Below are 113289 nucleotides of genomic sequence, written 5' to 3' on the forward strand. Positions count from 1 at the left end.
TTGATTTCGTTGAAGATCGGGCCGGAGAAGGATTTTTCCGCCACCGTGGTCAGGATGGTCGGCACCTTGAATTCCTTGGCTGCTTTCGACACCAGCGCCACGTTGTTGCGCAACTGGACCGGGTCGATCGACTTGGTGGCGAACGACATCTGCGATTGATGGTCGATCAGGATCAGCGTGTGGTTGGTCGGGTTCAGCAGGGTTTGACCTGGTTGGGCGATGGCGGTAGGCATGATGTATTCTCCGTAAATTCAAAAATTTCGATTGGTACTGCGCCTTGTTGGCGCTGCGTTGAAATGCATTATCCTTGAGCGCGCGGGCGACAAAAAGCGGAAAATTTCCTGGCTTATTGTCGAAATTTTCGAAAGTAAGCGGGCATGCCGCCCCGGACCGTAGCGCTATACTGGATTTCCCATGTCGCGGGAGTCACCATGCGGCCGCTCTCAGGCTTTTTCTACAGCTTCAAGTTCAAGATCAGCGCGCTGGTCATCGCGCTGCTGCTGTTTGCCGGCATCGGCGCTGGCGGCATTTCGCTGCTGATCGCCGAAGCCGAGTTGCGCGACGTGATCGCCCGCCAGGAACTGTCGCTGCTGACCGGCGCCGCCGCCTTCATCGACAACGACCTGCACAACAAGCGCCAGCTGCTGCGCGCGCTGGGCGAGGAAATCAACGACCGCGGCCTGCCGCTCAGCGGCATCCAGGACCTGCTGGAAGCGCACGAAACGCTGCGCGACAGCTTCTTCAACGTCAACGCCTTCGATTTGGCCGGCAACGCCGTGGCCAATCTGCGCGACCGCAACGGCCGCCGCGTCAACGTCGCCGAGCGCGAGTATTTCCGCGACACGCTGCGCCTGCAGGAAGGCGTGATCTCGGCGCCGTTCAAAAGCTCGCTGTCGGGCCGGCCGGTGGTGGTGATCACCCAGCCGCTGCGCGACGCCAACGGCAAGCTGACCGGCATCGTGCTGGGCGCCATCGACCTGCTGCGGCCGTCGTTCTCCGCCCAGCTGGACGCGCTGCGCGCCGGCGCCGACGGCTATCTGTTCATCGTCGCCGGCAACGGCGCCACCGTGCACCACCCGGACAAGGCACGCCTGCTGGACAAGGGCGACGACGCCCCCGGCACGCTGCTGGACGCCACGCTGCACACGCCGGAAGGCTGGCAGGACGGCCTGCTCGACGACGGCGTGCCGGTGCTGCTGGTGCACAAGCACCTGCGCGAGGTGGACTGGACCATCGCCCTGTCCTACCCGATGCGCAGCGCCTTCGCCTCGATGCAGCAGGTGCGGCTGCGCGCGCTGCTGGGCGCGGCCGTGCTGACCGCCTGCGCCGGCCTGTTCGGCTGGGCCATCACCAAGAAGCTGCTGCGCCCGCTGTCGCGGCTGCACCGGCATGTGGAGGACATCAGCGCCGGGCGCGCCGGCATCGCCGTGTTCGACGTCGACCGGCGCGATGAATTCGGCCACCTGAGCCGCGCCTTCTACGGCCTGTCGCAACGGCGCGCGCAGGCCGAGGATGAGCTGCACCGGCTGGCCACCACCGACGTGCTGACCGGCCTCAACAACCGCCGCATGTTCGACGCCTTCCTGCCGCAGGCGCTGGCGCGCGCGGCCCGCGCCGGCCAGCCGCTGGCGCTGGCCATCCTCGACATCGACCATTTCAAGGACATCAACGACACCCTCGGCCACGCCGCCGGCGACCAGGTGCTGAAGGAATTCGCGCGGCGGCTGACCACGGCCGTGCGCGCCGCCGACACCGTGGCGCGGCTGGCCGGCGACGAGTTCGTCATCGTGTTCGAGCAACTGTCGTGCGACACCGAGATGGACCAGCTGGGCAACCGCATCCTGGAGGTGATGCAGGCGCCGTTCGCGCTCGGCGCCGCGCAGCGCGTGGTGCGCACCAGCATCGGCATTGCCATCGCCAGCGACGGCGCCACGGCCGAGGACCTGATGCGCGCCGCCGACCAGGCGCTGTACGGTGTCAAGGCGGCCGGCCGCAACGGCTTCGCGATCCACAGCGCCGGCGCCGGCCTGGGCGCGCGGGCGCGCGAGCTCGGTTAATCGGCGCGGAATGCCTCCAGCGCCTTGGTCGGGCGGCCATCGGCGCCCCAGGCGCTGAGCTCGTAGTGGCTCCAGCTGCGCGCGCCCTGCGGCTCCCAGTAGATCACGCCCAGGCCCTTGTGGTCCGGCACCGCGCGCACCTTGCGCTGCACCGCCACCAGCATGTCGTAGGTGTTCTGCGGCCGGCTGTCCTCGCCGCCGACCTCCACCACCATCACCTCCTTGCCGTAGCGCGCCGCCATGTCGGCCAGGTTGGCGCCGAGGTCGTCGATCGAGGCGGTGTAGTCGGGCCGCCCGTCCAGCCAGTACGGGTAGTAGGACATGCCGATCACATCGTATTTGGCGCCGTGCGCGGTGGCCTGGTCGAACCAGTTGCGGAAGCGCTGGCGGTCGTTGCCGCGGTCCACATGCAGCACCACTTTGGAGGTCGGGCTGACCGCCTTGATGGCGGCGTAGCCCTGGTTGATCAGTTGCGCCAGTTGCGGCCAGTTGTCGGTGTGGCCTTCCGGATAAATCATGCCGGTCGGCGTCTCGTTGCCGACCTGGACCCATTCGGGCGTGACGCCGGCCTGCTTCAGCGCAAGCATCACGTCGTAGGTGTAGTCGTGGACGTCGCGCAGCAGTTGCGGGAAATCGTGGCCCGCCCAGGCGGCCGGCTTGCGCTGCTGCTGCGGATCGGCCCAGCTATCGCTGTAGTGGAAGTTGAGCATGATGCGCATGCCCATCTGCTGCGCGCGCACCGCCATGGCCACCGTCTCGTCCTTGCTGTTGTGACCGCTGGCGCGGTCGCTGGAGGGATCGACCCAGGTGCGCAGGCGGATGGTGTTGATGCCATAGTCCTTGAGGATGTGCAGGCAATCCTCTTCCCTGCCCTGACTGTTATAGAACTTGTAGCCGCTGGCCTCCATCTGCGCCAGCCAGCCGACGTCGGCGCCTTTGACGAAGGGCGCGCCATGGGCGCTGGCGGCGGCCAGCAGCAATGCGATCAGAATTTTTTTCATGCGCCTATGCTAGTGCAAAGCCGCCGCGCGCAGGCATGACGAAAATGCCGCCAGCCATGCCCTTTCGATATGGACCGGCGAAAAAAAAAGCCCCCGGGCATTGCTGCCGGGGGCTTTTGAACACAACGCTAGCTTAGAACTTGTAGCTGGCCGACACGTAGCCGGTGGCGCCGTGCGCGTCGTAGTAGGTTGGGTCGTAACCTGCCTGGAAGTATTTGCCCAGACCGATGGTTTCCGGCGGCGTGCGGTTGAACAGGTTCTTCACGCCAGCGCGCAGGGTCAGGTTCTTGATGCCGGTGTAGGCCACTTGCGTATCCCAGGTCGAGAAGGCGCCGATGTGCACAGCGTCGGTGCCGGTGGCCGAATCGGCGCGGGCGGCATCGTAGTAGCCCGACTGGTAGTTCTGGGTCAGGTTGACGCCCCAGTTCTGGTATTTCCAGTCCAGCGCCAGTTGATGCTTCCAGCGCAGGATGATGCCGCCTTGCGACACGGCGTTCAGCGGCAGGCCGTCGGCGCCGATGGTGCGCGCTACGCTCTGCTGCACGCTGCCGTCCGGCAGGGTCTCATCGTACTTGGTGGTGTAGGTACCGTTCAGACGGGTCGAGAAGGTGCCGTAGTTGGCGGTCTTGGCGATGGTCCAGCGCGCGTCCACGTCGATACCCGCAGTCTTCAGGCCGCCGGCGTTCAGGTTGGTGCTGGTGATCTGGGTAATGTTGCCGGCCGAATCACGTTGCACCATGGCGGCGTAGGCCGGGTTGGTCTGCGCCTGGTCGACGATGAACTCAGGGTCCAGCGAGGTGACCAGGTTGTTGACGTTAATCTTCCAGTAGTCGATGGCCACCGACACGCCAGGCACCGGATCGATCACGAAGCCGACCGAGCTCTGTTCCGATTTTTCCGGTTTCAGGTTGGCGTTGCCGCCGATCAGCTGGTTGAACTGGCCGTAGGTGCCGGTCTTCGGATCGGTGAAGCTGCCGGTGGTCGCCAGCGACACCGGGTTCAGCAGCTCAGGCAGGCTAGGTTCGCGGAAGCCGCGGCCATACGATGCGCGCACCAGCAGCTGTTGCAGCGGCTGATAGCGGAAGCTGACCTTAGGATTGGTCGAAGTGGCGTTCGGATAACGGTCGGTGCGGACCTGCAGGTCGGCTTCCAGGTCTTTCACGATCGGCGCCACCACTTCGGCGAATACGGCCGACGAGTTGCGCGAGGCCGACAGCGGCAGCGTCTGGCCGCCGTAGCCCGAAATGTCGCCCGACTGGAAGGCGGTGGACGGGTTCAGGTCCAGCTTTTCGTCGGTGAACGAAGCGCCCACGGCGAACTTGGCCATGCCGGCTGGCAGCTGGTACAGGTCGCCCGAGATGCGCGCGTTGATGGCGTCATTGCTCAGGGTCGAGTTAATCATGTTGCCAACGTAGTTGGTGGCGTAGATCTGCTGGGCCAGCGCCGGCGACTGCTGGGCAGCCCATGGGTTGAAGGCGTTGTTGTTGCTCAGCAGCTTGACCAGCGCCAGTTGCGACTGGTAGCCGGAGACGGTGTCTTCGCTGACGTTGCTGGAGTTGTGGGTGTAGGCCACATCGTAGTCGAAGCCCTTGACGGTGCCGCGGAAGCCCATCACCAGGTGGTTGGTCTTGGCGTTGTCGATGTGCGAGCGACCGCCGCCATCCACCGCGCGGTAGCTGACCGTGACCGGCTGGCCATTGACCGACGGGTAATTGGCGGCCAGGTAGGACGATGGGTAGTACGGGCTGCTCGGCGACAGGATGATGGCCGGGTACACATTGGCCGGGCCGAAGGCGTTGTCGGTCGACAGGAAGTTGGCGTTGTACGGGGAAGACTGCTCGTTGGTGGTGGTCTTCTGTTCCGAGTGGAAGCCTTCGACGAAGAATTCGTTCTGGTCATTCAGCTTGAAGCGGAAGTTGGCCGATACGTTGGCGCGCGTCACGTCCGGGAACAGCGGCACCAATGGCGCCGAGTCATAGCGGCAGGTGCCGTAGTTGGCGTCATAGGCGCTGCCATTGGCGGCGCAGTTGGCGCCGTTGTTGGCGTTCAGCGGGTTGCCCAGATTCTTGCCGATGGTGTTCAGCGCGTTCGGAATGACGCCATTGGCGTTCGGTGTGGTGACCGGATCGAAGCTGCTCAGGTTGCCGCTTGGCGTGGCCGACGCATCACGGAAACCGTTGTTGTTCCAGCCGGTTTTGGCGTAGCTGCGCTGGCTGCCGTAGATGGCCTGCTCTTTGGCCACATCGGCCGACACGGTGAAGTTGTAGCGGTCTTCGTCGAAGTCGCCGAAGCCGGCGATGATCGAGGCCTTGGTGGTGCGGCCGCCGCCGTCCTTGGTGCCGCTGCCGTAGCCGGTCACTTCGACGCCGTTGAAGTTGTTACGCAGGATGAAGTTAATCACGCCGCCGATGGCGTCGGAGCCGTACAGACCGGAGGCGCCGTCTTTCAGCACTTCCACGTGGTCCACTGCCGACAGTGGGATCGAGTTGATGTCGACCGTCGTGCCGTCGGTGGCGAAGTTGGCCAGGCGGCGGCCGTTGACCAGCACCAGCGTCTTGCTGGCGCCAATGCCGCGCAGCGAGGCCGAGGCCAGGCCGTAGGTCGACGAGCCCGCGCCCTGGGCGGTGTTGTTGCCGCCCACCGCGGTGTTGGCGGTGATGCTGTTCAGCAGTTCTTCCGTGTTGGTGGCGCCGGTTTTGGCGATGTCTTCACGGGTCACGGTCTGCACCGGCAGCGCGCCTTCGACCTGCGCGCGTTTGATGGACGAACCGGTGATTTCCACGCGGGCGATGGGTGCGTCTGGCGCGGTCTGCGCGTGCGCGCCGGCGATGGCGCCGAGCGCCACGGTGCCGGAGAACATCACGCGCAGCGAGCGCGAGATAATGGTTTCTTTGGTCATTTAAATTCCCGATTTGTTGTGTGAGTCATGCCGACTTCATGGGTGACCTTGAGCGGTATCAAGGTCGGGTCCTATGACAACATGCGGGAAAGATTTCACCAATGACAGCGTTGACAAAAAGCCGCACCGCCACCGCCGGAATGTAAAAAAACGGCAGCATTAAGCCAGCTTTAAGAATGCGCGGGAGGACAGGATTTTTTACGCAGATTTACCGGATTTTTCACCGGTAAATGCGTTGATCGCCAAATAAAGTGTGTTCATTTGGCCATGCGTTGAGGAGCGTGGCGGCATCAGCCGTTGTCAGTTCGCCAGTTTTCGGTACACGACGTTACACATGATACGAAACTCACTTGGAAAGTTAGCATACTTTTCCTGCAAGAGGTCGATAAACCTCTTACGAATGGCGGATAAACAACAGTCAGAGCTCAGGCCGGCAACAGCCAGTGGGCGACATTGACCACATAGCGCTGGAACTCCGCCAGCGCGGCCGGGTGGCGGCGCAGGGCATCGCCGGGCGCCTCGCTGACAAAGCCCGGGCAGCCGGCCTCCACGTCCCAGTTGTAGTCGGCGAAGTGATGGAAGGTGCTTTCGGCGATGGCGCGGCCGCGTCCGCCCTCGCGCTCGAAGGCCACGGCCAGGTTGAACATCTCGCCGCTGGCCAGGCTGCGGCCTTGGGCGATGACGCGCGCCGGCCGGCCGGGCGGCGCGCTGACCGCGCCCTCGTGCGGATGCGCCGGGAAAAAGCGCACCGCGCCGGTTGGCGACGACGGATCGGCCAGCACCGGGTGCAGCGGCGCGCAGACAGTCACCGGCTGGTAGTCGCCATTGCAGCCGGAATGGTAGTTCGGCCACTGGATCGCCGGGGTGCCGGTGTCGTCGTTGACGCGGCGGCGCGGATCGGTCTCGGGATTGCTGGTGTGGAAGTGGTTGGCCGCGCCGATGCCGTCCAGGCCGCCCACCGACGAGCCCAGATCCATGTGATCGCGCGCCACCAGCAGTCCGCCACCGCGCTGGCGGAAGCGCTCGATGGCCGCGCACTCGGCCGGGTCCAGGCCATCGCCGACATCGACCGCCATCAGCCACAGCTCGTCGACCTCGCTGTGGTCGAGGCTGGCCAAGACAGGATCGGGCCGGACGCCGGTGGTGCGGTCGCGCGCCACCACCTCGAACAGCGGCGCGCCGTCGGCATCGCGCTGCTCGCGCAGTAGCTGCGCCAGTTTGCTGAAGCGGTGGATGGCCCAGTCCTCGGTGGCGGGCTCAATGGTGGTCTGAATCAGGATCTTGCGCATGGGATGTCCGGCAAAATAGAAGTATCATGCGCCGGCATTCATCATTTTGCAACGCCACTTATAACAGAGTTTTGGGCCAGCACATCCTGCGCCACCAGCGCGAAACGCTCGACCAGAAAATCAAGCAAGGCCCGCACACGCGGCGCCAGATAGCGGCCGCCGTGGAGCACCGCGTGTACACCGGCCTCCTCCACGCGATATTCCGGCAGCAGCACCTTGAGCCGGCCGGCACGCACGTCCTCGACCGCGTCCCAGATGGTCTTGCGGGCAATGCCCTTGCCGTCCAGCGCCCACGCGCGCGACAAGGCGCCATCATTGGTTTCCCAGGCGCGCTCCGTGGGCACCATGTAGCGCTGGCGGCGGCCGCCTTTCTGGAAATGGAATTCGTTCAGGGGGCCATGGTCGGTGACCAGCAGGATAAAGTCATGCCGGGCCAGATCCGCCAGCGTGGACGGCTCGCCATGGCGCGCCAGATAGGCCGGCGCGGCGCACAGCACGCGCCAGTTGGGCGCCAGCCAGCGCGCCACCAGCCTGTCATCAGCCGGCGCGCCAAAACGCACGGCCAGGTCGATATCGTCACTCAACAGGTCAGCCAGCGAGTCGGACAAGGTCAGCGCAATTTTCACTTGCGGGTGGGCTGTGCAGAAATCATCGATCCACTGCTTGAGCAGATGACGGCCGAAATCAGCCGACGCCGAAATGCGGATCTTACCGCTGATGCTGGTCCGCCCCTCCTGCAGCACGGTCTCGGCGCGCGCCACCGCGTCCAGGGCCAATTGGCAATGGTGCAGATAAACCCGGCCCTCTTCGGTCAGTCTCAGTTGCCGCGTGGTGCGGTCGAACAGCCGGGTTTGCAGCGCCGCCTCCAGCTTGAACAGGCGCGCGCTGGCGGCCGCCGGCGACAACTGCAGTTTGCGGCCGGCGGCGGACAAGCTGCCCAAGGCGGCGGTTTCCACAAACAGACGCATGTCGCCCAAGCGGTCAGTCGCCATTCTTCATCCAGATTTGAAAATAATTCAAATTCTAGCCCAATTATCAATCCGCATTGTCACACCTACACTCGGTGCTCTCCCTGTATCGAGGACTACCATGACCACACTCCCCCGCCTGCCCGCCGGCGCCCTGCTGGCCCTGGCAATGACCAGCTTCATCGCCACCGCCAACGAAACCATGCCCGCCGGCCTGCTGCCGGACATCGCCCACGACTTCGGCGTCTCGCAAGGCAGCGCCGGTCAGCTGGTGACCTGTTGCGCGCTGGGCTGCGGTTTGGCCGCCATCCCGCTGACGGCGGCCGGCAGCCGCGTCCGACGACGCCCGCTGCTGCTGGCAACCCTGGTGACTTTTTTCATCGGCAATTGCATTACTGCGATTTCGGCCAGCTACGCGCTGACCCTGGCCGCGCGCTTCGCCATCGGCGTGGCCACCGGTGTCGCCTGGAGCCTGCTGGCCGGCTACGCGCGCCGCCTGGCGCCGCCGTCGCGCCAGGGCGAGGCGCTGGCCGTCGCCATGGCCGGCATTCCGCTGGCCCTGACGCTCGGCATGCCGCTGGGCAGCTGGTTCGGCGCGCTGGCCGGCTGGCGCTGCGTATTTGCGCTGTTGGCAGCGCTGTCGGCGGCGCTTGTGCTGTGGGTGCATCTGGCCGTGCCGGACTTTGCCGGCCACGCGGACGCCAGCCGCCCGCCGCTGCGCGACGTGCTGCGCTTGCCGGGCATCAAGCCGGTGCTCTGCATCATCATGCTGTGGATACTGGCGCACTACATGCTGTACACCTACATCGCCCCGTTTCTTGAACAGCTGCACCTGGCGCCACTGCTGGACCGGATGCTGCTGGCCTTCGGCATCGCCGCCATCGCCGGCGTCTGGATCACCGGCCTGCTGATCGATCGCCACCTGAGCGGCATGATGCTGCTGTACCTCGCGCTGTTCGCGGCGATGGCCTTGATGTTCGGCCTGGGCACGTCCAGCCCGATGCTGGTGTATGCCGGCGTCGCAGCATGGGGCGTGAGTTTCGGCGGTGCGCCGACGCTGCTGCAAACCGCACTGGCCAACGCCGCCGGCGCCCATGCCGACACGGCGCAATCGATGCTGGTGACCGTCTTCAACCTGGCATTCGCCGCCAGCGGCGCGCTGGGCGGCATCCTGCTGCAAAGCGCCGGCGCGCGGGCGATTCCCTGGGCCCTGGTGCCGCTGCTGGTGACGGCATGCGGCCTGGCGCTACGGATGATTTGGCGAGACCGTCACGCAACGCGTGTGATTTCACCAGTCAGACGGCCGAAAGCGGTAAAATGATGGGTTACGCGCGGGAGTGGTTTACGCTCCCGCAAAACCAGACTTATCGCACCGCCAGAAGAAACAATGACCACCGTCCCGAACGAAATCAACGCCGCCGCCGTCAAGAACAGTCCCGCTGAAAAACTCACGCCGATGATGCAGCAATACATGGCGATCAAGAACCAGCATCCGGACATGCTGGTGTTCTACCGCATGGGCGATTTCTACGAGCTGTTCTTCGATGACGCCGAGAAGGCTTCGCGCCTGCTGGGCATCACGCTGACCGCGCGCGGCTCGTCGGGCGGGCAGCCGATCAAGATGGCCGGCGTGCCGTTCCATTCGCTGGAGGGCTATCTGGCCAAGCTGGTCAAGATCGGCGAGTCGTGCGCCATCTGCGAACAGATCGGCGACCCGGCCACCAGCAAGGGCCCGGTCGAGCGCAAGGTGATGCGCGTGGTCACGCCGGGCACGCTGACCGACGCCGATCTGCTGCCGGAAAAATCCGAGCGCCCCTTGCTCGCGCTGTGCGTCATCAGCCAGCGCAAGGTGGCCACCGCCGGTCTGGCGTGGCTGTCGCTGGCCAGCGGCGCGCTGCGCCTGATGGAGTTCTCTGGCGACGCCCACACCGTCAACGCGCGCATCCAGCAGGAGCTGGAACGCATCGCCCCGGCCGAACTGCTGCGCGGCGATAACGGCGAGCTGTTTGAAGAGTACACCGCCTGCCACGTTAACCGCGTGCCGGAGTGGCACTTCGACGTGGTCAGCGGCCACAAGGCGCTGCTGGACCAGTTGGGGGTGGCCACGCTGACCGGCTTTGGCGCCGATGGCCTGGGCGCGGCCTTTGGCGCCGCCGGCGCACTGCTGCGTTACGCCCAGTCGACGCAGGGCCGCGGCCTGCAGCACGTGCGCACGCTGACCACCGAAACCGAGAATGAATTCATCGGCCTCGACGCCGCCACCCGCCGCAACCTGGAGCTGACCGAAACCATCCGCGGCCAGGAGTCGCCGACGCTGTTCTCGCTGCTGGACCACTGCCGTACCGCCATGGGCTCGCGCCTGCTGCGCCACTGGCTGCACCACGCGCGCCGCGACCAGAACGTGGCCCGTTCGCGCCACCAGGCCATCGCCGCGCTGGCGCAGGCTGATGCCACCGGTTCGCTGTCGCACACGCTGGCGCAGGTGCCGGACATCGAGCGCATCACCACCCGCATCGCCCTGCTGTCGGCGCGTCCGCGCGACCTGGCGGCGCTGCGCGACGGCCTGACGCAACTGCCGTCGCTGCGCCATGGCATGCAGCGCACGCTGACCGACGCGCAAGGCCTGCTGGCCGCCATCAACGCCGACCTGGCCACGCCGGCGGGCTGCCTCGATCTGCTGCAACGCGCGGTGATGCCGGAACCGGCGGTGATGGTGCGCGACGGCGGCGTCATCGCGCGCGGCTTCGACGCCGAGCTGGATGAGCTGCGCGGCCTGTCGGAAAACGCCGGCCAGTACCTGGTCGACCTGGAGACGCGCGAGCGCGCCCGCACCGGCATCGCCAACCTGCGGGTGGAGTACAACAAGGTGCACGGCTTCTACATCGAGGTCACCAACGGCCAGGCCGACAAGGTGCCGGACGATTACCGCCGCCGCCAGACGCTAAAGAACTGCGAGCGTTACATCACGCCGGAGCTGAAGGCGTTCGAGGACAAGGCGCTGTCGGCGCAGGACCGCGCGCTGGCGCGCGAGAAGATGCTGTACGACCAGCTGCTGGGCGACCTGGCGCCGTTCATCGGCACGCTGCAAACCATTGCCCGCGGGCTGGCGCAGCTGGACACGCTGACCGCCCTCACCGACCACGCGTTGCGCCACAACTGGTGCGCGCCGGAGCTGGTGGCCACGCCCTGCATCAACATCAAGGAAGGCCGCCACCCGGTGGTGGAGAACCAGATCGAGCGTTTCATCGCCAACGACTGCCGCTTCGTCGACGAGCGCCGCCTGCTGCTGATCACCGGTCCCAACATGGGCGGTAAATCGACCTTCATGCGCCAGGTGGCGCTGATTACGCTGCTGGCCTACATGGGCAGCTACGTGCCGGCACAAAGCGCGGTGATCGGCCCGATCGACCGCATCTTCACCCGCATCGGCGCCACCGACGATCTGGCCGGCGGCCGCTCGACCTTCATGGTGGAGATGACCGAGGCCGCCGCCATCCTGAACGGCGCCACCGAGCACTCGCTGGTGCTGATGGACGAAATCGGCCGTGGCACCTCGACCTTCGACGGCCTGGCGCTGGCCTGGGCCATCGCCCGCCACCTGATCGAAACCAGCCGCAGCTTCTCGCTGTTCGCCACCCACTACTTCGAACTGACGCAGCTGCCGGACAGCCATCCGACCGCCTCCAACGTCCACCTGTCGGCGGTGGAGCACAAGGACACCATCGTGTTCCTGCACGCGGTGCAGGAAGGCCCGGCCTCGCAGAGCTACGGCTTGCAAGTGGCGCAACTGGCCGGCGTGCCGCAGCCGGTGATCAAGGCCGCGCGCAAACATTTGGCGCGCCTCGAAGCGCAGGCGCTGGACGCCACGCCGCAGCTGGACCTGTTCGCCGCGCCGTCGATCGATGCCAATGACGAGGAAGTCGACGCGCCGGCCCCGGCCAGCGCCAGCGACTGCCCGGCCATGCGCGAGCTGCTGGCCGCGCTGGACGAACTGGACCCGGACGCGCTGACGCCGCGCGAGGCGCTGGACCGCCTGTACCAGCTGAAGCGCCTGACGGAGGCGGCGCAAGCATGACGCCGCGCGCGCGCCGCCACACGCTGACCGTCGCCGCGATGGCGCTGGCGGCGGCGTGCGTGGCGCAGGCCGCGCCAGCGTCCGGCGCGTCCAGCGCGTCCGCGGCGGCTTCGTCGGCGGCGGCCGCGCGCGGCTTCACGTTCGGCGTCATCGGCCACCCGTTGCAGCACGGGCGCGACGAGGCGGCGCTCAAGCGCGCCATCGCCGACGTCGCGCAAACCAGTCCGGCCTTCGTGGTCGCCACCGGCATCAAGGCCGTCACCGAGCCTTGCAGCGACAAGCTGTACGCCCAGCGCCGCGAGCTGCTCAACGAATCGGCGGCGCCGATGATCGTGTCGCTGGCCGGCAGCGACTGGAGCGCCTGCCTCAACTCGGCCGGCCGCTCCAACGCCATCGAGCGCCTGAACCGGCTGCGCGAAGTGTTCTACGTCGACAGCGAATCACTGGGCGGGCGTCATCTGCAGGTCACGCGCCTGTCGGCCAGCGCCAAGTTCCGCAGCTACGCCGAGAACGCGCACTGGGAATACGGCAAGGTGCTGTTCGCCACCATCAACCTGCCGGCCAATAACAACCACTACCGCCCGGAAGCGGGCCGCAACAGCGAGTTTGAAGACCGGCTGGTGGCCAACCGCGCCTGGCTGCACCGCCTGTTCACGCTGGCCGAGCGGCAGAAGATGCAGGGGCTGGTGCTGTTCGCCGACGGCGACGCCGGCGTGACGGCGGAAGAAGGCTTCTCGCTGCTGCCCAGTTTTCAAACCCGGCAGGATGGCTTTGCCGAAGTGCGCAAGCAGTTGCGCGGCATGGCGGAAAAATACAAGGGAACGGTGTTGCTGATCGACGCCCAGCCGCTGGCGCCGGCGTCGCCGGCGGCGCACGCCGAACCGGCCATCCAGTGGCGCGGCAATGTGGGACATGTGACCATGACCACGGACTGGGCCGAGGTGCATGTGGCGCCGGGCGCCGCCCCCCTGTTCTCGATCAAGGGCGGCAGCGCCGCGGCAAGCGAATAAAAACCGCTTAGTGAATCGGGTGGATGGCGACGTGATCGCCCTCTTCGCCCTCGTCGTCCTCGTCACCGTGGTGGTGGCCGTGGGCGCCGTGCACGTGGCCGTGGGCGATTTCCTCATCGGTGGCTTCGCGCACGTCCACCACGTTCAGCGAGAAACGCAGCGCCATGCCGGCCAGCGGGTGATTGCCGTCCAGGACCACCTTGTCGTCAGCGATGTCGGTCACGGTGAAGATCATGGCCTCTTCCGCGCCGCCCTCGCCGTCCGGCATGCCTTCGAACTGCATGCCCACTTCCAGCGGTTCCGGCAGGCGGTTGCGCTCTTCCACCTTGACCAGCGAGGCGTCGTAGTCGCCAAAGGCGTCTTCCGGCTCGATCTGGATGATCGACGCGTAGCCGACATCCTTGCCGTCCAGTTCTTCCTCGATCTTCGGCAGCGTGTTCTCGTAGCCGCCGTGCAGGTAAACCATGGGCTGACGGCCGTCTTCGATCAGATTGTCCTGGGCATCGGACAGTTTGTAATTCACAGTCACGACTGTATTCTTGGCAATCTTCATGTTGTACTTCCTTTCAGTAAATAGCCGTCGATTATACCTTGGATCAGCGCCACGCCGTTTTGCGCAGCGGACGCATAAGGATATGCCGAATCCGTGCTGGCCGCGGCACGCCACACGCTCTACAATCACAGCCATGCAAGCCGCCACCTCCGACAAACTCGCCCAATGGCTGCTGACCAGCATCGAGCTGGACGCCGCCGCCCTGCACGTCGGCCGCTATTGCGGGCCGTGGCGGGTGTCCACGGCCGGCCAGGCGCTGGCCAGCTTCCACCTGGTGCTGGAGGGCGACTGCTATCTGCACCTGGACGGCCAGGCGCCGCTGCGGCTGCACGCGCGGGACGGCGTCTTCCTGATGAGCGACGTGCCGCACTACCTGAGCTCGTCGCCCGATCCGGCCGCGCCGATCGCGCGCCAGGCCATGCGCCCGCTGGGCGGGCCGCCGGCGCCGGGCAGCGCCGGCCTGGCCTGCGGCTTCTTCCGCTTCAGCGGCGCGCTCAGTCCATTGGTGATCGCCTCCTTCCCCGAATACCTGGTGTGCCGCAGCGGCGATCCGGCGCTGGGCCACACCGCCGCGCTGTTCGACATGATCCTGGCCGAGACGGACAGCGATCCCCAGCGGCCGTCGCCGCTGATCGCGCGCTTGGTGGAACTGCTGTTCTTTTACCTGATCCGCCACGCCAGCCAGCGCGAGGCGCTGAGCGCGGGCCTGCTGGCGCTGGCGCAGCGCGGCGAGTTCATGGCGCTGCTGGACCAGATGCTGCGCAGCCCCGGCCAGGACTGGTCGATCGCGCGCATGGCGGCCGCCGCGCACATGTCGCGCGCGGCCTTCTGCAAGCACTTCACCGGCGCCGGCGGCGTCACGCCGGCGCAGTTCCTGCTGCACCTGCGCATGCGCCTGGCCACGCAGCGCCTCCACGCCGGCGATTCGGTCGAGCAAGCGGCCAGCCACGTGGGCTATCAATCGCATGCCGCGTTCACCCGCGCCTTCAAGCGCATCGTCGGCGAACAGCCCGGCGCCTACCGCCGCCAGTCGCGGGCCGCCGCATAAAAAGACGTTTGAACACAAAACCGCGACTTTTGGACATGGTGGCGAAAGCGCGTGGCGCTGATAATATGTCGTCACTGTTAAAGAAAGCACATCATGTCCCGCCTCACCCTGCACACCCTGGAAACCGCGCCTGAAGACAGCCGTCCCTTCGTCGAAAAAGCCATCGCCAACAACGGCTACCTGCCCAACCTGATCGGCGTGCTGGCCAATGCGCCGGCGGCGCTGGAGACCTATCTGACCGTTTCCGGCATCAACGCGCGCGCCAGCCTGTCGCTGGCCGAACGCGAAGTGGTGCAGCTCACCGCCGCGCGCATCCACGGCTGCGACTTCTGCGTGGCCGGCCACACCGCCATCTGGCTGAAGAAAGCCGGCCAGCCGGCGGAGGCGGTGCGCGCGCTGCACGCCGGCGCGCCGACCGGCGACGCCCGGCTGGACGCGGTGGCCGCCTTCACGGCGGCGGTCATCGCCGGCCGCGGCGCCGTCGACGACGCCGCGCTGCAAGCCTTCCTGGACGCCGGCTACCACCAGCAGCAGGCGCTGGAAGTGGTGCTGGGCGTCAGCCTGGCCACGCTGTGCAACTTCGCCAACAGCCTGGCCGGCACGCCGGTCAACCCGCAGTTGCAGCCCTACCTGCCGGGCGCGGTGTAAGCATGGCAGCCCTGCATGACTGGCTGGCGCGGCACGCCGACGCACTCGATCAATCGGAAGCGCTGAGCGACGAGGTGCTGCCGGCGCTGGCGGCACACGGCTGCTTCCGCGCCGGCGTTCCGGTGGCGCTGGGCGGAGAGCCCGGCGACTATGGCGACGCGCGCGACGCCATTCTCGGCATCGCCGCCATTGCGCGCCATTCGGTGACGGCGGCTTTTGTCTACTGGGGCCAGCGCAGCTTCATCGAGTACCTGCTGCAAAGCCCCAACACGGCGCTGCGCGACCGATTGCTGCCGTCGCTGCTGGACGGCTCGCTGGCCGGCGCCACCGGCCTGTCCAACGCGATGAAATTCTTGTCCGGCATGGAGCCGCTGTCGATCCAGGCCACCGCCGATGGCGACGGCTGGCGCCTGAACGGCAAGCTGGCATGGATCACCAATCTGCGGCCGCAACGCTTTGTTGCCGCCGCCGCGGTGGCGCCGGTTGACGGCGACACGCCGCTGGTGGCGATGTTCGCCAGCGAGGACGCGGGCGTGCGGCGCAGCGACAACCTGCCGCTGATCGCCCTGCGCGGCAGTCACACCGCCGCCATCAAACTGGAGGACGTGGCGGCGCCGGCCGATCACGTGATCGCGCCGCAAGCGCCGCAGTGGCTGGCGCGGGTGCGTCCCGCCTTCCTTGGCATGCAGTGCGGGATGTCGATCGGCCTGGCCGACGCCGCGCTGGAGAAGGCCGCGCAGGTCGCGGCCAAGGGACGCGGCCAGCTGAGCGACGACATCGCCGGCGCGCGCCAGGCGCTGGCCGACCTCACGCGGCAACTGCTGGACGGCGTGGCCGACGGCTGCTTCGTGGCCGCCGCGCCGCAGATGTTCAAGCTGCGCATCGCGCTGGCGGAACTGGTGCAGCGTGCGGTCACGCTGGAGCTGCAGGCCAAGGGCGGCCACGCCTATCTGATGCAGGAGGAGGACGGCTTCGCGCGGCGCTGGCGCGAGTCGGCCTTCATTCCGGTCATCACGCCCAGCATCACGCAACTGCAGGCGGCGCTGGCCAAGCACGCGGCGACGCAATGAGCGCCGGTACTATCGACGCCATCGGCAATACCGACGGCACCGGCGGTGACCGCGACCGCGGCAGCGGCGGCAGCGGCGCCACCGCGCCGGCGGAAGGCTGGGCGCTGCGCGCCGACGGTCTGGCGTTCGCCTACGCCGGCGGCACGCCCACCTTCACCGGCATCTCGCTCGGCGTGCGGCCGCGCGAGATTGTGGCGCTGCTGGGCGGCTCCGGCTGCGGCAAGTCGACGCTGCTGCGCGTGCTGGCCGGCCTGCAGCCGCCCAGCGCCGGCAGCGTGCAGTTCCTCGGCGCGCCGCTGACCGAGCCAAGTCCGCGCAGCGCGCTGGTGTTCCAGCAAGCCAGCCTGCTGCCCTGGCTGAACGTCGCGGCCAACGTCGGCTTTGGCCTCGACTTCGCGCGCCAGCCCAAGATCACGCGCCAGGAGCACGGGCGGCGCGTGCACGACGCCATCGCCGCCGTCGGCCTGGCCGGCAGCGAGAAGCGCTACCCGGCCGCCCTCTCCGGCGGCATGGCGCAGCGCGTGGCGCTGGCCCGCGCGCTGGCGCGCCAGCCGGCGCTGCTGTTCGCCGACGAGCCCTTCTCCGCGCTGGACGCCATCACCCGCGCCGAAATGCAAACGCTGCTGGTCGACGTGGTGCACCGCTGGCACACCGCCGCGCTGCTGGTCACGCACGACATCGACGAAGCGATCCTGGTGGCCGACCGCATCGTGCTGATGGGCGGCCGGCCCGGCGCCATCGTGCGCGAATGGCGGGTCGACCTGCCACGCCCGCGCCTGGCCGACGGCGCCGGCGTGGCCGCGCTGCGCCTCGACATCCTGGCCGCGCTGCAAGGCCTGCGCACCATTACCACTACCACAACAGAAAGCATCGCATGACCAAACCACCTCACATCTGCCTGTCCTCCGGCTGCGACTGCGGCATGACCCGGCGCGACTTCCTGCGCGTGTCCGCGCTCGGCACCGCCAGCGTGGCGGCGCCACTGCTGTTCGCCGGCGACGCCATGGCGCAGCAAGGCCCGAAAGGCGACGACCAGCCGGTCAAGATCGGCTACCTGCCGATCACCGACGCCACGCCATTGCTGGTGGCGCACGGCCGCAAGCTGTTCGAGGCAGAGGGTCTGCAAGCCGAGACACCACGGCTGTTCCGCAGCTGGGCGCAGATCATCGAGGCCTTCGTCTCCGGCCAGGTCAACGTGATCCACCTGCTGTCGCCGGCCACCATGTCGGTGCGCTACGGCGCCAAATTCCCGGCCAAGGTAGTGGCGTGGAACCACATCAACGGCTCGGCGCTGACCGTGGCCAAGGACATCAACAAAGTCACCGACCTGGGTGGCAAGACGGTGGCGATTCCCTTCTGGTACTCGATCCACAACGTGCTGCTGCAGGACATTCTGGCCAAGAACGGCCTGTCGGTGGTGAGCAAGGGCCGTGACGGCAGCATCGGGCCGAAGGAGGTCAACCTGGTGGTGCTGGCGCCGGCCGAGATGGTGTCGGCGCTGGCCAGCAAGTCGATCGCCGGCTTCATTGTGGCCGAGCCGTTCAACGCGCTGGCAGAAACCACCGGCGTCGGCAAGGTGCTGCGCTTCTCCGGCGACGTGTGGAAAAACCACGCCTGCTGCGTCACCTTCCTGTCGGAGCGCGACATCAGTACCCGTCCGGAGTGGGCGCAGCGCGTTACCAACGCCATCGTCAAGGCACAGCTGTGGACGCGCTCCAACCAGCTCGACACCGCGCGCCTGCTGTCCAATGGCGACAGCCACAAGTACACGCCGCACGCGCTGCAGGTGCTGTCCAAGGTGCTGACCGTGACCGATTACGCCGACTACGAAAAGAGCGGCATCATCGTGCACAAGGACTGGAACCAGCGCCGCATCGACTTCCAGCCCTACCCGTTTGCCTCGTACACCGAGCAGATGGTGCGTTCGCTGCAAAAAGTACGCCTGGAGGGCGACACCGGCTTCCTGCACAAACTCGATCCGGCCGTGGTGGCGAAGGACCTGGTGGACGACCGCTTCGTGCGCAAGGCGATTACCGCCGTCGGCGGTCCACAAGCCTTTGGCCTGCCGGCTAACCTGATGCGCACCGAAACGCTGGCGATCTGATGGTGCTGCGACGATTTGGCCTGCCGCTGCTGGGCTTTGCGGCGGCGCTGCTGTTGTGGCAAGCCGGCGTGACGGCGCTGGAGAAAGACACGCCGATCGCGGCGTCGTTCGCGCCGCTGGAAGCCGCGCGGGCGCTGGCGGCGATGCTGCAAGGGCCGGACATCTGGCGCGACATCGGCCTCAGTCTGCGGCGGGTGGGCTGCGGCCTGCTGGCGGCGGCGCTGATCGGCATTCCGCTGGGGGTGCTGGTGGGCAGCTCGCAGCGCTTCGCGGCGGCGGCCATGCCGTTGTTCCAGTTGCTGCGCATGGTGTCGCCGTTGTCGTGGATGCCGCTGGCGGTGATGACCCTGGGCGTGGGCGACGCGCCGGTGTACTTCCTGCTGGCGTTTGCGGCGGTGTGGCCGATTTTGCTGAACACCGCCACCGGCGTGGCGCGGCTGGACCCGAACTGGCTGCTGCTGGCGCGCAGCCTGTCCGCCACGCGCGGCGAGACGGTGCTGCGGGTGGTGCTGCCGGGGATCACGGCCGACATCCTGACCGGGGTGCGGCTGGCGATCGGCATCATCTGGATTGTGCTGGTGCCGGCGGAGATGCTGGGCGTATCGGCGGGCCTGGGCTACTTCATCCTGGACGCGCGCGACCGGCTGGCGTACAACGAGCTGATGGCGGCGATCGTGCTGATTGGTTTATTGGGGTACAGCCTCGACTTCCTGGCCCGCGCCGCGCATGCAAGGTGGCTGCACACGCGCTGATGAGTACCCCGCACGGCGGTCCGTCGCGGGGTCTGACCCCGTACGGGGTCAGACCCCTCTCACGTGGTGCGGGTTTATAATGCGGGTATGAAAAAACTCCCCCTCCTCGGCAACATCACGCCGGCGCAGTTCCTGCGCGAATACTGGCACAAAAAGCCACTCCTGATCCGCAACGCCATCCCCGGCTTCAAGCCGCTGCTGAGCATGGACGCGCTGACCAAACTGGCCTCCACCAACCACGCCGAATCGCGCCTGGTCACCGGCTTCGGTGGCGAATGGGCGATGCAGCACGGTCCCCTGGACTCCCTGCCGCCGCGCGACCAGCGCGAATGGACCATGCTGGTCCAGGGCGTCAACCTGTTCGACGCCAAGGCCGACGACTTGCTGCGCCAGTTCCGCTTCCTGCCGGACGCGCGCCTCGACGATTTGATGATCAGCTTCGCCACCGATGGCGGCGGCGTCGGTCCGCATTTCGATTCCTACGACGTGTTCCTGCTGCAGGCGCAGGGCCAGCGCCGCTGGCAGATCGGCCCGCAAAAAGACCTGACGCTGATCGACGGCCTGCCGCTGAAGATCCTCGCCAACTTCACGCCGGACGAGGAATTCGTGCTCAACCCCGGCGACATGCTGTACCTGCCGCCGCACTACGCGCATGACGGCATCGCCATCGGCGACTGCCAGACCTATTCGATCGGCTTCCGCTCGCCGTCCTACCAGGAGCTGGGCGAGAACTTCCTGCAGTTCATGGCCGACTCGATCGACCTGCCGGGACGCTACGCCGATCCGGAGCTGGAGCCGACCAGCAAGCCAGCCGAGATCCCGCGCCACATGCTGGCCGCGCTGACCGAGCAGCTGAACAAGGTGCGCTTCACCGAGGAGGACATCACCATCTTCTTCGGCGAGTACATGAGCGAGCCGAAACACAATGTGTTCTTCACCGGCCCGGCCAAGCCGCTCACCGTCGGCAAGTTCGGCGACGCCGTCATGAAGAAAGGCCTGGTGTTGTCGCGCAAGACGCAGATGCTGTATCGCGGCAAGCACGTGTTCATCAACGGCGAATCGTTCGGCGTGGGCAAGCAGGACAAGGCCACGCTGGAACTGCTGGCCAACAACCGCCGGCTGGAGGGCGCCGAGTTCGCCGCCGCCTCGGACGACGTGCTGGAAGCGCTGTACACCTGGTACCAGGACGGCTGGGTCGAGCTGGGCTAATCAAGGAGGCAGCATGGACAGACAGGCGATTCCCTTTTCCACGCGGGCCGAGTTCCAGCAGCACCTGGCCACCTGCCTGTCCCGCGCCCGGCAGACGCTGCAGATGTTCGATCCCGATTACGCCATCTGGCAACTGGGCAGCAGCGCCACCGAGGCCGAGCTGCGCCGCTTCCTGCGCGGCGGCGGCCGGCTGCAGCTGGTGGCGCACGATGGCCGCCAGCTCGAGCGCGAGGCGCCGCGCTTGCTGCGCCTGCTGAAGGACTACGGCCATCTGATCGAACTGCGCCGCACCAGTCCGGCGTTGCGCCAGCTGACCGACTCCTTTTGCATCGCCGACCAGCGCGACATCGTGCGCCGTTTTCACGCCGATCATTTCCGTGGGGAAGCCATTTTTAACGGACCGGAAGACCTGCGCACCAGCGCGGAACGTTTCCTTACAATTTGGATAGAATCCGCAACCGGTTTGATAGCAAACTCAACTGGATTATGAGCCAGTTCGGAGTAAAATGCTGCCAACACGGTAGTTAGCCGGACTAGACGACAACTGAGGTCCAAAACGAAATGTTGCGATATCGCAAAATAGTTATGTGTTAGGTCTATGGAACTATTGCGATGCACTAAAAATCGCTATAATATTCGGCTAGGAAGTTTCCGTTGTCTGGTAGGCACCTTTTAGGTACGAAAGCCTTCGAAGACGACCTAATGAGCGATAATTACCGGTAATTATTAATCGCAACACTGTGTTTAATTTTTGAATTAACTAAGGAAAATCCATGAAAAAATCCCTGCTGATCGCCTCCCTGCTGGCTGTTGCTCTGGCTGCTTGCTCGAAAAAAGAAGAAGCCGCTCCTGCACCAGCTCCAGTAGCTGCTCCAGAAGCTGCTCCAGCACCAGCTCCAGCTCCAGCACCAGCTGCTGACGCTGCTGCTGCCGCTTCGCAAGCTGCTTCGGCTGCTGCTGACGCCGCTGCTGCCGCTTCGCAAGCCGCTTCGGCTGCTGCCGCTGCTCCAGCTGCTTCGAAGTAATATCAGCTAGCGGAAAAAAACCGGCTTCGGCCGGTTTTTTTTCGTCCGCGAGTTTATCGATAAACTCCCGGGAATTAAAAAAGCCGGCTTGCGCCGGCTTTTTTAATTACTTCAACTGCTCGTGCAGCAGCGTGGCGATCTTCTCGCCGACCGGCGTGGTATCCGGCTGGCCCGAATTGTTCAGCACCTTGACGATACTGGTATTGCCCTCGCTGGCCTTGACCGAAATACGGTAGCGCTGCGCTTCCTTATCCGCCTCGTCCGACGAACCCCAGCTAAACAGCTTGCTGAAGAAGCCTTTGCTTTCAGCGCTATCGTTGATATAACGCACGAAGTAAATACCCTGGGTGCGGTCGCGGTCTTCCACGGTGAAGCCGGCGCGGTCCAGCGCCAGGCCGACGCGGCGCCAGGCGCGGTCGAAGCCCTCGTCCACCTGCACCGCGCGGTCGGCGCCGGTGCCCACCAGCGACGCGTGCTGCGGCTGCACGATGGCCGTCTCGACGGCGGTCTTGGCCGACGCCAGCTGCTCGCCGCCATTGCCCAGCTTGTTCATCAGGCGCGCCAGGAATTCCGCCTCCAGGCCCGGATCGTTCGGGCGCGGCATCCACTTGGTGGTTTCCTTCTCGGCGCCGGTGGCCACTTCCTGCACGCCGCGGTGGCTGATGTAGATCTCGCTGGAGCCGTCGGCGCGGCGCTCGATGCGGGTGCGGAACTTGTCGCGCTCGCCGCTCGAATACAGCGAGTCGAACACCTTGCCGACCGTGTTGCGGATCCAGTCCTGCGGGATCTTGGCGCGGTTTTCATTCCACTCGGTTTCCATGATGCCGGCGGCCGGCGCCTCTTCCGACAGCGTGAAGCCCGAGTCTTCCCAGAACTGCTTGAGTTGCGGCCACAGCTGTTCTGGCGTCTGCTTGACCACCAGCCAGCGCTGGTTGCCGTCGCGCTCGACCTTGATGTCGCTCAGGCTCATCTGCACCACGGTGCCGGCGGCCGGCTGGCCCGGCACCACCACGGTGCCCTGGTTCAGCGCGCCCGACTGGGCCGCCTTGGAGGCGTTGTAGCCGGACGCGGTGGCCACGCCGTTATTGGAATCCGGCAGCGAGTAGCGGTTATCTTTTTGCAGCTGGGTCAGGTCCGGCGGCACGTCCAGCGTGCTGGCCTTCTTGGCGGACTTGTAGTCCACCTTGTCGTTGCCGACCACCGAGCCGATCATGCCGCAGCCGCTCAGGCTGGTCACGGTGGCTACCACTGCGCCCACCACCAGCGCGCGCTGCGAGGAAATAAAAGCTGTCTTGCGAATAGTCATGTCGTTACTGTTTTAAGAAGCTGAAGTGCAGCAAAATATGGCCCGACCCAGGTCGGGGCTCGTTGTTCGTTGCGACGGGATTACAGCACGCCGGCTTCGCGCAGGGCCGAGCGGACTGCCTCATGATAACCGTCCGCCAGCGGCACCAGCGGCAGGCGGATGCCGGCCGGCATCTTGCCCATTTCCGCCAGCGCCCACTTGACCGGCACCGGATTGGGCTCGATGAACAGTTTCTGGTGCAGCGGGAACACTTTATTGTTCAGCTCGACGGCCTGGGCGATGTCGCCGGCGATGGCCGCGCGGCACATGTCGGCCATGGCGCGCGGCGCCACGTTGGCGGTGACCGAGATGTTGCCGGCGCCGCCAGCCAGCATCAGGGCCATGGCGGTCGGGTCGTCGCCCGAGTAGACCGCGAACGATTTCGGCGCCAGGCGCAGCAGGTCGTAGCCGCGGCCGATATTGCCGGTGGCGTCCTTGACGCCGACGATGTTGGGGATGGCGGCCAGGCGCAGGATGGTGTCATTGCTCATGTCGGCCACGGTGCGGCCCGGCACGTTGTACAGGATGACCGGCAGGTCCACCGCCTCGGCGATGGCCTTGAAGTGCTGGTACATGCCTTCCTGGGTGGGACGGTTGTAGTAGGGCACTACTTGCAGCGTGGCGTCGGCCCCGGCTTCCTTGGCGTAGCGGGTCAGCTTGATCGCCTCGGCGGTCGAGTTGGCGCCGGCGCCGGCGATGATTGGAATGCGGCCCTTGGCGTGGGCAACCGTCGCCTTGATCAGCGCGCAGTGCTCTTCCACACTCACGGTGGCCGACTCGCCGGTGGTGCCGGCGATGACGATGCTGTCCGTGCCCTCGGCGATGTGCCAGTCGATCAGCTTGTTCAAACCCTCAAAGTCCAGACTGCCGTCTGCGTGCATCGGGGTGACGATTGCTACGATGCTGCCCTTAATCATAGGAAACCACTGCTAAAAGTATTAAAACAACGATTGTAGTCGATCGCTTGCCGCCGTGGTGCATTCGGCGGGACAAATCGACGCTCAAAATGGCGGTAACAGCGCCGCTTCCCGGGGAAAATCCGCCTTCACCGCGCACAGACGTTGCACCATGGCAGCTTTTGGATGGTCGATGACGCCGTCCTCGAAGGCCACCACCCGCAGGCCGTGCTCGGCGGCCAGCGCCAGCAGCTCGCCCGGCTGCAGCAGGAAGGCCGGATTGGACGGCTTGCCGAACTGCTCGTTGCCGGCCGCGAAGGTCTCGTAAAGCAGCACGCCGTTCGGCGCCAGGCTGGCGATCATCGCGCCCATTAGCGGCCGATGCAGGTAGTTTGTGACCACGATGCCGGCAAATCGCTGCGGACCGAAGGGCCAGGCCGCGCCCTCCTCTTCCAGGTCGATGGCGCTGGTGGTGATGCCCGGACCGCAGGCGGCGGCCAGCGCCGTGGTGTCGCGGTCGACCGCCACCACCTCGTGGCCGAGCGCGGCCATGTGCCGCGAATGGCGGCCGCTGCCGCAGGCGAGGTCCAGCACGGCGCCGCCGGGGACCAGGGGCGCATAGCGCTGCACCCAGGGGGAAATGTGATCACTCATCGCTTTTTACCTGCTTTTACGTATAAGCCAGGCCCATGGCCTCGCGCACATCGCGCATGGTGTCCAGCGCCAGCTTGCGGGCCGCGTCGTTGCCGTCGGCAACCATGGCGCGCACCAGCGACGGATCGTCCAGATACGGCTGGGCGCGCTCGTGCATGGGCTCCTGTTCCTTGATGATGGCGTCGATGACCGGCTGCTTGCACTCGATGCAGCCGATGCCGGCCGAGGTGCAGCCCTTGACCACCCACGCCCTGGTCGGCGCGTCGGAATACACCTGGTGGAACTGCCACACCGGGCAGCGCTCGGGGTCGCCGGCGTCGCTGCGGCGCACGCGCGCCGGGTCGGTCGGCATGGTCTTGATCTTCTTGCTGACCGTGTCCTTGTCCTCGCGCAGGGCGATGGCGTTGCCGTAGCTCTTGGACATCTTGCGGCCGTCCAGCCCCGGCAGGCGGGCGGCCTCGGTCAGGCGCGCCTGCGGCTCGACCAGGATCAGCTTGCGGCTGCCTTCGAGGTAGCCGAACAGGCGCTCGCGGTCGCCCATCGACAGGCTCTGGGCGTCGTCCAGCATGGCCTTGGCCTGGGCCAGCGCCGCGTCCTTGCCGTGCTGCTGGTATTCGGTGCGCAGTTCGTTGTACAGCCTGGCGCGCTTGCTGCCCAGCTTTTTGACCGCGTCCTGCGCCTTCTCCTCGAAGCCCTTTTCCTTGCCGTATAGGTGATTGAACCGGCGCGCGATCTCGCGCATCATTTCAATGTGCGGCACCTGGTCCTCACCCACCGGCACCTGGCTGGCGCGGTAGATCAGCACGTCGGCCGCCTGCAGCAGCGGATAGCCGAGGAAGCCGTAAGTGGCCAGGTCCTTGTTGGCCAGATTCTCGATCTGGTCCTTGTAGGTCGGCACCCGCTCCAGCCAGCCCAGCGGCGTGGCCATCGACAGCAGCAGGTGCAGCTCGGCGTGCTCGGGCACGCGCGACTGGATGAACAGCGTGGACTGCGACGGGTCGATGCCGGCCGCCAGCCAGTCGATCAGCATGTCCCAGGTGCTGCGTTCGATGACGGCGGGGTCGTCGTAGTGCGTGGTCAACGCGTGCCAGTCGGCCACGAAGAACAAACACGGCAGCTCGGTCTGCATCTTGATCCAGTTTTTCAGCGCGCCATGGTAGTGGCCGAGGTGCATCGCGCCGGTGGGGCGCATGCCGGAGACGACACGGTCGGGATACATGGCAGGCCTCAGCTAAACAGCAGCTGCAAGGGGTAGATCAGCGCCTGCCACACCAGGTGCACCGCGTACATGCCGCGCAGCAGTAGGCCGTTCAGCAAGCCGAACTGCATCGCCAGCACCAGGCCGATGAACACGAACAGGCCGTAGCGCTCGATGCGCGCGTACGGCCGCGCCAGCGACATCGGCAGCAGGCCGGTGACGATGCGGCCGCCGTCCAGCGGCGGCAGCGGGATCAGGTTGAACACGCACATGGCGGCGTTCACCATCCAGCCGGCTTCGGCCATCTTGATGAAGAAGTTTTCCGGATCGGTGTGGAACACCTGGATCAGCACCACCCACAGCGCCATCCACGCCAGGCCCATGACAAAGTTGGCGCCGGGGCCGGCCGCGGCCACGAAAATCATCTGCTTTTTCGGATTGCGCAGGCGGCTGAAATCGACCGGCACCGGCTTGGCGAACCCGAGCGGCGGCAACGTCGCGATGGCCAGCAGCAGCGGCAGGATGACGGTGCCGAACAGGTCGATGTGCTTGAGCGGATTGGCGGTGAGCCGGCCTTCGTTGGCGGCGGTGGGGTCGCCGAAGTAGCGGGCGACGTAACCATGTGCGGCTTCATGCAGGGAAATTGCAAAAAGAACAGGGATGGCGTAGACCGTGGCGGTCCGAACAATGCTATCAATATCCATGGAGCGGGATTTTACCAGAGGCTGGTTTGCCTACTTGCGGCGCCGTCAAAGGCCGACGCCCTCGCCTAGTGTGTGGGGAATCAGAGTCCGACCGCGGCCGCGTCGCCGCGGCCCTGGCGCACCAGCACCGCCGCGTCGCCGGTCAGGTCGATCACGGTGGTCGGCTCCATGCTGCAGGCGCCGCCGTCGATGATCAGCTCCAGTTGCTTGCCGAGGCGTTCGCAGATGATGTCGGCGTCGTTGAGCGGCTCGGTTTCGCCCGGCATGATCAGCGTCGTGCCCAGCAGCGGCTGGTCCAGCTCGGCCAGCAGCGCGTTCATGATGTTATCTTCCGGCACCCGCAGGCCGATGGTCTTGCGCGATGGATGGCTGAGCCGGCGCGGCACGCACTTGGTCGCCTCCAGGATGAAGGTGAACGGCCCCGGCGTGGCCGCCTTGAGCAGGCGGAACTGGCGGTTGTCGACGCGGGCGTAGACGCCCAGCTCGCTCAGGTCGCGGCACAGCAGCGTCAGGTGATGCTTCTCGTCGATGCCGCGGATGCGGCGCAGGCGCTCGACCGCGCCCTTGTCGTCCAGGTGGCATACCAGCGCGTAGCAGGAGTCCGTCGGCACGGCGACGATGCCGCCGCCGTGAACGATCTGCGCCGCCTGCTTGATCAGGCGCGGCTGTGGATTGACGGGATGGACCTGGAAAAATTGGCTCATGCTCGGGATTGTACGCTACGCAGCGCGGCGATGCGCTGTTCAAACGGCGGGTGGGTCGAGAACAGCGCGCCCCAGCCGCCGCCGTTGGTGATGCCCGAGGCGGCAAACGACTGCGGCAGCGCGCCCGGCTCCATGCCGTTCAGGCGCGCCAGCGCGTGCTGCATCGGCACGGTGCTGCCCAGCAGCTTGGCCGACCCGGCGTCGGCGCGGAATTCGCGCTGGCGCGAGAACCAGGCGACGATCAGCGAGGCCACCAGGCCGAACACGATTTCGCAGACAAACACGGTGATCATGTAGCCGATGCCGGGGCCGCGGCGCTCCTCGTTCTTGTTGAGCATATTGTCGACGAAGAAACCGACGATGCGCGCCAGGAACACCACAAAGGTGTTGGTCACGCCCTGGATCAGCGTCATGGTGACCATGTCGCCGTTGGCGATGTGCGCCACCTCGTGGCCCAGCACGGCTTCGACCTCGTCGCGGTTCATGCTTTCCAGCAGGCCGGTCGAGACCGCGACCAGCGCCGAGTTCTTGAACGCGCCAGTGGCGAAGGCGTTCGCTTCGCCTTGGTACACGGCCACTTCCGGCATGCCGATGCCGGCGCGCTCGGACAGCGCCTTGACGGTGTTCACCAGCCACAGCTCGGTGGAGTTGGACGGGTTGTCGATCACGCGCGCGCCGGTCGACCACTTGGCCATCGGCTTGGAGATCAGCAGCGAGAAGATGGCGCCGGTAAATCCGACCACCAGCGAAAACGCCAGCAGGCTGCCCAGTTGCAGCGTGCTGCCCGAGCCCGGACGGCCTATGCCCAGCAGGGACAGGACGATGGACAGCACCAACATCACAGCCAGGTTGGTGGCGATAAACAGGATTATGCGTTTCATGATTCTCTCCGGTACGGGCAATTTGCCGAAATCATAAGGTAAGACCGGGCTAACGCAAAATCAAGATACTTGCCGACGGTAATCGGCAGCGGAAATTACCACCAGTCCTTCCAGACCGGCGTGACATTGGCGGGCAGCGGCGGCAAGGCCGCGAAATCGACGCGGGACTCGCCCGGCGCGTGGAAATCGGTGCCGCGCGAGGCCAGGAAGCCGTAGTAGTTTGCCAACTGCGCGTATTCCGGGTACTGGTCCGGCGTGTGGCTGCCGGTCACCACCTCGATGGCGGCGCCGCCCAGCTGCTTGAACTCGTCGAACAACTGGCCCTGCGCCAGCGGCGAGAAGCGGTAGCGGCCCGGATGGGCGATCACCGCCACGCCGCCGGCGTTGCGGATCCAGTGGACCGACTGCTCCAGCGAAGCCCAGCAATGCGGCACATACCCCGGTTTGCCTTCGGACAGGTATTTCTTGAACACCTCCGCCGTGCTGGCGCAGGCGCCGATCTCGACCAGGTAACGGGCGAAGTGCGTGCGCGACATCAGGTCCGGGTTGCCGACATACTTCAGCGCGCCCTCGTAGGCGCCGTCGATGCCGATGGCCTCCAGCTGTTTGGCGATCTCGCGGCCGCGATTGTCGCGGCCGGAGCGGGTGCAGGCCAGGCCTTCTACCAGCGCGCGGTTGTGCTCATCGATTTGCAGGCCGACGATGTGCACCGTCTCGTTGGCCCAGGTAATCGAGATTTCCACGCCGGGGACAAAGCGCATGCCCTGCGCCTCGGCCGCCGCGCGCGCGGCGGCAATGCCGCCGACCTCGTCGTGGTCGGTCAGCGCCCAGGCCTCGACGCCCGCCTTGCGCGCGTACTCCGCCACGGCGGCCGGCGCCAGGACGCCATCGGAAACGTTGGAATGACAATGCAGGTCGACTTTCATGGCTGTCATTGTACATCCAAGTCTGCGTTTGCTCCGTCAAAGTCAGCGTTTGCTCCGTCATTCCGGCGCAGGCCGGAATCCATACACAGCGGACAGCATGCCATGCTTGCGTTCCATGGGTTCCGGCCTGCGCCGGAACGACCCGGGGCTCAGGCGGCGAGGAATGCTTCGATCATCTGCGCCAGCGCCAGCGGCTGGTCGTGGTGCAGCATGTGGCCGGCGTCATGCACCATTTTTTTGGTGACGTCGCGCAGGTGGCCGAGGCGGCGCTCCAGCTCGACGCGGCCGGCCGGCCTGGCGCCCATCCAGTCCCACATATTGGTCTGGTCGGCCTCGACCCACAGCACCGGCGCGCTGATCGCCTGCCAGCAGGCCATGACGTCGTCCACATGGTAGGGCAGCGGCCCGGCCTGCTTGTGCACCGGGTCGCCGAGGATTTCCCATTCGCCGGCGTCGTTCTGCGCCGACCAGTGCTGCGCCAGGAAGGCGGCCTTGTCGTCGCTGAGGCGGGGATTGGTCTTTTGCAGGCGCGCGGCGACGGCGGCCTGGCTCGGGTAGCTGCGCATCTCCGGCTGTTCCAGCAGGCCGTCCAGCCACTTGGCGTAGCGGCCCGGCGCCTGCTCCGGCCTGGCGCCCTTGAGGCCGGCGCCTTCCAGGTTGATCAGCTTGCGGATGCGTTCCGGCCGCGCGCCGGCGTACAGGCCGACGATGTTGCCGCCCATGCTGTGCCCCAGCAGGTAGACCGCCTGGTCCGGCGAGTAGTGGCGCAGGATGGCGTCCAGGTCGGCCAGGTAGTCGGGGAACCAGTAGGTGTCCAGGCCGCTGCGCTGCGACAGGCCAAAGCCGCGCCAGTCCGGCGCGATCACGTGCCAGTCGCCCTGCAAGGCGTCCACCACGAACTGGAACGAGGCGCCCACGTCCATCCAGCCGTGCAGCATGAACAGCTTGGGCGCGCCTTCCCTGCCCCAGTGGCGCACGTGGCAGCGCAGGCCGCGGATGGTCAGGAACTCGGATCGGGACGGTTTGTGGAGGTTCATTCTCTCTGCCTTGAAAATACGGGGGCCAGCGCCATATCGGACACTTGCTAGCGTGAAGCAAAATAATAGCACGACCGTTCGCTAGGCGCGCAAGCGTAAAATAGCGTCATCCCACCGTACACAGCCAGGTTCCAATGTCAATATACCAACTGGGCGATCACACGCCCGAGATTGCCGCATCGTCATTTGTTGCCGATTCTGCCACTGTGATTGGCAAGGTGACCCTGCACGAACACAGCTCGGTGTGGTTCGGCGCCACGCTGCGCGGCGATAACGAGCGTATCACCATCGGCGACAACAGCAATGTCCAGGAAGGCACGGTGATGCACACCGACATCGGCTACCCGCTGACCGTGGGCCGCAACGTCACCATCGGCCACCAGGCCATGCTGCACGGCTGCACCATCGGCGACGGCTCGCTGGTCGGCATCCAGGCGGTGATCCTCAACGGCGCCACCATTGGCAACGGCTGCCTGGTCGGCGCCGGCGCACTGGTCACCGAAGGCAAGACCTTTCCCGACCACGCGCTGATCATCGGCGCGCCGGCCAAGGTGGCGCGCCAGCTGACGGCGGAGGAAGTGGCCGCCCTGCAAGGCAGCGCCGCCAGCTATGTCCAGCGCGCCCAACTGTTCAAGACGCAACTCAACAAGATCGGATAAATAATGAGCACCACCACCATCGGCCAGGACACCCTGCAGAAATTCATCTTCGACAACGCCGCCGTGCGCGGCGAATTGATCGACATCTCCGCCACCTGGCGCGAAGTGCAGTCGCGCCACCACTACCCGGTCGCGGTCAAGAAAGTGCTGGGCCAGATGACGGCCGCCGCCGCGCTGCTGTCGGCCAACCTGAAGTTCAACGGCTCGATCATCATGCAGATCCATGGCGACGGTCCGGTGCGCCTGCTGGTGGTCGAGTGCGACGCCGACCTGCGCCTGCGCGCCACCGCCAAGCTGAATCCGGACGCCGCGATTGCCGACGACGCCACGCTGACCGCGCTGCTGAACGAGCACGGCAAGGGCCGCTTCATCATCACCCTCGACCCGCTGGAAAAAGTGCCGGGCCAGCAGCCGTACCAGGGCATCGTGCCGCTGGACGGCGACGACGTCAGCACCGTCATCGAAAACTACATGCTGCGTTCGGAACAGCTGGACACCAAGCTGTGGCTGGCGGCCGACGACAACGTCTCGCGCGGCCTGCTGCTGCAAAAGCTGCCGCACCACGGCGGCAAGGCCGAGGCCACGCCGGTCAGCGAGGAAGAGGCGCTGGAAACCTGGAACCGCGCCGTGATGCTGGGTTCCACGCTGAAGGAGCAGGAGCTGCTGGACACCGGCATCGACGTGCTGATCCAGCGCTTGTTCTGGGAGGAGACCATCCGCGTGTTCGATCCGCTGCACCCGCAGTTCCACTGCAGCTGCACGCGCGAGAAGGTCGGCAATATGCTGAAGATGCTGGGCCGCGAGGAAATCGACAGCGTGCTCGCCGAGCAGGGCCACGTCGGCGTCAACTGCGACTTCTGCGGCAAGCACTACGAGTACGACCAGGTCGATTGCGCGCAGCTGTTCGCCAGCAACGCCCCGGTCGAGACCTTACTGCCGGCCGGCGAAGCCAAGCACTAATCCACCTCTTGGGCGTAGCGCTGTGCCAGCACGGCGCACACCATCAGCTGCAGCTGGTGGAACAGCATCAGCGGCAGCACCACGGCGCCCAGCGCGCCGCCGGCAAACAGCACCTTGGCCATCGGCACGCCGCTGGCCAGGCTCTTCTTGGAGCCGCAGAACACGATCGCAATCCGGTCCTCGCGGTTGAAGCCAAGCCGGCGCGCGGCCTGGGCGCTGATGAACATCACCAATCCCAGCAGCACCACATTGATCACCATTAGCCCGGCCAGCGTGCCCCACGACACCTCGTGCCACAAGCCCTGCCCGACCGCCTCGCTGAAGGCGGTGTACACCACCAGCAGGATCGAGCCCTGATCGACCAGCCGCGTCAGCGCCTTGTTGCGCTCGACCCAGCCGCCGATCCAGCGCCGCGCGATCTGGCCGGCGATGAACGGCAGCAGCAGCTGCAAGGCGATCTGCAAGGCCGACTCCAGCGGCGAACCGCCGGCCATCTGCGCCGAGGTCAGCAAGCCGACCAGCACCGGCGTGATGAAGATGCCGAACAGGTTGGACGCCGACGCGCTGCATATCGCCGCCGGCACGTTGCCGCGCGCCGCCGCCGTGAAGGCGATCGACGACTGCACGGTGGACGGCAGCATGCACAGGAACAGGATGCCGAGGTACAGGTCGGGCGTCACCAGCGGCGACAAGACCGGCTTCAACACCAGCCCCAGCAGCGGGAACAGCGCAAACGTGCACAGCATCACCAGCAGGTGCAGCCGCCAGTGCGTGATGCCGGCGATCACCGCCTCGCGCGACAGCTTGGCGCCGTGCAGGAAGAACAGCAGCGACACAGCCACGTGCGTGATGTTGTTGAAGATGATTTCACCCTGGCCGTGGCAAGGGAACACACTGGCGAGTAGCACGGTGACGATCATCGCCAGCGTAAAGTTATCCGGCAAAAAACGGGGACGCTTCATTATTTGGGGCACTTCACTTCCAGCACATCGATGGCGCCGACGGTTTTAGCGGACGTGGCGCTGCGCACGAGATCGACGCGCTCCACACAATTCTTTTGCAGCAGGCGCTCGTAGGTGCGGGTGCAACTGATCACCGCCTCGGCGCCGCTGCCGGCGTTGCAATAAAAGCCCTCGGCCTGCATGCGCACCAGCGCCTGCTCCATCGGCATGCCGGGCTGCACGGTCTGGGTGACAAAATGCCCCAGCCGGTTCTGGTCGATCGAGCAGGCCGCCAACACCAGGGGCAGCGCTGCCAACAAAATTCTGCGCATCGTCGCGTTCTCCTTATTTCCAGACAGAAGTGTAACGCAATGTAGGCGTCATGATCCGGTCACACTTGGTCCCTATGATGCGCAGCGTTATTTAACCTTCAATCTGGACACTTCATGAACAAGAAATTCTCCGTCGTCTGCTTCGCCGCGCTGAGCTTCCCGATGCTGGCCATGGCCGCCAACGTTGCCGCCGCAGTGGCCGATATGGCCGACACCCCAGCCGCCGTCGAAACTGCGTCGGAGGCCGAAGCGGCCGCCGCCGGCCCGATCGCCACCGTCGAAGTGGCCACCCGCAAGAGCCGCTCGTCGGTCGAACTGGGCAAGAACGACATGCAGAAGATCCTGCCCGGCATCAACCCGCTGAAGGCGCTGCAGACCCTGCCGGGCGTCAGCTTCCAGACCGCCGACCCGTGGGGCAACAACGAACAAAACCTGTCGCTGTTCATCCACGGCTTCAGCGGCCAGCAGCTGGGCTACACGCTGGATGGCGTGCCGCTCGGCGACCAGCAATACGGCAACTACAACGGCCTGTCGCCGCAGCGCGCCATCACCAGCGAAAACGTCGGCAGCGTGATCCTGTCGTCCGGCGCCGGCGACCTGTCGACCGCCTCGACCAGCAACCTGGGCGGCACCATCGAGACCTTCTCCAGCAACCCGCTGCCAAACCGCAACCTGTCGGCGCAGCAGACCGTCGGCAGCTACAGCACCTCGCGCACCTTCCTGCGCTACGACACCGGCAACTTCGGCGACGGCAACAGCGCCTACATCTCGGCCGTGCACCACGAGCAGAAAGCCTGGGACTTCCAGGGCCGCCAGGGCGGCGACCAGGTCAACGCCAAGTTCGTCAACAACGGCAACAACGGCAAGCTGACGCTGTACTTCGCCTACTCGGACAAGATCGAGCCGAACGAGGACAGCACCGTGCGCTCGGCCACCGAGAAGTACCAGCCGTACACCCGTCCGTTCCTGTACCCGAACTTCCAGCAGGCGTTGAACTACCTGTCGGCCACCGGCGCCACGCCGGCCGCGGACGGCAACAACTACCGCAACTACTACAGCGACGCCCAGCGCACCGACTACCTGACCTACGCCAAGTACGACTGGAACATCAACGACAGCACCACCTGGTCCAACCAGCTCTACTACCACAACGACGACGGCGTTGGCGTGGTGGCCGGCCCGATCGGCGTGGCCGGCCTGCCGGCGCTGTTCGCGGTCTACTTCCCGGGCCAGAATCTGAAGCAGGTGTTCGGCAATTCCGGCTACGCCACCCGCACCACCGAGTACGCGATCAACCGCAGCGGCTGGCTGTCGAACCTCAAGACCGAGTTCGGCAACCACACACTGCAAGCCGGCCTGTGGTTCGAGCACAACCGCTCGTCGGCCTACCGCCGCTGGTACGCGCTGGACGTCAACAACCCGAGCTCGCCGTACGACCGCCCCAGCAATCCGCTGATCACCCAGTACGGCAGCGAGATCGACAACAAGGTCGCGCAGCTGAGCCTGCAGGATGAATGGCGCGTGCGGCCGGACCTGGCGCTGCAAGCCGGCTTCAAGTCCAGCCTGCAGTTTGCCGATGGCCAGTTCCCGGTGCAGCCGAAGAACGGCGCCATCGCCAACTCGACCGCGCTGCCGGTCGGCACCATCGACACCAAGAAATGGTTCCTGCCGCAGATCGGCGGCCGCTGGGACATCACCGCGCAAGACCAGGCCTTCTTCAACGTGCAGAAGAACATGCGCCAGTTCGTCACCTACGGCGGCGGCGGCGCGTCGCCGTGGAGCTTGTCGAGCCAGGGCGCGTTCGACCTGTTCAAGCAGACCGGCAAGCCGGAAACCTCGGTCACCTACGAAGCAGGCCTGCGCAGCAGCCACCCGTTGAACTGGGGCGCGCTGAGCGCGATCGACGGCCAGATCAACGTCTACCACGTCGACTTCAAGGACCGCCTGCTGCAGATCAGCCCGACCTCGGTGATCTCGTCGATTATCGGCGGCAACCTGGCGGTGCTGACCAACGTCGGCAGCGTCAAGACCAACGGCGTCGACCTGTCGGCCACGGCCCACTTCGGCCGCGCCTTCTCGCTGTACAACGCGCTGTCGTACAACGATTCCAAGTACGACGACAACTACCTGAACGGCAACGCCGTGGTGCCGACCGCCGGCAAGAAAGTGCCGGGCAGCCCGGAGTGGATGAACAAGACCGTCGCCACGCTGAACGTGGCCGATACCGAGTTCCAGCTGATCGGCGACTACGTCGGCAAGCGCTACGCCACCTACACCAACGACCTGTGGGTCAAGAGCTACTTCCTGATGAGCCTGGGCGTCTCGGGCAAGCTGCCGTTCCTCAACGGCGGCTGGGTCAAGAATGCGCGCTACCGCCTGAACGTGACCAACCTGGCCAATCGCGAGGGTGACCTCAACGTGGTGGTCGGCGCGGCCAGCGGCACGTACAATACCTTCCCAATTGCACCTCGTCAGGGGTTCCTGACTTTGATGGCGGACTTCTGATGACCACACTGTATTTGCCCAAGCGGCTGTCGCGCCGCGGCTTCCTCCAGACGGCGGCGGCGCTGGCCGCCACCTCGGCCGGCGGCCTGCTGCTGCCGGGCCTGGCCCAGGCCGGCAGCATGCTGGCGCCCGGCGCGCCGGCCACGCCGGACCTGTCCGGCATGCCGGGCGTGGCGCCGGTTGGCACCGCCCAGCCCAAGCCGCTGATCTTCGGCCACCGCGGCGCCAGCGCGTTGCGTCCCGAGCATACGCTGGCGTCGTACGCCAAGGCGATCGCCGACGGCGCCGACTATGTCGAGCCGGACCTGGTCAGCACCAGGGACGGCGTGCTGGTGGCGCGCCACGAAGCGTTCCTGAGCGAGACCACCGACGTCGCCAGCCACCCGGAATTCGCCAGCCGCAAGACCCGCAAGACCATCGACGGCGAAACGCATGAAGGCTGGTTCGTCGACGACTTCACGCTGGCCGAACTGAAAACGCTGCGCGCGGTCGAGCGCATTCCGCAATACCGTCCGGGCAGCGCGCAGTACAACGGCATGTACCAGGTGGCGACGTTCGAGGAAATCATCGACTTCGTCGCGGCCGAGGCGGCGGCGCGCGGACGCATCGTCGGCATCGTGCCCGAGCTGAAGCACTCGACCTACTTCGCCAGCGTCGGCCTGCCGCTGGAAGACCGTTTCCTGGCCATCCTGGGCGCGCACGACTACACCCGCCGCAACCCGGTGGAAATCCAGTCGTTCGAAGTGGCCAACCTGAAATACCTGCGCGGCAAGCTGGGCCGCCGCGCCAACCTGCGCCTGATGCAGCTGGTGATCGGCGAGAACGTGCGGCCGATGGACGTGGCGGCCGCCGGCGGCACGCTGACGTTCGCGCAGATGTGCACGCCGGCCGGCCTGCGCGACATCGCCCAGTACGCCGACGTGGTGGCGCCGCCGACGCGCAGCATCATCCCGCTGAACAAGGACGGCACGCTGGCCGCGCCGTCGTCGCTGGTGGACGACGCGCACCAGGCCGGCCTGCGGGTGGAGCCCTGGACCTTCCGTCCGGAGAACCACTTCCTGGCCGCCGACTTCCGCAACAGCGCCGGCGACGCCGCCCGCAACGAGGCCGGCTCGATCGCCGAAATGAAACGCTACATCGCCACCGGCATCGACGGCTTCTTCACCGACGACCCCGCCCTCGGCCGCGCCGCCCTGGGTTGATGCCCGTCACGCCGGGGGACACTCCTCCGGCTGGCGTGCCACAACGCCAGGATGTGTGGGCAGGTCACTGAATACGTTCAGCCGACTTTGCACGCTTGAGCTATCCTTCCGTGATGCCCGTATTCAGACAGAGGTGAACGTGGTAGCTAGCAAAAAAGATCAAAATGCCATAGGTGAGCGTGGTGAATCAATATTTTTCACGCGCATTACTGCATTACATGGGCCCAGGCCACTGTTTAAGCCAGCCTTCCTTGGCGACAAGTGGGCGGTAGCTGATTATGCGATTGAGCTCGTAGGTCATCCAGGACGATATTTTCTTGTTCAAGTCAAGGCGACTACCAATGGCGTGAATGCTATGGGCAATCTGAAGGCACAGGTTGAACATTTTCGGTATCAAAAACTCGTGAATGCCTGGATACCAACCTATGTGGTGGGTGTTGACGACTCTACTGAAGAGGCTTACGTGTGTGCCACCCGACCACTTAAAGGCGGACTCAGCTCTATCAAGACCAGTTTTCCGCTGCGGGATCCGATCGTTCGTCAACAGCTTTATGATGAAGTCCTCGCATTCTGGAAAAAAGCTGCTGGCAAGGGCCGTCCCTGGACTTCCCGCCTTTATTAGGATTGATATATGAATTCCTCCGAAGCATGGTTTATTGGACAGCGCGCCGACAGTTTGGCGACTATGTATCTGACAAGAATACCTTCGTTACGTATCGAACGCCTTTCCTCCGACATGGGGATCGACTACTTGGTTCAAGTAGATAAACATCCCACGCAATTTTTTGGAATTATCATAAAAGCATCAAGAACGATGCGCGGACTTATTAAAGATTCATCTTTGAGCCAGAAAATGGTGGATGAACTTTTAAAACAAACGAAGAATGCCGTCTTTCCAGTCGCGTTACTTGCGGTCGATATTAAAACCGAAGAGATGAAATTCGGCTGGATCAATTTCAATTCACAAAGTAAATCCCTGAAGAGCCTATCGACCGTGGATATGCAGCCTGCCAGTAAAGAAACGCTGCAAAAAGCACTGCGGGATGTGAGGGATTGGTATGCAGAGCTGAGAAAGCAGGAGCTGTCAAATCTCTAGCCCAGGGGTAAGAGACTCATGAAAAGGGCCAGAATGTTCCTTTGGCCCTTCGCTTTGTTTAGCGGCTGGCCTGGCGAGTTGTTTCGGCCCTGGGCAGTGCGGCGGTAAGGTCGATCCAGGCTTGTGGGATCGGGCGTTCTTTGCTGCGCACGCCGAAGAAGCTGACGACTTCGTTGCCGTCCCTGTCGTAAAACTCGACGTTCACCACGCCGGCGCGCTTGACGACGTAGCCGCTGACGAAGGCGCTGTCGCGCAGGTGCAGGTTGAACTCCGGGTCCAGCACATTGAAGTAGCCGCCCGCTTCTTTCACCGTGGTGATCTGGCCGCTGTAGATCTGGATGGTCGCGCTATTGCCCAGGAAAGCCATGATCGGCACTTGCTGCCTGGCCGCCTGCTCCAGCAACTGGCGTACCGCTTTCGGGTCGATGCGTTGCACCTTGTCGACCGGTCCCAGACGCAGGCCCTGCTCGCGCGTGACGCCAAACTCCGCCAGCAGGCGGTTGAACTGGTGAACGTCGTTGATTTCGTTCCACGCCGCCTGAAATTCCTTGACGTCGATCGCGCTGTCCGGCTTGACGGCCGGCTTGAGCGGCGCCGGCGACACGTTCAGGTCGGCGCTTTGCAGCGGGTTGCGGAAGTCGGCGACGATCTTGTCGAACACGGCCACGCCGGCCTCGCTCTTGACGTACAGCTTGTGCGCGGCGTTGCCGTGCTGGTCGAAGAATTGCAGGCTGCGCATCGGCACGCCATCCTTGCCTGGCTGGACCACGGCAAACGCGTATTTCCAGTGCTTGAAGGTGAAGCGCAGGTCGATGTCGCCGCCCAGGTAGCCGCCGGCGATGTTGCGCAGGCGCGCTTCGCGTTCTTTCTCCTTGTCGGCGTCGAGGCCGGTCACTTCTTCCTGTTGCTTCAGGCGCGTGGCCACGCCGGTGCGTTCGATGACGCCGTTTTCGTTGCGCGTCAGCGCCATGACTTTGCCGAGGTCGAGCGCGCGGCGCATGATTTCGCGCGGCACGTTGTCGCCTTCGCGCAGGCGCGTGACGGTCTTGCCGAGACCGGTCGCGGCCAGCAGTTCGGCTTCCGACACATGCAGTCTGGCGGCGGCGTCGCGCAGCGCCAGCCTGGGCTCGGCGGCGCGCAGCGCGTCGTACTGTTCCTGCAGACTGGCGGCGCCGGCCGGTACGGACGAGATCAGCAAGGCGCCGGTCAGCGCCAGGGCAATGCGGTGATGAGGTTTCATGGCGAGCTCCTTAGTAGATCACTTTGAGGTTGACGGCATAGTTGCGGCCCGGACGGGCCTGGCGTTCGATGTCGGCCAGCGTGGCGACGCTGGTGCCGGCCGGCAGGCTACGCGACGAGGCATAGTCCCAGTACTTCTTGTCGCCGACGTTGTAGACGCCGCCGCTGAGCGTGACGTGCTGGCTGATCTTCCAGTAGGCCGTGAAGTCCAGCACGGTGTAGCCGGGCACGGCGAACAGGCCGGCGGTGCCGCCGGTCAGCACGTCGCCGGCGGCGCGCTTGCCGCGCGCGCTGCTGGCGGTCAGCGCCGCGCCGCCGCGCAGGCCCGGATCGTCATAGGCGAAGGTGGCGTTGGCCTTGTACGGCTGCACCGACGGCAGGTCGGCCTTCCTGCCGCTGCTGGTGTTTTCCGACGTGCCGCGCGAGGCGCCGGCCGCCAGGTTCACGCTGTAGCCTTGCACCGCCCGCAGCCACGGGCCCAGTTCCCAACGCGCGCTGAATTCCACGCCATAGATGTTGGCCTTGCCGATATTCTCCGGCCGGAACAGGCCGAAGGTGATGGTCGGGTAGTTGACCGGATCGGCCGGCTGCGTGGCGTACTCGATGAAGTTGCTGTAGCGGGTGTCGAACAGCGCGGCGCTGAATTCCACGCCCGCCGCCGGCGCGCCCTTCAGGCCGACTTCGAAGGCGTTGCTGGTTTCCTTGTGCAGATTGGGATTGCCCAGCACGGCGTAGCCATTGCCGCTGCCGGTGTAGCTGAACGAGTCGTAGGTACCGGTGCGCTCAGCCGCCGACGGTAAGCGCGTCCCCTTCGCGTACTGCGCGTAGGCGTTGAAGCTGGGCGCCAGTTCCACCGACAGGTTCAGCGACGGCGTGACGAAGGAATCGGTTTCGGCCTTGATTTCTTTGGCGGCGGCCGGCACGGCAACGATGTAGTTCTGCAGGTTTTTGGGCGTCAGCTTGCGCTGCTCGGCGCGCAGGCCCGGCGTCAGCGTGGCGGGCTTGCCGGCCAGCGTGAAGCCGATCTCGTCGCGCACGTAGGCGACGTATTTGTCGGTGTCCATGTCGGCCATGCGGTTCTTCAGCGTGGTCTGGTGGGCGCCGGTCCTGACCACCAGGCGGTCCTCGCGCCACGGCCGGCGCGTCTGCTGCTGCTCGTAGCTGAGACCGTAACTCAGCAGGTTGCCGCCCAGTTGCCTGGTGGCGTCCAGCGCCAGCCCCTTGCTGTCGTTGTAGTAGCCGGTGTGAATGTCGCGCACGTAGGGCTGGGCGCCGCTGATGTAGTCGGCGTGGGTCAGGTCGACCACCTCGGCTTTCTGCGTGTACAGCCGGGTGTCCAGCGTGTCGAACAGGGCGATGCCGGCCGGCGTCCACTGGTGCTCGACGCTGAAGCGGTTGCGTTTGGTATTGGAATCTTGCGTGGCGCCGTCCGGGTAGGAGGCGCCGGTCTTGTTGTCGAAGGCGCGCTGGTGCTCGTTCTTGTAGCTGTCGATCGTCAAGCCCAGCTTCTGGCCCCTGGCGATGGTCCAGTTCAGCTTGGCCAGGATGGCGCGCGAATCCCAGTCATCGGGATTCAGCGGCGCGCTGCCGGTGCTCAGCGCCTGTTCGCCGGTGCGGTGGGCGGCGACGATCAGCGCTTGCAGGCCCGGACCGATGTCGGCCGCGCCGGTGACCGCGTGCAGGCGCATGCGGTGGTCCGAGGTGTAGCCGAACTTGTATTCGCCGTACGCCTTGCGCTTGCCGTCCAGATAGTCCTCCGGCGCCTTGGTGATGAACGATACCGAACCGCCCAGGCCCGGCGTGCCGCCGCCGGCCGGACTGGCGCCGGAACCGATGCGCACTTCGCGGAAGGTCTCCGGGTCGAAGTAGTCGCGGCCGATGCCGAAGGCGTTGTTGGTGCTGCCGTCGGGCCGCGCGGCCGCGTCCGGCAACGAGATGCCGTCCACCTCCAGGCTGACGCGGTTGCCTTCGACGCCACGGATGTTGATGCCGGTATTGCCGGCGCCGTCCCAGATGTTGCCGCCGCCGCTGGCCGCCGCCGGCACCGCCACCAGCGGCGCATAACGGGCGATGTTGGCCATGTCGATGGCGTTGTTCTGTTCCAGCTGGCGCGCGCTCAGCACGGTGGTGCTGCCCTTGCTGGTGGCGTTGAGGTCGTCGCGCCTGGCCTGGACCAGGATTTCCGACAGTTGCGCATCCTGCGCCACCGCCGGCAGAACGGCGGCGCCCAGCGTGACCAGCAACGCCGAGCGTACGTGTAAAGACAAGGGCGCGGCCCGGTGCCGGGCGCCCATCAAGGTAGCAGCCATCATAATGATCCAAGTGTGAGAGAGTTGAACAGCTGGCTCTCGAACGCTGGACGATCGCTGGCAAGAAAGACATATTAACAATAATGATTCTCATTTACAAGAGGCAATGCGATCAACATTGATAATTCCGCTACAATCAGCACATGGAACGCCTTTCTTTGACCATGCCCCATACGGCCGCCGGCGGCACCCCGTCCTGGGCGCCGGCGGTCAGCGCGCTGTGCGCGGCCGGCGGCGCGGCGCTGGCGCTGTGGTGGAACGCCATGTGGCCGCTGGCCATCAGCCTGGGCGGGGCGCTGGCGTGCGGCTGGCTGATGCACACGCAGCCGCTGGAACGGGAAGTGGAATATTTTTCGGCCGATGAGGACGGCCTGCGCTATGTGCACGCGCCCGGCCGGGATGACCGGGTGTCGCGCTACCAGTGGTCGGAGATTCTGGCCGTCAGCGCCACCGGCGACGGCCTCACGGTGCAGACCGGCCGCGGTACGCTGAAGGGCGCGGCGGTGTTCCTGCCGATGGCCTGCGACGCCGACCGCCGCGCGGCGGTGGCGGCCGCCGAGCACTGGCTGGCGGCCTACCGGCTGTAGACGCCGGGATCAGCCGGCCAGGTAGTTGTTCTTGACCCGCACGTAATGCTCGGCCGAGTACTTCAGGTAGGCGATCTCCTCCGCCGTCAGCGCCCTCACCTTCACCGCCGGACGGCCGACGTACAGGTGGCCGCTTTCCAGCACCTTGCCTGGCGCCACCAGGCTGCCGGCGCCGACCATCACGCGGTCCTGCACCACCACGTCGTCCATGATGATGGCGGCCATGCCGATCAGGCATTCATTGCCGATGGTGCAGCCGTGCAGCATGGCCTGGTGGCCGATGGTGACATAGTCGCCGATGATCAGCGGCGAGCCTTGCGGCTTCTTGTCGTTCTTGTGCGAGACGTGGCCCATGGCGAAGTCCTGCACATTGGTGCAGTTGCCGATGACGATGCGGTTGACGTCGCCGCGCAGCACGGTGTTGCACCAGATCGAGCAATCCTTGCCGACGGTGACGTCGCCGATCACTTGCGCCGACGGATGCAGGTACAGGCCCTCGCCCAGTTGCGGCGAGGTGTTGAGGTAGGAGGTGACGGCCATGCGCTGAAGTCCTTATTTGCGGGTGTATTTCGCCATCATGGCGATCAGTTCGTTCTGGTGGGCCGCCATCCAGTTCCAGATGGCCTCGACCTGGTCGCGGTGGGCGGCGTAGTAGACCGGATTGGTGCCCAGCCAGATGTTGCTGCTGAACAGGGGCATGCGCAGGCGCACCACTTCACCGGCGTAGCGCTCGGCGATGGCCTGGTCCATGTCGTGGGGCATGCCCACCGTCAGCGCCACGCCATCGACGCGCTTGAGCTTGAGCTTGCCGACATTGCTGTCCAGGTCGCGGCCGCCGTCATCGACCTTGATGCCGGCCTCGCGCACGGTCTCGGTGTAAGGCGCGCCGAACGGCACGCCGATCACGCGGCCCTGGAAATAGCGCGGCGTGATGGTGTCGGCCGGCAGCTGGTCGGCGGCGCGCACCAGCACGATGATGCTGGTGTGGATGGCGCGGCCGCGGTCCGGCGCGCCGCCACGGTCGCGCGGCAGCACCACGTCCTGCGGCAGGTCGGCGCGTTCCTCGATCGGCAGATAATCCACCATGCCGGTTTGCAGCGCGATGCGCAGCCGGTGGGCCGGCAGGCGCACGAACTGCACCGGGCACGGAATGGTGGCGGCGGCGGCGGCGCGCAGGTAATCGACCGCCACGCCGGGCGGATCGGGCACCTCGCTGCCCTTGCCCAGCCAGTACGGCGGCCGGTCCTGGTCCATGTAGCCGATGCGCACCGGCGGGCAGGCGGCGGCGTGGACGCTGGCGGCGGCCAGCAGGGCGAGAAACATCAGGACGGGGCGCAGCATAAACTATTCAAAGATACGATGACGAAAACGCCATTATATCCGTGACAACTCAGCCTTGGTAAGTGCCGTCGCCATGCGGCGCGGCGCGGAACTCGGGCAGCGCCTCGGCCAGGCGCGAGTAGTCGGCCAGCGCCGGATAGTCGGCCGGCGCGATCACGTCCGGCAGCATCTGCTGGATGAAGTGCCAGGTGACGGCCTGCATCACGCCCGGCGGCGGCATGGCGGCGCTGGTGGCCGCCAGCGGCTGCCGGCCTTGCTCGGCCTCCAGCGCGTCCAGCGCGGCGCGCAGTTGCAGGATGACGCGGTCGGCCCACGGCTGGTGCAGTTTTTCCGCCGGCCGCAACTGGCGTTCATAGACCAGTTGCACCGCCTTGTCGCAGGCCGCCAGCGCCAGCCCCAGCAGGCGTTGCGAGCGCATCAGCTCGGTGGGCATGGTGGGCGTGCGGCGGGCCGATGGGCGGGCGATGGCTTCGGCGTATTGCAGGATCAGCGTGGAGTCCATCAGGGCGTTGCCTTCCTCGTCCAGCAGCGTCGGCGCCTTGACCACCGGGTTGATCTGGCGGAATTGCTCGAAGGTGCTGAAGACCGACAGCGACTGGTGCTCAAATTTCAGGCCCAGCAGTTGCAGGGAGACCGCCACGCGGCGGACGTAGGGGGAATCGAGCATGCCGATCAGTTTCATGTTTTTCCTCAATGCGGTGTGAGATGGCGGGGCGCGTGCTTTCACCGCCGGCCGCACCCCGCAGTGTAGCCGATGGCGCTTACGATTGCAGCAACACCGTCGCCCCCCGCCCCACCGCGCGCACCACCTGCATCACGTCCCAATTGGTCAGCCGCACGCAGCCGTGCGACTGCGTCTTGCCGATCTTGCCCGGCTCCGGCGTGCCATGGATGCCGTAATGTTCGATGCTGAGGTCGATCCACGCCAGCCCCACCGGGTTGTTCGGCCCGGCCGCGATGCGCGCCTTGGTGTCGCCCGCCTTGGCGTCCCAGAACAGCTTGGGGTTGTAGCGGTACTCCGGATTGGTGGCCACGCCGCGCACCTGCCAGCGCCCCTCCGGCAGCGGGTCGTGCTTGCTGCCGGTGCTGGCCGGGAACTGCGCGAACGGCATGCCGCCCGCGTCCAGCAAGGTCAGCGTGCCCTCCGTCGCGTCCACCAGCACCGAGGTCGCCTTCGGCAGCGGCTTGATGATGGCCACGTTCGGCACCAGCAACTGCTCGCCCGCCTTGTTCAGCTTCTTGCCCGGATTGAGCCGGCGCAGCAGCTCGGGGCTGCAATGAAACCGCTCTCCCAGCGCCTCGGCCAGGCTGGCATAGCCGAGCGCCGGCAGCCTGGCCTTGCCGGCCATGTCGGACGGCACCGGCGCGTACGGCCCGGCCACGTCCCTGGCGGTGACGGTGTAGACCGCCAGCACCGGCGCCTCGTCGCGCTCCAGTTCCTTCCAGGTGGCGGCGTCGATGGTGCCGCTGACGGTCAGCTGGCGCAGCTTCTGAAAGCCGCGAATCGCCTGGCGCATATTGCCGCCGTAGCTGCCGTCCATCTCGCCCGGCGAAAAATGCGCGCGGTCCAGCAGCACCTGCGCGCGCAGCACGTTCGGGCCGCCGCTGCGCGGCGTCACCGGCTGCGCGCGTTGTGTGGCATTCAGGGTATCGGCGGCGGACAGCGCCGGCTCGGCGGCGAAGGCGCTGGCGGCAGCCAGCATCGGGACCAAAAATAAAGCTTTCAAACCAGACTCGGGAGGCAAACGGGGAAGCGCATTCTAGCGTAGCGTTTCAATCCTTGCGGTACCTTTGCATCACGTAGCCGAGACGGTTGCGGTTGGTGTCCAGCCAGGTCCACAGCGCCTCGGCCTGCTGCGGATGGGCGTGGTAGAAGCTGTCGTTGAACGCCAGCCACAGGCGGATGTTGAGCAGCGGCTGCTGCAGTTGCATGATCTCGCCCTTGTACTTGTCCAGCGTCTGCTTGAGGTGGGACGGCATGACCGCCGCCACCACCACGCCGTCGACCCGGCCCAGCCGCAGCTTCTCGATGTTGCGGTCGAGGTCGCGGGCGCCGTCGTCCAGCGTCAGGCCGGCTTCGCGCAGGCGCGCGGTGTAGCTGTTGCCCATCGGGATGCCCAGCGTTTTGCCGCGAAAGTACTGCATCGGGTTGGTGTTGGGCGGCAGCTTGTCGCGCGTGCGCACCAGCACCAGCACCTGGTTGTGCATGGCGCGATTGAGGTCGATGTTGCCGGCCTTGTCGCGCGGGATGGCGATTTCGGCCGGATAGAACGGCATCTCGCCCAGCGGCGCCAGGTCGATGTCGCCGGCCGCCAGCGCGATCTTGATGCGCGCCGCCGGCAGCCGCACCCAGCTCGGCGTGCAGGGGCCGAAGCCCGACGCCTGCACGGCGTCGCGGATCAGATCGACGCCGGCGCCGGGCGGGTCGGGCACCTTGTCGCCGTCGCCCAGCCAGTAGGGCGGACGGTTCTGGTCGACATAGCCGACGCGGATCGGGATGCAGCTGGGCGCCGGCGCGGCAGAGGCGAGTGCCGAAGCGGCAAGCAACATCGATAGTATGCCAGCGCGCAGCGTCATGGGAAATCAGGGATGGGGAGGAGGATCCGCCGGCTTGGGCGCCAGCGGTGGCAAGGCGGCCGCCTGGCCCTTGCCGACGATCTGCACGAAGATCTCGTTCTGCTTGATCATGCTGAGTTCGTAGCGCGCGCGCTCCTCGACGGCGCCGGTGCCGTCCTTCAGGTCGCGCACCTCGGAATCGAGCTTGGCGTTGCGGGCCAGCAGTTCGGCGTTCTTCTGGTGCGCCGCCTCGACTTGCATTTCAACGTCTTTGACGCGCAGCCAGCCGCCCTTCCCCAGCCATAGCGGGTACTGGATCAGCAGCAGCAGGAAAGCCAGTCCGAGCGTAATCAGGCGCATGAAACCATCCAACAGCGGCCGGATTGCTCCGGCCGCGCTTGCTTAATTACTTCAGATTATAGAACGCGTCGCGGCCAGGGTAAGAAGCGATGTCGCCCAGGTCTTCCTCGATGCGCAGCAGCTGGTTGTACTTGGCCATGCGGTCCGAGCGCGACATCGAGCCGGTCTTGATCTGCAGCGCGTTCAGGCCGACAGCGATGTCGGCGATGGTGGCATCCTCGGTTTCGCCCGAACGGTGCGAGATCACGGCGGTGTAGCCGGCGCGCTTGGCCATTTCGATGGCGGCGAAGGTTTCGGTCAGCGTGCCGATCTGGTTGATCTTGATCAGGATCGAGTTGGCGATGCCTTTCTGGATGCCTTCCTTCAGGATCTTGGTGTTGGTGACGTACAGGTCGTCGCCCACCAGTTGCACCTTCTTGCCCAGCGCGGCGGTCAGGATGGCCCAGCCTTCCCAGTCGCCCTCGTGCATCGCGTCTTCGATCGAGATGATCGGGTACTTGTCGGCCCAGGTGGCCAGCAGGTTGGTGAACTCGGTGGCGGTCAGCGACAGGCCCTCGCCTTCCAGCTCGTACTTGCCGTCCTTGTAGAACTCGGAGGCGGCGCAGTCCAGGCCGATGGCGATCTGGGTGCCTGGCTCGTAGCCGGCTTCCTCGATCGCCTGGATGATCAGCTTGATCGCCTCTTCGTGGTTGGCCAGCGACGGCGCGAAGCCGCCCTCATCGCCAACGGCGGTGTTCAGACCCTTCTTGTGCAGGATCTTTTTCAGCGTGTGGAACACTTCCGCGCCGTAACGCACGGCTTCCTTGAACGAGGGCGCGCCGACCGGGATGATCATGAATTCCTGGATGTCCAGGTTGTTGTCGGCGTGGGCGCCGCCGTTGATCACGTTCATCATCGGCACCGGCAGCTGCATCGCGCCGGAACCGCCGAAGTAGCGGTACAGCGGCAGGCCGGCTTCCTCGGCGGCGGCCTTGGCCACGGCCATCGACACCGCCAGCATGGCGTTGGCGCCCAGGCGCGACTTGTTTTCGGTGCCGTCCAGGTCGATCAGAGTGCGGTCCAGGAAGGCTTGCTCATTGGCGTCCAGGCCCATGATGGCTTCCGAGATTTCGGTGTTGATGTTTTCGCAGGCCTTCAGCACGCCCTTGCCGAAGTAGCGCTTCGGATCGCCGTCGCGCAGCTCGATGGCTTCGCGCGAACCGGTCGACGCGCCCGACGGCACGGCGGCGCGGCCCATCACGCCCGACTCCAGCAGCACGTCGCATTCGACGGTGGGATTGCCGCGCGAATCGATTACTTCACGGCCGATAATATCAACAATAGCACTCATGTCATTCTCCAAAGTTAGGCGATACGAAGTCGCGCCGCGTCTTTACGCGCGTTGCGAACGATAACGGGAATTGTACCCGGTCAAGACAAGATTGCTAAATATTCCACACGCAACTGTGGCTTTAGCCCCCCGTCATTCCGGCGCAGGCCGGAATCCATAGAACCTCTGAGTAGCAAGCTCAGCATGGATTCCGGCGTGCGCCGGAATGACGGGCTGTTTTTCAGTTGAAGCTGTTCTCCAGGAAGCCAGCTTTTTTGGTGATGCGGTCCAGCTCGATCAGGGTGGACAGCAGGTCCTTCATGCGGCCCAGCGGCACGGCGTTGGGGCCGTCTGACAGCGCTTCCGCCGGATTCGGGTGGGTTTCCATGAACAGGCCGTCGACGCCGACCGCCACCGCCGCGCGCGACAGCACCGGCACCATCTCGCGCATGCCGCCCGACGAGGTGCCGTTGCCGCCCGGCAGTTGCACCGAGTGGGTGGCGTCAAACACCACCGGCGCGCCGGTTTCGCGCATGATGGCCAGCGAGCGCATGTCCGACACCAGGTTGTTGTAGCCGAACGAGGCGCCGCGTTCGCAGGCCATGAAGTTGTCTTCCGGCAGGCCGGCTTCCTTGGCGGCGGCGCGCGCCTTGTCGATGACGTTCTTCATGTCATGCGGCGCCAGGAACTGGCCCTTCTTGATGTTGACCGGCAGGCCGGACTGCGCGCAGGCGACGATGAAGTCGGTCTGGCGGCACAGGAAGGCCGGCGTCTGCAGCACGTCGACGACTTTCGACGCCACCGCGATGTCCTCGATGGTGTGGACGTCGGTCAGCACCGGCACCTGCAGCTCGCGCTTGACGTCGCCGAGGATTTCCAGGCCCTGCTCGCGGCCGGGGCCGCGGTAGGATTTGCCCGACGAGCGGTTGGCCTTGTCGAACGAGGCCTTGAAGATGAACGGGATGCCCAGCTCGGTGGTGATCTCCTTCAGCGTGCCGGCGGTGTCGAACGCCATCTGGCGCGACTCCACCACGCAGTTACCGGAAATCAGGAAGAACGGCTGGTCCAGGCCGACGTTGAATCCGCACAGTTTCATGCTGCCTCTCCTGCTGCCTTGTGGGCCAGCGCTGCCTTGATGTAAGACGTGAACAGCGGGTGGCCGTCACGCGGGGTGGATTTGAATTCCGGGTGGTACTGCACGCCCATATACCATGGGTGGGCGTTGTCGCCGCTGCGCGGCAGTTCCATGATTTCGCACAGGTCCTCGGTCGGCGTGCGCGCCGCCACCACCAGGCCGGCCGCTTCCACGCGCGGCAGGTAGTGGTTGTTGGCCTCGTAGCGGTGGCGGTGACGCTCGGTCACCACGGCACCATAGATTTCCGAGGCCAGCGTGCCCGGCTTGATGGCGCAGGTCTGCGCGCCCAGGCGCATGGTGCCGCCCAGGTCGGAGTTCTCGTCGCGCTTCTCGACCTTGCCGTCCTGGCCCTGCCATTCGTCGATCAGGGCCACCACCGGCTGCGCGGTGTCGAGGTCGAACTCGGTCGAGTTGGCCTCGGTCAGGCCGGCCTTGTGGCGCGCGTATTCGATCAGCGCCACCTGCATGCCGAGGCAGATGCCGAGGTAAGGAATCTTGTTTTCGCGGGCGAACTGGGCGGCCATGATCTTGCCTTCCACGCCGCGCTTGCCGAAGCCGCCCGGCACCAGGATGGCGTCGTACTTGGCCAGGTCGGCGCAGCCGGTGGTCTCGATCTCTTCCGAGTCGATGTACTCGATGTTGACCTTGCACTCGTTGTGGATGCCGGCGTGGCGCAGCGCCTCGGTCAGCGACTTGTACGACTCGGTCAGCTCGACATACTTGCCGACCATGCCGATCGACACCTCGGTCTTCGGATGCTCGAGCGTGTAGATCAGCTTGCTCCAGACCGACAGGTCGGCCGGCGCCGGGTTGATGTCCAGGGCGTCGCAGATGATGGCGTCCAGGCCCTGGTCGTGCAGCATCTGCGGCACCTTGTAGATGGTGTCGACGTCCCACACGGAGATCACGGCCTGCTCCTCGATGTTGGAGAACAGCGAGATCTTGGCGCGCTCGTCGTCCGGAATGCGGCGGTCGGCGCGGCACAGCAGCGCGTTCGGCGAGATGCCGATTTCGCGCAGCTTCTGTACCGAGTGCTGGGTCGGCTTGGTCTTCAGCTCGCCGGCGGAGGCGATGTACGGCACCAGCGTCAGGTGCACGAAGGCCGCGTTCTTGCGGCCGGCGCGCAGGCTCAGCTGACGGGCCGCCTCCAGGAACGGCAGCGACTCGATGTCGCCGACGGTGCCGCCGATTTCGCACAGGGCGATGTCATAGCCTTCCGCGCCGCGCCGGATGTAGTCCTGGATTTCGTTGGTGATGTGCGGGATCACCTGCACGGTCTTGCCCAGGTACTCGCCGCGGCGTTCCTTGCGGATCACCGATTCGTAGATCTGGCCGGTGGTGAAGTTGTTCACCTTTTTCATGCGGGTGCTGATGAAGCGCTCGTAGTGGCCGAGGTCGAGGTCGGTCTCGGCGCCGTCATCGGTGACGAACACTTCGCCGTGTTGCATTGGAGACATCGTGCCGGGGTCCACGTTGATGTACGGGTCCAGCTTGAGCATGGTGACTTTGAGGCCGCGCGATTCGAGGATCGCAGCGAGGGAGGCAGCGGCGATCCCTTTACCAAGGGAAGACACGACGCCGCCGGTGACGAAGACAAATTTGGTCATTGCGGAAGGTGCCGAACGGCACATGCGGGAAATTGAAATTATACCCTAAAACGGCCGATTCTTCATCTGCCATGTGCATCAGCGTACAGACTCGGCCCGCCCGAAAGAGCAAGATGACAACTCAATACTGAAAGGAGATTCATGATGAGCTACGAAGATCGTGATCAATATGGCATGTATGTCGACAGCGGCCACAAGGGCCCCGGCCCGGAGCTGATGGGCGCCGACACCCTGATCGGCGACCACGTCCACAACCTGCAAAATGAACACCTGGGCGAGATCAAGGAGATCATGCTCGACATGCGCACCGGCAAAATCGCCTACGCGGTGATGGCCTCGGGCGGCGTGCTGACCCTCGGCGAAAAACTGTTCGCCGTGCCGTGGGAAGCGCTGACGCTGGACACCGTCAACAAGCGCTTCACGCTCAACATCGACAAGGAACGCATTGAGGCGGCGCCTGGCTTCGACAAGGATGACTGGCCGGACATGGCCAACCAGACCTGGGCCAGCCAGGTGCACAACTACTACGGCATCGGCGGCGACACCCGTCCGGGAGCGCGATAATGTTCGCCGCCATCGTGGTGCTCATCGGCATCGCCGGTCTGGCGGGCCATTGGCTGTATCGCAACTACCTGCGCCGTCCGAGGCGGCTGCAGGATGGCATGCCCGTCATGCTCAGCAGTTGGGCCGACGGGCAAGAATCCATGGTGGCGGTACATTTGCGACGCCGCGGTCGCTAACAGAAATCACGGCTGGCGGTCGGCAGCCGGCCCAGCAGGTGCGACATGTCCACCAGCTGATGGGCCACCAGGTGGCGCACCATGCCCTCCTGCTGCCACACGCCATACACCCCCAGCAGCGGCGCGCTCAGCACTTCGCGCCGCTGCTTCTCCAGCAACGACGGCCAGATGATGACGTTGACGCTGCCGGTTTCATCCTCCAATGTCATGAAAATCACGCCCTTGGCGGTGCCGGGCCGCTGCCGCACCGTGACCAGGCCGCAGGCGCGCGCCACCATGTTGCTGGTGTAGGTGTTGAGCACCTCGGCCGGCATGAAGCGGTGCTTGCGCAGCGTTGCGCGCAGCAGCGCCAGCGGATGGCGGCGCAGCGTCAGGCCGTGCGAGCGGTAGTCGCCGAGGATGTCCTCGCCCTCGCTGGGGGCGTCCAGCGCCGGGGTTTCCTCGTCGGGCAGCGTGGGGCGCAGCAAATCCTTGTCCGGCACCGCGCCGACCGCCTGCCACAGCGCCTGGCGGCGGTGGCCGGACAGGCTGCGCAGGGCGTCGCCGCCGGCCAGCACGTGGAGCGCATGGCGGTCGAGATCGGCCCGCCGCGCCAGGTCGGCGACGCTGGCAAACGGCTGCTGCGCGCGCGCCTGTTCGATGCGCGCCGCCACCTCGGCGCCCATCCCCTTCAGCATGTTCAGCCCGAGCCGCACGGCCGGCTGCCCGCGCCGGCCGGCCGGCTCCTCCAGCGAGGTCTCCCAGCCGCTGACGGTGACATCGATCTCGCGCACCACCACCTCATGCCGCTTGGCATCCTGCACCAGTTGCGACGGGCTGTAGAAGCCCATCGGCTGGCTGTTCAGCAACGCGCACAAAAACGCCGCCGGCTGGTGGCGCTTGATCCATGAACTGGCGTAGCTGAGCAGCGCGAAACTGGCCGAGTGCGATTCCGGGAAGCCGTACTCGCCGAAGCCCTGGATCTGCTTGCAGATGGCCTCGGCAAAGTCGTCGTCATAGCCGCGCGCGCGCATGCCGTCCTTGATCTGCTGCTCGTATTTGTCAACGCCCCCCTTGCGCTTCCAGGCAGCCATGGCGCGGCGCAGATTATCGGCTTCGCCCTCGGTAAAGCCGGCCGCGATCTGGGCGATTTGCATCACCTGTTCCTGGAAGATGGGCACGCCCAGCGTTCTGCCAAGCGCCTCCTCCAGCCGCGGCGGATAGTTCACCAGCCGCTTGTCCATGCGCCGCTGCAGGTAGGGATGCACCATGCCGCCCTGTATCGGCCCTGGCCGCACAATCGCGACTTCGATGACCAGATCGTAATACGTCCTCGGCCGCAGGCGCGGGAGCATGCTCATCTGCGCGCGCGATTCGATCTGGAACACGCCGATGGTGTCGGCCTCGCAGATCATGTCGTAGGTGGCGCGATCCTCGGCGGGAATATCCTGCATGCGGAAGGGGGCGCCGCGCTGCGCACTCAGCAGCTTCAGCGACCGCTGCAGCGCGGACAACATGCCCAATGCCAGCACGTCCACCTTCATCAGGCCCAGCTCTTCCAGGTCATCCTTGTCCCACTGGATGACGTAGCGGTTTTCCATGGTGGCTTTTTCGATCGGCACCAGCCGCGTCAGCTTCTCGTGCGAGATGACAAAACCGCCCGGATGCTGCGACAGGTGGCGCGGGAAACTCAGCAGCGCAAACGCCAGCGCCGCCCACTGCAGCGCCAGTTGCGAGTCCGGCTCCAGTCCGCATTCGACCAGCCGCTGCATCAGTTCGTGGCGGCTGTCGAACCAGCGCTGCGACTTGCACACCTTGTCGATGATCGCCAGGTCCACGCCCAGCGCCTTGCCGCTGTCGCGCAACGCGCTCTTGGGGCGATAGCTGATCACCACGGCCGCCAGCGCCGCCCTGTCATGGCCGTATTTCTCGTAGATGTACTGAATGACCTCCTCGCGCCGCTGGTGCTCGAAGTCGACGTCGATGTCGGGTGGCTCGTTGCGCTCCTTGGAAATAAAGCGGCCCGTCAGCATCCTGCTGCGCTCGGGGTCCACCTCGGTCACGCCGAGGCAGTAGCACACCACTGAATTCGCGGCCGAGCCCCTCCCCTGGCACAAAATATCCTGCGACCGCGCGAAGCGCACGATGTCGTACACCGTCAGAAAATACGACTCGTACTTCAGCTCGGCGATCAGCACCAGCTCTTTTTCGATCTGGTCGCGCACCTTGGGCGAAGCCCCCCCCGCCCAGCGCCGCAGCGCGCCCTTTTCCACCTCCTGCCGCAGATAGCTGGCTGGCGTATGGCCGGCGGGAATCAGCTCGTGTGGATATTCGTATTTCAGCTCAGTCAGGCTGAAAGTGCATTGCTCGGCAATGCGCAGCGTCTCCGCCAGCGCCGCGTTGGGATACAGATTGGCCAGCTGCACGCGTGAACGCAGGTGCTGTTCGGCATTCTGCGCAAGTTCGTAACCGCACTCGCTGACTGGCTTGCCAACGCGCACCGCTGTCAGCGTATCCTGCATCGGCTTGCGCGACCGGACATGCATACAGACGTGGCCGACAGCCACCACCGGCATCCGGTGCTGCGACGCCACCTCATCGATGCTGACCTTGTGCGCCTCATCGAAGGCGCGCAGCAGCAGGTTCAAGCCCATCCAGGCGCGCCCTGGAAACGTCGCCTCCATCCACGCCGCCTGCGCATGCAGCCGGTCCACATCGTCAGGACGATGCGCAGGATAGTCCGGCAGCAGGATCAGCAGGCAATCCGGCAATCCCTTCAAATGCGCAAACGCCGGCGGCGGCGCCGCCAGATCGGCCGGCGTCAGCAGATAACTGCCCTTGGCCACGCGGTTGCGCCCGATCGTGATCAGTTCACAAAGATTGCCATAACCATCACGGTTCTTGGCCAGCGCGACGAACGACAGCGCCGGCGTGCCATCCGGATTGGTCAGCCGGAAATAGCTGCCAATAATCAGCGGAAAATCGGCCTCCTTGGCCTCGGCGTGAGCGCGCACTACGCCTGCCAGCGAGCATTCATCGGTAATCGCCAGCGCCGCATAGTCGAGCTGTACCGCGCGCGCCACCAGCTCCTGGGCATGCGAAGCGCCTTGCAGAAACGAAAAATTGGACAAGCAGAACAGCTCGGCATAGGCCGGCAGTCCATGGGCGGGCAGGTTCATAATGGATACTGTGTTTTTATACAGTATTTTACACTACCCGCCAGTCGACACCTGGTTACGCTGCGACGGACCGGCAAGCAGCGGTGGCCCGGCACAACGCGAAACGCTTTGTCATAATGCCCTTCCTCATCAACATTGCATTCTTCTATGGCACGCGCGCAGCGCGGCACAGGATGCGATGAAACGCAGAAACGGAGACTCCGAATGCAAACGACGCAAGTGCAAGAACTGCTGTGCTTTGGCATCACCGCCGGCGAGGGCAATCCCGCCTTGGTGGTGCAACACGACCATTCCAACGCCGCGCAGCGCCAGCAGTTCGCCAGGGAGCGCAACAAGCCGGCCTGCGTGTTCATCGACATGGCGGCCGACGGCGGCATCGTGCTGGATTATTTTTACCCGCACACGCGCAGCCCGCTGTGCTCGCACGCCACGCTGGCGGCCGCGCGCGTGTTGCTGTCGACCGAGCGGCCCAGGCTGGACGTGCGCACCGCCATGCACGGCCAGCCACTGACGCTGATCCTGCATGACGGCGAGGTGTTCCTGCAACTGTCGCCGCAAGTCCCGCCGGCTGTGATTGTCTCCGCCGCGCTGGCGCGACAATTGCTGGCCGCGCCCGGCATCGCGCTGGCCTCGCCGCCGGCGATCGCCTCGGTGGGCAGTCCCAAGCTGCTGCTGGAGGTGGCCGACAGCGCCGCGCTGCAGGCGCTGGCGCCCGACCTGCCCGCCATCGCCGACTGGGGCCGGCAGCACGGCGTCAGCGGCGCCTATGCCTGGTGCCGCCGGCCGGACGGCGCGCTGGAGGGCCGCAGCTTCAATCACCTCGACCCGGCCGCCGAGGATGGCGCCACCGGCGTCGCGGCCGGCGCGCTGTCGGTGCTGCTGCAAACCGGCGTCACCGTGTACCAGGGCGCCAGCCTGGGCACGCCGTGCAAGCTGCGCACTGAGTTCCTCGGCGAAAGTATTTTAATTGGTGGAAAAACCGAGTTACGTAGTGCTACGTAGAGGGAGACGGCGAGTGGCGCGCGCAAACAACAGAAAAGAGTGTTTGCATGGGAAAGTGATACAAAAACGTCTATCCATATGAAATATTTGCATAGAATCAAATTTTTCATGGGAGAGGACAACGTGTTCAAAACAAAAACTTTGCGGAAGGCCGTCCTGGTCAGCTTGTACGGCGCCAGCGCTGTTGCCGTCACCCCAGCCACCTATGCCCAGACCGACAGCTCGATGCAGTCGGTCAGCGTGGTCGGCTCGCGCCGCGCCACCAGTTCCGCCACCGACACCGTGGTACCGGTCGATGTCATCCCGCTGAGCAAGGTCAGCGAATCGGGCGGCCAGTTCGACCTGGCGCAGACGCTGACGTATATTTCCCCGTCGTTCAACTCGACCCGCCAGACCGGCTCCGACGGCGCCGACCTGGTGGACTCGGCCGCGCTGCGCGGTCTCGGCTCGGACCAGACGCTGGTGCTAATCAACGGCAAGCGCCGCCACACCACCGCGCTGGTCAACCTGTTCGGCGCGCGCAACCGCGGCAACACCGGCACCGACATGAACGCGATTCCGCTGATGGCGATCAAGGACGTGCAGGTGCTGCGCGACGGCGCCGCCGCCCAGTACGGCTCGGACGCGATCGCCGGCGTGATCGACATCGGCCTGAAAAAATCCAAGGGCTGCGAAGCGGTCGCCGGCTTCAGCGAGTATTCGCGCCGCGACGGCAAGAACTACCTGGCCTCGGCCTACTGCGGCGTCGAGATCGGCGCCGGCGGCGTGCTCGGCATCACCGGCGAGTACCTGGACCGCGGCCGCTCCAACCGCGCCGAGGATGGCAATCCGCGCACCATCGGCGACAGCAAGACCAAGAACCAGACCATCTACCTGAACGGCGAACTGCCGACCGTCGGCACGGGCCGCCTGTACCTGACCGCCGGCGCGCAGGACCGCGACGCATCCTCCGGCGCCTGGGCGCGCGGCGGCATCGACAGCGACGACATCCCGTCGCGCAACTCGGCCGCCATGTACCCGAACGGCTTCGTGCCGTTCATCAACGCCACCATCCACGACCGCTACGCCACCATCGGCCACCGCAACCAGCTGGGCGAGTGGAATATGGACCTGTCGCAGACCTACGGCTACAACAAGATGATCTACGACATCAGCAACACGCTGAACGCGTCGATCGCCAACAAGGACCTGCTGGCCGGCGGCAAGGGCATCAGCCCGACCAGCTTCAATGCCGGCGGCTTCTCGTTCGAGCAGCTGACCACCAACCTCGACTTCAACCGCTACTTCGACGGCTTGGTCGGCCGCGGCCTGAACGTGGCGTTCGGCGGCGAGTACCGCCACGAGAACTACAAGATCTACGCCGGCGAGCCGGGCTCGTACATTGACGCCGACGGCGTCGGTTTCGGCGGCAACGCCGGCAGCCAGGGCTTCCCCGGCTTCCAGCCGGCCGACCAGGTCAACGCCAACCGCCACAGCATCGCCGCCTACCTCGACCTGGAAGCCGACCTGACCGACACCGTCAAGGCCCAGGGCGCGGTGCGCTACGAGAAGTACAGCGACTTCGGCTCGACCACCACCGGCAAGCTGGCCGGCAGTTGGCGCGTGGCGCCGACCGTGCTGCTGCGCGGTTCGGCCTCGACCGGCTTCCGCGCGCCGTCGCTGCAGCAGATGTATTTCTCGTCGACCTTCACCGACTTCATCGGCGGCGTGCCGACCGACGTGGTGCTGGCGCCGAACGACAGCGCGGTCACCAAGCTGGCCGGCATTCCCAAGCTGAAGGAAGAAAAATCCACCAGCTTCACGCTGGGTTCGACGTGGACGCCGGTGGAGGCCGTGTCCGTCACCGCCGACCTGTACCAGATCAAGATCAAGGACCGCATCGTGCTGTCCGGCCGCTTTGACGACAGCAACTACCCGGACCTGGCCGCCAAGCTGGCGACGCTGGGCGTGGGCCAGGCGCAGTTCTTCGTCAACTCGGTCGACACCAAGACCAAGGGCCTGGACCTGACCGCCTCGCACAAGACCAATTTCGGCGCCGACAAGCTGACCACTTTCCTGGCGCTCAACGTCAGCAAGACCGAGGTGACCGGCATCCACGCGCCGGCGTCGCTGCGCGGCTATGAGGACGTGCTGCTGTCGGATAAGGAACGGCTGTACATCGAGCAGGGCGCGCCGCGGTCCAAGGCCACGCTGGGCTTCGATTACACGCACAGCGCGTGGGAAACCGACCTCAAGCTGATCTACTTCGGTCCGCAGACGCTGGGCACCTACAGCGGCACCGCCGCCGGCGTGCCGAACCAGCACTACGCGGCCAAGGCCTCGGCTGACCTCGCCTTCACGTACACCATCAACAAGAACATGAAGTTCACGTTTGGCGGCAACAACATCTTCAACGTGCATCCGAGCGTGCAGAATCCGGACGAGACCGACAATGGCTTCAAGTACGAGTCGGTGCAGTTCGGCCTGAACGGCGCGTCCTACTTCGGCAGGCTGTACGTGAAGTTCTGAGCTGGCTCAATATCGCGCGTTTGACGGCGACAATCACGAGGCATACGATCCTGGTATGGAAACCAGGATCGCAAAACTCGAAGAACTCATGGCCGACACGCGCGAGCTAGTCATCGACACGCGCGCGAGGCTGGAACAGTGCGCGACCAAAGCCGACCTTGCAGCACTACGGGCCGAAATGCACAAAGGCTTTGCCGACATCATCAACTGGGTGGTGGGCACGGCGATTGTCATGAGCGGTACCGGCATTGTCGTTATGACTTTTGTACTCAACAATGCCGTACCGACAGCGCCCCCACCACCTCCGCAACCGATTGTGATCTACACCCAGCCAGCCCCCCCCGCTCCCGCCGCGCCGCCGCGCATGTAACGTTTTATTACATATCGCTAACCTAACCCAACGCGTGACCGTTCTAGACTAGCATTGTCTTTTTTCCCGGCAATGGAGCGTCTATGCGCCGCGCATTCACCTTGATGATCATTTTGTCCATGCTGCAAGGCGCTCTCGCCTGGGCCGCACTGGGCAGCACACCGTCCGATTTCGGCGCCGCCACCACGCAGACCAGGATGGCCGCGCGCAGCCTGGCCGCGACCAGCGCGACCTCAGCGCCCAACGCCGTCTACACCATCACCCAAAGCACGCTCGACAGCGGCACCGTGGTGCGCGAGTACGCCGACGCCAGCGGCATCGTCTTCGCCGTCAGCTGGAAGGGACCGGCCCTGCCCGATCTGCGCACCCTGCTGGGCGACAAATTCACCGTCATGACCAGCAACGCCGCCAAGCGCCCCAAGGCCGGCCACTCGCAACTGGCCGTCAACCAGTCCGACGTGGTCATCGTCTCCAGCGGCCACATGCGCGCGTTCGAGGGCCAGGCGTGGCTCCCGAGCGCCCTGCCGGCCGGCTTTGACACCGCTACCATCGAATAAGGAAAGTCCGCATGAAATTGATGCATTTTGCCGGCGCCTTGCTGTGCCTGGTATTGGCCGCCTGCGGCGGTGGCGGCGGCTCCGCGTCCACCGCGTCCACCACCGGCAGCACCGAATCGATGGCGTCGCTGACGCCGGTCATCAGCATCAGCGCCACGCCCACCGCCACCACCAGCGGCCAGGTCGTGACGTTGACCTGGAGCGTCGCCAACGCCAGCGGCGACAGCTGCACCGCGTCCGGCGCGTGGAGCGGCACGGTGGCCACCAGCGGCACCCGCGCTGTCACCGCCGGCGACCCCGGCACCGCCAACTACACGCTGACTTGCGGCAGCGTCAGCAATACCGCCGTGGTCACGGTGGCCACGCCGCCGCCCTCGCCCACCGTCAGCCTGACGCTGGCGCCGGCCAACATCACCACCGCCCAGAGCACCACGCTCAGCTGGTCGTCGGCCAACGCCACCAGTTGCACCGCCAGCGGCGCCTGGAGCGGCAGCAAGGCCACCTCCGGCTCGGTGACCATCACGCCCACGGCGGCCGGCAGCTTCACCTACAGCATGAGCTGCACGGGCGACGGCGGCAGCGCCAGCGCCAGCAGCGCGCTCAGCGTCACGGCCGCGCTCAGCAACAGCAGCGCCATCGTGGTTGACAGCGGCCCGAGCGGCGTCAGCGGCGTGATCAACGTGCCGTATGTCAGCGTCACCGTCTGCCGGCCCGGCACCAGCACCTGCCAGACCATCGACCACGTGCTGCTGGACACCGGCTCCTACGGCCTGCGCCTGCTGGCCAGCCAGCTCAATTCGACGCTGGCGCTGCCCGCCGTGAGCACCGCGTCCGGCGCCGACGCCGGCGCCTGCGGCAAGTTCGTCAGCGGCTACACCTGGGGCGCGGTGCGCCAGGCCGACGTCAAGCTGGCCGACGAGGTCGCGTCCGGCATCCCGATCCAGGTGATCGGCGACAGCGGCGCCAGCTATGCCAGCACGCCGTCCAGCTGCAGCAGCGCCGGCGCCAACCTCGGCAGCTTGTCGGCGATGGGCGCCAAGGGCATCCTCGGCGTCGGCATGTTCAAGCAGGACTGCGGCAGCTCGTGCGCCAACGCCGCCATCAGCGGCGCCTACTATGCCTGCGCCAACGGCGCCTGCACCCCCAGCGCCATGCCGCTGTCCAGGCAGATCAGCAACCCGGTGGCCTCGTTCGCCGTCAACAACAACGGCCTGCTGATCAGCATGCCCAGCGTGAGCACGGCCGGCCTGACCTCGGTCAGCGGCACGCTGGTGTTTGGCGTCAACACGCAGAGCAACAACACCATCGCCAGCGAAACCATCTTCAAGGCCAACAACAGCGGCGACTTGACCACCACCTACAACGGCAAGGCCTACAGCGCCAGCTTCATCGACAGCGGCTCGAACGGCTACTTCTTCGCCGACAGCAGCCTGCGCCAATGCTCGGGCGGCGATTTCTACTGCCCGGCCGCGCCGGTGTCGCTCAGCGCCACCAACACCGCCGCCGATGGCAGCGCCAGCGGCGCGGTCAACTTCACCGTCGTCAACGTGGTCAACCTGGCGTCCACCATCAACGCCGCGCAAGTCGGCGGCACCGCGTCCGGCAACTACTTCGACTGGGGCCTGCCGTTCTTCTACGGCCGCCGCGTGTTCGTGGTGATGGAAAACAATACGGTGGCAGGCAAGGCCGGGCCGTATTGGGCGTATTAATTGCGCGATGTCATAATGTTGTCACGCTAGATAGCTAAAGTCGCAACCTTGAATTTTCTTTCGAGGTAGCGATGAAACTGAATCTGGTGATGCTGGCCGCCATGACCGCGGCCGGCCTGGTGGCCTGCGGCGGCGATAATACTCCTGTCGCGGTGACGCCGCCCGCCACGCCGGCGATCCCGGAAGGCACGACGGTCACGCTGGCGCTGTTGGAAACCACCGACATCCACGCCAACGTGATGAGCTATAACTACTACTCGCTGGCCGAGGACACCAGCCTGGGCCTGGAGCGCACCGCCTCGCTGGTCAAGGCCGCGCGCGCCGAGAACCCGAACAATCTGCTGCTGGACGACGGCGACACCATCCAGGGCACGCTGCTGGGCGACCTGCAAGCCGTCACCAAGCCGATCGCCTGCACCGACACGCTGGCCGTGCACAAGGTCATGAACTTCATGAAGTACGACGGCGGCGGCTTCGGCAACCACGAATTCAACTACGGCCTGCCCTACCTGAGCCAGGTCACCAACACCGATTTCGGCATCCCCGGCGTAAGCAAACCGAGCGGCACCTGCGGCGCGCCTGCCTTCCCGCTGGTGCTGACCAACGTCACCGGCGTGGCCAGCGGCAAGCCGATCGTGCAGCCGTACACGCTGCTGCCGCGCACCTTCTCGGCCACCAAGCCGGACGGCAGCAAGCTGGACGTGAAAATGAACATCGGCATCATGAGCTTCGTGCCGCCGCAGATCCTCGAATGGGACCAGAAGAACCTGGCCGGCAAGGTCGCCGTCACCGGCGTGCAGGAAGCTGCCAAGCAGTACGTGCCGGAGATGCGCAGCAAGGGCGCCGACCTGGTGGTGGCGCTGTCGCACGGCGGCCTCGACCCGAGCGCCTACAGCCCGAAAATGGAAAACGGCTCCTACCACCTGACCACCACCGGCATCGACGCGCTGTTGATCGGCCACTCCCACCTGATCTTCCCGAAAGGCAAAGAGACCGGCGCCGCCGCGCTTGATCCATCGTTCGCCGCCTTCCCGGCCAGCGCCAACATCGACGCCATCAATGGCTTCGTCAACGGCGTGCCGACCGTGATGGCGCAGAGCTGGGGCCGCCGCCTGGGCATCATCAAGCTGACGCTGGCTTACACCAACGGCAAGTGGGTGGTGCAGCCGGCCAAGACCACGGTGGAATCGCGCGGCTTCAAGTACACCGACGGCACCACCAACATCGCCGCCGACAGCAGCGTCGCGCCGCTGGTGGCCACCGAGCACGCCGCCACCATCGCCTACGCCAAGCAGCCGCTGGGCGTGACCACCGACTTCGAGATGTCCTCGTACTTCGCGCTGGCCGGCGACGTCAGCGCCATCCAGCTGGTGAACCAGGCGCAGCTGGCGTACGTGAAGAACTTCATTGCCACCAGCACCGACGCCACCATCGCCAGCTACAAGAGCATTCCGGTGATCTCGTGCAGCGCGCCGTTCAAGGCCGGCCGCAACGGCCCGACCGACTTCACCGACGTGGCGCCGGGCGCGTCGTCGGCGGCGCCGGTCGGCCTGCAGGTGCGCAATCCGGGCGACCTGTACCTGTACTCCAACAACAACCTGCAGGCGGTCAAGATCAAGGGTTCCGACCTGAAGAACTGGCTGGAGGCGTCGGCCAAGCAGTTCGGCCAGATCGATCCGGCCAAGACCAGCGAACAGGACCTGGTGCCGAGCTACAGCACCATCTACAACTACGACGTGTTCTACGCCGAGAACAACGCGCTGACCTACCAGATCGACGTCACCAAGCCGGTCGGCAGCCGCATCGTCAACCTGACCTACAACGGCAAGGCGGTGGCCGATGGCGATGACTTCATCGTGGCCACCAACGATTACCGCGCCGGCGGCGGCGGCGCGGTGCCCGGCATCGATGGCAGCAAGACCATCATCAAGTCGCCGGACGCCAACCAGACCGTGGTCAGCAACTACCTGAGCGCGCAGGGCGCGGCCACCGGCAAGGTGACGCTGGCCAACAACGGCAGCGCGCGCAGCTGGAGCTTCGTCAAGGTGGCGACCGCCGGGCCGGTGATCCTGCGTTCGGCGCCCGGCCACCTGGCGGTGGCCCAGGGCAGCGGCCTGGCGGCGGTGACCGCCGAGGGCGCGCTGGACGCCAGCGGCTTCGCCAAGTACACCATCGACCTGAGCAAGTGAGATGCGCGCGCTGACCGCAGTATTGCTGAGTTCGGCTTTGCTGTGCGGCTGCCAGATGCCGCACGAAAAACCGACCTCGGCACAAATCGAAGTCGTCGGCATGAAGGCCAGGCAGGAGGCCGATCCGCACGCCGAGCGCAAGCTGATGGCGTGGGCCGGGCAGCACCTGCCGGTCGCGCAGCGCGAACTGGCGATTCTGTACCAGTCGCGTCCGGCGCAGCGCGCCGACGCGCTCGCGCTGTTTGCGCGCGCGGCGCGCGCCGGCGATGTCGAGGCCGCCTTCCAGCTGGGCGAGATGCTGCGGCTGGGCGCGCCGGGCGTGGCGGCCGCGCCGGCGGCGGCCGCGCCGTGGTATGCGCTGGCGGCGCAGCGCCAGCACGCGAGGGCGGCGCTGACGCTGGGGCTGATGGTCAAGAACGGCAACGGCGTGCCGCGCGATCCGGCGCGGGCGGCCGGCCTGCTGACCCAGGCGGGTGAGCTGGGCAATGCACACGCGATGTTCCTGCTGTCGAATCTCTACCGCGAGGGCGAGGGCGTGGCGCGCGATCCGGTCAGGGCGCGCGCATGGCTGCGCGAGGCCGCCGAGCACGAGTATCCGCCGGCCATCCAGGAACTGGCGATGACGATGCAGACCGGTGACGCACTAACTCAAAAAGATGAGCTGGGAGCCACCCACTTGATGATGGAAGCCAGCGAGCACCGGCGCAATAATTGGAACCGGTTCTGAAGCATCACGGCTTCCGGGCCGTCATCTCAGGAGAATCCAATGAAAGCACTGTTCACCGCGCTGCTGCTGGCCAGCGCCGGGCTGGCCCAGGCGGCGCCGCCCAACGCCTCGCCGATCTACGGCGTCACCGTGCCGGAAGGCTACCGCAAATGGCAATTCATCGCCCCGGCCCACGAGACCCCGCCGCTGGACGAACTGCGCGTGGTGGTCGGCAATCCGGTCGCCATGGCGGCCATCGAGAAAAACCAGTTGCCCTTCCCTGACGGCACCATCCTGGTCAAGCTGGCGTGGAAACACGTGCAATCGACCGAATCGCCGCCGGCCTACGTGCCGGGCAAGGCCACCACGGTGCAGGTGATGGTCAAGGACTCGAAGAAATACGCGGCCACCGGGGGCTGGGGCTTCGGCCGCTTCGTCAACGGCAAGCCGGTGGACGAGGCCCAGCATCAAACCTGCTGGGGCTGCCACCAGGCGCTGGTCAAGAACCACGACTTCGTCTTCACCCGCTTCGCGCCGTGACGGTTGGTTGAACAACGCACAGACGCGACCAGGTGCGGCTCCTAGACTGGCCTGGCAGTCCCCCGCACGTTCATTAGCCACGCAAGGAGCCGACATGAGAACCACTTCCCCATCGCAGGGCAAAATCCCCAAGCCTATTCCGACTGAAACGCAACCGCAGGACGCCATCGCGCTGCTGATTGAAGACCATGAAACCGTCAAGGACATGTTCGAGCAGTACGAGCAGCTGGGCGACCGCGCCAATGTCAGCAAGCACAAGCTCGCGCTGCAGATCTGCGAGGCGCTGACCAAGCACACCATGATCGAGGAGGAAATCTTCTACCCGGCCGTGCGCAAGGCCATCAAGGACGACGACATGATGGACGAGGCCGTTGTCGAGCACGCCTCGGCGAAGGACCTGATCGCCCAGATCCAGACCATGGCGCCGACCGATGACCTGTTCGACGCCAAGGTCAAGGTGCTGTCGGAAATGATCGACCACCACGTCGAGGAAGAAGAAACCGAGATGTTCCCCAAAGTCCGCAAAACCAAGCTGGACCTGGAAGAACTGGGTGCCGCGCTGGCCGCCCGCAAGGACGAAATCGAGCTGCCGCCCACCGGCACCGCCTAAACCGCCAGCCGGTCTATCTCGCGCTGCATATTGTCGATGGCGCGCTCGTTGTACTGTTCGGCAAAGTAGGCGTTGCCGAACAGCAGGCCTTGCTGCGCCTTGCGGCACAGGTGCGCCAGCGCCGCGCCGCGCTGCTGGCGGTACGTCGCATCCGGCAGATGGCTGTACTCCTGCCGGATCGCCCGCGCGTAGTTCTGGTAGACCTCGTCGTCCTGGCCGAGAATGGCCAGGTCCACGCTTAGCAGCACGTCCTTCAGCCGGTGCGTGATGGCTGCCTCCTGGAAATGGTCGGTGGCGCGTATCAGCTCGGCCGCGTCGCCGGTTTCCTGGCCCAGGTGGCTGCCCAGCCACAGCTGCGCGCTGGCCTCCTCGTTGGTCGGCGCCGCCGGGTCGCCGTGGTGGCCGTACTCGGCGTCATGGAACCAGAACGCCTGCTTGATGATGTCGACGTCGGCCGGATCGGGCCGGGTGTTGGCAGCCCACACGCGGATCTCGCACAGGCCGTGCACCAGGTGGTCGAGGTTGTGGTAGTGGCGCGCCGCGCCGCCGTAGCAGCCGGGGCCGGTCAGGCGCGCGAACCAGTCGTCGGCGTGGGCGATGGCGGTGGCGTCGCGGTGGGCGTAGTCCCACAGCGTTTCCCACTCCTTGCGCAGCCAGCTCAGCACCCAGGCGTGATAGGCCGGCCCCGGGACGAATTTCTTCATGATCCAGTTCCAGCCGATCGGCCCCTCCAGCGCCTTGACGAACGACGAGCTGACCGAGCCGAGGTCGCGCGGCGGCATCACGAACACCGTCTTGGCGCCCTGCAGCACGTCGACGTTGGTTTGCTGGATCAGGTTCTCGTAATCGAAATCGGCGGTGGTGCGGATGCCGCGGATCAGGCATTCCACGCCCTGCTTCTTGGCCGCGCGCGCCGTGTAGTCGCCGCGCACGATCACCACCGACACATTGGCCCAGCCCTGCTCGGCGCAGCTGAGCGCGATGATGCTCTTGCGCTCCTCGGCGGTGAACTTGGGCTTCTTGGCCGGATTTTCAGACAGAAAGACCACCACCTCGTCCGCCAGCGAACGGGCTTCGTTGATCACCCACATGTGACCGTTGGTGATCGGGTCCAGGGTTCCCGAAAATCCGATTTTCTTCATGCGCCACTCCAGCACCGTGTAAAAACGGCATTTTAGACCGGAGTGGGCTTGGCAGTCTCGGGAAAATCGACATTGACCTTCAGCCCGCCCAGGCGTTCGGACTGCTCCAGCGACAGCACGGCAGCGTGGCGCTCGGCGATCGACTGCACGATCGCCATGCCCAGACCGCTGCCGCCGGCCGGGCTGCCCGGCACCCGGTAGAAGCGGCTGAACACCCGCTCGCGCTCCTCCGGCGGGATGCCGGGGCCGGAATCCTCGACGCTGAGCAGGATGCGCGGCTTGGCCTGTTTTGTGGCGGCCACGCTACGGCGCAGGTCGATATCGACGGTGCCGCCGGCCGGCGTGTACTTGATGGCGTTGTCGACCAGGTTGCGCAGCAGGATCAGCAGCGCGTCCTGCTGGCCGTTGACCCACACCTCATCGGCATGGTTGAGGCCGAGGTCGATCTGGCGCGCCTGCGCCAGCCCGTTCATGTCGCCCAGCACGCGCTTGACGATGTCGCCCAGGTTGACCGGCTCCAGCCGGATCTCGTCGCTGCCGCCCTCCTGCCGCGCCAGCATCAGCAATTGTTCGACCAGCCGCGTGGCGCGCTCGATGCCGGCCGTGACGCGGCCGATGGCCACCTTGCGCGCCGCCTCGTCCTGCGCCCGCTCCAGGCTCAGCACCTGCAGCTTGAGCGCCGCCAGCGGCGTGCGCAGCTCGTGCGCGGCGTCGGCCACGAAGTGCTGCTGCGCCTGGAACGCGGTGCGCACGCGGTCGAACAGCAGGTTGAGCTCCTGCACCAGCGGCAGCACCTCGTCCGGCAAGTCGTTTTCCGACACCGGCGACAGGTCCTCGGCCTGGCGCGCCGCCACCTGCCGCTTGACGCGCGACACCGGCGCCAGCGAGCCGGACACCACCCACCACACCACCAGCATCAGCACCGGCGCCATGACGGCGATCGGGCCGACCGTGCGCAGCGCCAGCGTGCCGGCCATGCGCTGGCGCACCGCCATGTCCTGCGCGATCTGCACCGTCTGGTTGGAGGTCTGCACCGAGAACACCCGGTAGGTGGTGTTGTTCACCCGCACATTGGAAAAGCCCAGCACCGCGCGCTGCGGCAGGGCCGCGCGCGACAGCGAGCGGAACACCTGGGCGCCGTCCGGGGTCCACACCTGCACCACCAGGTCGTCGTTTTCCGGATCGGCGGCGGTGTCGGCGGCCTTGTTGGTCAGCGTGGCGCTGGAACGCAGCGACATCGCCATCTGCTGCATGTGATAGTCGAAGATCTGGTCGGCGTCGCTGAGCGCGCTGCGGTAGGCGATCATCGCCTGGGCGATGGCCGCCATGGTAATGGCGGCCAGCAGGAACCACAGCAGGCGCCCGCGCAGCGAATGGGTCACCACCGGCACGCGCGGCAGCGGCGGCATCCTTACCTTCATAGTTTCGGCACCATGTAGCCGAGGCCGCGCACGTTCTGGATCAGCTCGGCGCCAAGTTTCTTGCGCAGGCCGTGGATGTAGACTTCCACCGCGTTGCTGTTGACTTCATCCTTCCAGCTGTACAGCTTTTCCTCCAGCTGGTGGCGCGACAGCACGATGCCCGGCCGCGCGATCAGCGCCTCCAGCACCGCCCATTCGCGCGCCGACAGGCTGACCGGCTTGCCGTCGGCGATGACTTCGCGGGTTTGCGGATTGACGGTGACGTTGCCGTGCTCGAAGATCGGCTCGGCGCGGCCGGCCGAGCGGCGCAGCAGCGCGCGGATGCGCGCCAGCAGCTCGTCCAGGTCGTAGGGTTTGAGCACGTAGTCGTCGGCGCCGGCGTCGAGGCCGGCGATGCGCTGTTCCTTGGCGTCGCGCGCGGTGGCGATCAGCACCGGGGTCAGCTCCTTGCGCAGGCGCATCGAGCGCAGCACGTCGAGGCCGTCCTTGCGCGGCAGGCCCAGGTCCAGCAGTACCAGGTCGTAGGTCTGGGTCTGCAGCGCGGTATCGGCCATGGCGCCGTCCTTGACCCAGTCGACGGCGTAGTGCTCGGCCCGCAACAGGTCGAGCACCACCTCGCCGATCATCGTGTCGTCTTCTACCAGCAGAAGTCGCATGTTGTTCCCTTTCTGTTTTTGTTGAGCGTTCTGCCGGCCCGAAGTTTAGCCCAGGCGGACCGGTATGAAGATTTTATCGTCGCCGCGCTGGATCAGCAATGCCACCGACTTGGAGGACTTGCCCACCACGTCGCGCACCTGCTCGACGCTGTTGACCGGCCGGCCATTGACCGACAGCAGCACGTCGCCCGGCTGCACACCGGCATCGGCCGCCGCGCCGCCGGCGTCCTGGATCAGCAGGCCGCTGGCGATGCCGGATTCCTGGCGTTCCGACGGGTCCAGCGGACGCAGCGACAAGCCCAGGCGGGTTTTGGCGCTGGCCTGGTCGGCCGGCGCGTCGGCCTTGGCGATCTTGTCGTTGGCGTTGCCCAGCGTCGCGGTGACCTGCTGCGGCTTGCCCTGGCGCCAGATGTCCAGCGTGATCTTGTCGCCCGGCGTCGACAGGCCCACCATCGACGGCAGGTCGGCCGAGCTGATGATCTTCTGGCCGTTGACCGCGCGGATCACGTCGCCCGACTTTAGGCCGGCCTTGTCGGCCGGACCGCCGCGCTCGACGTTCGAGATCAGCGCGCCCTCCGGCGTGGCCAGGTTGAACGAATCGGCAAAGCCCTGGTTGACCTCCTGCACCGTCACGCCCAGCTTGGCGTGCACCACCTTGCCGGTGGAGACGATCTGGTTCTTGATCTTGTTCGCCACATCGATCGGGATGGCGAACGACAAGCCCTGGTAGCCGCCGGTCTGGCTGTAAATCTGCGAGTTGATGCCGACCACCTCGCCGCGGGTGTTGAACAGCGGGCCGCCGGAGTTACCCGGATTGACCGCCACGTCGGTCTGGATGAACGGCACGTTACCATCCGGCAGCGAGCGGCCCTTGGCGCTGACCACGCCGGCGGTGACGGTGTTGTCCAGGCCGTATGGCGAGCCGATCGCCAGCACCCATTCCCCCACTTTCAGGTCGTTGCCCTTGGCCAGCGGCACCACCGGCAGGTTCTTGGCGTCGATTTTCAGTACGGCGACGTCGCTCTGCGGGTCGGAACCCAGCACCTTGGCGCGGAATTCGCGGCGGTCGGTCAGCTTGACCACCACCTCGCTGGCGTCACGCACCACGTGGGCGTTGGTCAGGATGATGCCGTCCGGGCTGATGATGAAGCCCGAGCCCAGGCCGTGGGTCGGCACCTGGCGCTGCTGGCCGCGCTGCTGGCCCTGGAAGCGGCGGAAGAATTCGTAGAAAGGATCGTCCGCGTACGGATCGTTGCGGCCTTGCGGGCCGTCCGGATCGAAGGCGGTCTTGGTGCTGCCGGTAACGTTGATGTTGACCACGGCCGGACCGTTCTGCGCGACGATCGAGCTGAAGTCCGGCAGCGTAATGCCGGGCGCGGCGACGGGCGCCGGCGCGGCGCTCGCGGCCACGGCGGCAACCGGCACGGTGGCGGCGGCCACGGCGGCGTTTTGTTTGACAGCGACTGCACCGCCCACGCCGACCACGCCCAGTACGGCGACGGCGACGGCAGCACGCTTGAGAGTAGAATTGGACATCACGGTTCTCCTATGGCTGAAGTCTCACTTTAGATGTATCCAATATGAGGCTAAAAACTTAGGTCCTACTTAACCAAAATGCTTCGTTACAACGCAAAACTGGCCGGATAACCGGCCAGTTGCAAGGACTACATTAAAGCGGAATTAAGCGGCCTGGCGCTGCTCCAGGGCAGTCACGTTGTCGCTGCCGTCGATGACGATTTTGCGTGGCTTCAGGGCTTCCGGAATCTCACGCACCAGTTCGATGGTGAGCATGCCGTTGTCGAAGCTGGCGCCGGTCACTTTAACGTGGTTGGCCAGCTGGAAGCGCTGCTCGAAATCGCGGGCGGCGATGCCACGGTGCAGATAGGTGCGCTCGGTGGCGTCCTTCTGCTTGCGGCCCACCACGGTCAGCGAGTCACGCTCGAAGGTGATGTCGATTTCCGAACGGGTGAAGCCGGCCAGCGCCATGACGATGCGGTACTGGTCGTCCGACACGAGTTCGATATTGTATGGGGGATAGCTAGGGGCGTCGTTGCGCTGGGCGTCGTTCAGCAGTTGTGCCAGACGATCGAAGCCGATGGCGGAACGGTACAGTGGGGCGAGATCAAAAGTACGCATGATAAATATCCTTTTCAAAATAAGCGATATGGTCTGACAGGGGAAGTTCCCCTCCCGCGGTCCCCTTCTGGGCAACCGCTGAGTCCCATATAAGTCGTGCCAAAACGCTTTCAAGAGGTTTTTTTTAAAAATTTTTCGCTGCGGCGCGTCATCCCTTTGCGAGATTTGCAAGTTACCCCCGTGCTACACTCGTTTTCTTGTTCAACCGTTTTCCTTGACACCAATGACCCTCACCCGTGCCGTACTTGCCGCCGTGCTGGCCACCGCCTTCAGCGCCCAGGCCGCTTCCGACCAGCCCTACCCGGGCACCATCGTGCTGAACGTGGATGCCAGCAACACCGCCCAGCAAATCTTCCGCGTGCGCGAAAGCATCCCGGCCAAGCCGGGCAAGCTGACGCTGCTGTATCCGCAATGGATCCCCGGCAACCACGGCCCGAGCGGCGCGCTCAACCAGTTTGCCGGCCTCAAGGTCAGCGCCAACGGCCAGCCGGTCGAATGGACGCGCGACCCGGTCAACGTCTACGCCTTCCACGTCACCGTGCCGAAGGGCGCCAGCGGCGTCGACGTCGAATTCCAGTACCTGTCGCCGGTGGAAGGCAACCAGGGCCGCATCACCATGACCAACGACATCCTGGGCGTGCAATGGCAATCGGTGGCGCTGTACCCGGCCGGCTACGCCACCAACAAGATCACCGTGCAGCCCAACCTGACCGTGCCGGCCGGCTGGCAGTACGGCAGCGCGCTGGAGCAGCAGGCGCGCAGCGGCGACGACGTCGCCTTCAAGCCGACCGACCTGGAAACGCTGGTCGACTCGCCGCTGTTTGCCGGCCGCTACTTCCGCCAGATCGACCTCGACCCGGGCGCGAAAATCCCGGTGCGCCTGAACGTCGTGGCCGACTCGGCCGACCAGCTCGAGGCCACGCCGGAACAGATCGCGCCGCACCGCGCACTGGTGCAGCAGGCCTACAAGCTGTTCAACTCGCAGCACTACAAGCACTACGACTTCCTGTTCGCCATCAGCGACGAGTTCGGCGGCATCGGCCGCGAGCACCACCAGTCGAGCGAGAACGGCGTCAAGCTCGGCTACTTCACCGAATGGAAAAAGTACGAAGCGCGCCGCGAACTGCTGCCGCACGAATTCACGCACTCGTGGAACGGCAAGTTCCGCCGCCCGGCCGGCCAGGCCGTGAGCGACTTCAACACGCCGCTGCAGAACGAACTGCTGTGGGTGTACGAGGGCCAGACGCAGTACTGGGGCGCGGTGCTGGCCGCGCGCTCGGGCCTGATCAAGCCGGAACACACGCGCGACCTGATCGCCGCCACCGCCGCCCGCTACGACAACGTCAAGGGCCGCGACTGGCGCGCGGTGCAGGACACCGTCAACGACCCGATCATCAACGCCCGCCGTCCGCAGGGCTGGAACAACTGGCAGCGCTCGGAGGACTACTACTCCGAGGGCGAGCTGATCTGGCTGGACGCCGACACCAAGATCCGCGAACTGTCGGGCGAGAAAAAATCGCTGAACGACTTCGCGCGCGCCTTCTTTGGCGTCGACAATGGCGTCAACGTCGCCAAGCCCTACACGTTCGAGGACGTGGTCAAGGCGCTCAACGCCGTGCAGCCGTACGACTGGGCCAGCTTCCTGCGCAGCCGCCTGGACGGCCACGGCCCGGGCGCGCCGCTGGACGGCCTGACGCGCGCCGGCTGGAAACTGGTGTACACCGACAAGCCGACCGAGTTCCTCAAGGCGCAGGAAGACCTGAGCAAATCGGCCAACTTCCAGTACTCGCTGGGCTTCTCGGTCAGTGGTGAAGGCAAGCTGGAAGGGTTCCAGTGGGACGGCGTCGGCTTCAAGGCCGGCCTGTCGGGCAACACCACGCTGCTGGCGGTCAACGGCCGCGCCTACAAGGCCGAGCTGCTGCGCGCCACCGTGACCGCCGCCAAGGACGGCAAGGAGCCGATCAACCTGCTGGTCAAGAAAGGCAACCTGTACCAGACCGTCGCGCTCGACTACCACGGCGGCCTGAAGTACCCGCGCCTGGAACGCATCGACGGCACCCCGGACCGCCTGGAAGCGATCCTGCAACCACTGAAGTAAAAACCCGGGGTCAGGTCCTCCATTTCTACACGGCCTCCGCCGTACGCGAGCGTACGGCGGAGGCCGTGTAGAAATGGAGGACCTGACCCCGGAGTGGACTAAGCGGTGATGGGGGTGTATGCTGGTCGCATGACCCAAGACACCGACATCCAGCTCAGCGGCCCGTTCAAGGCCACCGACGGCTCCGGCCGTGCCCACGACGCCAAGGCGATCCGCATCTTTGACGAAGGCTATGGCGCCATCGACGTCTACGTCGATTTCAAGGCGCCCATCAGCGGCCTGCACAACGACAAGGCCCTGATCGCCGCCGTGGTGGCGCAACTGCGCACCGTCGGCTACAAGGGGCCGGACCTGACGCCGGGCGATCCGGTGCTGCAGGAGGGCCGGCTGCTGGTGCTGGAGGCGCCGGACGAGTTCAACGCCTTTGCCGCCAGCAAGGGCTGGAAAGACCTGTCGGAAGACTTTTAAAACAGATAGCGGTCGGCCCAGACCGCGATCAGGTTGGCCACGTAGACGGCGTCCTCGCGCCGCGTCAGCAGGTGGTCGGCACTGTCCAGCGAGATGAAACTCTTCGGATGCTTGGCGGCCGTGAAAATCTCCATCGCGTTGCTGAGGCCGACTGTGTCGTCGCCCGGCGCGTGCATCACCAGCAAGGCGCGCCGCAGTGCCGCGATCTTCAGCTTCAGGTTGTGCCCGCCCGCATCTTCCACAAATTGCTGCTTGATGCGGAACGGCCGTCCCGCCAGCTGCACCAGCGCCTCGCCTTCGCGCGCGATCTCGTCCAGGTGCTGGCTGAACATGCCGGTCACCGAGGCCGGGCTGCTGGGCGCGGCAATGGTCACCACCGCCTTCACCTCCGGCATCTGGTCGGCCGCCGCCAGCACCGCCGCGCCGCCCAGGCTGTGGCCGATCAGCAGCTGCGGCGCCTGATAGGTGTCGCGCATGAAGTTGGCGGCCGCCACCAGGTCGGCCAGGTTGGACGAGAAATTGGTGTTGGCGAACTCCCCTTCGCTGGCGCCCAGGCCGGTGAAGTCGAAGCGCAGCACCGCGATGCCGTGTTCGGTCAGCGCCTGCGCCACACGGCTGGCGGCAAACACGTCCTTGCCGCAGGTGAAGCAATGCGCGAACAGGGCGTAGGCTTTGATCTCGCCGTCCGGCCCGTCCAGCCGCGCCGCCAGCTTGTGGCCGTGCGCGCCGATAAATTCCTGTCGTTGTGATTTCATGCCGTTACTTTAGCAGCTTGCCGGCGGGATGTGGTCCAGTACCGACTTCAGCAAGAGATTGAACGCCTGCGGCCGCTCCGGCATCGGGGTGTGGCCGCAATCGGCCAGGTAGCGGCGTTGGCCGCCAGGCCGGCCGGCGTCGAACAGGAAACCTAGCCGAACAGGCCGTGCAGATACCAGCGCGTTTCCGGCTGCGCCACGCCGCTGTCGCGCTCCTTGAACAGCCAGTAGTGCGCGTGGTCCTCGCCCTGCGCCATGAAGTAGTCGCGCGTCTGCATTGCGCCCCACCAGCCAGCTTCGATGCGCTCGCCGGTGGAGCGGATGCGCAGCGGCGAGCCGTAGTACGGACGGTGGTCGCGCATCAGCAAGGGAATCGGCTTGGCCAGCAGCCAGGCCGGACGCGGCAGACTGCCCATGTCCGGCGGTAGCTGCGCGCGCACGTCGGCCGGGCGCAGCCGGGTCTGGATGCTGAGCCAGGTGTTGGCATGCTCGGGCCGGTAATCGGCGCTGGGGGCGGCCTGCAGCACGTTTTCCGGCCCCAGCCGCGCGGCCAGCAGTTCCAGCAGGCGCTGCCAGTCTTCCTTGCTGCCACCGGGCTCGGGAAACAGCGATGCGCTCGGCGGCGCCATCGGCTGAACCTGCGGCGCTTCCAGGCACAGGCCGATGACCGGCGCCTGCAGTTCCTGCTTGGCCAGCCGTTCCTTCAGCAGACGCACCAGGTGGCCGTCTTGCCAGGTGGGCTCGGCCAGTGCCACTTCCACCACCGTCGGCGCGCAGGCGGTGCGGCCGCGCTCGTGCTCCAGCAACAACTGGATGCGCCCCACCGCCAGCTGGCGCGCGCTCAGCCAGCCGGTCAGCTGCAACACCAGGCGGTGAGCGCCAAACAGCAGGGCCTCGGCGTTTTCCACGCGGTCGAACAATTCCATTTTGGCGCGGAAGCTGGCCGGCGCTTGCAGCCAAGTATGCAGCTCGGGACGGGCGCCGTGGGCGTCGTCCAGCATGTCCAGCAGCGCGCGGCCGCAGCGGCGCTGCAAGCCAGGACGCGGCAGGCGGCGCAACTGGCCCAGCGTCATGCAGCCGATGCCTTCCAGCCAGTCCAGGTACGGGCGCGCCGGCGGCAGCAGGCCGGGCGGCAACGCCCGCAGGCGGCGCTCCAGCGACGCCATCGTCAGTGCGCGGCCGGCGTTGCCGCGCGCCAGCAGCCAGGCGCCGCGCGCGGTCGGCGCGCAACTCAGCGTGCCGGTGAAGCCCAGCGCGCGCACGCTGTCCGCCACCTTGCGGCACAGCGCGCGGAGGCCGCCAAACAGCCGCAGGCTGGCGCCCACATCCAGCAGCAGCGTGGCCTCCTCCGCCTGCGCCAGCTGCGGCGTGAATTGCAGCAGCGCCAGCGCGACGGCTTGCAGGGCCTCGGCCTCCAGCGGCGGCGAACGCTGCTGGAACTGCGATTGCGGCGCCAGCATGATGGCGCCGCCACGGCGCAAGCCCTCGCGCACGCCGGCGTCGTGGGCCGCGTCGGACAGGGCGATCACGCGCTCCTGCTCCAGCACCACCGTGCACTGGTCAGTTGACCAGCGCGGGCAGAACACTTCGAGCGGCAGCCGTGGCAGGTGCAAGGCGATCCAGATGCGCATCATGGCGTTGAAGCAAGGCAGGGGTTAACGGTAAGAACAAGGGCGCGTCACGCTGCGGTCCGCGCCGTTTGACGAAGCCGATGTCGACGCCGCCGGCCGCCGCCCGCAGCGACAGCCGCAGCGGCGCCGGCGACGCTTCGCGCGCGGCCGCCAGCGGCCGCAGCATGCAAAACAGGGTGTCGCCGCTTTGCGCCGCCAGATGCAGCCGGCGCAGCGTTTCTCCCCTCGCCTGCGTCTGCCAGAACAGCAGCGCGCCGCAACAGCCGCTGCGCAGGATCTGCTCGGCCGCCCACAACGCGTCGCTGGCCTTGGCGCCGCTGCGCACCCACAGCAGTTGCGACGGTTCCAGCCCCAGCGCGGCCAGCGCCAGCGCCTGCGGCGCATGCGGCGGCTGCAGCAGCACGATGGGACGCTTGCCAAGCGCGGCCAGCGCCGGCTGCAGCAGGCGCAGTTCGCCGATGCCGTGCTGCTGCACCAGCAGATCGATGAGCGTGCCCAGCGGCCAGCCGCCGCCCGGCAGTTGCGCGGACAGGGCGGCAAAGCCGGTGTCCAGGCAGCGCGTGGCGCTGTGCGCCAGTTGGTCGGCCCGCCACAGGGACGGGTGTACGGTTTCCGGGTGTGTCATGGCATTGTAGCGCAAATACTGTATAAATACACAGTACTCCTTGAGCGATCGTTTGACAAGATTTTCTTTTAAAAAGCTCTTGCGATTAAATCGCATCCGCTTTAATATACACCCATCGGGCAACGATGCCCAGCCAACCTCAAGGAGTCAAGATCATGAAAAACATCACCATCGCACTGTCCCTCGCCGCCACCGTATTTGCCGCCGGCGCCGCCTCGGCCCAGGAAAGCGCGGAATATTCCGGCTACACCGGCTTCGTCGCCACCGCCACCCGCGCCCAGGTGCAGGCGGAAACCCGCCTGGCTATCCAGCGCGGCGAGATCAGCGACGGCGAACAGTATCCGGCCTCGCTGGTGGAACGCGTTCCCGCCGCCAAGACCCGCGCGCAAGTCAAGGCCGAGCTGATCGCCTACCGCAAGACCCATCCGGAAGTGTCGGATGACGTCAGCGTGGTCCAATAATCGGGCAAATAACACGCATACGCTTTAATCGGTTGCAATTAAATACAGGGAGTCTGAAGTGAAAGCCATCCTATCGATGCTGCTGGCCGCCGCCGGCCTGGCCCAGGCGGCCGACAACGCCTCGCCGATTTACGGCGTGACCTTGCCCGACGGCTACCGCAAATGGGAATTCATCGCCCCGGCGCATGAAAGCCCGCCGCTGGACGAATTGCGCGTGGTGGTCGGCAACCCGGTCGCCATGGCCGCCATCGAGAAAAACCAGCTGCCCTTCCCGGACGGCACGGTGCTGGTGAAAATGGCGTGGAAGCATGTGCAGTCGCCGGAATCGCCGCCGGCCTATGTGCCGGGCCAGGCCACCACGGTGCAGGTGATGGTCAAGGACTCGAAGAAATACGCGTCCACCGGCGGCTGGGGCTTCGGCCGCTTCGTCAACGGCAAGCCGGTGGACGCGGCCCAGCACCAGACCTGCTGGGGCTGTCACCAGGCGCTGGTCAAGGACCATGACTTTGTTTTCACCCGCCTGGCGCCCTGACAGGCCCTGATAGGACCAGCGATAGAGGTCAAACAGCCCCGGGGCGGATAAGCTGTGGCCTGCCCCGACTTTTGATTGCCCACCCTCATGCCACAGTTTCATCCCGCCGACTCCACCGACGCTTACCTGGCCCAGATTCCACCCGATGTGCTGCAGCGTGCGATCGATTACACGCACGGCAGCCATTGGCTGGTGCTGTTCAGCGCCCTCGTCGGCATCCTCATCAATGTCGTCGTGCTGCGCCTGCGGCTGCTGGAGCGCTGGCGCGCGCGCTGCGAACGCCACGGACCACGGCCGTGGCGCACGGCGCTGCTGGTCAGCCTGGTGTTTTACGGCCTGGTGTGGCTGCTGGATCTGCCGTGGGCACTGTATGCGCGGTGGTGGCGCGAGGTGCGATACGGCCTGAGCCCGCAAAGCGCCGGCGCCTGGCTGGCGGAAAGCGCGCTCAGCGCCGTGTTCTCGGCCGTGCTGCTGTCGGTGCTGCTGATGCTGCTGTACGCGCTGATGCGGCGCGCGCCGCGCACCTGGTGGCTGTGGTCGGGCGCCGTCACCTCGGCCATGATCATCTTCATCGTGGTCATTTCGCCGGTGGTGCTGGAGCCGGTGTTCAACCATTACCAGCCGCTGGCCGCCGGTCCGCAGCGCGCCGCCATCGCGGCCATGGCGGCGGAGGCCGGGATTCCGCCGCAGCGCATCCTGGCCTACGACGGCAGCAAGCAGTCCGCCAACTACACCGCCAACGTGGCCGGCATGTTCGGCAGCGCCCGCATCGCGGTGTCGGACGCGCTGCTCAACCAGGCCGGCACGGCCGAGCTGCGCGCCGTGGTCGGCCATGAGATCGGCCACTACGTGCTGCACCACGCGCTGTTGCAGGCGCTGTTGTATTCGGTGCTGCTGACCGGCGCCTTCCTGATCGTCCATCTGGCGTACGCGCCGCTGGCGCGCCGGCTCGGCGTGCCGCAACTGGCGCGGCTGGCCGATCCGGCCGGACTGCCGCTGCTGGCCATCATCGTCACCGCCGTGTTCCTGCTGCTGACGCCGGTGACCAACGGCATGGGCCGCTACGTGGAAAACCAGGCCGACCAGTATTCGCTGGCGCACGCGCGCGAACCGGACGGCATGGCCATCGCCCTGCTGCGCACCGTCGACTACCGCGCGCCGGCACCGGGCGCGCTGGAGGAATGGCTGTTCTACGACCACCCGTCGATCGCGCGCCGCATCCAGCGCGCCGTCGACTGGAAGCGGCAGCCCGGCTAGGGGCGGCGGCGGCGCAGCAGCAGGTAGGCGGCGGGCACCACGAACATCGACAGCAAGGGCGCCGTCAGCATGCCGCCGACCATCGGCGCGGCAATGCGCTGCATGATTTCCGAGCCGGTGCCGGCGCCGATCAGCACCGGCACCAGGCCGGCGATGATCACCGCCACCGTCATCGCCTTGGGCCGCACGCGCAGCACGGCGCCGGCGCGGATCGCGTCGCGCAGGTCGTCCGCCGTGGTCTGCCCGGCCGCCCGCTTTGCCGCCCATTCATGCTTGAGGTACAGCAGCATGATGACGCCAAACTCCGCCGCCACGCCGGCCAGCGCGATGAAGCCCACGCCCGAGGCCACCGACAGGTTGTGCCCCAGCAGCCACTCCATCCACGCGCCGCCGGCCAGCGCGAACGGCAGCGTGGCCATGATCAGCGCCGCCTCGTCGAAGCGCTGGAAGGTCAGGTACAGCAGCACGAAGATGGTGACCAGCGTGGCCGGCACCACCACCTTGAGCCGCGCGGTGGCGCGCTCCAGGTATTCGAACTGGCCCGACCACGACACCGCGTAACCAGCGGGCAGCTGGATGTCGCGCACCGCCGCCTGCATCTCGTGCACGGCCGACTTCAGGTCGCGGCCGCGGATGTCGACGTAGACCCAGCCGGACAAGCGCGCGTTCTCGCTCTTCAGCAGCGGTGGGCCATCCTCGACACGGATGGCGGTGACGTCGCCCAGCCGCAGCTGCGCGCCGCGCTCGGTCAGCAGCGGCAGGTCGCGCAGGCGCGCCAGCGAGTCGCGCACCTCGCGCGGATAGCGCACGTTGATCGGAAAGCGCTGCAGCCCCTCGACCGTCTCGCCGATGTTGTCGCCGCCCACCGCGGCCGAGATCACGCCCTGCACGTCGGCGATGTTCAGGGCGTAGCGGGCGGCGGCGTCGCGGTCGATCTGCACGTCGATGTAGCGGCCGCCGTTGAGGCGCTCGGCCAGCGCCGAGGTCACGCCGGGCACCCTGGCCACCGCGTGTTCGATCTGCGCGGTGATGCGGTCGATGATTTTCAGGTCGGTGCCGCCGACCTTGATGCCGACCGGGCTCTTGACGCCGGTGGACAGCATGTCCAACCGGTTGCGGATCGGCGGCACCCAGATATTCGACAGCCCCGGCACCTTGACCACGCGGTCCAGTTCCTCCACCAGCTTGTCCGGCGTCATGCCCGGCCGCCACTGGTCGCGCGGCTTGAACTGGATGGTGGTCTCGAACATCTCGGTCGGCGCCGGATCGGTCGCGGTCTCGGCGCGGCCGGCCTTGCCGAACACGCTGGCCACCTCCGGCACCGTCTTGATCAGGCGGTCGGTCTGCTGCAGCAGCTGCGCCGCCTTGCCGATGCCAATGCCGGGCAGCGCCGACGGCATGTACAGCAGGTCGCCCTCGTCCAGCGGCGGCAGGAATTCGCCGCCCAGCCGCGACAGCGGCCAGAGCGACGCCAGCGCCACCAGCGCGGCCAGCACCAGCACCGCGCGCGGCGCCCGCAGCACCCGCTCCAGCAACGGCCGGTAGACGCGGATCAGCGCCCGGTTCAGCGGGTTCTTGTGCTCGGGCGGAATGTCGCCGCGGATCAGATAGCCCATCAGCACCGGAATCAGCGTCACCGCCAGCAGCGCCGCCGCGGCCATCGCGTAGGTCTTGGTGAAGGCCAGCGGCGCGAACAGCCGCCCCTCCTGGCCTTCCAGCGTGAACACCGGCACGAACGACAGCACGATGATCAGCAGCGAGAAGAACAGCGCCGGCCCCACCTCCGTGGCGGCGTCGCCGATCACCCGCCAGTGCTCGGCGCCCTCCAGCCGCTGCCCCGGATGCGCGTGGCGCCACGCCTCGATGTGCTTGTGGGCGTTCTCGATCATCACCACCGCCGCGTCCACCATGGCGCCGATGGCGATGGCGATGCCGCCCAGCGACATGATGTTGGCGTTGACGCCCTGGTAGTGCATCACCAGGTAGGCGGCCAGTATCCCCAGCGGCAGCGAAACGATGGCCACCAGCGCCGAGCGCACATGGAACAGGAAGATGGCGCACACCAGCGCCACCACCACGAATTCCTCCAGCAGCTTGTGCTCCAGATTGTCCACCGCGCGCCGGATCAGGTTGGAGCGGTCGTAGGTGGTAACGATCTCCACGCCCGGCGGCAGGCTGGCCTTGAGCTGCGCCAGCCGCGCCTTGACGGCGTCGATGGTCTGCAAGGCGTTCTTCCCCGAGCGCATGACCACCACGCCGCCGGCCACCTCGCCCTCGCCATTGAGGTCGGCCACGCCGCGCCGGATTTCCGGTCCGAGCTGGATGGTGGCCACGTCGCCCAGCCGCACCGGCACACCGGCCGCGCTGGTGGTCAGCGGAATCTTGCGAAAATCGTCCAGCCCCTTCAGATAGCCGGACGCGCGCACGATGTACTCGGCCTCGGCCAGCTCCAGCACCGAGCCGCCGCTTTCCTGGTTGGCGCGCCGCACCGCCTCGATCACCCGCGTGTGCGGTATGCCATAGGCGCGCAGCTTGTCCGGATCGAGCTGGATCTGGTACTGCCGCACCATGCCGCCGATGCTGGCCACCTCGGACACGTTCGGCACCGTCTTCAGCTCGAAGCGCAGGAACCAATCCTGCAGCGCGCGCAGCTGCGACAGATCCAGCTTGCCGCTGCGGTCGGTCAGCACGTACTCATAGACCCAGCCGACGCCGGTGGCGTCCGGCCCCAGCGCCGTGCGCGCCTGCGCCGGCAGCCGCGCCTGCACCTGGTTCAGATATTCCAACACCCGCGAGCGCGCCCAGTAGGGATCGGTGCCGTCCTCGAACAGCACGTAGACGAACGAGTCGCCAAAGAAGGAGTAACCGCGCACCGCCTTGGCGCCCGGCACCGACAGCATGGTGGTGGTGAGCGGATAGGTGACCTGGTTTTCCATGATCTGCGGCGCCTGGCCGGGATAGGTGGTGCGGATGATCACCTGCGTGTCGGACAGGTCCGGCAAGGCATCCAGCGGCGTCCTGGTCAGCGCCCAGATGCCCCACGCGGTCAGCGCCAGCGTCAGCACCAACACCAGGAAGCGGTTCAGCGTCGACCAGCGGATCAGGCGCGCGATCATTGATCCGCTCCCAGCCGGCCGATCGCGCCTTTCAGGCTGGCCTCGGAATCGACCAGGAACTGGCCCGACGCCACCACCCGCTGGCCGGCCTGCAGTCCCTGGCGGATCTCGGTCAGGCCGCCCGCCTCGACGCCGGTCTGCACCTCGGACGGAAGGAAGCTGCCGTCGGCGCCGGCGATGAACACCAGCTTGCGTTCGCCGGTGCGTATCACCGCCTCGCTGGCCACCGCCAGCACCGGCCTGCCCGGCGCGGCGAGAATGCGCGCGTTGGCGAACATGCCGGGCACCAGTTGGCCCTGCGGATTATGCAGCTCGATACGGGCCTGCAAGGTGCGCGTGCCGGCATCCACCGACGGCAGCACGGCGGCGATGGTGCCGCTGAAACGGGCGCCGGGCAGCGCCGCCGCGCTGGCCTCGACGGTCATGCCCGGCCGCACCTGTTGCGCCGCCGTTTCCGGTATCTCGGCGTTCAGCCAGATGCGTTCCAGGCCTTGGATGCGAAACAGCGGCGCACCGGCGGCCACCGCCATGCCCTCGCGCGCGCTCAGCTCGGCCACCACGCCGGACTGCGGCGCGCGCAGCGTGACGCGGGTCTGCGGTTTGCCGCCGGCGCGCAACTGGGCGATCAGTTCGTCCGGCATGCCGGCCAGCCGCAGGCGCTGCAACGCCGCCTCGGCCAGGTCGGCGGATAGTTGGCGCGCGGTCAGGTACTCCTCCTGCGCGGCCACCCACTCGGGCAGCACCACGTCCGCCAGCGGCTGGCCCTTGCGCACGGGATCCAGCGGCGCGCGCACGTACAGCTTGTCGACATAGCCGGGGGCACGCGCCTGCACCACGCTCACCTCGCGCTCGTTCCAGGCCAGGTTGCCGACCACCTCCAGCGCCGGTGACAGCGTGGTTTCCAGCACCGTCGCAAAGCGGATGCCGAGGTTCTGCTGCACGCCGGGGCTGATGCTAACGCCGCCGTCGCCGCCATCACCGGCGTACACCGGCACCAGTTGCATGTCCATGAACGGCGACTTGCCCGGCTTGTCGAAGCGCGGGCCCGGCACCATGGGGTCGTGCCAGTACAGGACTTTTTTGCCGCCGGCTGCAGTGCCGGACGCCTTGGCGCCGGCATCGGCCGCTGTTGCGGCATTGGCGGCATTGGCGGCGGTTGGCGCCGATGCGGCGCCGCGCCGGCCCAGCCAGTAGCCGCCAGCCCCCACCCCGGCCAGCACCAGTGCAACCGCCATCGCGGCGGCCAACTTCTTCTTGTTCATCATCGGCCCTCCGGCGGCAGGATGTAGTTCAGTTGCGCCCACAGGCGGGCGGTGTCGGCTTCCAGCTGCAGCGCGGCCAGACGGGCGTCCGTCTCGTTGCGGCGCGCCGCCAGCACGTCGGCCAGCGTGGCCCTGGCGCCACGATAGGCGGCCAGCACCGCCTCGGCGTTCTGCGCCGCGCGCGGCAGCAATTCGTCGTGATAGCGGCGCAGGCGGTCCTGCCCGGAACGCCAGTCTTCGATCAGCGTCCGCGTTTCGGCCACGTGGGCGCGGTGCGCCTCCTCGCGCTCGGCCTGCGCCTGGTCAGCCTGCGCCAGGCGCGCCGCCAGTGTGCGGTCCTGGCGCCGCGCGCGGTCCCACTGCAAGGGCACGGACACGCCAAACGACACCATGTTGGAATACGCCGAACCGCGCTGCTGCCAGGCCACGTCGACCGTCCAGTCGGACTTGCGCTCGGCCTGCGCCAGCCGCACCTCGGCGGCGGCGGCGTCCTCGCGCCGGCGCAGCGCAACGATTTCGGGCGCCTGATTGAGTTCCTCGTCGAGCGCGGCGGCGTCCAGCGGTATGCGCTCCATGGCCGGTGGCGGCGCCAGCGCGGCCGTCGCCGCCGTGGCGCCGGTCCAGCGGCCCAGCATCAGCGTGGCCGCGCGCACGCGCTGCCGAGCCGCCGCCAGGCGATCGTCCGCCTGCAACAGCGCCACCTCGGCCGCCAGCACCTCGGCCTGGCTGCCACGCCCGCCACGGTAGGCGGCTTGCGCGGCCAGCGACTGCTGGCTGGTCTGTTCGCGCTGCCGCGCCAGCAGCGTCTCGGCCAGCTCGGCAAAGTGGCGCTCCAGCCAGGCCAGCGCCGTGTCACGGCTGATGTCGGCGCGCTGGCGCGCCTGCTGGGCCTCGGCCTGCAGGGCTTCCTGCGTGTAGCGCTCGGCGCGCAGCTTGCGCTTGTCGGCGCCGACCAGCTCCTGCGACAGGCCGATGCGGCGCATGGTCATGAAATCGGCGCCGATGCTGCCGCGATCGGGGCCGGTGGCGGGCAGATTGTCGATGCCGGCTTTCAGCACCGGGTCGGGCAACTGGGCGGCGGCGACGGCCAGTTCGCGTCCGGCGCGCGCGGCGGCGCCTTGCGCGGCCAGTTGTTGCGAGCGCTGCACGGCCAGTTGCACGGCGCTGGCTAAGGACAGTTCATCGCCGGCGCGCGCGGCGGAAAAGGACGACAGCAGTAACGCCGCCAGCAGCAGCATTGGTGCGCGCCGCAACGGGCGCGCGTAAGAAAGAAAAGACATGATGACTCCACAAGGCGTAGAAACACGCCGCGCCTGCTGCGCGGCGGCGGATCAAAACGCGTGGATGGTCAAATGCGGAAGCAGCAATGCCGGATGGCGATTGGCGGCGAGGTTGGATACGCCAGGGCGGCGGCCGGCGGCGCGGCGGCAGCATGGAAGGACGGCGGCGCGGCGGGCAGCACCACGCGCACCAGGCCGGCCGACAGGAATGGCGCCACTTGCGGCAGGTCCGGCTTGTCCAGCGACTGCTGGAACTTGTGGCCGTGGGCGTGGCACAACCCGGGCTGTTGCTTGTCGACGCCGGTGCAATCGGCCATCTGCGCCATCTGCGCCGATTGTGCCGCCCCGCCGGGCATGAGGGTGGACGGGCACACGTACGACGCCAACGCGCATTGCGTGTACAGCATGCTGAACACGGCAAACACGATGACGAAGAAGCGGCATGGACGGGTGGCTCTCATGACCGCAGTATAACCCGGGCACGCCGGCGCGGGATCATCTGTTGGGGTTATCGCTTGCGGCGCGGCGGCGCGCCTTTGCTGTACCATGCCACCAGGGAGATCATCAAAGGACACACTTTGCAAACGATACAATTAGTCGGCGCCGTGCTATTCGGCCTGGCGCTGCTGCACACCTTCGCCGCCAAGTTCTTCGAAAAGCTGGCGCACCGCCACCCGCGCCATGCCGGCCTGTTCCACCTGCTGGGCGAGGTCGAAGTGGTGTTCGGCTTCTGGGCCTTTATCCTGATGATCGCGCTGGCCTTGCTGAACGGCGGCCAGGCGGCCATCGCCTACGCCGAGTCGCGCCAGTACACCGAACCGCTGTTTGTGTTCGTGGTGATGGTGGTGGCGGCCTCGCGTCCGGTGCTGGACATCGTCCAGCGCGTGCTGCTGAAATGGGCGCGCAGGCTGCCGGTGCGCGCCGAACTGGCGCTGGTGTGGTTTGGCCTGGCGCTAGTGCCGCTGACCGGCTCGCTCATCACCGAACCAGCCGCGATGACGCTGGCAGCGCTGATGCTGGCGCCCCTCATCTTCCGCGACGGCGTGCCGGAATGGCTGAAGTACGCGGCGTTGGGGGTGCTGTTCGTGAACATTTCCATCGGCGGCCTGCTGACCTCCTACGCGGCGCCGCCGGTGCTGATGGTGGCGGGCACCTGGAATTGGGACACGGCTCACATGGCCGCGCATTTTGGCTGGAAGGCGCTGATCGCGGTGCTGATCAACGCCACCGTCGTCAGCGTCATGCTGCGCCAGCACCTGCGGCCGGCGGCAAGCGCCACGGGCAGCGAGGCACCGGTGGTGCCGCTGGCGGTGACGCTGGTCCATCTCGGCTTTCTGGCGGCGGTGGTGGTGCTGGGCCATCATCCGGTGCTGTTCCTCGGCGTGTTCATGCTGTTCCTCGGCTTTACCAGCGCCTACCAGCGCTATCAGACGCCATTGATTATCAAGGAGGGGCTGCTGGTCGGCTTCTTCCTGGCCGGGCTGGTGGTGCTGGGCGGCATGCAGCAATGGTGGTTGCAGCCGATCGTCGAGAGCCTGTCGCCGCTGGCGCTGTTCTTTGGCGCGATGAGCCTGACGGCAATCACCGATAACGCCGCCCTCACCTATCTCGGCTCGCTGATCGACAGCATCTCGCCGCAGTCGCAGTACATGCTGATGGCCGGCGCCGTCACCGGCGGCGGCCTGACGGTGATCGCCAACGCGCCCAACCCGGCCGGCGTGGCGCTGCTGCGCCGCGGCTTTCAGGACGAGTCGATCGGCACGCTCGGCCTGCTGGCCGGCGCGCTGGCGCCCACCGCCGTGGCGGCGCTGGCCTTCCTGCTGCTTTAGACGCCAACATCAACCAGGCCCCTTCATTGCACGATGAGAGGGCTGCGCACCGTTTCCTGAAGATTGCCATCAGTTTGTACAGCTGATCATAATCTCATGTTGGCCTACATATTTACCCTTGCGATATGTAAATGTACAGGCTCGGACATCGTCATCTAATCTCCTGGACAACTTGACTTGATCTGACTCCCCATAAGTGCAAACTAACCATTTCCCATCAGGGAATTTCCCATCCAGTCCATAGGTATAAACCCACCCATTTTTTTCACGTCTTTGCTTGTAATCAGAAAGCTCCCCAAGTTGTTCTGGCGGGCCACTCATCGGCGCCGCCCCATGCAGATAGAGCGGTGAGCCGATAAAGCTTACCCATCCCTCAGGCAGATCTACGAGCTGTAGGGATCTCTCTTGAATTGAATCCGGACACGAAAGTGAAGGCGTTATGGCTCGGCCAATCGCCGATTGCTCGACCATCGCAATTATCCCGACGATCAGGCATCTCACCATCCCACCGCTTTTACCACATAGTCGTGATGTCATAGCTGCCTCATTCAATGACGAAAAACGCATCAGCGTTGTCGCTGACGTGGATGTAATTTCCCTTTTTATCTTTACCTTGTGACTTGATCAGACGGACCGAGATCTTGGTTTTATTTGAGGCCTTCCACTGGTCTACAATATATATCCCCCCGACGCCCTGACGGAGATAAAGTGCTGCGTGATTTCCATGGCGATTACTGGCGTAGCGTCCATTAATGAAAGTCGCGATGGCAGTACCTGGCTTGAGCATTGTGTTGCCCAATACCTGCTCTCCTTGTCGCCAATGCGATGTTGTCGGAGCTCCTGCATATTTTTGAACCAGCGCAACACACTGGTGACTACCGACCACAGGTTGGTCCTTAAGTTCTGCTGCCTTCGGATACACGTATGACATTTCCAAGTCTCCTTCATGATTAGTGGACGATGTCTTAACGTACGCGGTATCGCCCCGCGCTCTTTGAACGCGAGCAAAACCAGGCATAACTGCGAGACTGGAACTGAGCTACATCAAATGCGAGGGAGCATCAGGCGCGCTGATGGCGGGCGAAGAAGTCCAGCAGCATTTTGCTGGCGTCCGGGCCGGCCTTGGCGTTGAAGGGGAAGGCGGGATCGCCGCCGCTCCAGGCGTGGTCGAGTTGTTCGATGTGGGCGACGCGCAGCATCAGCTTGCGGCCAGCGTAGAAGTCGTGCAACTGGTGGGCGTTGTGGCGGCCCTTGGGTTTGTGCGTGGCCTTCGCGTCGCCGGACAGGCGGTTGAGCAGCATGCTTTGGCGCGCCAGTTGCAACTGGTTGATCGGACGGACCACGTGGTCGCCGGCGCCTTGCAGCACGATGGCCGGCATGCCGGGAAATTGCGGTTGCCGTTGCAGCAGTTCGTGCACGGCGACGTCGGCGCGCCAGCCGGGGGCGCCGTGTTTCATCACGCCGAGCGCGCCCAACGTGTTGTGGCCGGCGCCGAACACCGGGCCTGAGTGCAGGCCGACGGCGGCGAATAGTCTCGGATGATTCAGCGCCAGGATGTTGGCCATGCCGGCGCCGGCCGAGATGCCAGCGACGTAGATGCGCGAACGGTCGATCGGGTAGTGCGTCAGCACCTTGTGGATCATGGCGAGGATGGAGGGCACGTCGCCGCCGCCTTCCTGCGTGGCGCGGTCGTACCATTTCCAGCAGCGTTGCGGCTGGATGGTGGTCAGTTGCTGTGGATAGAGGACAGCGTAGCCCTTCTTCTCCGCCCACAGATTCATGCGCGTGCCTTGCGCGAACTGGGTTGCTGTCTGATGGCAGCCGTGTAGCATGACGACCAGCGGCATGCCTTTGCTTTGTGCGCGCTCGGGGAGATGGTTGGGCAGGTACAGCCAGTAGTTCATGCGCTGGCCGCCGGTGGTCGGCACGTGGGCGGTGAGCCATTTGCCCGGCCCGATGGCAGCGGCTGGCGGCACGGAGGACGCGGCGGCCCGCGCGGCGCGCGGCTTGGCGCGCGGCGTCGCGGCCGTCTTGGCGGTCGGTTTGGCGATCAGGGTGGCGGCAGGCTTGGCGGTCGGCTTGGCGCGTTGGCGCGTGGGCTTGGGCGGCGTCGCGACGGCGGCGAATAGCTTGGCCGTGCGCGTGCCGGCGCGGATCAGACTACGCAGCAGCTTTCCGGTCCTGGCCATCGCAACGTCCTCCTGTCACGACAGTCTACCTGAAAGCCGCCGCGCCTAGCGCTGCATCGACTCCCACACTTTCTGCAGACGCTTGGCCGATACCGGCATCGGCGTGCGCAGCTCCTGCGCGAACAGCGACACGCGCAGCTCTTCCAGCATCCAGCGGAATTCCACCATTTTCGGATCGGTGTTCTTGCCTGCCGATTTGTCGCGGCTTGCACGCAGATAGGCCGCTGCGGCCTGCTGCCACTCCGCCATCAGCTTGGTGTCGCGCGCCGGATCGCCGCGCAGCTTTTCAATCCGCACGTTCATCGCCTTCAGGTAGCGCGGGAAGTGCGCCAGCTGGTTGTACTCGTTCTCCTGCAGGAAGCGCTTGTGTACCAGTCCTTGCAGTTGCTGCTGCATGTCCTGCGCGGCCTGCTGTGGCAAGCCTTGCAGGCGCTTGGGCAGGCCGTGGAATTCGGTCAGCACCTGCGACAGCAGACGCGCGATCTCGTTCACCAGCAGCACCAGGCGCGATTTACCTTCGTCCTTGCGCTTGGCGAACGTGGCGGCGTCGATCGGCAGCGGGTCCTGCAGGCAGGCGATGTCCAGCGCCTTGTTGATGATCTGCTCGCGCAGTTCTTCCTGCGTGCCCATGCTCATGAACTGCATGCCCATCTGCTGCAAGTTCGGGATGCTCTTTTCGATGAACTTGATCTGGTCCTTCATCTGCAACGCGAACAGGCGGCGCAGGCCGATGCGGTGCGTGCGCGCCGCCACCGTTGGGTCGTCGAAGACTTCCAGGTCGCAGTGCGTGCCTTTGTCCACCAGCGCGGGGAAGCCGATCAGCGTCAGTTTGCCCTGGGCGATTTCCAGCAGCTCCGGCAATTCACCGAAGGTCCAGGAAGTCAGGTTGGTCAGGGTGATGTTGCTGGCTGCGGGAGCCGCCACCTCAGCATGGGCACCGGCCTTCGCCGGTGCGACAGTTTTCGCTGGCACGACGGCGCGGGCGGCCACCGTGGACTGCGGGCCGGAGGCCTCCGCCATCTTCTGGAAGCTCTCGCGCGCCTGCGTGCCGTATTCCGCCTGCAGCGTGGCCAGGTTGCGGCCCATGTCCAGCTGCCGGCCGTGCTCGTCGATCACCTTGAAGTTCATGAAGTGGTGCGCCGGCAGCGTCTCCGGCTTGAAGTCGGTGGTCAGCGGCGTCACCGTGATCTGCTGGCGGATGTCGGCGATGATGGCGTCGATCAGCTCACCGCGGCCAAAGGCGTGCTTCTCCTCCACCCGCTCACAGAACTTGGCCGCATACTCCGGCAGCGGCACGCAATGGCGACGCAACTTCTGCGGCAGGGATTTCAGCAGCAGATGCACCTTCTCCTTCAGCATGCCCGGCACCAGCCACTCGCAGCGCTCGCGCGACAGCTGGTTGAGCGCATACAGCGGCACCGCCAGCGTCACACCATCGCGCACGCTGCCCGGCTCGAAGTGATAGGTCAGCGCCAGCTCCAGGCCGGACACGTTCATCTTCTTCGGGAACAGGTCGGTGGTCACGCCGGCCGCCTCGTGGCGCATCAGCTCATCGCGGTTCAGGAACAGCAGCTTCGGCTCCTGCGCGGTGACGTCCTTGTGCCACTTCTCGAAGCCGGCGCCATTGACCACGTCCGCCGGAATCAGCTTGTCGTAGAAGGCTGCGATCAGCTCATCGTCCACCAACACGTCCTGGCGGCGCGACTTGTGTTCCAGGTTCTCGATCTCCTTAATCAGCTTGTGGTTGTGCGCGAAGAACGGCGCGCGGGTGTCGTAATCGCCGCCCACCAGGGCCTCGCGGATGAAAATCTCCCGCGCCTCTGCCGGATTGAACATGCCGTAGTTGATGCGGCGCTGGCTGTACACCACCAGGCCGTACAAGGTGGCGCGCTCGGACGCCGTCACCTGCGCCGAACGTTTTTCCCAGCGCGGCTCGCCCCACGACTTTTTCAGCAGGTGGCCGCCGACCTTCTCCAGCCACTCCGGCTGGATCTGCGCGATGCAGCGCGCGTAGAGGCGCGTGGTGTCCACCAGTTCCGCCGCCATGATCCACTTGCCCGGCTTCTTGCTCAGCGAGGACCCCGGCCAGATATGGAACTTGATGCCGCGCGCGCCAAGGAAGCCCGGATCGTCCTCCATCTTGAAACCGACGTTGCCCAGCAGGCCAGTGAGCAGCGCCAGATGCAGGTTCTCGTAGGTGGCCGGCGCTTCGTTCAGGCGCCAGCCCTGCTCTTTCACGATGGTGAGCAGTTGCGAGTGCACGTCGCGCCACTCGCGCAGGCGCAGTTGCGACAGGAAGTTGCTGCGGCAGTTATCCTGCAGCTGGCGGTTGGTCTTCTTGTGCTCAATCGCGTTCTCGAACCACCTCCAGATCTTCAGATAACTGAGGAATTCGGACTTCTCGTCGGCGAACTTCTTGTGCGCCTCGTCGGCCGCCTGCTGGTGCTCCAGCGGACGATCGCGCGGGTCCTGTACCGACAGTGCGGACGCAATGATCAGCACCTCGTTCAGGCACACGTTGTCCAGCGCGGCCAGGATCATGCGGCCGACGCGCGGGTCCAGCGGCAGCTTGGCCAGCTTCTTGCCCAAGGGTGTGATCTGGTTGTACTCGTCGACCGCGCCCAGTTCCTGCAGCAGCTGGTAGCCGTCCGCGATCGCGCGCGCCAGCGGCGGCTCGATGAACGGGAAGCTCTCCACATCGGCCAGATGCAGGGTCTTCATGCGCAGGATGACCGAGGCTAGCGACGAGCGCAGGATTTCCGGCTCGGTGAACCTGGGGCGCTGCAGGAAGTCCTGCTCGTCGTACAGGCGGATGCAGACGCCGTCGGCCACACGGCCGCAACGGCCGGCGCGCTGGTTGGCCGCCGACTGCGCGATCGGCTCGATCTGCAGCTGCTCCACCTTGTTGCGGTAGCTGTAGCGCTTGACGCGCGCCAGGCCGGCGTCCACCACGTAGCGGATGCCCGGCACGGTCAGCGAGGTCTCGGCCACGTTGGTGGACAGGACGATGCGGCGCGCGTTGGTCGGTTTGAACACGCGCTCCTGCTCCTCGGCCGACAGGCGGGCGAACAGCGGCAGGATTTCCACGTGCGGCGGATGGTGCTTGCGCAGTGCCTCTGCGGCGTCGCGGATTTCGCGCTCACCCGGCAGGAATACCAGGATGTCGCCGGAGCCGATGCGCGCCACCTCGTCCACACCGTCGATCACCGCGTCCATCAGGTCGCGCTTTTCGCGGGCGGCGGCGCTGCGGGCGCCCTTGCCCTCGGCGTTGGCCACGGCCGGATTCACCACGTCGCTCTCGATCGGGCGGTAGCGCACCTCCACCTTGTACAGGCGGCCGGACACCTCGATCACCGGCGCCGGCTTCTCCGGCGTACCAAAGTGGCGCGCGAAGCGGTCGGCGTCGATGGTGGCCGAGGTGATGATGATCTTCAGGTCGGGGCGGCGCGGCAGCAGCTGCTTCAGGTAGCCGAGCAGGAAGTCGATGTTCAGGCTGCGCTCGTGCGCCTCGTCGATGATGATGGTGTCATAGGCCTTGAGCAGCGGATCGCTTTGCGTTTCGGTCAGCAGGATACCGTCGGTCATCAGCTTGACCGACGCGCCTTTTTGCAGCGTGTCGGCGAAGCGCACCTTGAAGCCCACGTGTTCACCGAGCGGCGAGCCGAGTTCCGCGGCGATGCGCTTGGCGGTGGACGACGCGGCGATCCGGCGCGGCTGCGTGTGGCCGATCAGGCCTGTCTGGCCGCGGCCCAGCTCCAGGCAGATTTTCGGCAGCTGCGTGGTCTTCCCGGAACCGGTTTCACCGGAGACGATGATAACTTGATTATTTTGCAGCGCCTCGGCGATTTCGTGGCGGCGGCCGGACACCGGCAGGTCTTCCGGGAAGGTGATCGGCGGCAGCGGATTGCGGAAATTGCGCTCGGCCTCGCGCGCGGCCTGTTGCTCGGGCGTCAAACGCGGCTTCGGCTCGCGCCCACGCCCGCCGTCATTCCGGCGAGCGCCGGCATCCATAGAACGCATCCCCTCCGGCGTTGTATGGATGCCGGCCTGCGCCGGCATGACGGGGCGCGCTGCGGCGCCGGAGCGGACGGTTTGCGGCCGTGAAATCGGATTTTTTGGCTTGTTGCTGGCTTCTGACATTGTTTTTTACAAGGTATTTGGCGCGGACGTCGCGCCCCGAATTATAATGCGGCTAATGGAAAACCCTACCCAATTCGTCCAATGGCTGCGCTCCGTCGCGCCCTACATCCACGCCTTCCGTGGCAAGACCTTCGTGGTTGCCTTCCCCGGTGAACTGGTGGCCGCCGGCGCCCTGCCGGTGCTGGCCCACGACCTCTCGCTGCTGCATGCGCTCGACATCAACGTCACCGTCGTCTACGGCTCGCGGCCGCAGGTGGCCGAACAACTGGCCCTGCGTAACGTCGAAGGCCGCTTCCACAACGGCGTGCGGATCACCGACACCGCCGCCATGGAGTGCGCCAAGGAAGCCGCCGGCGAACTGCGCCTCGACATCGAGGCCGCGTTCAGCCAGGGCTTGCCGAACACGCCGATGTCCAACGCCGCCATCCGTATCATTTCCGGCAACTTCATCACCGCCAAGCCGCTCGGCGTGATCAACGGCGTGGACCTGGAACTGACCGGCGTCACCCGCAAGGTGGACGCCGAAACCATCCACTCCATCCTCGGCTCGGACGGCCTGGTGCTGCTGTCGCCGCTGGGCTTCTCGCCCACCGGCGAGGCGTTCAACCTGACCATGGAGGACGTGGCCTGCAGCGCCGCCATCGCCCTGCACGCGGACAAACTGATCTTCATCACCGAAACGCCGCTGATGACCGACGCCGCCGGCGCCGAAATCCGCGAACTGTCGTCGCACCAGGCCGAAGCCGTGCTGCAGGCCGGCTTCCTGCCGGACGCCACCGCCTTCTACCTCAAGCATTGCATCAAGGCCTGCGACAACGGCGTCGAACGCTCGCACATCGTCTCGTTCGACATGGACGGCTCGGCGCTGCTGGAACTGTTCACCCACGACGGCGTGGGCACCATGATCTCGCACGAGAACCTGGAATCGCTGCGTCCCGCCACAATTGAGGACGTGGGCGGGATTATCAAGCTGATCGAACCGCTCGAAGCCGACGGCACGCTGGTCAAGCGCGGCCGCGAGCTGATCGAGCGCGAAATCGAGATGTTCTCGGTCATCGAGCACGATGGTGTGATCTTCGGCTGCGCCGCGCTGTACCCGTTCCCGGAACAGAAAATGGCTGAAATGGCATGCCTGACCGTCAACCCGGAAGTGCAGGGCCAGGGCGACGGCGACCGCATCCTCAAGCACATGGAAAACCGCGCGCGCGCCATGGGCGTGCACAAGCTGTTCGTGCTGACCACCCGCACGGCGCACTGGTTCATCAAGCGCGGCTTCCACCCGGCCACGGTGGACGCCCTGCCCAAGGACCGCCAGCGCATGTATAACTGGCAGCGCAAATCCCAGGTTTTGATTAAAACCTTATAATCACGTTTTTACAGATCGCTTTAGGAGCAACCCACATGGCCCGCACCGTTCAATGCATTAAACTCAACAAGGAAGCCGAGGGCTTGGACTTCCCGCCGTATCCGGGTGAACTGGGTAAGAAGATTTACGAGCAGGTATCGAAGGAAGCCTGGGCCGCGTGGCTCAAGCACCAGACCATGCTGGTCAACGAAAACCGCCTGAACCTGGCCGACCAGCGCGCCCGCAAATACCTGGCGACGCAGATGGAGAAACACTTCTTCGGCGAAGGCGCCGATCAGGCGCAGGGTTACGTGCCGCCGGCGGCGTAAGCCACTTTACCCCGCATCCCTGAGTGGCGGCGCCAGCGCGACCACTTAGGGGTCTGACCCCGTACGGGGTCAGACCCCGCCGGGCAGTGCGGGTCTGCTATCAAAACTTCAACGTCTTCACACCTTCCGCGGTCCCCAGCAGGCACACATCGGCGCCGCGCGCCGCGAACAAGCCCACCGCGATCACGCCGACGATCTGGTTGATCTGCGCCTCCAGCGCCTTCGGATCGGTAATCGACAATCCCGCCACATCCAGCAGATAGCCGCCATTATCGGTCACAAACGCCTCGTCCGTGCCCGGCTTCAGGCGCAGCTTCGGCGTACCGCCCAGCTTTTCCAGTTGACGCGCCACCGACGCGCGCGCCATCGGAATCACCTCCACCGGCAGCGGGAACTTGCCCATCACGTCCACCAGCTTGGAACCGTCGGCGATGCAGACGAACTGCCTGGCCACCGAGGCCACGATCTTCTCGCGCGTGAGCGCCGCGCCGCCGCCCTTGATCATGGCGCCGCTGTTGTCAATTTCATCAGCACCGTCGATGTACACGGCGATGTCCGCCACATCGTTCAGGTCGAACACCTCGATGCCATGGCCGCGCAGGCGCGCCGCCGTGGCTTCCGACGACGCCACGGCGCCCTTGATGTCGCCCTTGATCTTGGCCAGCTCGTCGATGAAGAAGTTGGCGGTGGAGCCGGTGCCCACGCCGATGATCTCGTGTTTCACCACGTAGTCGATGGCGGAGCGGGCTACGGCTTGTTTCAGTTCGTCTTGGGTCATGATAAATACTTAAGAGATGGGGAAATCGGATAACGCTATTTTACCACCCCGATTTTTAGCGAATAACCGTACAACCAAAGCAACAACCGTGATCAGAAAGGCCACGGGATATGCGAGAATGGGTAAAAAGACCGACGGGGGCGAGACCATGACCAGCAGCAAAACTGTTCTGATAGTCGACGACAGCCGTGTCTCGCGCATGATGGCGCGGCAGTATCTGAACAGCCTGCGCGCCCACTGGGTGGTGGAGGAAGCGGCCACCGGCGAGGAGTCGCTGGTCAAGGCGCGCCACACCCCGCCCGACCTGATCCTCATGGACGTCAACATGCCCGGCATGGGCGGCATCGCCGCCGCCGAACAGCTGCGCCAGGAATTCCCGGCCGTGCCGATCTCGCTGCTGACCGCCAACGTGCAGACGGCCACGCGCGAGCGCGCCACCGCCATGGGCATCGGCTTCGTCGAAAAGCCCATCACCGAGGCGCGCATCGCCCAACTGGTGGCCACGCTGGAAGCGGCGTAACCATGTTGGTCCTCACCGAACTCGAAAACGATGCGCTGATCGAGATCTTCAACATCGGCGTCGGCCACGCGGCGGCGTCGATGAGCGCCATCGTCAACGAGGCGGTGCGCATGTCGGTGCCGTCGATCAGCTTCGTGCCGCGCGCCGAGGCGGCGCGGCTGCTGGGCGGCGGCGACAGCGGGCCGGAACGCATCTGCGGCGTCAGCCAGCACTACGCCGGCGCCTTCGAGACCGAAGCCATTCTCATGTTCCCGGAAGATAAAAGCCTGGAGATCGTGCGCCTGATGGTGGGCGAGGCGGTGCCGCTGAAGGAGCTGACCGAGATGGAGCAGGAAGCCATGTGCGAGATCGGCAACATCATGCTCAACTCCTGCGTCGGCACGCTGGCCAATATCTTTCAGCGCGAGCTGCAAGGATCGCTGCCGCAATACCACGTGGGCACCAGCGACCAGATTCTGAGCGCCACCACCGCCGGCAGCCAGGCGGATACCGTGGTGCTGATGCTGCACATCGACTTCCTGCTGGAGAAGCACCAGATCCACGGTTATGTCGCCTTCGTGCTGGCCATCTCGGCGCTGCACGATCTGCAGGACCAGATCAACCTGTACATCGCGCGCGCCGTGGGGCAAGCATGAACGCCTTGCGCCTGCCCCTGCTGGAAAGCGTGTTCTCCACCGTGAACCTGGGCGCGATCGTGCTGGACGGCCAGCGCCGCATCGCGCTGTGGAACACGTGGATGAGCAGGCACTCGGGGCTGGCCAACGAGCAGGTGGTCGGCCAGGAATTCTTCGCCGTCTGCCCGGACCTGCGCGGCGGGCGCCTGGACGCGGCCATCCACTACGCGCTGTACAACAACTTCCCTTCGCTGCTGTCGCAGACGCTGAACAAGGCGCCGCTGCCGCTGTACGCGCGCGACGAGCGCATCCAGCAGGCGGTGGAGGTGACGCCGATCGCGGTGGAAGGCGCGCCGCGCCACTGCCTGATCCAGGTCAGCGATGTGAGCATCGCGGTGGCGCGCGAGAAGCTGCTGCGCGAACAGGCCATGGTGCTGCGCTCGCAAACGTTTTCCGACGGCCTGACCGGCATCGCCAACCGCCGCCACTTCGACGTGGCGATGGAAAAGGAGCACCGCCGTGCCAAGCGTGGCGCGGTGCCGCTGTCGCTGCTGATGATCGACATCGATCACTTCAAGGCCTACAACGACCATTACGGCCACCAGAAGGGCGACCAGTGCCTGATCCAGGTCGCCGCCGCGCTGGCCGGCATGCTGAAACGCCCGTGCGACCTGATGGCGCGCTACGGCGGCGAGGAGTTTGCGATGATCCTGCCCGAGACCGACGTCGATCAGGCCCTGCTGATGGCGGAGGCGATCCGCGCGCGGGCGCAGGAACTGGCGATACCGCACGAGCGCAACACCGACCCGTCGCAACTGGTCACGGTCAGCATCGGCATCGCCACGCAGAAGGCCGGCGCGCCGGTGGAAATCGAAGCGCTGATCGGCGCCGCTGACCGCGCGCTTTACCAGGCCAAGCGCAATGGCCGTAACCTGATCGCCGCTGTCCAACCAAGTGGAGGATGACCATGCGTAGAACATTACTGCTGCTGGCCGGGTTGGCGGCGGGCGGCGCCAGCGCGGCGCCGCTGGACCAGCTGGCGTGGCTGGCCGGCTGCTGGAGCGCCGACGGCGGCGAGCCCGGCTCGGTCGAACAATGGACCGCGCAGGCCGGCGATTCGATGATGGGCATGAGCCGCACGCTCAAGGGCGGCAAGGTGGCCAACTATGAATTCATGCGCATCACCACCGCCAACGACGGCGCGGTGATCTTCCACGCGCAGCCGTCCGGCCAGGCCGGCGACAGCTTCACCGCCACCACGCTGACGGCGACCGAGGTGGTGTTTGAAAACGCCGGCCACGATTTTCCGCAGCGCGTAATCTACCGCTACGAGGCGCCATCGCGGTTGCGCGCCGCGATTGAGGGCACAATCAAGGGCACGCCGAAACGCATCGACTTTCCGATGACGCGCGCGGCCTGCCCCGGCCCGGCGCAGCCGCGCTGACGCCGCAACACTCCTGATTTGCAAGCATATTTCGCGCGCGCGGCGGCCGTGCTACGCTCATCCTGAGCATGAATGGAGGGGCGCGATGCGGTTTAAATTTGAAACCAAACGACACGGCAGGTGCTTCGCCGAGAGCGAACATGACGATGACGCCATCCGGGTCGAGATCTGGTACGACCAGAACACCGATCCGAAAAAAGTCGAGTACCTGCTGCACATCCGGGATGAGCCGCCGCCCAAGCAGATCACCGAAGCCGGCGCGCTGCAGGATGCCACCCGCATCGCCATCAATCACTTCCACGCCACCAGGACCAAGGACGGCGACGAGTTCGAGATGCACTGCAGCCGCATCACCCAGCGCTGGCCCGGCACGCTGTACAACAAGCTGGGTGGCTGATCCAGATGCGCCGCAAAGCCGGCGACGCCGGTCGCCATTCCCGGCTACGCGCTGGTCATGCTCAGGCACGAACGCTCCCACCGCGCGCCAAGCAGTCCACCCATGGCTGCGCGATCACCTCACCCGATCAATCTCCTGACGACCACGCAGGTCGGCCAGGAACTGGGCCAGCAGGGCGTTGAAGGCGCCGGGGCGTTCACGGAAGGCGGCGTGGCCGGCGCCGGGAATGCGGTGGCATTCACCGGACCACAGATTGGCATATTGCAGGCAGTCGATGTAGTCGAGATTGACAATGCTGTCGTCGGCGCCGTTGATGACGGCCAGCGGCGTATCAATGTGCTCGACCACCCAGCGCTGGTCGACGCCGGCGCCGGCGCGCGCGGCTTCAAACATGGTTTTGCGCGCCAGGCCGTCTGCGCGCGCCAGCGCTACCCGCAACTGCGGGTTGAAGGAGGCGCCGAAGATTTTTTCGCCGAAGGCATTCACGTCGTCTGCCGACAGGTGCTGCTGCGAGCCGTACTTCATGCCCGGCGACGGGCGGAAGCCCTCCGACATTACCGTGCCTACCGGCGGCGTACCGCAAATCGCCACGCCGCGCAGTTCCGGCAGACGCGCCATCACCTCCAGCGCGATATGGCCGCCCAGCGACCAGCCGAAGATCACCGGCCGCTCCAGCGCCAGCTTGTGAATCACCTCGACGACAGCGTCGCCGAAGCCGGGCCGGGTGTAGGTGCGCGCCGGATCGAGCGCGTTATCGGACTTGCCATGGCCCGGCAAGTCGATGGCGATCAGCCGCCAGCCATCCGGCAAAGGAGACTGAAACTGCGGGCGGAATACCTCGCTGGACGAGGAATTCCCGTGAATCATCAAGAGCGCCACCGCGCCCTGGCCGCTCTCCTCCACCGCGATCCTGCCGTGGGAAGTCTGAATACTGTATGACTGCATCTGCGCATCCTCCGTGTTGAACGCGAAGGTAGCACGAGAAAAAAGCCGGGAGCTTAAGCCCGGCTTACAATGCGCCCGCAGGCGCGTGCGGTATTTCCTGTCCGGCCCGGCCGCGCCGCCTTGCGGGCTGGCGTGGGCCGGCCTGCGGATTACACCCGCAGGCCGCTGGCGGCTTTGGCCAGGTCGGTGATGCGGCCCCAGTCGCCGGCGGCGATGGCGTCTTTCGGCGTCAGCCACGAGCCGCCCACGCAGGCGACGTTCTTCAGCGCCAGGAACTGCGACGCCGTCTCTTGCGAGATGCCGCCGGTCGGGCAGAAGGTGACGTCCGGCAGCGGGCCGTAAATCCCGTTCAGCATGCCGACGCCGCCCGCCGGCACCGCCGGGAACAGCTTCAGTTGCTTGAAGCCCTGTTCACGCGCCACCATCACTTCCGACGGCGTCATCACGCCCGGCAGCAGCGGCAGGCCGCTGCTCTTGGCGGCGGCGATCAGCGCCGGCGTCAGGCCCGGCGACACGCCAAACACCGCGCCGGCGTCGCGCGCGGCGACAAACTCCTCCGGCTGCGTCAGCGTGCCGACGCCGACGATGGCGCCTTCCACTTCGGTCATCGCCTTGATCGCGCCCAGGCCATGCTTGGTGCGCAGCGTGACTTCCAGTACGCGGATGCCGCCGGCCACCAGCGCTTTCGCCAGCGGCACGGCGTGTTCAGGTTCGTCAATCGCGATCACCGGGATCACGGCCGAAGTACGCATAATGTCGAGCAGAGACAGGGTCATATCAGGCATCTTTCTTGGTCGAGAAATCTTCATCGGAACCCGGCACGGTATTACCGACCGGCTCTTTGTCGTGCAGGCCCACCGTGGTGGGAATCGGCGACGGCAACGGGAACGTGGTGGCGCCCTTCTCGGCCTCGCACACGGTGCTGCGGAACATCGAGAACAGCTCGCGGCCCATGCCCACGTGGTTGACCGACATGTCGGCGTGCGCCAGCGAGCGCGCGTGCCACACGGCCGAATCCACCAGCGCCTCCAGCGTGCCGGTTTCGGCGCAGACCTTGATGATGTCGCCGTCGCGCACCAGGCCCAGCGGACCGCCAGCCAGGATCTCCGGCGACACGTGGATGGCCGCCGGCACCTTGCCCGAGGCGCCGGACATGCGGCCATCGGTCACCAGCGCCACCTTGCGGCCGGCGTCCTGCAGGTTGGCCAGCGCCGGGGTCAGCGCGTGCAGTTCCGGCATGCCGTTGGCGCGCGGGCCCTGGAAGCGGATCACGGCCACGAAGTCGCGGTCCAGCTGACCGGCCTTGTACGCGTCCATGAAGTCTTCCTGCGAATTGAACACCAGCGCCGGCGCTTCCACGGTGCGGTGCTGCGGCTTGACGGCCGACACCTTCATCACCGCGCGGCCCAGGTTACCCTGCACCAGCACCATGCCGCCGTCCGGCGAGAACGGGTTGTCGTGCTTGCGCAGCACCTTCTCGTCGCCCGATTCGGCCGGCGAATCCTTGAACACAACGCCCTTGTCGCCCTCGCCCAGGAACGGCTCCGCGCAGTGCTTGCGCAGGCCCTTGCCCAGGATGGTGGTGACGTCGTCGTGCAGCAGGCCCGCGTCCAGCAGTTCGCGGATGACGAAGCCGGTGCTGCCGGCGGCGTGGAAGTGGTTGACGTCCGCCTCGCCGTTCGGGTAGATGCGGCACAGCAGCGGCACCACTTTCGACAGCTCGTCGAAATCGTTCCAGTCGATCACGATGCCGGCCGCCTTGGCGATGGCCGGCAGGTGCAGCGTGTGGTTGGTGGAGCCGCCGGTGGCCAGCAGCGCGACGATGGCGTTGACAATGGCCTTCTCGTCGACCACATGGCCGACCGGGATGTATTCGCTGCCCTGGTCGGTGATGACGGCGGCGCGCTGGGCGGCGGCCTTGGTCAGCTCATCGCGCAGCGGCGTGTTCGGCGTGATGAAGGCGGCGCCCGGCAGGTGCAGGCCCATGACTTCCATCAGCATCTGGTTGGAGTTGGCGGTGCCGTAGAAGGTGCAGGTGCCGGCGCCGTGGTAGGACTGCGACTCGCCCTCCAGCAGCTCGGCACGGCCAACCTTGCCTTGCGCGTACAGCTGGCGGATCTTGGCTTTTTCGGAATTCGACAGGCCGGTGGTCATCGGGCCGGCCGGCACGAACACCGCAGGCAGGTGGCCGAAATGCAGCGCGCCGATCAGCAGGCCCGGCACGATCTTGTCGCACACGCCCAGGTACAGCGCCGAGTCGAACATATTGTGCGACAGCGCGATGGCGGCGGCCATGGCGATGGCGTCGCGCGAGAACAGCGACAGCTCCATGCCCAGCTGGCCCTGGGTGACGCCGTCGCACATGGCGGGCGTGCCGCCGGCAAACTGCGCCACCGCGCCGACTTCGCGCACCGCTTGTTTGATAATGTCAGGGAAGCGCTCGAACGGCTGGTGCGCCGACAGCATGTCGTTGTATGCCGAGACGATTGCCACCGACGGCTTCTTGATCTCTTTCAGCACCAGCTTGTCGTTGGCGGGGAAGGCGGCAAAGCCGTGCGCCAGGTTGGTACAGGCCAGCGTGCCGCGCTGCGGCCCCTTGACGCGGGCCGCTTCGAGATGGGCCAGGTAAGCGCCGCGCGATGGTTTGCTGCGCTGAATAATGCGGTTGGTGACAGTTTCCAGGACTGGATGCAACGCCATGATCGTTCCTTATGAATGGATTCCGTGAAATTTTACTACAAAATTGAGAAGCCCACCGGCTTTTCTTATATATACGGGCTGGCGTTGGCTGGCGATCCGTAACATGGTTACACCAGTCCTTTTGCCAAGGTAAATATGGGGGCGCGATAGCCAAACCGTAGTGAATTTACCTGTTTTTCCTGTATCATTCGATCATCCTTCCACATCTGCCAACATTATGCGCCAGCCTGCACTCACCACCACCGCCAGCTTCCAAGCCCTGGCCTCCCACGCCGTCGACGCCAAGCACTGGACCCTGCGCCAGTTGTTCGCCAGCGACGCCCAGCGTTTTCCCAAGCTGACCGTCGACGCGGCCGGCCTGTTCCTGGACTATTCCAAGAACCGGCTGGACGCCACCACCGTCGGCCTGCTGCTCGACCTGGCCCGCGAACGCGGCGTGGAAGCACAGCGCGACGCCATGCTGCGTGGCGAGAAGATCAATCTTACCGAACAACGCGCGGTACTGCACACCGCATTGCGTATGCCGCGCGGCAAAGCGCTGGTCGTCGACGGCCAGGACGTCAACGCCGACGTCCACGCGGTGCTCGACCACGTCAAGGAATTCACCGACCGCGTGCGCAATGGCCAGTGGCTGGGCTACAGCGGCAAGCAGATCACCGATGTGGTCAACATCGGCATCGGCGGCTCGGACCTGGGGCCAAAGATGGCCGTGCTGGCGCTGCGCTCGTACGCGCATCCGCGCCTGAAGATGCACTTCGTCTCCAACGTCGACGGCCATGACATGGACGCCGCGCTGGCGCAGGTCAATCCTGAAACGACGTTGTTCATCATCGCCTCGAAGACCTTCACCACCGCCGAGACCATGCTCAACGCCGGCACCGCGCGCACCTGGTTCCTGCAACACGGCGGCACGACCGAGCACCTGGCCAAGCACTTCGTGGCCGTGTCCACCAACACCAAGGCCGTGGCGGAATTCGGCATCGACACCGCCAACATGTTCCCGTTCTGGGACTGGGTGGGCGGCCGCTACTCCGTATGGTCGGCGATCGGCCTGTCGGTGGCGCTGGCGGTGGGCTTTGGCTACTTCGCCGACTTCCTGGCCGGCGCCCACGCGATGGACGAACACTTCCGCGAGGCGCCGCTGGAGCAGAACATGCCGGTGCTGCTGGCCATGGTCGGCTTCTGGAACCGCCAATTCCTCGACGCCACCTCACTGTCGATCGCGCCGTACCACCAGGACCTGAACCGCTTCCCGGCCTATCTGCAGCAACTGGACATGGAATCCAACGGCAAGCGCGTGACGCGCAACGGCGCCGAGGTGGACACCGTCACCTGCCCGGTGGTATGGGGCGAATGCGGCACCAACGCGCAGCACGCGTACTTCCAGCTGCTGCACCAGGGCACCGACGTCACGCCGATCGACTTCATCGCCGCGCTGCGCGCCACGCACGATCTGGCAGGCCATCACGACGCGCTGCTGGCCAACTGCTTCGCGCAGTCGGAAGCCTTCATGAAGGGCAAAACCGCGGACGAGGTACGCGCCGACCTGGCCGGCCAGAACCTGACGCCGGAGCAGATCGACGAACTGGTGCCGCACAAGACCTTCCCCGGCAATCGTCCGTCCAACACCATCCTGATGGACCAGTTGACGCCGGGCGCGCTGGGCGCCTTGATCGCGCTGTACGAGCACAAGACCTTTGTGCAGGGCGTGATCTGGGACGTCAACAGCTTTGACCAGTGGGGCGTGGAGCTGGGCAAGGTGCTGGCCAAAAACATCCAGTCGGAACTGACCGGCGAAGTGAAACCGGAACGTCACGACAGCTCGACCAATGGCCTGATCTTCATGGCGAAGGCAGCCCAACACATTTAACCAACGTCGCCCCGGCAAATGCCGGGGCCCATGCCGAGTGCGCAGTACTCCGCACGGGCAGCATGACGGCTTGAGCCCAACACATATGAACATCAAAGTAGCTTACGACGCAGTGATGCAAACCGGCGAATGCCCGCTGTGGCATCCCGAAGAACAAGCCCTGTACTGGGTCGACATCCCCGCCTTCACCGTGCACCGGCTGGACCCGGCCAGCGGCGCGCACCGCTCATGGAAACTGGCCAGCGAACCGGCCACGCTGGCCATCAGCGACGCCGGCGGCCTGATTGTCGCCATGCGCAGCGGCTTCGCGCACCTGGACACCGACAGCGACGAGGTCAAGCTGACCGACATCGCCGCCGCGCCCTACGACCAGAAGATCACCCGCTTCAACGACGGCCACGTCGACCCGGCCGGCCGCTTCTGGGTCGGCACCATCTACGAACCGCGCGACAAGCCGGCCGCCGAGATGTACGTGCTGGAACAGGGCACGCTGCGCCAGGCCTGGTCGGGCGGTATGACCAACTCCAATGGCCTGGGCTTCAGCCCGGACCAGAAGACCATGTACCACGCCGACACCGCCGCCCACCGCGTCTACCGCTACGACTACGACGTGGCCACCGGCACCGTCAGCAACCAGCAGACGCTGCACCAGTTCTCGGCCGACAAGGAGAACAACTACGGCGGCCGTCCGGACGGCGCCGCGGTCGACAGCGAAGGCAACTACTGGGTGGCGATGTTTGAAGGCGCGCGCATCGTCAAGCTGTCGCCGACCGGCGAGCTGCTGGGCGAGATCAAGCTGCCAGTGCGCTGCCCGACCATGCCAGCCTTCGGCGGCCCGGATCTGCGCACACTGTACGTCACCAGCGCCGGCGCCCGCCCGGCGGCGGAGCTGGAACAATATCCGCTCAGCGGCAAACTGCTGGCGATCCCGATGGACGTCACCGGCCGCACCGAACCGCGCTACAAGAAGTAACTCTCCCCCGCGTCCGACGCCCCTGCCGGACGCAATTGCAAAAATCCCCAAGGCGGCCAAAGGTCCTTACTCCAAACCGCCAGTTTGCGCCTTCGCCGTCATTCCGGCGCACGCCGGAATCCATAGAACAGCGGTATGCCAGCAAAGTATGAATTCCCGCTTTCGCGGGAATGACGGAGCGACGGCGAGCGGGCGGAAACCGACAGTTGTATCAAGGACAGCAGTTTTTCAGCCAGAAAAACTCTTAAATTCCCACCTCATTGCGGCCTCGGTACAGGTTTAATCTTCGGACGGACGCTTAAGCAGCAAGCTCCGTGCAACAATCTGTGAACCTTTCCAATAAGCAAACTGCTATCCTGAGCGGGACAGCATCCGGTCAGAAGCGAACAAGCACGGAAATGAGAGACTGCCCATGAGAGAGCTAAAGTTTAACATTTTTGGAACACTCATCGCCGTGAGTGGCTCATGCGGGGCTTGGCGAGCTTATTACCTCGGGACAGACGGAAAGCGCCGACCAGCGGATTTTATCGTGCCCCGGAATGTTGTCGAAGATGAGCTTTGTGAGTATCTGGCGGATCTCTATCATGAGAACGCAACTCCACGAAATTGCAACGCAGTGCAATTGATGTGAGATCTAGGCCAGCTAAGAAAGACTGCCACCTGCCGATGAACGCTCCCGGCCAATTGCAGTCGTTCAGAAAAATGGAAGTTGATTATGTATCGAAGTGCTTTGGCGTGGACGCCGCTGTTGCTGCTACTGGCTGGCCTGTGTATCCCAGAGTCATATTGGTGCTCGCCTATAAATCCAGGAGGCAAAGAGCTGGCATGCGGATATGATTACGCAAAAACAGAAATTAAAACCACTATCGTTTTAATGCAGATTTTCGGTGCTTGCGCCTTCATTGCAACCGCTTGGCATGCTACTCAGCGAAGGCTGTCGGCATGGGGCCTATCAGGGTTAGTCATATCGGCCCTCTTAGTAGGATTGATGGCGTTGTTAAAGCTTCGATACGGCTTTGATGACTCACCATGACAGGCTGACAGCGGCCAGAAGCGGCCTGTCAGGAAAACGAAGTCGATGATAGACAACGCTAAAAATGAGTATTAAGAACCAACTACCCAAGACGATTACGGTCACGCCTGACGGTGATGAAATCGGTTCGCCAGAGGTGGCGAATGGCATACATCACTTTCTGTCGGCGTCTGTCAACGTCGCTAACAAGGACATCTGCCTGAGTTTTTCAACGCGTCGAGCAATGTACGACTTCGCGGTATCTCTGTTGCAAGAGGCAGTGTATGGAAATGGTGGTATGGTCAACGGCAAAGGCGGCCTTAAGGAATTCCTTCCATCGAACGATGAACGCGTTGTTGATGGTGTTCGAGTTAAGGCCGACAGCTCTCGTGTTTTTGTCTTTTATGATGAAGGATAAAGGTCTTCGTAAATAACACGCGGACCGAAATCGGCCAATACCGGACATTGAAACTGAGATGACATGACGGAAAATTTTAAAAAATCGGCGTATGTTCTCTCGATGCTCATCAACTCCGGCTTACTAGCGTTCTACGCGCTCACGCATGTGCTACAAACTCGATTGCTGTTCGGGACTCTGTTAATTGCTTTCGCCTTTGTTGGTGGTGGCGCATGGCTCTATTTGCCTTGGTCCAGAGGCACCTTCGATCGGCACGGATGAAAAGGTAGCTGAAGCAAAGATGAAAATCCTTGCGTCAAAGCTCACTCTTCCAGATGGCAGCGATCAGGACGACGCCCACATGATCTTAATGTCGGCTGGGCTTGGAAAATTTGTCAAATTCAATTACACGGCAAAGAACATGACCTCCGACGATTTCGCAAAACGTTCGCGCGAAATTGTTGAAGCCTTTGTACGCTTTAATGGTGCAACAATGAAAGCCTTCCTTATTGACCGAAAAAGTAAAGCTGGGTAAGCCGAAATTGACAAACGAGCCCAACCATTTCATTAACTCGGACGCGCTAGCGCGCCGACCATGCGGCACACTGAATTATGGCTTAGATGCGATTGCATCGTAGACTATTAAAGCACTGGCGTGAGGCGTTGAAAGCGGGGGATTACAATTTTTCTCGACCTAGCTGAAACCGGACGAGGTGATCATTCTGCTGCGTTCTGAGGTCATATTGATGCGATACGCGGCGTGGATCGTAAACACAGTTTGGTTACAGGTAACTGCGGCGCATAACGGCAAGTTGCGGTCATTCGTCGGGCAAGTCAAACTTCAAAAGAAAAAATTCAAGTGATGTATCCATTTATTCCTAAATCAACAACCCATCTGATTCGTGGACAATTTTGGCCCATTCCTCTGTCGAATGGCCAATACGGTGTTGGTTGCGTAGTGGGAGCAATGCTAAAAAATGGCTTGAAGAATAGCCGGGTATTTATAGCTGGTGTACCTCTGTGGATTGGTGACGAGCCTCCCACTGCACAAAATCTGTTCCAAATAAAGCTTTATAAATACGGATTTTTGCATATTAAGAGCATTAAAGAGGTCGGGTTGCCGATTGTAGGTGAGGCGGAAATCGAATGCGAAAGTGCTCCGTTTAGTGCGGAGTCCTTAGAGTTAACGACCTGGGGATACGGGTTTCCGCGAGCGCTATGCGAAAGACTTCTACTTTCTAGAAACTTGTAGGCATTTACTTCGATGTCCGCCAAGGGGCGCAAGCTGCCTGTCGCGGCTAGGTTTGACACTGACCGACTGGTTAAGGCAGGGAAGCTATTTTGAAATGGTAGCCGCTCAGCAGCAGTGGCAGGAACATGCAAGGCTTGCGTATCGTTGACTGGTAGTGGCAAACCATGCGCTGGTGATTGCTCGTTTTATCCGCGCCATTTCCAGTGGAGGCAAAGGGGACTGGAGCAGCCTGCAGGGCGAGCGTCCTGCAGGCGAAAGCAACCGCGTTCAGTCGAATCAATGGCTGGTATGCGCGAGGCGACGGGCCGAAGCGCTGGTATCGACGCCGCCCGCGTCCAGCTTGAAGGCCGCCACCAGCCGCGCCAGGTGCTGCGCTTCCTGCGCCATGGCGTCGGCCGCCGCCGCGTCCTCCTCGACCAAAGCCGAATTCTGCTGCGTGGTCTCATCAAACTCGACGATGGCGCTGTTGATGCGTTCGATGCCTTCGTTCTGCTCCTGGTTGGCGTTGCTCATCTCGCCCATGATGGCGGTCACGCGCTGCACGCTGTCCACCACTTCCAGCATGGTGGCGCCGGCTTCGTCCACCAGCTTGCTGCCGCCCTCCACCGTCTGCACCGTGTTGCCGATCAGTTCCTTGATCTCCTTGGCGGCCGCGGCCGAGCGGTGCGCCAGGCTGCGCACTTCGGACGCCACCACCGCGAAGCCCCTGCCCTGCTCGCCCGCGCGCGCCGCTTCCACCGCCGCGTTCAAGGCCAGGATGTTGGTCTGGAAGGCGATGCCGTCGATCACCGAGATGATGTCCACGATCTGCCGCGACGAGGCGTTGATGGCGCCCATGGTGTCGACTACCTGCCGCACCGCCTCGCCGCCCTTGGCCGCGATGGAGGAGGCGCTCTGCGCCAGCTCGTTGGCCTGGCGCGCGCTTTCGTTGTTGGCGCGCACGGTGGCGGCCAGGCGCGCCATCGACGCCGCCGTCTGCTCGATGCTGCCGGCCTGGCGCTCGGTGCGGCGCGACAGCTCGGCGTTGCCTTGCGCGATTTCGCCGGAGGCGCCGGCAATCGTGTGCGCGCCGTCGCGCACGCCGGCGATGGTGTCGCGCATGGTTACCAGCATTGCCACCAGCGAGCGCGCCAGCCGGCTGCGCGGCCTGGCCTCGGTGGCGGACAGGTCGATGCGGCCCTCGATCGCCGCCAGCGCCGAGACGATGCTTTCCAGCTCGCCGGCCTGGATGGCGGCGCGGCGCAGCACGGTGGCCAAAAAGATCAGCACCGCCGATTCCACCACCACGTAGGCCGCGTGGATGAACACGGTGGACAACTGCGGCCGCGTGAAACACATCACGCCATAGCCCCATTCCTGCAGATAGTGGAAGCTCAGGTGATGCACGGCGATCACGGCGGCCGCCACCACGATCGGCTTCCAGTCGCGGTAGGCCAGCAGAAACGCCAGGTAGACGAAGATGCCGAAGTGCAGCTCGGTCAGCGCGGCCGCCTGGTGGATGTTCAGCGCCGCGAACACCATCACCGACACCGCCACCACGCAGCGCGTCAGCACCGCGCCGGGCGCCGTGTAGTGCAGCACGCTGGGCAGGCCGGCCGCCGGCAGGCCGATCAGCAGCGCCAGCATCCAGGTGTCGTTGAGGCCGGCCAGCGCCAGCGAAAACAGTTGCAGCGCCCACAGCACGCACAGCATCATCTTGTCCGCCTGGACGGCGATGGCCTGCAAGGGGTCGTAAGGCTTGGTCATATATCACTCCCGGCCGGCACACAATGACGGGCCAGCTTATAATTTGCGTGGTGATGAACGGCGGGGCGACGGCCGGTGGTTAGCGGTGCCGCGTAACGGCGGCGCATGCGGGGGAAACTCCGGCGCGGCCGGCGCAGTCGGGCGCGCGGCGGCGGGGATGCACATGCAGGAATGCGGCCATTATATAGCGCGGTTTGCCAGCTGGAAATTAAGTGCGCAAGCATGCGCGCCGCGCGCAACACTAGCATGCTGCCAGTCTGCCGCCGTCATCGGGTGATGTAGTAAAATTTCTTGCAAACCACCCTTATAAGTAGTAAATTTACAGTGGCGGCCGCAGCCAGCTCGCGGCCATTCCTTCGGCACTTTTTTTGCGACGATTTTCATACTATGGCTCTTTCCGATTTTGATCTGGTTCTGTTTGGCGGCAGCGGCGATCTGGCGATGCGCAAATTGCTGCCCGCGATGTACGCGCGCGATGTCGCCAACGACCTGCCCGCCTCGGCCCGCATCATCTGCGTCGGCCGCGCGGACGCCAGCCAGGAAGACTTCCTGCAAACCGTCGAGACCACCTCCAAACCGCTGATCAAGTCGCCGGCCGTGATTCCGGCCATCTGGGAGCGCTTCACCAAGCGCATCGTCTACGTCTCGCTCAACGCCACCGACGCCGGCAGCTACAAGACGCTGGTGGAGGCGCTGCGCAAGGACGAAGCCATCACCAAGGTCTACTACCTGGCCACGCCGCCGGCGATCTTCTCGCAGATCTGCGAGGCGCTCAAGGCCAACGGCCTGGTCACGCCGAACTCGCGCGTGGTGCTGGAAAAGCCGCTCGGCCGCGACCTGGCCTCGGCCAAGCAGATCAACGCCGAAGTCGGCAAGGTGTTCGAGGAATCGCAGATCTACCGCATCGACCACTACCTCGGCAAGGAAACCGTGCAGAACCTGCTGGCCCTGCGCTTCGGCAACATCCTGTTCGAGCCGCTGTGGCGCCGCGAATGGATTTCCGACGTCCAGATCACCATCGCCGAGAAGCTGGGCGTGGGCAACCGCATGGGCTACTACGACACCTCGGGCGCGCTGCGCGACATGCTGCAGAACCACCTGCTGCAACTGCTGTGTATCGTCGCCATGGAGCCGCCGACCTCGATCGCGCCGGACGCCGTGCGCGACGCCAAGCTGCAGGTGCTGCGCTCGCTGAAAAAATTCACGCCGACCACGCTGGCGCAGAACATCGTGCGCGGCCAGTACCGCGCCGGCCACGTCGACGGCAAGGCGGTGCCGAGCTACCGCGACGAGCCGGACGCGCCGGAACATTCGCGCACCGAGACCTTCGTGGCCATGAAGGCCGAGATCGACACCTGGCGCTGGGCCGGCGTGCCGTTCTACCTGCGCACCGGCAAGCGCATGGCCGACGGCCTGGCCGAAATCGTCGTGCGCTTCAAGCAGATCCCGCACTCGATCTTCAACCAGCCGACCAACAGCTTCCAGCCGAACTCGCTGGTGATCCGGCTGCAGCCGGACGAGGGCCTGCGCATGAATTTGATGGCCAAGACGCCGGGCGACGGCATGCGCCTCAAGCAGGCCGAGCTGGAACTGGACTTCCGCGAGCAGTTCAAGTCGCCGCGCATGGAAGCCTACGAGCGCCTGCTGCTGGACGTGCTGCGCGGCCAGCTGACGCTGTTCATGCGCGGCGACGAACTGGAAGCGGCGTGGGAGTGGGTCGAGCCCATCCTCGACAACTGGGAGGCCGACGACAGCTATCCGCTGCCGTACGCCTCCGGCACCTGGGGCCCGGCCGCCGCCTCGGCCCTGATCGGCCGCGACGGCCTGCAGTGGCGCGAAGAAGTGCTGCCCGAGGACTGATGTCGATGCTGCTGGATTCCATCCGTACCCAACTCGACTCGCTGTCCAAGTCGGAGCGCAAGGTGGCGCTGGCCGTGCTCGAACACCCGACGCAGACGGTCAACCAGAACATCACCGCGCTGGCCAAGAGCGCGCAGGTGTCGGAGCCGACCGTGGTGCGCTTCTGCCGCACGCTGGGCTATGACGGCTGGCACGAGTTCAAGCTCAAGCTGGCGCAGGGCCTGGCGCTGGCCCTGCCCGGCCTGAACGAGCAGCCGACCCAGGACGACCTCGCGGCCGACCTGGTCAACAAGATCTGCAGCCGCTCGATCAACACCCTGCTCGACCTGCGCAACAACCTCAACCCGGAGCAGATCCAGAAGGCGCTGGACATCCTGTCCAAGGCCAACAAGATCGAGTTCTACGGCCAGGGCACGTCCGGCATCGTCGCCGCCGACGCCCAGCACAAGTTCTTCCGCTCGGGCGTGCCGACCGTGGCCTACGCCGACCCGCACATCCACAGCATCGCGGCGGCGCTGCTGCGCACCGGCGACGCGCTGGTGGCCATCTCGCAGCGCGGCAACAGCCCGTCGCTGGTGCGCTCGGTCAAGCTGGCCAAGCGCGGCGGCGCCGAGGTGATCGTGCTGGCGCCGTCCGGCACACCGCTGGCCGACCTGGCCACGGTGCTGATCCCGATCGACCTGATCTTCAACATCGACCCCTACACGCCGATTTCGGCGCGGCTGGCCTACCTGGTGGTGATTGACGTGCTGGCGGTGGGCCTGGCGCTGCAACGCGGCCCGGAATTCCGCAAAAAAATGCAGAACGCCCAGAAGGCGCTGCAGGAATTCGATCTGCAGTTCGATTCGTTCATCGGCTAGGCGTCTTTAAGGCGGGTGTGCTACAGTGCGTGGATTCTTTGCCGCATTCACAACTTTGCGCCATGCACAACCGCTCAACCCAGCGCCTTTCCCTGCTCAGCACCCATATCCCCGGCCTGGACGACATTCTCGGCGGCGGCTTTCCCGCACATAGCCTGTACCTGATCCAGGGCCTGGCCGGCAGCGGTAAAACCACGCTGGCCTGCCAGATCGGCTTCCAGCACGCGCAGCAGGGCAAAAAGGTGCTGATCCTGACGCTGATCGCCGAAACCCACGGCAAGATGCTCAACCACCTGAGCAACTTCTCCTTTTTCGACGAGGCCCTGGTCGGCGAGCGCATCGTCTTCATCGGCGCCTACGGCGACCTGCTCAAGGGCGGCCTGCGCGAGCTGCTCAAGTCGATCGCCGCCACGCTGGCCGAGCAAAAGCCGGACATCATGATCATCGACGGCTTCCGCACCGTGCGCGAGGCCAAGCCGTCGGACGTGGCGCTGTCCGAGTTCATGCTGTCGCTGAACTCGCTGGTGTCGACCATGGAATGCACCACCTTCCTGCTGTCGCCCACCGAGGGCAACCAGGCCGACTCGGAAAACACGCTGGTCGACGGCCTGATCGAGCTGAGCCAGTACGAGCGCGGCCTGCAGCTGATCCGCGAGATCAAGGTGTTCAAGCTGCGCGGCAGCAAGCACCTGCTGGGCCGCCACGTGTTCGAGGTGGGCGAGGACGGCATCGAGATCTACCCGCGGCTGGAGGCGGTCAGCAGCCTGTCGCCGGCCATGCCGACCGCCGCCGCCGGCCGCGTCAGCTTTGGCATCCCCGGCTGGGACGGCATGACCAAGGGCGGCGTGGCGCAGGGCTCGACCACCGCGCTGCTGGGCAACCCCGGCGTCGGCAAGACGCTGATGGGGCTGCATTTCATTTACCAGGGCCTGCAGCGCGGCGAGCCGGCGCTGATCGTCGGCTTTTACGAGTCGCCGCAGCGGCTGCTGGAAAAAGCCCGCAGCATCGGTCTTGACCTGATCACCTACTTCAACAACGGCGCGCTGCAGATCATCTGGCATCCGCCGCTGGAAGTGCTGGTCGACAGCCTGGCCAACGGCCTGCTGCGCAACATCGAGCAGCGCGGCGTGCGGCGCCTGCTGATCGACGGCATCGACGGCCTGCGCGAAGTGGTGCTGCACGAGGGACGCTCGCGCGCCTTCCTGTCGGCGCTGGTCAACGAGCTGCGGGTGCGCAACGTCACCACCTTTTTCACGCAGGAACTGCCATATTTCGGCCACGGCACGGTGCATGGCGAGCTGAACGCCTCGATGCTGTTCGAGAACGTCATCCTGCTGCGCTATGTGGACGTGGCCGGTGTCAACCTGCGCCAGATCGGCGTGCTCAAGCTGCGCGAAAACAGTTACGACGCCGCCAACCACGTGTTGCTTATCTCCGACAACGGCATGAGCATCGACGGCAAAGTGCCGCCCACCGTGCCGCCGGTTCTTAACCGCTAGCGGCATGCCATGAGCGACCAGCCCGCCCTCATGGAGAGCAACCCGGATGGCAAGGTCATTCTGGTGGTGGACGACGAGTTCGACGTCTTGTCGGCCTACACCATGCTGTTTGAATTCCGCGGCTTCCGCGTGCGCACCGCCGGCAACGGCGCCGAGGCGCTGGCCCTGGCGCGCCGCGCGCCGCCGGACATCGTGGTGTCCGACTACATGATGCCGATCATGAACGGTGCCGAGCTGTGCGTGGCCTGGCGCGACGACCCGGCGCTGCGCGACATCCCCTTCATCCTGGCCAGCGCCGGCATCCTGCCGCGCGACCTGCGGCCGCCGTACGACCTGTTCTTCCGCAAGCCGGTGCCGTTCGACACGCTGCTGGCGGCCATCCACCAACTGACCGACCGGGACGCCCGGCCATGAGCGCCGCCCGCGGCCACTGGCCGGCGCCGCGCTAGCCCATGGAGGGCTCGGTCGTCACCGTGGTGCTGCTGGCGGCGCTGCTGCACGCCAGTTGGAACGCGCTGGTCAAGGCCGGTCCCGACAAATACCTGGGCACGCTGCTGGTGGCCTGCGGCGCCGGCCTGGTGTCGCTGCCGCTGCTGCCGTGGGTGGCCACGCCGCATGCCGACAGCTGGCCGTGGCTGGCGGCGTCAGCCTGCTGCCAGGTCGTCTACTACCGGCTGCTGGCGGCCGCCTACCGCCACGGCGACATGAGCCAGGCCTACCCGCTGATGCGCGGCGCCGCGCCGCTGCTGGTGGCGCTGGCCAGCGTGCCGCTGCTGGGCGAGCGGCTGCACCTGCGCCAGGACCTGGCCGTCATGCTGATCTGCGGCGGCGTGCTGACGCTGACCATCCTGCGCGGCGCCGGCGCCGGCGCCGACACCGCCGCCAACCGCGACGCCCGCCGCCGCGCCACCGTCTACGCGCTGCTCAACGCCGCCGTCATCGCCGCCTACACCATGCTCGACGGCGCCGGCGTGCGGCGCTCGGGCACGGCGGCCGGCTACACCATGTGGCTGTTCGTGCTGACCGCCGCGCTGCTGCTGCTGTGCTCCACCAGCCGCTGGGCCGAACTGCCGGCCTACGCGCGCCGCCACGTTGGCGTGCCGTTGCTGGGCGGCATCGGCACGCTGGCGTCGTACGGGCTGGCGCTGTGGGCGATGACGCTGGCGCCGGTGGCGGCGGTGGCGGCGCTGCGCGAAACCTCGATCCTGTTTGCCGCGCTGATCGCCGCGCTGTTCCTCGGCGAACGGCTGGCGCCGGGGCGCATCGTGGCCATCAGTTTGATCGCCTGTGGCGCAATTGTCATGCGGCTGGGCTGGTAGCGCCGGATCAGGAGTAAAATAAGCGCGACAACAACTCCCTTATCAAATTGGCAGCGCCATGAACCAACTCGAACAACTCAAACAGTACACCACCGTGGTCGCCGACACCGGCGACTTCCAGGCCATTCAACAGTACACGCCGCGCGACGCC

The 113289-nt window shown here is 65.5% G+C and carries 104 protein-coding genes and 1 pseudogene (1 of these 105 only partly in view); 54 read left to right on the top strand and 51 right to left on the bottom strand.

The window, feature by feature from the left end:
- Nucleotides 1-233 (bottom strand): annotated as a pseudogene (locus tag FHW58_RS12060) (hydrolase); the annotation flags it as partial.
- A gap of 198 nt (nt 234-431) precedes the next feature.
- Here FHW58_RS12060 and FHW58_RS12065 point away from each other — a divergent pair.
- Nucleotides 432-2057 carry a diguanylate cyclase domain-containing protein gene (locus tag FHW58_RS12065; RefSeq protein ID WP_179673404.1) on the top strand — a complete coding sequence of 542 codons (1626 nt, stop codon included), beginning with the start codon at nt 432-434 and terminating at the stop codon, nt 2055-2057.
- Here FHW58_RS12065 and FHW58_RS12070 read toward each other — a convergent pair.
- The 4 genes from FHW58_RS12070 to FHW58_RS12085 all read right to left on the bottom strand — a co-directional run bounded on the left by FHW58_RS12070 (nt 2054) and on the right by FHW58_RS12085 (nt 8238).
- Entirely contained in the window at nt 2054-3058 is a 1005-nt protein-coding gene (locus FHW58_RS12070; RefSeq protein ID WP_179673405.1) for a glycosyl hydrolase 53 family protein, read from the bottom strand. The genes FHW58_RS12065 and FHW58_RS12070 overlap by 4 nt on opposite strands.
- Nucleotides 3059-3191: 133 nt before the next feature.
- A complete protein-coding gene (locus FHW58_RS12075; protein WP_179673406.1) occupies nt 3192-5957 on the bottom strand; it encodes a TonB-dependent receptor in 2766 nt (921 codons plus the stop codon).
- Between the two features lie 425 nt (nt 5958-6382).
- Complete coding sequence (locus FHW58_RS12080; RefSeq protein WP_179673407.1) at nt 6383-7246, bottom strand: hypothetical protein; 864 nt, start codon at nt 7244-7246, stop codon at nt 6383-6385.
- A gap of 41 nt (nt 7247-7287) precedes the next feature.
- Nucleotides 7288-8238 (bottom strand): LysR family transcriptional regulator, encoded by a 951-nt coding sequence (locus FHW58_RS12085; RefSeq protein WP_179673408.1) that lies wholly within the window; start codon nt 8236-8238, stop codon nt 7288-7290.
- Nucleotides 8239-8335: 97 nt separating this feature from the next.
- On the opposite strand from FHW58_RS12085, the gene FHW58_RS12090 reads away from it, so the two are divergent.
- The 3 genes from FHW58_RS12090 to FHW58_RS12100 all read left to right on the top strand — a co-directional run bounded on the left by FHW58_RS12090 (nt 8336) and on the right by FHW58_RS12100 (nt 13299).
- Nucleotides 8336-9535, top strand: coding sequence for an MFS transporter (locus FHW58_RS12090; RefSeq protein WP_179673409.1), 1200 nt, complete (start codon nt 8336-8338; stop codon nt 9533-9535).
- Nucleotides 9536-9601: 66 nt separating this feature from the next.
- Nucleotides 9602-12289, top strand: a complete 2688-nt coding sequence (mutS, locus tag FHW58_RS12095; RefSeq protein WP_179673410.1) for a DNA mismatch repair protein MutS — start codon at nt 9602-9604, stop codon at nt 12287-12289.
- A complete protein-coding gene (locus FHW58_RS12100) occupies nt 12286-13299 on the top strand; it encodes a hypothetical protein (RefSeq protein WP_179673411.1) in 1014 nt (337 codons plus the stop codon). Before mutS ends, FHW58_RS12100 begins: the two co-directional genes overlap by 4 nt.
- Nucleotides 13300-13306: 7 nt before the next feature.
- Here the strand turns inward: FHW58_RS12100 and FHW58_RS12105 are convergent, their stop codons facing one another.
- Nucleotides 13307-13852, bottom strand: coding sequence for a peptidylprolyl isomerase (locus FHW58_RS12105; protein WP_179673412.1), 546 nt, complete (start codon nt 13850-13852; stop codon nt 13307-13309).
- Between the two features lie 133 nt (nt 13853-13985).
- Between FHW58_RS12105 and FHW58_RS12110 the strand changes: the two genes are divergently transcribed.
- From FHW58_RS12110 to FHW58_RS12150, 9 genes are all read left to right on the top strand, one after another.
- Nucleotides 13986-14900: an AraC family transcriptional regulator gene (locus tag FHW58_RS12110; protein ID WP_179673413.1), complete on the top strand. Its 915-nt coding sequence runs from the start codon at nt 13986-13988 to the stop codon at nt 14898-14900.
- A 93-nt stretch (nt 14901-14993) separates the two neighbouring features.
- The gene (locus tag FHW58_RS12115; protein ID WP_179673414.1) at nt 14994-15548 is read left to right on the top strand and encodes a carboxymuconolactone decarboxylase family protein; all 555 of its coding nucleotides are present in this window, start codon (nt 14994-14996) and stop codon (nt 15546-15548) included.
- Between the two features lie 2 nt (nt 15549-15550).
- The gene (locus tag FHW58_RS12120; protein ID WP_179673415.1) at nt 15551-16618 is read left to right on the top strand and encodes an acyl-CoA dehydrogenase family protein; all 1068 of its coding nucleotides are present in this window, start codon (nt 15551-15553) and stop codon (nt 16616-16618) included.
- Complete coding sequence (locus FHW58_RS12125; protein WP_179673416.1) at nt 16615-17496, top strand: ABC transporter ATP-binding protein; 882 nt, start codon at nt 16615-16617, stop codon at nt 17494-17496. The genes FHW58_RS12120 and FHW58_RS12125 overlap by 4 nt, the downstream gene beginning before the upstream one ends.
- Nucleotides 17493-18722 (top strand): ABC transporter substrate-binding protein, encoded by a 1230-nt coding sequence (locus FHW58_RS12130; RefSeq protein ID WP_179673417.1) that lies wholly within the window; start codon nt 17493-17495, stop codon nt 18720-18722. The genes FHW58_RS12125 and FHW58_RS12130 overlap by 4 nt, the downstream gene beginning before the upstream one ends.
- On the top strand, nt 18722-19474 hold the full coding sequence (locus FHW58_RS12135; protein ID WP_179673418.1) for an ABC transporter permease: 753 nt from the start codon (nt 18722-18724) through the stop codon (nt 19472-19474). Before FHW58_RS12130 ends, FHW58_RS12135 begins: the two co-directional genes overlap by 1 nt.
- Before the next feature lie 87 nt (nt 19475-19561).
- Nucleotides 19562-20683: a cupin domain-containing protein gene (locus tag FHW58_RS12140; protein WP_179673419.1), complete on the top strand. Its 1122-nt coding sequence runs from the start codon at nt 19562-19564 to the stop codon at nt 20681-20683.
- 13 nt (nt 20684-20696) lie between these two features.
- On the top strand, nt 20697-21173 hold the full coding sequence (locus tag FHW58_RS12145) for a hypothetical protein (RefSeq protein WP_179673420.1): 477 nt from the start codon (nt 20697-20699) through the stop codon (nt 21171-21173).
- 283 nt (nt 21174-21456) lie between these two features.
- Nucleotides 21457-21708 carry a hypothetical protein gene (locus FHW58_RS12150; protein WP_179673421.1) on the top strand — a complete coding sequence of 84 codons (252 nt, stop codon included), beginning with the start codon at nt 21457-21459 and terminating at the stop codon, nt 21706-21708.
- A gap of 106 nt (nt 21709-21814) precedes the next feature.
- Here FHW58_RS12150 and bamC read toward each other — a convergent pair whose 3' ends face one another.
- The 9 genes from bamC to FHW58_RS12195 all read right to left on the bottom strand — a co-directional run bounded on the left by bamC (nt 21815) and on the right by FHW58_RS12195 (nt 30053).
- Nucleotides 21815-23014, bottom strand: coding sequence for an outer membrane protein assembly factor BamC (bamC, locus tag FHW58_RS12155; RefSeq protein ID WP_179673422.1), 1200 nt, complete (start codon nt 23012-23014; stop codon nt 21815-21817).
- A gap of 80 nt (nt 23015-23094) precedes the next feature.
- Nucleotides 23095-23970: a 4-hydroxy-tetrahydrodipicolinate synthase gene (gene dapA, locus FHW58_RS12160; RefSeq protein WP_179673423.1), complete on the bottom strand. Its 876-nt coding sequence runs from the start codon at nt 23968-23970 to the stop codon at nt 23095-23097.
- Nucleotides 23971-24054: 84 nt separating this feature from the next.
- Entirely contained in the window at nt 24055-24603 is a 549-nt protein-coding gene (locus FHW58_RS12165) for a bifunctional 2-polyprenyl-6-hydroxyphenol methylase/3-demethylubiquinol 3-O-methyltransferase UbiG (RefSeq protein ID WP_179673424.1), read from the bottom strand.
- Between the two features lie 16 nt (nt 24604-24619).
- Entirely contained in the window at nt 24620-25822 is a 1203-nt protein-coding gene (locus FHW58_RS12170) for a tryptophan--tRNA ligase (RefSeq protein ID WP_179673425.1), read from the bottom strand.
- Between the two features lie 8 nt (nt 25823-25830).
- Entirely contained in the window at nt 25831-26505 is a 675-nt protein-coding gene (locus FHW58_RS12175) for a site-2 protease family protein (protein WP_179673426.1), read from the bottom strand.
- 80 nt (nt 26506-26585) lie between these two features.
- On the bottom strand, nt 26586-27209 hold the full coding sequence (locus tag FHW58_RS12180) for an L-threonylcarbamoyladenylate synthase (protein WP_179673427.1): 624 nt from the start codon (nt 27207-27209) through the stop codon (nt 26586-26588).
- On the bottom strand, nt 27206-28090 hold the full coding sequence (gene htpX, locus FHW58_RS12185; RefSeq protein ID WP_179673428.1) for a protease HtpX: 885 nt from the start codon (nt 28088-28090) through the stop codon (nt 27206-27208). The genes FHW58_RS12180 and htpX overlap by 4 nt, the downstream gene beginning before the upstream one ends.
- A gap of 95 nt (nt 28091-28185) precedes the next feature.
- Nucleotides 28186-29025 (bottom strand): 3',5'-nucleoside bisphosphate phosphatase, encoded by an 840-nt coding sequence (locus FHW58_RS12190; protein ID WP_179673429.1) that lies wholly within the window; start codon nt 29023-29025, stop codon nt 28186-28188.
- A 140-nt stretch (nt 29026-29165) separates the two neighbouring features.
- A complete protein-coding gene (locus tag FHW58_RS12195; protein WP_179673430.1) occupies nt 29166-30053 on the bottom strand; it encodes an alpha/beta fold hydrolase in 888 nt (295 codons plus the stop codon).
- Between the two features lie 134 nt (nt 30054-30187).
- Here FHW58_RS12195 and FHW58_RS12200 point away from each other — a divergent pair, with 134 nt between their 5' ends.
- Nucleotides 30188-30712 (top strand): gamma carbonic anhydrase family protein, encoded by a 525-nt coding sequence (locus FHW58_RS12200; RefSeq protein WP_179673431.1) that lies wholly within the window; start codon nt 30188-30190, stop codon nt 30710-30712.
- A 3-nt stretch (nt 30713-30715) separates the two neighbouring features.
- On the top strand, nt 30716-31672 hold the full coding sequence (gene hslO / locus FHW58_RS12205) for an Hsp33 family molecular chaperone HslO (protein ID WP_179673432.1): 957 nt from the start codon (nt 30716-30718) through the stop codon (nt 31670-31672).
- Here the strand turns inward: hslO and FHW58_RS12210 are convergent.
- Both FHW58_RS12210 and FHW58_RS12215 read right to left on the bottom strand, forming a co-directional pair.
- On the bottom strand, nt 31669-32634 hold the full coding sequence (locus FHW58_RS12210) for a bile acid:sodium symporter family protein (protein ID WP_179673433.1): 966 nt from the start codon (nt 32632-32634) through the stop codon (nt 31669-31671). The genes hslO and FHW58_RS12210 overlap by 4 nt on opposite strands.
- Entirely contained in the window at nt 32634-32945 is a 312-nt protein-coding gene (locus FHW58_RS12215) for a hypothetical protein (RefSeq protein WP_179673434.1), read from the bottom strand. Before FHW58_RS12215 ends, FHW58_RS12210 begins: the two co-directional genes overlap by 1 nt.
- Nucleotides 32946-33059: 114 nt before the next feature.
- Between FHW58_RS12215 and FHW58_RS12220 the strand changes: the two genes are divergently transcribed.
- From FHW58_RS12220 to FHW58_RS12235, 4 genes are all read left to right on the top strand, one after another.
- Nucleotides 33060-35450: a TonB-dependent receptor gene (locus tag FHW58_RS12220; protein WP_218892756.1), complete on the top strand. Its 2391-nt coding sequence runs from the start codon at nt 33060-33062 to the stop codon at nt 35448-35450.
- Nucleotides 35450-36652 (top strand): glycerophosphodiester phosphodiesterase, encoded by a 1203-nt coding sequence (locus tag FHW58_RS12225; protein WP_179673435.1) that lies wholly within the window; start codon nt 35450-35452, stop codon nt 36650-36652. The genes FHW58_RS12220 and FHW58_RS12225 overlap by 1 nt, the downstream gene beginning before the upstream one ends.
- 139 nt (nt 36653-36791) lie before the next feature.
- A complete protein-coding gene (locus FHW58_RS12230; RefSeq protein ID WP_179673436.1) occupies nt 36792-37274 on the top strand; it encodes a DUF4365 domain-containing protein in 483 nt (160 codons plus the stop codon).
- 9 nt (nt 37275-37283) lie between these two features.
- On the top strand, nt 37284-37748 hold the full coding sequence (locus tag FHW58_RS12235) for a hypothetical protein (RefSeq protein ID WP_179673437.1): 465 nt from the start codon (nt 37284-37286) through the stop codon (nt 37746-37748).
- Between the two features lie 58 nt (nt 37749-37806).
- Here the strand turns inward: FHW58_RS12235 and FHW58_RS12240 are convergent, their stop codons facing one another.
- Nucleotides 37807-38988 (bottom strand): hemin-degrading factor, encoded by a 1182-nt coding sequence (locus FHW58_RS12240; RefSeq protein WP_179673438.1) that lies wholly within the window; start codon nt 38986-38988, stop codon nt 37807-37809.
- Nucleotides 38989-38998: 10 nt separating this feature from the next.
- Nucleotides 38999-41254, bottom strand: coding sequence for a TonB-dependent hemoglobin/transferrin/lactoferrin family receptor (locus FHW58_RS12245; RefSeq protein ID WP_229265294.1), 2256 nt, complete (start codon nt 41252-41254; stop codon nt 38999-39001).
- A gap of 206 nt (nt 41255-41460) precedes the next feature.
- Here FHW58_RS12245 and FHW58_RS12250 point away from each other — a divergent pair, with 206 nt between their 5' ends.
- The gene (locus FHW58_RS12250) at nt 41461-41883 is read left to right on the top strand and encodes a hypothetical protein (protein WP_179673440.1); all 423 of its coding nucleotides are present in this window, start codon (nt 41461-41463) and stop codon (nt 41881-41883) included.
- A 9-nt stretch (nt 41884-41892) separates the two neighbouring features.
- Here FHW58_RS12250 and FHW58_RS12255 read toward each other — a convergent pair whose 3' ends face one another.
- From FHW58_RS12255 to FHW58_RS12295, 9 genes are all read right to left on the bottom strand, one after another.
- Nucleotides 41893-42423: a gamma carbonic anhydrase family protein gene (locus tag FHW58_RS12255; protein WP_179673441.1), complete on the bottom strand. Its 531-nt coding sequence runs from the start codon at nt 42421-42423 to the stop codon at nt 41893-41895.
- 12 nt (nt 42424-42435) lie between these two features.
- On the bottom strand, nt 42436-43224 hold the full coding sequence (locus tag FHW58_RS12260) for a hypothetical protein (RefSeq protein ID WP_179673442.1): 789 nt from the start codon (nt 43222-43224) through the stop codon (nt 42436-42438).
- Between the two features lie 49 nt (nt 43225-43273).
- Nucleotides 43274-43906, bottom strand: a complete 633-nt coding sequence (locus tag FHW58_RS12265) for a glutathione S-transferase (protein ID WP_179673443.1) — start codon at nt 43904-43906, stop codon at nt 43274-43276.
- Nucleotides 43907-43985: 79 nt separating this feature from the next.
- Nucleotides 43986-44951 carry a L,D-transpeptidase family protein gene (locus FHW58_RS12270; protein ID WP_229265296.1) on the bottom strand — a complete coding sequence of 322 codons (966 nt, stop codon included), beginning with the start codon at nt 44949-44951 and terminating at the stop codon, nt 43986-43988.
- 46 nt (nt 44952-44997) lie between these two features.
- Nucleotides 44998-45801, bottom strand: a complete 804-nt coding sequence (locus tag FHW58_RS12275) for a hypothetical protein (protein ID WP_179673444.1) — start codon at nt 45799-45801, stop codon at nt 44998-45000.
- A 6-nt stretch (nt 45802-45807) separates the two neighbouring features.
- Entirely contained in the window at nt 45808-46140 is a 333-nt protein-coding gene (gene ftsB, locus FHW58_RS12280; protein WP_179673445.1) for a cell division protein FtsB, read from the bottom strand.
- 46 nt (nt 46141-46186) lie between these two features.
- A complete protein-coding gene (gene eno, locus FHW58_RS12285; RefSeq protein WP_179673446.1) occupies nt 46187-47470 on the bottom strand; it encodes a phosphopyruvate hydratase in 1284 nt (427 codons plus the stop codon).
- A gap of 220 nt (nt 47471-47690) precedes the next feature.
- Entirely contained in the window at nt 47691-48545 is an 855-nt protein-coding gene (gene kdsA, locus FHW58_RS12290) for a 3-deoxy-8-phosphooctulonate synthase (protein ID WP_179673447.1), read from the bottom strand.
- Nucleotides 48542-50191, bottom strand: a complete 1650-nt coding sequence (locus tag FHW58_RS12295) for a CTP synthase (RefSeq protein WP_179673448.1) — start codon at nt 50189-50191, stop codon at nt 48542-48544. The genes kdsA and FHW58_RS12295 overlap by 4 nt, the downstream gene beginning before the upstream one ends.
- Before the next feature lie 144 nt (nt 50192-50335).
- Between FHW58_RS12295 and FHW58_RS12300 the strand changes: the two genes are divergently transcribed.
- On the top strand, nt 50336-50755 hold the full coding sequence (locus tag FHW58_RS12300) for a PRC-barrel domain-containing protein (protein ID WP_179674196.1): 420 nt from the start codon (nt 50336-50338) through the stop codon (nt 50753-50755).
- The gene (locus tag FHW58_RS12305) at nt 50755-50931 is read left to right on the top strand and encodes a hypothetical protein (protein WP_179673449.1); all 177 of its coding nucleotides are present in this window, start codon (nt 50755-50757) and stop codon (nt 50929-50931) included. The genes FHW58_RS12300 and FHW58_RS12305 overlap by 1 nt, the downstream gene beginning before the upstream one ends.
- On the opposite strand, the gene FHW58_RS12310 is transcribed toward FHW58_RS12305, so the two are convergent.
- Nucleotides 50928-54089, bottom strand: a complete 3162-nt coding sequence (locus FHW58_RS12310; RefSeq protein ID WP_179673450.1) for an error-prone DNA polymerase — start codon at nt 54087-54089, stop codon at nt 50928-50930. The genes FHW58_RS12305 and FHW58_RS12310 overlap by 4 nt on opposite strands.
- Before the next feature lie 204 nt (nt 54090-54293).
- On the opposite strand from FHW58_RS12310, the gene FHW58_RS12315 reads away from it, so the two are divergent.
- From FHW58_RS12315 to FHW58_RS12355, 9 genes are all read left to right on the top strand, one after another.
- Nucleotides 54294-55091, top strand: a complete 798-nt coding sequence (locus tag FHW58_RS12315) for a PhzF family phenazine biosynthesis protein (RefSeq protein ID WP_179673451.1) — start codon at nt 54294-54296, stop codon at nt 55089-55091.
- 108 nt (nt 55092-55199) lie between these two features.
- Complete coding sequence (locus tag FHW58_RS12320) at nt 55200-57599, top strand: TonB-dependent siderophore receptor (RefSeq protein WP_179673452.1); 2400 nt, start codon at nt 55200-55202, stop codon at nt 57597-57599.
- Between the two features lie 55 nt (nt 57600-57654).
- Nucleotides 57655-57969 carry a hypothetical protein gene (locus tag FHW58_RS12325; protein WP_179673453.1) on the top strand — a complete coding sequence of 105 codons (315 nt, stop codon included), beginning with the start codon at nt 57655-57657 and terminating at the stop codon, nt 57967-57969.
- An 83-nt stretch (nt 57970-58052) separates the two neighbouring features.
- The gene (locus FHW58_RS12330; RefSeq protein ID WP_179673454.1) at nt 58053-58526 is read left to right on the top strand and encodes a DUF2844 domain-containing protein; all 474 of its coding nucleotides are present in this window, start codon (nt 58053-58055) and stop codon (nt 58524-58526) included.
- A gap of 11 nt (nt 58527-58537) precedes the next feature.
- Entirely contained in the window at nt 58538-60235 is a 1698-nt protein-coding gene (locus FHW58_RS12335; RefSeq protein ID WP_179673455.1) for a DUF3443 domain-containing protein, read from the top strand.
- Nucleotides 60236-60306: 71 nt separating this feature from the next.
- On the top strand, nt 60307-62424 hold the full coding sequence (locus FHW58_RS12340; RefSeq protein ID WP_179673456.1) for a bifunctional 2',3'-cyclic-nucleotide 2'-phosphodiesterase/3'-nucleotidase: 2118 nt from the start codon (nt 60307-60309) through the stop codon (nt 62422-62424).
- A 1-nt stretch (nt 62425) separates the two neighbouring features.
- Entirely contained in the window at nt 62426-63151 is a 726-nt protein-coding gene (locus FHW58_RS12345; protein ID WP_179673457.1) for a tetratricopeptide repeat protein, read from the top strand.
- 39 nt (nt 63152-63190) lie between these two features.
- Nucleotides 63191-63670 carry a cytochrome P460 family protein gene (locus tag FHW58_RS12350; RefSeq protein WP_179673458.1) on the top strand — a complete coding sequence of 160 codons (480 nt, stop codon included), beginning with the start codon at nt 63191-63193 and terminating at the stop codon, nt 63668-63670.
- 94 nt (nt 63671-63764) lie between these two features.
- Nucleotides 63765-64280: a hemerythrin domain-containing protein gene (locus FHW58_RS12355; protein WP_179673459.1), complete on the top strand. Its 516-nt coding sequence runs from the start codon at nt 63765-63767 to the stop codon at nt 64278-64280.
- On the opposite strand, the gene coaD is transcribed toward FHW58_RS12355, so the two are convergent.
- The 5 genes from coaD to FHW58_RS12380 form a co-directional block, all read right to left on the bottom strand.
- On the bottom strand, nt 64277-65422 hold the full coding sequence (coaD, locus tag FHW58_RS12360; RefSeq protein WP_179673460.1) for a pantetheine-phosphate adenylyltransferase: 1146 nt from the start codon (nt 65420-65422) through the stop codon (nt 64277-64279). The two genes, FHW58_RS12355 and coaD, sit on opposite strands and share 4 nt — an antisense overlap.
- A 32-nt stretch (nt 65423-65454) precedes the next feature.
- Nucleotides 65455-66843, bottom strand: coding sequence for an ATP-binding protein (locus FHW58_RS12365; protein WP_179673461.1), 1389 nt, complete (start codon nt 66841-66843; stop codon nt 65455-65457).
- A complete protein-coding gene (locus tag FHW58_RS12370) occupies nt 66840-67499 on the bottom strand; it encodes a response regulator (protein WP_179673462.1) in 660 nt (219 codons plus the stop codon). Before FHW58_RS12370 ends, FHW58_RS12365 begins: the two co-directional genes overlap by 4 nt.
- A 45-nt stretch (nt 67500-67544) precedes the next feature.
- The gene (locus FHW58_RS12375; RefSeq protein WP_179673463.1) at nt 67545-69035 is read right to left on the bottom strand and encodes a Do family serine endopeptidase; all 1491 of its coding nucleotides are present in this window, start codon (nt 69033-69035) and stop codon (nt 67545-67547) included.
- 144 nt (nt 69036-69179) lie between these two features.
- Nucleotides 69180-69635, bottom strand: a complete 456-nt coding sequence (locus FHW58_RS12380; RefSeq protein ID WP_179673464.1) for an Hsp20 family protein — start codon at nt 69633-69635, stop codon at nt 69180-69182.
- A gap of 223 nt (nt 69636-69858) precedes the next feature.
- On the opposite strand from FHW58_RS12380, the gene FHW58_RS12385 reads away from it, so the two are divergent.
- A complete protein-coding gene (locus tag FHW58_RS12385; RefSeq protein WP_179673465.1) occupies nt 69859-71733 on the top strand; it encodes a M61 family metallopeptidase in 1875 nt (624 codons plus the stop codon).
- 129 nt (nt 71734-71862) lie between these two features.
- Nucleotides 71863-72201, top strand: a complete 339-nt coding sequence (locus FHW58_RS12390; protein WP_179673466.1) for a hypothetical protein — start codon at nt 71863-71865, stop codon at nt 72199-72201.
- Here FHW58_RS12390 and FHW58_RS12395 read toward each other — a convergent pair.
- From FHW58_RS12395 to imuA, 3 genes are all read right to left on the bottom strand, one after another.
- On the bottom strand, nt 72198-72956 hold the full coding sequence (locus FHW58_RS12395) for a S9 family peptidase (protein ID WP_179673467.1): 759 nt from the start codon (nt 72954-72956) through the stop codon (nt 72198-72200). The genes FHW58_RS12390 and FHW58_RS12395 overlap by 4 nt on opposite strands.
- A gap of 152 nt (nt 72957-73108) precedes the next feature.
- Complete coding sequence (locus FHW58_RS12400) at nt 73109-74587, bottom strand: DNA polymerase Y family protein (RefSeq protein WP_179674197.1); 1479 nt, start codon at nt 74585-74587, stop codon at nt 73109-73111.
- Nucleotides 74517-75212 (bottom strand): translesion DNA synthesis-associated protein ImuA, encoded by a 696-nt coding sequence (gene imuA / locus FHW58_RS12405; protein WP_179673468.1) that lies wholly within the window; start codon nt 75210-75212, stop codon nt 74517-74519. Before imuA ends, FHW58_RS12400 begins: the two co-directional genes overlap by 71 nt.
- A 155-nt stretch (nt 75213-75367) precedes the next feature.
- Between imuA and FHW58_RS12410 the strand changes: the two genes are divergently transcribed.
- The 3 genes from FHW58_RS12410 (at nt 75368) to FHW58_RS12420 (ending at nt 77462) form a co-directional block, all read left to right on the top strand.
- Nucleotides 75368-75673 carry a DUF4148 domain-containing protein gene (locus FHW58_RS12410; RefSeq protein WP_179673469.1) on the top strand — a complete coding sequence of 102 codons (306 nt, stop codon included), beginning with the start codon at nt 75368-75370 and terminating at the stop codon, nt 75671-75673.
- 76 nt (nt 75674-75749) lie between these two features.
- The gene (locus tag FHW58_RS12415) at nt 75750-76205 is read left to right on the top strand and encodes a cytochrome P460 family protein (RefSeq protein WP_179674198.1); all 456 of its coding nucleotides are present in this window, start codon (nt 75750-75752) and stop codon (nt 76203-76205) included.
- An 87-nt stretch (nt 76206-76292) separates the two neighbouring features.
- Nucleotides 76293-77462, top strand: a complete 1170-nt coding sequence (locus tag FHW58_RS12420; protein WP_179673470.1) for a M48 family metalloprotease — start codon at nt 76293-76295, stop codon at nt 77460-77462.
- On the opposite strand, the gene FHW58_RS12425 is transcribed toward FHW58_RS12420, so the two are convergent.
- The 4 genes from FHW58_RS12425 to FHW58_RS12440 form a co-directional block, all read right to left on the bottom strand.
- Nucleotides 77459-80578, bottom strand: a complete 3120-nt coding sequence (locus tag FHW58_RS12425; RefSeq protein WP_179673471.1) for an efflux RND transporter permease subunit — start codon at nt 80576-80578, stop codon at nt 77459-77461. The genes FHW58_RS12420 and FHW58_RS12425 overlap by 4 nt on opposite strands.
- A complete protein-coding gene (locus FHW58_RS12430; protein WP_229265298.1) occupies nt 80575-81843 on the bottom strand; it encodes an efflux RND transporter periplasmic adaptor subunit in 1269 nt (422 codons plus the stop codon). The genes FHW58_RS12425 and FHW58_RS12430 overlap by 4 nt, the downstream gene beginning before the upstream one ends.
- The gene (locus FHW58_RS12435; RefSeq protein WP_229265300.1) at nt 81840-83120 is read right to left on the bottom strand and encodes a TolC family protein; all 1281 of its coding nucleotides are present in this window, start codon (nt 83118-83120) and stop codon (nt 81840-81842) included. Before FHW58_RS12435 ends, FHW58_RS12430 begins: the two co-directional genes overlap by 4 nt.
- A gap of 68 nt (nt 83121-83188) precedes the next feature.
- Nucleotides 83189-83581 carry a hypothetical protein gene (locus tag FHW58_RS12440; RefSeq protein ID WP_179673472.1) on the bottom strand — a complete coding sequence of 131 codons (393 nt, stop codon included), beginning with the start codon at nt 83579-83581 and terminating at the stop codon, nt 83189-83191.
- Nucleotides 83582-83698: 117 nt separating this feature from the next.
- Between FHW58_RS12440 and FHW58_RS12445 the strand changes: the two genes are divergently transcribed.
- Nucleotides 83699-84949: a putative Na+/H+ antiporter gene (locus tag FHW58_RS12445; protein ID WP_179673473.1), complete on the top strand. Its 1251-nt coding sequence runs from the start codon at nt 83699-83701 to the stop codon at nt 84947-84949.
- 69 nt (nt 84950-85018) lie between these two features.
- Here FHW58_RS12445 and FHW58_RS27935 read toward each other — a convergent pair whose 3' ends face one another.
- The 4 genes from FHW58_RS27935 to hrpA all read right to left on the bottom strand — a co-directional run bounded on the left by FHW58_RS27935 (nt 85019) and on the right by hrpA (nt 91278).
- On the bottom strand, nt 85019-85516 hold the full coding sequence (locus FHW58_RS27935) for an STY0301 family protein (RefSeq protein WP_373996672.1): 498 nt from the start codon (nt 85514-85516) through the stop codon (nt 85019-85021).
- Nucleotides 85494-85880, bottom strand: coding sequence for a BPSL0067 family protein (locus FHW58_RS12450; RefSeq protein WP_179673474.1), 387 nt, complete (start codon nt 85878-85880; stop codon nt 85494-85496). Before FHW58_RS12450 ends, FHW58_RS27935 begins: the two co-directional genes overlap by 23 nt.
- Before the next feature lie 130 nt (nt 85881-86010).
- A complete protein-coding gene (locus tag FHW58_RS12455) occupies nt 86011-87138 on the bottom strand; it encodes a PHB depolymerase family esterase (protein WP_304506273.1) in 1128 nt (375 codons plus the stop codon).
- Between the two features lie 45 nt (nt 87139-87183).
- Nucleotides 87184-91278 carry an ATP-dependent RNA helicase HrpA gene (gene hrpA / locus FHW58_RS12460; RefSeq protein WP_179673475.1) on the bottom strand — a complete coding sequence of 1365 codons (4095 nt, stop codon included), beginning with the start codon at nt 91276-91278 and terminating at the stop codon, nt 87184-87186.
- A gap of 55 nt (nt 91279-91333) precedes the next feature.
- Between hrpA and argA the strand changes: the two genes are divergently transcribed.
- Together argA and FHW58_RS12470 are read left to right on the top strand one after the other, a co-directional pair.
- Complete coding sequence (gene argA / locus FHW58_RS12465; RefSeq protein WP_179673476.1) at nt 91334-92644, top strand: amino-acid N-acetyltransferase; 1311 nt, start codon at nt 91334-91336, stop codon at nt 92642-92644.
- 35 nt (nt 92645-92679) lie between these two features.
- Complete coding sequence (locus tag FHW58_RS12470; RefSeq protein ID WP_179673477.1) at nt 92680-92952, top strand: oxidative damage protection protein; 273 nt, start codon at nt 92680-92682, stop codon at nt 92950-92952.
- A gap of 100 nt (nt 92953-93052) precedes the next feature.
- On the opposite strand, the gene rpiA is transcribed toward FHW58_RS12470, so the two are convergent.
- The gene (rpiA, locus tag FHW58_RS12475; protein WP_179673478.1) at nt 93053-93730 is read right to left on the bottom strand and encodes a ribose-5-phosphate isomerase RpiA; all 678 of its coding nucleotides are present in this window, start codon (nt 93728-93730) and stop codon (nt 93053-93055) included.
- A gap of 148 nt (nt 93731-93878) precedes the next feature.
- Here rpiA and FHW58_RS12480 point away from each other — a divergent pair, with 148 nt between their 5' ends.
- The 5 genes from FHW58_RS12480 (at nt 93879) to FHW58_RS12500 (ending at nt 96705) form a co-directional block, all read left to right on the top strand.
- Entirely contained in the window at nt 93879-94250 is a 372-nt protein-coding gene (locus FHW58_RS12480; protein ID WP_179673479.1) for a response regulator, read from the top strand.
- 2 nt (nt 94251-94252) lie between these two features.
- Entirely contained in the window at nt 94253-94885 is a 633-nt protein-coding gene (locus FHW58_RS12485) for a chemotaxis protein CheC (protein ID WP_179673480.1), read from the top strand.
- Nucleotides 94882-95829, top strand: coding sequence for a sensor domain-containing diguanylate cyclase (locus FHW58_RS12490; RefSeq protein WP_179673481.1), 948 nt, complete (start codon nt 94882-94884; stop codon nt 95827-95829). The genes FHW58_RS12485 and FHW58_RS12490 overlap by 4 nt, the downstream gene beginning before the upstream one ends.
- Before the next feature lie 2 nt (nt 95830-95831).
- A complete protein-coding gene (locus tag FHW58_RS12495; protein WP_179673482.1) occupies nt 95832-96308 on the top strand; it encodes a DUF6265 family protein in 477 nt (158 codons plus the stop codon).
- Between the two features lie 85 nt (nt 96309-96393).
- A complete protein-coding gene (locus FHW58_RS12500; RefSeq protein ID WP_179673483.1) occupies nt 96394-96705 on the top strand; it encodes a hypothetical protein in 312 nt (103 codons plus the stop codon).
- Between the two features lie 114 nt (nt 96706-96819).
- Here FHW58_RS12500 and FHW58_RS12505 read toward each other — a convergent pair whose 3' ends face one another.
- From FHW58_RS12505 to edd, 3 genes are all read right to left on the bottom strand, one after another.
- Nucleotides 96820-97650: an alpha/beta fold hydrolase gene (locus tag FHW58_RS12505; RefSeq protein WP_179673484.1), complete on the bottom strand. Its 831-nt coding sequence runs from the start codon at nt 97648-97650 to the stop codon at nt 96820-96822.
- Nucleotides 97651-97799: 149 nt separating this feature from the next.
- On the bottom strand, nt 97800-98426 hold the full coding sequence (gene eda, locus FHW58_RS12510; RefSeq protein ID WP_179673485.1) for a bifunctional 4-hydroxy-2-oxoglutarate aldolase/2-dehydro-3-deoxy-phosphogluconate aldolase: 627 nt from the start codon (nt 98424-98426) through the stop codon (nt 97800-97802).
- Between the two features lies 1 nt (nt 98427).
- The gene (gene edd / locus FHW58_RS12515) at nt 98428-100350 is read right to left on the bottom strand and encodes a phosphogluconate dehydratase (RefSeq protein ID WP_179673486.1); all 1923 of its coding nucleotides are present in this window, start codon (nt 100348-100350) and stop codon (nt 98428-98430) included.
- 217 nt (nt 100351-100567) lie between these two features.
- Here edd and pgi point away from each other — a divergent pair, with 217 nt between their 5' ends.
- The 4 genes from pgi to FHW58_RS12535 all read left to right on the top strand — a co-directional run bounded on the left by pgi (nt 100568) and on the right by FHW58_RS12535 (nt 105137).
- Nucleotides 100568-102220, top strand: coding sequence for a glucose-6-phosphate isomerase (gene pgi, locus FHW58_RS12520; protein ID WP_179673487.1), 1653 nt, complete (start codon nt 100568-100570; stop codon nt 102218-102220).
- Nucleotides 102221-102305: 85 nt separating this feature from the next.
- On the top strand, nt 102306-103193 hold the full coding sequence (locus tag FHW58_RS12525) for an SMP-30/gluconolactonase/LRE family protein (protein WP_229265303.1): 888 nt from the start codon (nt 102306-102308) through the stop codon (nt 103191-103193).
- A 1097-nt stretch (nt 103194-104290) separates the two neighbouring features.
- Nucleotides 104291-104623, top strand: a complete 333-nt coding sequence (locus FHW58_RS12530) for a hypothetical protein (RefSeq protein WP_179673488.1) — start codon at nt 104291-104293, stop codon at nt 104621-104623.
- Nucleotides 104624-104807: 184 nt separating this feature from the next.
- Nucleotides 104808-105137, top strand: coding sequence for a hypothetical protein (locus FHW58_RS12535; protein ID WP_179673489.1), 330 nt, complete (start codon nt 104808-104810; stop codon nt 105135-105137).
- A gap of 993 nt (nt 105138-106130) precedes the next feature.
- Here FHW58_RS12535 and FHW58_RS27800 read toward each other — a convergent pair.
- A complete protein-coding gene (locus FHW58_RS27800; RefSeq protein WP_179673490.1) occupies nt 106131-107600 on the bottom strand; it encodes a methyl-accepting chemotaxis protein in 1470 nt (489 codons plus the stop codon).
- A 180-nt stretch (nt 107601-107780) separates the two neighbouring features.
- A complete protein-coding gene (locus FHW58_RS12545) occupies nt 107781-107984 on the bottom strand; it encodes a hypothetical protein (protein ID WP_179673491.1) in 204 nt (67 codons plus the stop codon).
- Between the two features lie 3 nt (nt 107985-107987).
- Between FHW58_RS12545 and zwf the strand changes: the two genes are divergently transcribed.
- The 6 genes from zwf to tal all read left to right on the top strand — a co-directional run.
- Nucleotides 107988-109460, top strand: a complete 1473-nt coding sequence (zwf, locus tag FHW58_RS12550) for a glucose-6-phosphate dehydrogenase (protein WP_179673492.1) — start codon at nt 107988-107990, stop codon at nt 109458-109460.
- 5 nt (nt 109461-109465) lie between these two features.
- Nucleotides 109466-110320, top strand: a complete 855-nt coding sequence (locus FHW58_RS12555) for an SIS domain-containing protein (RefSeq protein WP_179674203.1) — start codon at nt 109466-109468, stop codon at nt 110318-110320.
- Between the two features lie 62 nt (nt 110321-110382).
- Nucleotides 110383-111819, top strand: coding sequence for an ATPase domain-containing protein (locus FHW58_RS12560; protein ID WP_179673493.1), 1437 nt, complete (start codon nt 110383-110385; stop codon nt 111817-111819).
- Nucleotides 111820-111828: 9 nt separating this feature from the next.
- A complete protein-coding gene (locus tag FHW58_RS12565; protein ID WP_229265307.1) occupies nt 111829-112233 on the top strand; it encodes a response regulator in 405 nt (134 codons plus the stop codon).
- Nucleotides 112234-112271: 38 nt separating this feature from the next.
- The gene (locus FHW58_RS12570; protein WP_179673494.1) at nt 112272-113138 is read left to right on the top strand and encodes a DMT family transporter; all 867 of its coding nucleotides are present in this window, start codon (nt 112272-112274) and stop codon (nt 113136-113138) included.
- A gap of 58 nt (nt 113139-113196) precedes the next feature.
- Nucleotides 113197-113289, top strand: partial view of a transaldolase gene (gene tal / locus FHW58_RS12575; protein WP_179673495.1) — the beginning only. 843 nt of this gene lie beyond the right edge of the window; only the first 93 of its 936 coding nucleotides appear in the window; it begins with the start codon at nt 113197-113199; its stop codon lies beyond the right edge, outside the window.

Origin of the sequence: Duganella sp. 1224 (assembly GCF_013408245.1) — a bacterium.
In the GTDB taxonomy this organism is placed as follows: domain Bacteria; phylum Pseudomonadota; class Gammaproteobacteria; order Burkholderiales; family Burkholderiaceae_D; genus Rugamonas.

Excerpts from the sequence above, each read along its gene's own strand:
- FHW58_RS12065 (WP_179673404.1), top strand. The coding sequence starts at position 432 with ATGCGGCCGCTCTCAGGCTTTTTCTACAGCTTCAAGTTCAAGATCAGC.
- FHW58_RS12070 (WP_179673405.1), bottom strand. The coding sequence starts at position 3,058 with ATGAAAAAAATTCTGATCGCATTGCTGCTGGCCGCCGCCAGCGCCCAT.
- FHW58_RS12075 (WP_179673406.1), bottom strand. The coding sequence starts at position 5,957 with ATGACCAAAGAAACCATTATCTCGCGCTCGCTGCGCGTGATGTTCTCC.
- FHW58_RS12080 (WP_179673407.1), bottom strand. The coding sequence starts at position 7,246 with ATGCGCAAGATCCTGATTCAGACCACCATTGAGCCCGCCACCGAGGAC.
- FHW58_RS12085 (WP_179673408.1), bottom strand. The coding sequence starts at position 8,238 with ATGGCGACTGACCGCTTGGGCGACATGCGTCTGTTTGTGGAAACCGCC.
- FHW58_RS12090 (WP_179673409.1), top strand. The coding sequence starts at position 8,336 with ATGACCACACTCCCCCGCCTGCCCGCCGGCGCCCTGCTGGCCCTGGCA.
- mutS (WP_179673410.1), top strand. The coding sequence starts at position 9,602 with ATGACCACCGTCCCGAACGAAATCAACGCCGCCGCCGTCAAGAACAGT.
- FHW58_RS12100 (WP_179673411.1), top strand. The coding sequence starts at position 12,286 with ATGACGCCGCGCGCGCGCCGCCACACGCTGACCGTCGCCGCGATGGCG.
- FHW58_RS12105 (WP_179673412.1), bottom strand. The coding sequence starts at position 13,852 with ATGAAGATTGCCAAGAATACAGTCGTGACTGTGAATTACAAACTGTCC.
- FHW58_RS12110 (WP_179673413.1), top strand. The coding sequence starts at position 13,986 with ATGCAAGCCGCCACCTCCGACAAACTCGCCCAATGGCTGCTGACCAGC.
- FHW58_RS12115 (WP_179673414.1), top strand. The coding sequence starts at position 14,994 with ATGTCCCGCCTCACCCTGCACACCCTGGAAACCGCGCCTGAAGACAGC.
- FHW58_RS12120 (WP_179673415.1), top strand. The coding sequence starts at position 15,551 with ATGGCAGCCCTGCATGACTGGCTGGCGCGGCACGCCGACGCACTCGAT.
- FHW58_RS12125 (WP_179673416.1), top strand. The coding sequence starts at position 16,615 with ATGAGCGCCGGTACTATCGACGCCATCGGCAATACCGACGGCACCGGC.
- FHW58_RS12130 (WP_179673417.1), top strand. The coding sequence starts at position 17,493 with ATGACCAAACCACCTCACATCTGCCTGTCCTCCGGCTGCGACTGCGGC.
- FHW58_RS12135 (WP_179673418.1), top strand. The coding sequence starts at position 18,722 with ATGGTGCTGCGACGATTTGGCCTGCCGCTGCTGGGCTTTGCGGCGGCG.
- FHW58_RS12140 (WP_179673419.1), top strand. The coding sequence starts at position 19,562 with ATGAAAAAACTCCCCCTCCTCGGCAACATCACGCCGGCGCAGTTCCTG.
- FHW58_RS12145 (WP_179673420.1), top strand. The coding sequence starts at position 20,697 with ATGGACAGACAGGCGATTCCCTTTTCCACGCGGGCCGAGTTCCAGCAG.
- FHW58_RS12150 (WP_179673421.1), top strand. The coding sequence starts at position 21,457 with ATGAAAAAATCCCTGCTGATCGCCTCCCTGCTGGCTGTTGCTCTGGCT.
- bamC (WP_179673422.1), bottom strand. The coding sequence starts at position 23,014 with ATGACTATTCGCAAGACAGCTTTTATTTCCTCGCAGCGCGCGCTGGTG.
- dapA (WP_179673423.1), bottom strand. The coding sequence starts at position 23,970 with ATGATTAAGGGCAGCATCGTAGCAATCGTCACCCCGATGCACGCAGAC.
- FHW58_RS12165 (WP_179673424.1), bottom strand. The coding sequence starts at position 24,603 with ATGAGTGATCACATTTCCCCCTGGGTGCAGCGCTATGCGCCCCTGGTC.
- FHW58_RS12170 (WP_179673425.1), bottom strand. The coding sequence starts at position 25,822 with ATGTATCCCGACCGTGTCGTCTCCGGCATGCGCCCCACCGGCGCGATG.
- FHW58_RS12175 (WP_179673426.1), bottom strand. The coding sequence starts at position 26,505 with ATGGATATTGATAGCATTGTTCGGACCGCCACGGTCTACGCCATCCCT.
- FHW58_RS12180 (WP_179673427.1), bottom strand. The coding sequence starts at position 27,209 with ATGAGCCAATTTTTCCAGGTCCATCCCGTCAATCCACAGCCGCGCCTG.
- htpX (WP_179673428.1), bottom strand. The coding sequence starts at position 28,090 with ATGAAACGCATAATCCTGTTTATCGCCACCAACCTGGCTGTGATGTTG.
- FHW58_RS12190 (WP_179673429.1), bottom strand. The coding sequence starts at position 29,025 with ATGACAGCCATGAAAGTCGACCTGCATTGTCATTCCAACGTTTCCGAT.
- FHW58_RS12195 (WP_179673430.1), bottom strand. The coding sequence starts at position 30,053 with ATGAACCTCCACAAACCGTCCCGATCCGAGTTCCTGACCATCCGCGGC.
- FHW58_RS12200 (WP_179673431.1), top strand. The coding sequence starts at position 30,188 with ATGTCAATATACCAACTGGGCGATCACACGCCCGAGATTGCCGCATCG.
- hslO (WP_179673432.1), top strand. The coding sequence starts at position 30,716 with ATGAGCACCACCACCATCGGCCAGGACACCCTGCAGAAATTCATCTTC.
- FHW58_RS12210 (WP_179673433.1), bottom strand. The coding sequence starts at position 32,634 with ATGAAGCGTCCCCGTTTTTTGCCGGATAACTTTACGCTGGCGATGATC.
- FHW58_RS12215 (WP_179673434.1), bottom strand. The coding sequence starts at position 32,945 with ATGCGCAGAATTTTGTTGGCAGCGCTGCCCCTGGTGTTGGCGGCCTGC.
- FHW58_RS12220 (WP_218892756.1), top strand. The coding sequence starts at position 33,060 with ATGAACAAGAAATTCTCCGTCGTCTGCTTCGCCGCGCTGAGCTTCCCG.
- FHW58_RS12225 (WP_179673435.1), top strand. The coding sequence starts at position 35,450 with ATGACCACACTGTATTTGCCCAAGCGGCTGTCGCGCCGCGGCTTCCTC.
- FHW58_RS12235 (WP_179673437.1), top strand. The coding sequence starts at position 37,284 with ATGAATTCCTCCGAAGCATGGTTTATTGGACAGCGCGCCGACAGTTTG.
- FHW58_RS12240 (WP_179673438.1), bottom strand. The coding sequence starts at position 38,988 with ATGAAACCTCATCACCGCATTGCCCTGGCGCTGACCGGCGCCTTGCTG.
- FHW58_RS12250 (WP_179673440.1), top strand. The coding sequence starts at position 41,461 with ATGCCCCATACGGCCGCCGGCGGCACCCCGTCCTGGGCGCCGGCGGTC.
- FHW58_RS12255 (WP_179673441.1), bottom strand. The coding sequence starts at position 42,423 with ATGGCCGTCACCTCCTACCTCAACACCTCGCCGCAACTGGGCGAGGGC.
- FHW58_RS12260 (WP_179673442.1), bottom strand. The coding sequence starts at position 43,224 with ATGCTGCGCCCCGTCCTGATGTTTCTCGCCCTGCTGGCCGCCGCCAGC.
- FHW58_RS12265 (WP_179673443.1), bottom strand. The coding sequence starts at position 43,906 with ATGAAACTGATCGGCATGCTCGATTCCCCCTACGTCCGCCGCGTGGCG.
- FHW58_RS12275 (WP_179673444.1), bottom strand. The coding sequence starts at position 45,801 with ATGACGCTGCGCGCTGGCATACTATCGATGTTGCTTGCCGCTTCGGCA.
- ftsB (WP_179673445.1), bottom strand. The coding sequence starts at position 46,140 with ATGCGCCTGATTACGCTCGGACTGGCTTTCCTGCTGCTGCTGATCCAG.
- eno (WP_179673446.1), bottom strand. The coding sequence starts at position 47,470 with ATGAGTGCTATTGTTGATATTATCGGCCGTGAAGTAATCGATTCGCGC.
- kdsA (WP_179673447.1), bottom strand. The coding sequence starts at position 48,545 with ATGAAACTGTGCGGATTCAACGTCGGCCTGGACCAGCCGTTCTTCCTG.
- FHW58_RS12295 (WP_179673448.1), bottom strand. The coding sequence starts at position 50,191 with ATGACCAAATTTGTCTTCGTCACCGGCGGCGTCGTGTCTTCCCTTGGT.
- FHW58_RS12300 (WP_179674196.1), top strand. The coding sequence starts at position 50,336 with ATGAGCTACGAAGATCGTGATCAATATGGCATGTATGTCGACAGCGGC.
- FHW58_RS12305 (WP_179673449.1), top strand. The coding sequence starts at position 50,755 with ATGTTCGCCGCCATCGTGGTGCTCATCGGCATCGCCGGTCTGGCGGGC.
- FHW58_RS12310 (WP_179673450.1), bottom strand. The coding sequence starts at position 54,089 with ATGAACCTGCCCGCCCATGGACTGCCGGCCTATGCCGAGCTGTTCTGC.
- FHW58_RS12315 (WP_179673451.1), top strand. The coding sequence starts at position 54,294 with ATGCAAACGACGCAAGTGCAAGAACTGCTGTGCTTTGGCATCACCGCC.
- FHW58_RS12320 (WP_179673452.1), top strand. The coding sequence starts at position 55,200 with ATGGGAGAGGACAACGTGTTCAAAACAAAAACTTTGCGGAAGGCCGTC.
- FHW58_RS12325 (WP_179673453.1), top strand. The coding sequence starts at position 57,655 with ATGGAAACCAGGATCGCAAAACTCGAAGAACTCATGGCCGACACGCGC.
- FHW58_RS12330 (WP_179673454.1), top strand. The coding sequence starts at position 58,053 with ATGCGCCGCGCATTCACCTTGATGATCATTTTGTCCATGCTGCAAGGC.
- FHW58_RS12335 (WP_179673455.1), top strand. The coding sequence starts at position 58,538 with ATGAAATTGATGCATTTTGCCGGCGCCTTGCTGTGCCTGGTATTGGCC.
- FHW58_RS12340 (WP_179673456.1), top strand. The coding sequence starts at position 60,307 with ATGAAACTGAATCTGGTGATGCTGGCCGCCATGACCGCGGCCGGCCTG.
- FHW58_RS12345 (WP_179673457.1), top strand. The coding sequence starts at position 62,426 with ATGCGCGCGCTGACCGCAGTATTGCTGAGTTCGGCTTTGCTGTGCGGC.
- FHW58_RS12350 (WP_179673458.1), top strand. The coding sequence starts at position 63,191 with ATGAAAGCACTGTTCACCGCGCTGCTGCTGGCCAGCGCCGGGCTGGCC.
- FHW58_RS12355 (WP_179673459.1), top strand. The coding sequence starts at position 63,765 with ATGAGAACCACTTCCCCATCGCAGGGCAAAATCCCCAAGCCTATTCCG.
- coaD (WP_179673460.1), bottom strand. The coding sequence starts at position 65,422 with ATGAAGAAAATCGGATTTTCGGGAACCCTGGACCCGATCACCAACGGT.
- FHW58_RS12365 (WP_179673461.1), bottom strand. The coding sequence starts at position 66,843 with ATGAAGGTAAGGATGCCGCCGCTGCCGCGCGTGCCGGTGGTGACCCAT.
- FHW58_RS12370 (WP_179673462.1), bottom strand. The coding sequence starts at position 67,499 with ATGCGACTTCTGCTGGTAGAAGACGACACGATGATCGGCGAGGTGGTG.
- FHW58_RS12375 (WP_179673463.1), bottom strand. The coding sequence starts at position 69,035 with ATGTCCAATTCTACTCTCAAGCGTGCTGCCGTCGCCGTCGCCGTACTG.
- FHW58_RS12380 (WP_179673464.1), bottom strand. The coding sequence starts at position 69,635 with ATGCGTACTTTTGATCTCGCCCCACTGTACCGTTCCGCCATCGGCTTC.
- FHW58_RS12385 (WP_179673465.1), top strand. The coding sequence starts at position 69,859 with ATGACCCTCACCCGTGCCGTACTTGCCGCCGTGCTGGCCACCGCCTTC.
- FHW58_RS12390 (WP_179673466.1), top strand. The coding sequence starts at position 71,863 with ATGACCCAAGACACCGACATCCAGCTCAGCGGCCCGTTCAAGGCCACC.
- FHW58_RS12395 (WP_179673467.1), bottom strand. The coding sequence starts at position 72,956 with ATGAAATCACAACGACAGGAATTTATCGGCGCGCACGGCCACAAGCTG.
- FHW58_RS12400 (WP_179674197.1), bottom strand. The coding sequence starts at position 74,587 with ATGCGCATCTGGATCGCCTTGCACCTGCCACGGCTGCCGCTCGAAGTG.
- imuA (WP_179673468.1), bottom strand. The coding sequence starts at position 75,212 with ATGACACACCCGGAAACCGTACACCCGTCCCTGTGGCGGGCCGACCAA.
- FHW58_RS12410 (WP_179673469.1), top strand. The coding sequence starts at position 75,368 with ATGAAAAACATCACCATCGCACTGTCCCTCGCCGCCACCGTATTTGCC.
- FHW58_RS12415 (WP_179674198.1), top strand. The coding sequence starts at position 75,750 with ATGCTGCTGGCCGCCGCCGGCCTGGCCCAGGCGGCCGACAACGCCTCG.
- FHW58_RS12420 (WP_179673470.1), top strand. The coding sequence starts at position 76,293 with ATGCCACAGTTTCATCCCGCCGACTCCACCGACGCTTACCTGGCCCAG.
- FHW58_RS12425 (WP_179673471.1), bottom strand. The coding sequence starts at position 80,578 with ATGATCGCGCGCCTGATCCGCTGGTCGACGCTGAACCGCTTCCTGGTG.
- FHW58_RS12430 (WP_229265298.1), bottom strand. The coding sequence starts at position 81,843 with ATGATGAACAAGAAGAAGTTGGCCGCCGCGATGGCGGTTGCACTGGTG.
- FHW58_RS12435 (WP_229265300.1), bottom strand. The coding sequence starts at position 83,120 with ATGTCTTTTCTTTCTTACGCGCGCCCGTTGCGGCGCGCACCAATGCTG.
- FHW58_RS12440 (WP_179673472.1), bottom strand. The coding sequence starts at position 83,581 with ATGAGAGCCACCCGTCCATGCCGCTTCTTCGTCATCGTGTTTGCCGTG.
- FHW58_RS27935 (WP_373996672.1), bottom strand. The coding sequence starts at position 85,516 with ATGCGTTTTTCGTCATTGAATGAGGCAGCTATGACATCACGACTATGT.
- FHW58_RS12450 (WP_179673474.1), bottom strand. The coding sequence starts at position 85,880 with ATGTCATACGTGTATCCGAAGGCAGCAGAACTTAAGGACCAACCTGTG.
- FHW58_RS12455 (WP_304506273.1), bottom strand. The coding sequence starts at position 87,138 with ATGGCCAGGACCGGAAAGCTGCTGCGTAGTCTGATCCGCGCCGGCACG.
- hrpA (WP_179673475.1), bottom strand. The coding sequence starts at position 91,278 with ATGTCAGAAGCCAGCAACAAGCCAAAAAATCCGATTTCACGGCCGCAA.
- argA (WP_179673476.1), top strand. The coding sequence starts at position 91,334 with ATGGAAAACCCTACCCAATTCGTCCAATGGCTGCGCTCCGTCGCGCCC.
- FHW58_RS12470 (WP_179673477.1), top strand. The coding sequence starts at position 92,680 with ATGGCCCGCACCGTTCAATGCATTAAACTCAACAAGGAAGCCGAGGGC.
- rpiA (WP_179673478.1), bottom strand. The coding sequence starts at position 93,730 with ATGACCCAAGACGAACTGAAACAAGCCGTAGCCCGCTCCGCCATCGAC.
- FHW58_RS12480 (WP_179673479.1), top strand. The coding sequence starts at position 93,879 with ATGACCAGCAGCAAAACTGTTCTGATAGTCGACGACAGCCGTGTCTCG.
- FHW58_RS12485 (WP_179673480.1), top strand. The coding sequence starts at position 94,253 with ATGTTGGTCCTCACCGAACTCGAAAACGATGCGCTGATCGAGATCTTC.
- FHW58_RS12490 (WP_179673481.1), top strand. The coding sequence starts at position 94,882 with ATGAACGCCTTGCGCCTGCCCCTGCTGGAAAGCGTGTTCTCCACCGTG.
- FHW58_RS12495 (WP_179673482.1), top strand. The coding sequence starts at position 95,832 with ATGCGTAGAACATTACTGCTGCTGGCCGGGTTGGCGGCGGGCGGCGCC.
- FHW58_RS12500 (WP_179673483.1), top strand. The coding sequence starts at position 96,394 with ATGCGGTTTAAATTTGAAACCAAACGACACGGCAGGTGCTTCGCCGAG.
- FHW58_RS12505 (WP_179673484.1), bottom strand. The coding sequence starts at position 97,650 with ATGCAGTCATACAGTATTCAGACTTCCCACGGCAGGATCGCGGTGGAG.
- eda (WP_179673485.1), bottom strand. The coding sequence starts at position 98,426 with ATGACCCTGTCTCTGCTCGACATTATGCGTACTTCGGCCGTGATCCCG.
- edd (WP_179673486.1), bottom strand. The coding sequence starts at position 100,350 with ATGGCGTTGCATCCAGTCCTGGAAACTGTCACCAACCGCATTATTCAG.
- pgi (WP_179673487.1), top strand. The coding sequence starts at position 100,568 with ATGCGCCAGCCTGCACTCACCACCACCGCCAGCTTCCAAGCCCTGGCC.
- FHW58_RS12525 (WP_229265303.1), top strand. The coding sequence starts at position 102,306 with ATGAACATCAAAGTAGCTTACGACGCAGTGATGCAAACCGGCGAATGC.
- FHW58_RS12530 (WP_179673488.1), top strand. The coding sequence starts at position 104,291 with ATGAGTATTAAGAACCAACTACCCAAGACGATTACGGTCACGCCTGAC.
- FHW58_RS27800 (WP_179673490.1), bottom strand. The coding sequence starts at position 107,600 with ATGACCAAGCCTTACGACCCCTTGCAGGCCATCGCCGTCCAGGCGGAC.
- FHW58_RS12545 (WP_179673491.1), bottom strand. The coding sequence starts at position 107,984 with ATGAAAATCGTCGCAAAAAAAGTGCCGAAGGAATGGCCGCGAGCTGGC.
- zwf (WP_179673492.1), top strand. The coding sequence starts at position 107,988 with ATGGCTCTTTCCGATTTTGATCTGGTTCTGTTTGGCGGCAGCGGCGAT.
- FHW58_RS12555 (WP_179674203.1), top strand. The coding sequence starts at position 109,466 with ATGCTGCTGGATTCCATCCGTACCCAACTCGACTCGCTGTCCAAGTCG.
- FHW58_RS12560 (WP_179673493.1), top strand. The coding sequence starts at position 110,383 with ATGCACAACCGCTCAACCCAGCGCCTTTCCCTGCTCAGCACCCATATC.
- FHW58_RS12565 (WP_229265307.1), top strand. The coding sequence starts at position 111,829 with ATGAGCGACCAGCCCGCCCTCATGGAGAGCAACCCGGATGGCAAGGTC.
- FHW58_RS12570 (WP_179673494.1), top strand. The coding sequence starts at position 112,272 with ATGGAGGGCTCGGTCGTCACCGTGGTGCTGCTGGCGGCGCTGCTGCAC.